Here is an 83,392-nt window from a genome sequence, read left to right on the forward strand (position 1 = left end):
GACCTCCTACAGAAGAATGGACGGAAATCTCATCGATATGAGAAGAAAACTATCTTTGATATTATGGGTGTCGTTTATGAGTATAATGGGTTTGGAAAACAAAAGAAAGTTGCATAATTTTTAAAATGATACCTAACTAGGTATATTTGGCATGCTCCTTTTTAAGGATAAATAGTATTTTAAGAGTTTTTTAGTTTGTTTGAACGAAAGTTCATTTTGTTTTCGTTCTTAAGTTGATGGGCATGGGGTATGTGTAGCAATGGAACCAAATCACGCAATAAATATTAGCGGACATTCATTTTAAGGGTTATTTCGTATATTAGTGGACATAAAATAGCTATTTTTAATGACTCGATGTCCGCTAATGATACTTATCGGACATTACCAGTAGAATACGCTTTTAATCTTTTTACAAAACTGAACTTTTTTACTTCATAAGAATGAAAATGTATCTAAAATTAAGCTATTTTCATATAAAAAGTACATTTTTATCATTTCTAATGTCCGCTAATGCTTGTTGCGTTATCCTGTTCCATTGCTACACATACCCCACTATTGGAACTTCCATATATGTTCATCCTTCCTTATCAAAAATACAAAAATGGAGTGCCTTCTCTAATAAGTAAGCACTCCCTCATGTCATTATGCATCTTGTTGTTTTTTGCTTCTTCTCATAAAAATGTAACTTTTAAAATTCATTTTAGAAAATTATTAATTCGTCCACTTATTAATATCTATATTTCTTTCTATAGGCTTATTTACTGGATCTTCTTGAGTTTTTTCTTTCGATTTTTCAATATGAACATTTTTGGGCTGATTATCTTTATTTGCGGTTACTATTGAGCTTTCAACTTCTTCAATTACATTACCCTCTTCTGGCTGTTTGTACACTAAAGGTGATTTGGAAGGTAAACCTCTTGGGATATCTCCTTGTAGCATGCCTTTTGCACTTAACAAGTCTTTAGCCATTCCAAGCTTAATCTCTTCGTTATCGACACTTTGTGTCCCGTATAACGCTATAAAATGTTCTAACACCTTTCTTGTAGCTTCATTAGGGTTTTCCTGTGATTCTATCCAAACAAATAGTTCTGGACATCTTTGACGCATTTTCTCCGATAATGGAATTTGAATCGCTTTTGATTTAGCCATCATAATCACCTATTTTACTTGTTCTTTTTGAAATGCAATTGAACTAAATACTGTCATGCCTTTAACATTCATTTCTGTTGCGTTCTTAGCATTAATCCATAATATTTTAATTTTTTTAGAATCACAAATTTCTTTTAGATCTTCGAAAAGATTTTCTTTTAATTGGATACTTCCACCGCCATAGACAACCACGACTTCTACGTCATATTTTAAATTTTGTAATTTAGTTTCCGCAGTATCTAATACTTCATCAGCTAAATTAAATTTAGCTCTTGCTAAGAACTTTTTAGCATCTTCATAATATTTAGGATGCTCTTCTTTTAGATATCCGGCAAACTCTTGTCTTTGTATAGCAAAACCCCATTCATCTTCGAAATCTTTTTTAGCACGTTCAATCGCATGACCTATACCATGTCTTTCTCCCGAACTGTGATCATTATCATAATCATAGCCTTTTGTAACAACATATTCTGTTGTTCCGTCACCAATGTCTATGTGTAGAAGACGTTTTTCTTGGAAGTATTCACCCGTTATATCTTTCATATCATAAGTTTCTTTAAACTCATTAAATATGTCATCATTTCTATATTTCCCATTACCATCTTCGATTAAAGCAAATAGGGCAATAGTCCCTTCTTGTACAACAATTACTTTTTCAAATTTCAAAGTTACATAAACTCTCAAATCACCTACAGTTACCGTTACATGGTGACTACTATTTGTAAACCTTTCAGAGAGTTGTTTTGCTTTTTCTTTTGTCCATTCACTAGCTGGTAAAGCTGTAACCATAGAAACAATTGTTTCTATATTTGTGCCTTCTTCTATTGAGTTTTGATTTTTAAACATATCTTGAACCGAACGACAAGCAATTGCACTAACTGTTGTCATAATTGTAGTATCTTGTCTATGCTTACCACGGTTTGATTTAATGTTAAGATTCTGAAGATCTTCACCAGAACGAATGGCACGTTCTCCTACAAACACCCTTTGAGCTACTTGACCTTTCAAAGCTGATGAATTAACAGTAACATCCATATTATGAATTAATCCATGCACTAATTCTTCAATTTTTTTATCTTGCGGCACAGGCTCTTTATACACATAACTATATGTGTTTGGAAATTTTATCATTTCTCCATTAATTGTAATCTTCTTCTCGGAATTCCCATTGTCATCTTCTACAAAATAATTGAATTTCATTTATATTACCCCTTTCTTATTGAGAAAAATTTATTTTAAATCATTTTAAATTAACTTAATTACATTTTACTATAATTAACCAAAAAAATCAAGATAATTAAATGAAAATAAATCATTTTAATTTAAGATTATTTATTTTCATTTATTTTTTTATAATTTGGGTGTAACTTCAAAAAAGATTATCTAATATATCCACTCTGATTTATTATAATTTAAAATAAATTATTTTAAATGCGCTATTTCCAAAACTCCCACCACTTTTTTTCTTTTTGTTTGTTTTGAGATGCTACTAAAAGTTGTTTAGTTTCTTGTATCTCTCTAACATGTGTTAATAGCAAATTATCTCGTTCATTGTATCTGTTCTCCATGCGTTCTAACCGTTCGGCATTCATGATCTCAATACGTTCGAGCTGTTGAATTTTCTCTTTTAGTAATATCTGTTCTTGAAGTAATTGTTCTATAAATTCTTTAGGTAAATTCATTACGTTCTCTGAAAGAACGCTAGGCGTTCTATTACCATCCTCTAAATCATTATCTGTTTCAACTTCAGCAAAAGGAACAGATAAAACAACCTTCACGGCTCCTTCAATACTCATTCCAGCCTCTTGGATCAGCTTTTTCATCTGTTCTAGTACTTTAATATCCTTTTGAACAAAAGCACGACTATTTTTTGCACCTTTTACAAAAGAATATTGTTCCTGTTCTAAAGCTATACACCATTTCCTAAGCGTACTTGTACCTATTTCTAAGCGTTCGGCAACATCTTTTGTCCAAAATGAGCGTTCTTGCAACTGTTCGCCCTCCTTTATCTTTTATATAGAACGCTTCCACATTAATTGTTAAAAATCCTATAATTTTATTTTTTCTATATAAAGGGAATCCCTAAACTTCGTTAAAAATTACTATTTAAAATTAAAACGTAAGTCTTTTCACAAAAATCTCAATAAATGAGTTTGTAATATGTTTTTAATTGTAAATTTATAGGGAATCTCTTTAGCTTATTTTAAGCTTGCTTTAATTATCACCAGTAAAAAGTATTTCCTCCCTAAGGAGTGACAAAATTCACTTTTTAAAATACAAATTAAATATGAAATTACTTTATTTATTAAATCTTGTTTTAAAAAAGTAAAAACAATAAATACATTAGAAATAAAATACATCCTTTGATGCTTACTCTCACAAGCGATTTAGAAATATAGCTTAGTAAATTCCTAGGTTAAAATGTGGGTAAATTTGGGGTATTCATTTTTAAAAGGGAAGGCTTTTTTTACTAGAATTTTAAGCGGAATATGAAAATTCTAGTAAAAAATGCGGTTGTTTTTTTCTTTAAGTGCTTGAAGAAACTTAAAGAAAGTGGAGTCTTAATAAAGACATGACAAATAGCCTTGCTATGTGTGATTTTTTCAAGCAAGGCTAAATGATAATTATTTTTTTGAAAATAAGGTTTACAGGTTCGGAATAAGCATTTTTTTGAATAAATCGAATGGGATTGTACTATTATTCTTTTTTTCTATCCCCGTTTTCGCAAGACGTTTTTGAGATTCAATTATTCTTTGTTTTTGATAAAACTTTAATTTCTCACTAAACATTGTCATAAAATGAGCAGGAGCGCTATAATCAGCTTTGTTATCTCTGAACCATTTAACAGATTCTTCAAAAGCCCACTCACCAGACGTTTCTAAGTTATTTAAATCTGGTGGCAATCTTAAAGCAATAACATAAGCATCTTTTTCAGTTAAATTTGTTACACGTTGACTCATTATATGGTGGTAAGCTCTTTTCTGATCTTCACTTAAGTAAGTGTTTAAATCTTCTTCTCGCTCTGTTTTAATATCAAAAATATCTAATCCATTAGAGGAAACAGATATTTGGTTTTCCTTTTCAGGTTTACTTTTTTCTTGAGAAATTTTCTTCTTTAAAAACTCTGTAAAAGTAGAGCATATATCAATAGCTAAAGCCCATTTTACCTTGAAGTATTCAATAATTTTTAAATAGTTGTTATGTATAGTCAAGATGTAAACGGAAGGAGCAATCTTTCCGTGCCGTCTTACCTTTATTTGTTGGCATACTCCTAAATCTTGCAGCCAATTCAACACGTAATTAATAATGGGTTTAGAAATTCCTGATTTTTTACAAATGTGTTCTTGCCTTACTTGGGCATAACCTTCTTGTACCAAATAAGATAAGATAGTCTCAAAGGCTTCAAATTGTCTTTTGGTAAGGTAATCTTTTGTGGTAACACCTTCATATTCATCATGGACAATATTATCAATATAAGTAGTAACTTTCTTGATTGCTTGATTAATAGTTCCCGGTGTTTTGGGTAAATGTTTAATTCGAGGACTTAATTCAGCTTTTGCTCGACTAAGCAAAAAGTTGTTTAATAACACAGAAAAAACCTCCTATTTTTTCCACCACAAAGAAACAGAAAAATGCTGGAAAAGTAGAGGTTTTTATTCACATTATATTTTTTACATGCTATAATAAATATGTAGAAAACATAATTATAAATAAGCCCCCTACTCTGATTGAGTTTTTAATTGGTTCACCGGCCAAAGTGATTTGCCAATTAAAAATAGGTTGTGGTAGGGTTTATTTTTTTGTTTTTTATTTTTTATTTTTAGTAACTTTAATAAGGTTATATTTCTTTATATGTCCTATTGTATAACTATTATTATGAGATATCAATCGTTAATGTAAGAATAGAAGAATGTAACCTATGAAAAGCCTCCGGTTAATTTGAACTGGAGGCTTTAATTTCGTATTGAATGTATTTTCTAAAATTCATATATTCTTCTTGTAATTTGTCATACTTATAGTTAATAAATTCTGTATATTCATGAAGTTGCTTCTCTAATTGCTCTTTTTTGCTTATTGGCAATGCAAGTAGATCTTCATAAAGATCTGTTGTCATAAAAGGTGGCTCGTGACTTTGTTCAACTTCTTGTTCCTTTATATTAATATCCTTTTTTATTTGATTTTCTTCTAAAAACAATCCCTTGTCTTGAATGGTTTGAGTATTGCCAACTAAATAATCTGTACTGACCTGGAAAAGATTCGCTATAACTATTAAAACGTTATATGGAGGTTCAGCCCCTTTATTTTCCCAATTTGAAACAGTTGTTTGAGCGAAACTTGTTCCACTAACCTCTCCTATTTTTTCACCTAGCTGTTTCATACTCCATCCAGCTTCTAGTCTTAATGTTTTTACACGTGCACCAAAAATACTCATTTTTATTTTTCCTCCCTCTTAATTTTATGATATGTTGTGCGTTTTTTTGTAGGATATACGTTTGTTATAACTCCGAAGAGGGTTTGTAACTTTAAAAGTGATAATAAAATGAAAAAATCCCAATAAAAAACAAAAAAGTAGTTGTTTTAACTTTAAAAGTGATATATGATACACGTAAGGGTAACCGAAAGGAGGTTATGAAATGTCTTTAAAATACGAGAGAAAGGCCCAAAATTGTTCATTAGAGTTTATTTCTCAGATATTAAACATTAGTCCCCAAGTGCTACATTCTATAGAGAAGGGCAGGTCCGGAGTTAATGCTGAACGAGCGGAAAAAATTTCCGGTTTTTTCAACAAGCCTGTAGAGTACTTTTTTGTACCAACGTATTATCGAGTTCGAGAATAACCTAAAGATAGTTACTTTTATTTTGATAAAGATACAAAGTAACCATATAAGATTTATTATAGTAAAAAAAATCATTAATTCAAATAGAATTAATGGTTCAGAATTATTGACCTTTGAAAACTGCATAATATGAGGGAGCTGTTAAGGCATGTTGAAACGATCGTATCAAGTGTGGCTCATTGTCATGAGTACGCTTCTTGTTGTCTTGAATTTAGTATTTCCACTGACGAAAGCAAGTGCTGAAGTCATCAATCATGAGAAATACGAAATGAATTGGAGTTATAGCCCCATGTATGGCAAAGACCTTCGGACCGAATTATTAAAGAATAAGAGTGGTCAAATTGCGTACTGCCTTACATATGGACTTCGGTCACCTGGGGGTGAAGATCTTCCAGAGATGGGACGTACAGACAATGTTGTATATAAAGTTCTTCTAAATGGATATCCGCAAAAGAGTCCTGAAGAATTAGGTGTTTCCGATTGGAAAGAGGCGCATTATGCGACCCAGCTTAGTGTTTGGGCATCATTAGGTCAAATTGACATTAGTGAAGTTCAGCATAAGAATGAGAATGTTGCAAAAGCCGTAAAAACAATTATTGATGGGGCAAATGCAAGTCAGGAAACACAAGAAATATACATGAATGTAACACCAACAGACAATCAAGAAGCAAAGTTAAACGGTGAGTACTTTGAAACGACAGTGTATCAAAATGAAAGTAACGCTAAGAATGGTGTGTTTACAGTTCAACTAGCGAATGCACCAAATGGAACAAAAGTTGTTTCAACAAATGGAGAAACAAAACAAAAATTCAATTTAGGGGAACAATTCCGTATTCTGATACCGAAATCCTCTCAGACTGGTAATTTTTCCTTAAAAATAACTTCTAACCTTTCTAAGTTGCATGCAGTAGCCTATAAAGGAACTGACACAGTGCAAGATGCAACAGTCCTTTTAGAAAAAAATGAGGAAAAAGTGAGTGCCGATCTACAAGTAAACTGGAAATCCCTTGGTGGATTGAAAGTTATAAAAGTAGGAGAGCAAAAGGAATTGCTACAAGGTGCTGTATTTGAAGTCATGAACAGTGCAAACGAAAAAGTTGGCACAATGACTACAAATGAGCAAGGTACAGCAAGCCTTTCTGGTTTAGAAATCGGGAATTATACCCTGAAAGAAGTGAAAGCACCGACTGGTTATGTACTGAATGACCAACCTCAAAAGATTGAAGTGAAAACAGGTGAAGTCGCAACCATCACTGTAGCGAATACGAAAGTAAAAGGAAACATCGAGATTAAAAAGCTAAGTGACAGTGGGAAAACTCTTCCGAAAGTAGAGTTCGCGGTATATACAGTGGATGGAAAAGAAGTCACTAAAGCCATTACAAATGAGCAAGGGATTGCTCAAGTAAAGGATCTTCCATATGGGCAGTACTATTTTGTTGAGACGAAAGGTGTAGAAGGATACCTTATCAATAAAACAAAGTACTCATTCCAGATTAAAGAGCAAGGAAAAACACTTTCATTTACTGTTGAAAATAAAGAAGTGAAAGGGAATGTGCAACTTCTCAAAGTAGATGGAGAAACTCCTGATAAAAAACTAGAAGGTGCAACATTTATTCTTCAGGACAGTAAAGGGAAGATCAGTGAACACAAGACTGACAAAAACGGTTTGATTCAAGTAAATAATCTACCGTTTGGATCTTATCAGTTTGTGGAAAAGAAGGATGAGAAGAAACCAACGCCACCAACACCAGAGACACCACATCAACCGGAGCAACCACAGACACCGGAACAACCAAAAGTAACAGAAAAACCGGTCGTTCCACAGGTAGAAAAGCCACAAGCGATTGTGACGAAGGTGCAACCAGAACAAGCACCAAAGAAAGTAACTCATCTTCCAACAACAGGTGGCAAAGCTGAAAATCCATATATAAAATGGATCGGGCTTGCATGTATCGCATTTGGTGCAATGGGAGCTATATTTGCAGTAAGAAATCGTAAGAAAGCACAATAACTCCAAATAAGAAAGGGAGAATTGCAAGATGAGACAAGAAAATATGACGAAAACCCAAGCTCATTTCAGTGAAATAGATGAAAATTCGCTTGGTTTTTTTGTTGGCTGTCGGAATGCATGTATACTTGCACTTCCCATTTGGGCAATTGTGTTTTGGATAGGGAGCAAGGTGTAAGAAACCGAAAGGGGATGAAATGAGATGTCAGGAGTCTACATCGGTACAACCAAACAGCCATTTATTTTGAGGGAGCCAATGGTTAGGAGTCGTTCAAATACATGGATTGAAGGGAGACCGGGAAACGGAAAGATGCATCGTAAGGGTGATTGGCTTTCCAAAGATCTCATGCAAGCAATTTCAATCGCACAAACAGTGGTCAAACCAAAAGAACGATATGATTTTTGGATTGAATCCGCTACAAAGTTGTTGGCAGGTAGTATTTTGTATCTGAATCAACGGCATAAGGACTTGTATTACTTAGATTTGGAACAGGTTAGAGCGTTCATACAAAAAGTAAACAATCAGGAGACGTACTTGTCGGAGATAACAGATTCTCTCGATCAACGTCATCCAGCCTATCAAATTTTTAAGGTTTTGGTTTTATCAGCGAATGAGACAAGAGAAGGAACCATTACAAAATTGTTAGAGGTATTAGATGAACATGTAATGAGGACTGGAAATCTGGAAAAGAAACGGGAATATTTTGGGTTTCAATATTAAGTAAAGAGTTTCAAAGAATGAAAGAAGAAAGGAGACATAGACATGCTAGGAGTAATTCAAAGGTGCTCAGGGCTTCTACAGGCGATCGGGATTTTCAATCGAGGAGAAAAGGGTGTAGATGTGACAAAAGCTTCTCAAGAAGCTTATAGGACAGTGATTGAGGGTGTAAGAAAAGCCGAACAAAAATTTATCTTTATTTTCGATCCAACGGATCAATTTTATGAAGATACACATCGACAGAAGCTAGCGCAAGGATATCACATTGTAAAACACAATTTGTTAAGTGATACAGTGTCCATAGATTATGAAAGTAATCAAAAAGTGATCATGTATGTCAGTATAGATACGGTTACTAGTACGTATGAAGATAGAGGAGAGGCGTTATCTCATTTTCTCCAATTCCTAACTGAAAAGAAGAAGATCCGACCGATTCATCTCGTTTTTTATCAATTTGATCTTTATCCCATCCCTCATATAGAGCAGTTTTTAAAAGAAAGTGCTACCTATAATATTCGAACTTCAATTGTCGTAGAATCTCATTCCGTATTACAACGTATATACGGAAAAAATAGGGCGAAACGAATTGCTACATCGTGTCAGACAACAGTTCTAGCATAGTCTTACCTTTCAAAAATACTCTTTTTACTTCAGAAAGGAGAAAATATATGAAATTGATGGAAGCAAATGCGGAAGAATTTCAAAAAATGAAAGTGAAACCATCCAATTATCTGATTGAAAAAATCACCGAAGGTCAACATCTCATACATCGAGAAATAGCAGAATATGAAAGAGATACATTTCGAGAAGAAACTCTATTTGAATACAAAGGGAAAAGTTTTTTACCAGAAATTACAAAGTGTTCATCTGAAGCACAGGCAGTATTAGCCGTACAGTCTTATTGGCAGGGTATTAGGGAATTAAACAGAATCGTATAAGATTTTCGGGATTTCACAGTCATTCATGATATATAGATGGCTAGAAAACTATACAAGGTGAAAGGGGGGATTTCAAGTCCTTCCCTTTGAAGGAGGCGATAGACATGGGAAAAGAGCAAAGACTTGCATTCTATGATATATCGTCGTCATGTGCACAAAGTGTCAAAACATTCGATGGCAAAGTGTATCAGCTAAAAGGAGCAGTAGCGGTAGAAGATACGACAGGAAACATTGAGAGGGTCGCAGAGATCTATTACCGTGTCCGTTCAGTCATGGATGAAAAACAAAAAATAATTGCCAAGAGAAGAAACCAGAATGATGAATTGACAACCGTGCGCCAACGGCGGAAATAAAACGATTTTTGAGAACAAACAAGCGGTTTTGGAGTGTGCTGAGATAGCTAGCTTTATCCGATGATAATGGAAAACCAACAATTTCGTAACTATTTTTATAGACGTTCAAAACGAAAGTTTTTCCTTATCAAAGCACAATTGCCCTTTGAAAACTTCACATGCGTGCCCCCTTTCGAAACGGTCACTAGAAGGGTTGGGTATACGATTGATTTATTGTTCGGTGTGTGTGTACGTAAAACACACCTGTGGCCATGGGAAAATACGTTGTGTTTATGATCTGTTTGCGTGAGTAATCGTGAGGAATCTCCTGTATTGATATTCTAAAGAAGCGATGAAAATATAAAACAGTAGATACATAAGGTTCTACGTACATGCCAAAACGTTGTGCAGTATTGGGCTTAGCGGTCGTTCGGGAGGGAACCAGCTATGCATGCCAATATAGGGTTTACCATATCAGCCATAAATGGTTATTTATCACTATTTTCCCAATATTCTTGCTATAATGATAACCAGATGTGGAGAAATAATCTGAACTCTCAGTAGACTCCAAAATCGCTTGTTTAATAACATAGGGAGGTCAAAAGTATGACTCAAAAATCAAAAATCATTGCCGTTATCGTTGCATTGGTTGCCGTTCTAGGGATTGGCTCTACACTGGTATTTTCTAATAGCAAGAAAGGAGAACTTGAAGAACTAAGCCCTCAAGAGATGAAAAAATTTATGTCACAGGATGGAACCGCATTTGTCATGTATTCTTTCCGCAAAGAAGATCGCGAGGGGTATATGAATCAAGTTCAAAGAGCGTTAAAGAATAATGGTGTAAATGGTAAGGAATTAGATAGTAATCACCCTAATTATGATGGTGAGAAAAACCAAGCAGATTATGGTTTAGAACAAAATGGAGAAACATTGGCTTATTATGAAAAAGGGAAGCTGAAAAAACAAATCGCACTAGATAAATACAAACCATCTGAGTTAGAAAAAGAACTAGACGTGTTTGTCCGTAATATGAAGGAAATGTATATCGATAAATAAGAGGATAGAAAGGCGGTGTGATAAATTGCCTATTCCAACTGTTACACAAAAAGATTTAAAAAAATCAAAAGACTTGGTAGAAAAGTTATTGAAAGTTAAAGGAGAAAGCTATCAAAATTGGTTACACGCACAACATCAACAGTTCGTTGAAGGAAATCAAGACTTAATCTTAGAAGCGCTCACTCTATTTGTAGAAGAAGAGAAAGGATCTAGCAAGGTACCTGAAGATACGGGTACGCTTTCTCCGTCAAGTGAAATTGTATAACACAAATATAAGGAGAGTGTAGATATGTTTAAATTAAACAACTTGATTTTAGGAGCCGGAGATGGCATGTCTAGTTTAGTTAGTACAGGTGAAGCAGTTTTAACTTGGGCACAACGTTTAGGAATCATTAGTGCGGCTATCGCATTTTGTATAGGTGGTTACTACCTTATCTGGGGTGGTGAGCGTGGAAGACATCAGAGTAAAGGCTGGTTTATTGGTTCAGCTGTAGGATTAATTATTGTAATGGGTGCAAAAGGATTGGCAGAAGGCATTAATAGTAATATCAAGTTTGGGTCTATTTTGTTCTTTTGGATGTGAATATACAATAAAATATGTTTTGGTAAAGAAGCTATGCACTTGTATAGCTTCTTTTTATATGCCATAAAGCGTTAGGAAGGAGAGGGGGAAATAATTTATGTTAGAGGTCATGTTTACCAAAAGTGCAACACCAGAGATTAAAAGTTTTCAAAAGATGTCCTTACAGGATGCTTGTAAGATTACGTACCGACTAGAACAAGAATTACAGGAACAACAAAATATTATCCATGTAGATTTTCATATTTTAGATCAAGACAGTGAAGAGGTGTATGCAGGGACATTGTCTTTAGGTTCTGGTTATGCTTCTCATTTGTATGAACATGTAGAGAATAAACTTTCTTCTATGGAAATGGATGAAGAACAAGAAAAGCAAAAAGAGGCACTGTTAAAACTTATGGAAGAAGATATCGAAGAATTTTTGAAAAAGATTGCGCCACCAGAAGAAGTAGAAGAGCCAGAAGAGAAAACCAGGGTGAAGGGGGAACGACAAGCCAAAATAGATTTTCCTTTAGAAGAGGAAAGAGGGAACAAAAAACATCTGTTTCAAATGATTGGCGGAGCAATTGGTGGAATCGTAGTAGGAGCTGTGAGTGTGTTTTCCTTGTATGCTGTGCCATCTAAGCCAGTTGAAGCAACAACTCAACCAAATACGCATTTAGTTAAAGGGCTTCAACAAGCTTCGATTCAGCAATATCCAAAGGCAATTCAAGAATTTGAGCAGTTGGATTATAAAGAACTAGATAAGGAGAGTCAAAAAGCAGTTTTATTCTCTTACTTGTTAAGCGGAAAAGCAAATAAGGCCTTACAGTATGAACCGAAATTTGCTGAAAGCGTTGTGAGCTACTATGTAGCCATTGATAATTTGAAAAAAGTAAATGAGGTTCAAGTCAAAAATGATGTGATTGACTTTGAAAAAGCAGTGTTGGCAAAAAAAGATGAAGAGGTTGTTCGCTTAAAAGACAAGGTGAGTATAGATGGTCGCCGGGAACAATCCATTGTAGATGCATATTTGAGACTTAAAAAATATGAAGAGTGCTTTACTTTTGCGAAGGCACAGGGCAATAAGAATGTGATGAAACAGGTGAAGGAAGTAGAAAAGAAAGAAGTGGAGCAATCAACAGTGCCAGAGGACGAGAAAAAGAAAAAGATTGAAAACATAGATAAAATATTGAAGGAAATCTGAGGGAGGAAATAAAATGCCAATCGATTATAAAAACGTCTTAAAAAAGATGGGGCTTACGGTTACAGCGACTTCTTTATCTGTAGGGCTTTTATCGGGATGTAGCTTGTTTGGTTCAGATCAAAGTAAAAAAACAGATAAAAAAGCATCTGTTTCTAAAAAAGTAGAAAATGAGAAAAAGAAACAAGAAGAAAAGAAAGAACTAGAAAAATTACAAGAAAAGGATTTTGATTCTTTAACAGAAAATGCTGTAAAGAGTCAGGAGCCCAATCAAAATGTAGCATTTGTATTAGATTATATGGAAAAGCAACAATTGAATACAAAAGATAAACAGATTGCAAGTCATATCAAAAGTTCAGATGAAGCGACATCTCGTGTGGTAGCTATGTTAGATCAGGAATTATCAAAATCGAGCCATTTAAATACAGATGATATTGCGATTGTTGCATCGAATAGCGTTCCAACAGAAACGAAAGATAATCAACTTGTGTTTGGAAATATAAAGGATACAACAGTAGCTAGCATCGGAGATGTAATTCCACAAGAACATGTAAAACCGCCTGTTATAGAGGAAAAACCTTCTATTCCATTACCAGATCCGCCAACGGATGGGGGAGATAAGCCGAAACCGCCAGTAGATCCGCCAACGGACGGAGGAGATAAGCCGAAACCACCGGTAGATCCGCCAACGGACGGAGGAGATAAGCCGAAACCACCGGTAGATCCGCCAACGGACGGAGGAGATAAGCCGAAACCACCGGTAGATCCGCCAACGGACGGAGGAGATAAGCCGAAACCACCGGTAGATCCGCCAACGGACGGAGGAGATAAACCGAAACCACCGGTAGACCCGCCAACGGATGGAGGAGATAAGCCGAAACCGCCAGTAGATCCGCCAACGGATGGAGGAGATAAGCCGAAACCGCCAGTAGATCCGCCAACGGATGGAGGAGATAAACCGAAGCCGCCAGTAGATCCGCCAACGGATGGAGGAGATAAACCGAAGCCGCCAGTAGATCCGCCAACGGATGGAGGAGATAAACCGAAACCGCCGGTAGATCCGCCAACGGACGGAGGAGATAAACCGAAACCACCGGTAGACCCGCCAACGGATGGGGGCGATAAACCGAAACCGCCAGTAGATCCACCAACAGATGGAGGAGATAAACCGAAACCGCCGGTAGACCCGCCAACGGATGGGGGCGATAAACCGAAACCGCCAGTAGATCCACCAACAGATGGAGGAGATAAACCGAAACCGCCGGTAGACCCGCCAACGGATGGAGGAGATAAACCGAAACCGCCAGTAGACCCACCAGCGGATGGAGGAGATAAACCGAAACCACCGGTAGACCCGCCAACGGATGGGGGCGATAAACCGAAACCGCCAGTAGATCCACCAACAGATGGAGGAGATAAACCGAAACCGCCGGTAGACCCGCCAACGGATGGAGGAGATAAACCGAAACCGCCAGTAGACCCACCAGCGGATGGAGGAGATAAACCAAAATCATCCGTTTTAGTTTAATGATAGAAGGGAAAAAGTAGGGTGAATATATTGGGAGTTATATGTGAACATAAAGGAAAATTTAAAGATTGTTGGCGGTGTTGCTACAGGTAAAACAGCAACTTTAAAAGAACTTGCTATCAAGTTGGATAACGTAATGGTTTTAGACTTTATTGGTGAGTATGAAGATCTTAAAGAATCGTTTGAAGGAGATAAGTTAGATGTTATAAACCTATGTAATCCGGATTGTCCGAAAGTGAAATTGAGCAAAGAAATAATCGATTTAGCTAAACAATATGACTTTGTAATAATTGATGAAACATCTTATTTATTTGCTGAAGAAGTAAATGGTTTTTTATCATTTTTACAACAAATGAAAGAGGCAAACACAAAAATCATAGCCAGTTTTCAAACATTACCTCCAATAGAAATTGATATTAAATTTCCTCAATTCATTATGCTTAATCGATGAATACTTTTTAAGTACAAATTAGGATTTCGTTTAGAAAAGATAACAAGCTGGTTGGATATTCAACCAGCTCTTTTTATATAGAAATTTATAGGGGAAATAGAAATATGAGAGATGGAGGAGAAGTTATGGAATTACAACCAATTGTAACAATTCCCAAAATGGATTGGTTGCCAATAGAAGTTGTGTTTGTATTCCCTATTCTTATTTTAACAATAGTTGGTATCTTGGGAATATATAAAGAGTATTCATTAAACAAAAATAAAAAATAAATTTTGTCATATATGTTTCATACAATTTGAATTTTGAATAGAAAAGGGGGATTTGGAATGGATCATATAAAGAAATTGGCTCGTAGTAATCATGTTCATTTTTTAGGATTACTTTATTTGTTAATAGTTGGGATGTTTGGTTGGTGGCATGGAATTACATGGTATCAAGGGATAGGAAGTTGGATGCCCTGGTATCAAGAGTCAAGTATTGCTTTTGAGAGAGCAGATATGTATCTTTTAATGACAGTTTTTTTGATTGGAGCTAGTTTCATGACAGGGGTACTAGTAATGGATCAGGACTATAAAAAATTGACTATCCTTAAGGTAAGCTATTTGTTTGGATTATCGACATTGATGATAAGTAGTGTTTGTGGCGGTTTTCTTGCTTTCGGTTTCTTTCTCGGATACAAAGATGGGACTTTTTATCCGTTATTTTTCCTTGTAACAGGTATTGTAGTTGGTTTGCAAATAATAAGACTATCCTTAAAACAGAAGTCACAACCTGAAAAGAATACTTTGGCACACGAATGATAAATAAAACGGATCACAAGCTGGTTAAACCTTCAACTGGCTCTTTTATTTTCTAAAAAGGAGGAAAATAAAGATGGGAAAATGCATAGCGTATGGGAGAAAAATAAGTTTAGGGATTTACATGTTGTTAGGGGCACTAGGAATTGGTTATATCATTTGGGAAATCAACCATTCTGGGTATGAATGGACACAAAAACAGACAGTAGACGCAATTATAGGATTTTGTGTATTTTATATTCTAATGATTGCATTTTATATGCTAATAATTTGGTCTATACGGGGCAGGATGGAGAAGAAAGTGACGAAACGAATGTTGCTACTAGACATTCCAATAGCAATTTTAGTAGGAATTGGCTTGCTTGCTAGTATGGTCTTTGTAGAAGAGAAAAATATACCTGATTTAGCGTTTTTAATGGCTTTATTATTATCACCGCCTATTGTTTTATTATTTGTTCGAATGGGATATAAGCAATGGATATTCTATAGTGAATTGAAAATTATTTTAGAAGAAAGGGAGGGACAATAACAATGATTTTTACACAAATTACCGTTGTAATCGGATTTGTTGTTTTAGCATTTATTGTGTATACAGTGGTTTTACAACAAGCTACACAAGACATTGTAAAGGAGCTTTTGAACCAAGAGAAGATAGTTGGAACAAATATGAAAGGAGAGCAAGAAGATACTTAATGCCGATGAAATTATGGGGGTGTAAGAAAATATAGTGAAAACAAAAGGAGGGCAAGAAAATGTCTGGAAGGGTGAATCCAAAGCCACCACTAAAATATAAATTAGCTGAATGGAAAGTACTCATCCCGATGAGTACTTTTTTGTTTAGTGGAATCTTTCTTATTGCTAATTTTCTAGGGAACGTCATTGTAGAAATAGTGAAAACAACATTTTCGGATTTATTACATCCAAAACCTTTTCATATTGGAATAGAGGATTTATATACCTTTGAACATCCTCTTTTTCTCTATTTGATATTACTCATGATTGCGAGCTTATGTACATTGCAATTCACGTACAAAATCCGTTCAAGCTTTAAAGATTTGAATCACAATCAAAAAGATTCCTCTCGTTTTGCCACATTAGATGAAGTTAAACAGCAGTATCGTGCCATTCCAGATAAAACGGAGAGATATGAAGGGAAGGGTGGCGTTGTCATTTCCCGTTATGATGTGGTTTCTTGCAAGGACATTTTCCAACAAGCGAAAAGGGTTATAGATGCAAAAGGGATGGAGAAATGGAAAGAAATTAAAAAATTAAAAGATAGTGCAAAAGCTGGAAGACTACTCATAGATGATGGGGCAGTTAGTAACCTAATCATTGGTACAACAAGGTCTGGTAAAGGGGAAACCTTTGTATTTCCAACGATTGATGCGTATTCTCGTGCGGAAATACAACCCTCTATAATCGCGAATGACCCAAAGGGTGAATTGCTGGCAGCATCAAAAAAAACACTGGAACAACGTGGCTTCCATATTGAAGTTTTAAATTTAATTAATCCGTTAGAATCTATGAGTTATAATTTGCTTCAACTCATTAAAGATGCCTATAAACAAGGGGATACAGCGACAGCACAAACCCTTTGTAATACCTTATCTTACTCCCTTTACTACAATCCAAATGTAAAAGACCCATTTTGGAATACCAGTGCGATGAGTTTATGTAATGCGTTAATTTTAGCGATTATAGATAAATGTATTGAGGAAAAAACAGAAGATAAAATTTGTATGTATGCGGTTGCCAATATGTTATCAGAGCTTGGTTCGAAAGAGATTGTGATTGATATGCAAGGAAATACGAAAAATATGTTAGATATATACTTTGAAATGCTTCCGGCGGATAGTGTGGCAAAGATGCAGTATGCGACTTCAAATTTTGCAAAAGGTGGCACAACAAGAGGTGGAATTTTTAGTACAGCAATGAGCAAATTATCTATTTTTACATTCGAAGGAATTGCAAAAATGACATCTCGTAATAGTATCGATTTAAAGCGCATTGGCTTTGGAAAAAGTATACAAGGAATAGGAACACCAAGGGTGCGGGTACAAATTATATTTCCGGATGGTTCGAAAGAGAGTATCAAAACAGATACAGAAGGACGTTTTGAACTGAACTTTAAGCAAAAGGTAAGAAAGGGGCAACGTATCCATGTAATGGAAAGCGAAACAAAGAAAAAGACGATTATAGAGGTTCAAACAATTAACAAGGATACAGGTGAAACAACATACAAAATTGTCGAGAAACAAGATGGATTACAAATTGAAAACATTGTTATCTTTGAAAAACCAATTGCGGTCTTTATGATCGTTCCGGATTACGATTCTAGTAATCATGTGATCGCTTCTATCTTTATTAGACAGCTCTATTTTGTGCTATCTAAGTATGCTGGTTTAGCTCGTGGTGGGGAGTGTCATAGAGAAGTAGTCTTCCTTTTGGATGAATTTGGTAACATGCCACCAATTGATGATATGGGGAATATTGTTACGGTTTGTTTAGGGCGAAATATTCGCTTTAACCTGATTGTGCAAGCTCTTCCTCAATTAAAAATGAAATATGGAGACGCAAGTACAACGATTCAAGATAATTGCGGGAATCAAATTTATATTCAATCCGGAAATAAAGAAACCGCCAAAGAAATATCTGAAAAGTTAGGGAATCAAACAATCAATTCGTTATCTCGAAGCGGAAAAGGATTGTCTATTGATAAGAGTAAAACGGAAGGAATCGATACGAAACCATTATTAACACCAACTGAGTTAATGAGATTCCAAGAGGGAGAAAGTGCCATTATACGTTTTATGAAACGTAGAGATAATAAATTTGAAAAAATAGAGCCTTTCCCAATTCTGAACCGAGGAAAAACGGTTATGAAATATCGCTGGGAATACCTTGGAGACGACTTTGATACAGATCAATCTATTTTAGATATCGATATTCGTTCTTTACATGAATATGTGAATCCAAGGGATCTCATTATTGATTTCATCCCAAAACAAGAAGAGGAATCACCTGAACAAACAGAGGAACAAAAATTAAATGTAGCAGTATCTGAACCAAAACCAGTTCCGATTCCTTCAGAAGAGGATCCGGAGGAGCCACAATTTGCGGATATTGATGAAGATATTGAGATTCCAGAAGAGGCGTATGCATCTGAGCCGGATTCAGTGTACGAATCAGAACCATCTAGTCCATTTGAGCCACTTACTTTAGAAAATTGGAAGTACAAAACAGCAGAAGAATTTTTTGAAACACATCGTTCCATTTGGAACATCATTGAAAAACAATGTATGAGGCAATGGAACAAATCATTAGCGGATATTCAAGCAAGTACAATGGAAAACTTTATTGATGAGTTGAAGATATTAGTGACAACAGGAGAAATTGATAAGAATATTTATCGTCTGATTAACGGGAAATACGGTGAAGTTATGGATAGTTTACTAGAAAAAGAAGGCGTGAAGGAGGAAGTATGATGCAAGTAACCAATCCCTTACAACATATTTTACAAGTTTACGGGAAACAAGTAACAGCGGGAAAAGAAGTGATGATTGGGCTTACAAATGGTGTTGTGTTTTTACAGCCAGGAGGAGTCGGTGAAGCACCGATTGTCATTCGGGTAGATGAAGTAGATGAGCATCTTGATATGACCATACAAGAAGTATTCGGAGCGTAAGAGAGGAAGGTGAAATCATGAATGATGAAAAAGTTTTAGAAATATTGAAGATGTTTAATGATTATTTAGAGATTGGTGGCTTTATCAATTATATTCTTCGTTCGATTGGTTGGATGATAATTATTGGACTATCGTATCTGGTAGATGCATTAGAAGGGATTACAGATAAAATTCTTTTGGTAAAAACGTTATTTGCTTCAGAAGAAGTACAATCATTTGTACGAGATTTTCAACCAGTTTTGTATATACTATTTGCTTTTTCGCTCATCTATATTGGATATACACTGATATTTAATCGGAAAACGAATCGAGAACAAATTGCAGTCAACATTTTTATCAGTATGGGTGTAATTGTGTTACTGAGTACAGCAATGATGCAGGCAGACAAATTCACAGATAAGGCAATTAAGGCAGTGGATCTCAAAGGGAATGGAACAACAAGTGAAAAGATTATAAAAGATGGTCTTACAGATGTAGCACAGTTCGATATAGAAAAGTGGAAAACTACAAAATTGAAAGAACCTAACAAAATTCCACAAGAGAATATCAGACGTATTGATATCCTAGAAAAAATTGATAAAGATTCTAAAATTAATAAAGATACCAAGCTTTCAGAGGATGGACAAAAAATTTTAGAAAAGAAAATGAGTATTGCACCAGATGGAAAAGAAGTGCTCATAGATCTGAAGAATGGTTGGTTTGATTTTTGGCCAGATAAATATTATCGATGGGACTGGGAGTTCTGGAAAATCGCTTCGTCTCTGTTTGTCATTGGTATGACTCTGTTATTTACAGCAATCAAACTTGGAAAATTGTGTTTTGAACTAGCTTTCAGTTACATTCTAGCAAACTTAGTTGCACCGGCAGATGTGGCAAACGGACAGAAGACAAAACATATTCTTCTTAATATCTTAAATTCTTTTTTAATTATGATTATGATCTTTATTTCATTAAAACTCTACCTCATCGGTATGAACTATATTCATGAAAATATGAATGGGATTGCTTACGTCATCGCTTTAATTTGTTTGAGCCTTGCGGTTGTAGATGGTCCTGTCATTTGTGAACGTATCTTTGGTATTGATGCAGGTCTTAAAAATGGTTGGGGAGTCGTTGCAGGTAGCTACGCACTTGGAAAAGGATTAAAGAATGCGACAAGTAGTACGGTATCGAAAGTTGGTGGCATGATGAAAGGCGCAGGGAATGGGGCATTGCAGACGAGTGCAGCTATAACGGGTATGGCAAGCGGATATAAAAATGCGGGGAAAGCAAGTGATAGCGGACAACAAGATCAGAAGCAAGTAAAAGGACAGCAAGGTAAAGAAAATGGAAAAGAAGGAAAAGAAAAGCAAAGCGGTGCCGATGGCGGGGCAAATGGAACCGGTCATTCATCTATACAAGATGAAATGGCTCAATCAGGTTCTGGAACAGAAAAAAGTCAAGTGTCCCAAGGCGAGGCAAGTGGCGGCGCAATGTCTTTGCAAGATGAAATGAAATCATCTGGTTTTGATAAAGAGGCTAAAAATGAAGGGCAGGGTTCTTCAACGAATGTAGCCGGCGGAACACCAACAAGTGCACCAGGCGGAGGTAAATCTGGAGGTGGTGGAACACCAACAAGTGCACCAGGCGGAAATAAATCCGGAGGTAGTGGAGCGCCAACAAGCGCACCGGGCGGAAGTAAATCCGGAGGTAGTGGAGCGCCAATAAGCGCACCAGGCGGAAGTAAACCGGGAGGTAGCGGAGCACCAATAAGCGCACCAGGCGGAAGTAAACTGGGAGGTAGCGGAGCACCAACAAGTACACCAGCAACATCTCAACCAGGTAGTAGCGGAACACCAACAAGTACACCAGAACCATCTCAGCCAAGTCATAGCGGAACATCAACAAGTGGTGAAAGTTCTTCAGGTTCATCTCGTCCAGTAGATACAGCACCATCTTCTACAAATGATATCCCAGCACCACGAAGAGAAAATCGTACAATCGGACAATATGCAAAGGATCGCCTTTCCAATGCTTTTCATAGTTCTAAAACGGTACAACAGACAAAACGTTCTTATCAGCTTGGACAAAATACAGGGGAGAGTTTACGGAACAAAGGTAAAAATAAGGATGAAGGTAAGAAGTAAGATGCAAATCAGAATCCAAGCAGAGATCGTAGAAAAGATGTATAGGGTGGAGCGCAGTAAGCATACAGGGGATGCTTATTTTTTTCGGTTTTAAAATGGGAATGAGGAGGATGCAGGTATGAATTATCAAATCGCAACACGTATAAAGGTGAATAAAGGATCCCTTTCACCGTATGAAGTTCATGTGAAAGTCCTATATGACGATCCTTTATTTGAATCACGTATACAAGAACTTGTAAAAAAATATGATCCGGTTCTTTATACAAGTCGAAGAGATTTTCTCACAAGTTGGTTATTAAAGAACAAGTGGCATGTGTCTATTCTTAGCTTAGAGACGGAAAGCAGAATGGATTTCATACGAAATAAAGATCCAATTGAGACTCTTACGAAGTTATCGCCTAATAGATTTGATTTTCAAGAGGGAGTGTATGCATTTAAACAGTGGTGTGATGCAGAAGAAGTAAGCATGAAAATGATGAATGTAATTGAAAAATTTCTAGAAAAAGAGAGTGCAATCTATGCTCAGATTTAAATGTAGGTTAGGAGGGAATAAAAATGGCAAATTATAATATCCCGAAAGAAATACGAACAGAATTAAAGATTAACAAAGCGTTATTTTTATTTGATCTACTGTTTATTATTGGGCTTGTGGTTTTCACCATGACAACGAAGCCTTTGATTCATCCCATGTTTCAAATTCCATATTATATTTTTATGTTGATAGTAGGAGTGATTTTGATTGTTCGTCCAAATACAAACCCACAAAAACGGATGTTTGAGGTATTGTTCATTGCGTTAGCTAGAAAGCGTTCTACGTATTGTGCAATTGACCAGGAACAAGACTGAAGGAGGAAATGGGATGGCATTATTCAATGAAAAAGAAATGAATAGACAGGTAGAAAAGAAGAGCCAAAATAAACCTTCTCTCCAACCACAAAAACAAGAAAAGAAACCAGGCGAGGTAGTGAAAATAAAAGGATTTCAAGAAAAAAAAGAAATGGCTCCTGTTGTTTCTCCTTTGAAAGAAGAAGTCGTGCCGGTGAAGAAAACAAAGAAGAATATGATGCGACATCTAGGAAATAAGAAGCAAGAGGTTGTACAAAAAACAGCGAAGATTGACGAGGCTTCGGGAAGAATAGGGAAGAAGGAGAAAGAGAAAAAAGTTAAAAAAGCTAAAAAGAAAGAAAAACCACCTCATATAAAAAAGAGTATTGCAGAGATTATCCCAATTATTGATATCACAGCAAATGGTGTTTTTGAATTTCGGGAAGAACAAGGTTTTGTAGATATCTTGCAGATCCAGGGAACAGATATTTACTCCCTGAACGAGGAAGAAGCAGAATTTGCGATTTATCACCTTGCCCACTATTACCAATCGTATCAAGAGTCCATCAAAATTGTATCCATGAACTTTCCCGTTTCTACAGAGCCGCAACAACGTTTTCTACTCAAGAAAATTGAAGCATGTCAGAATCCATTATACGAGCGTTTCCTCGTACAAAAATTGAAAGAACTTCAGTATTTAGAATGGGGGCGCACAAATCGCGAGTACTTTTTATTTGTATATGGTGAGAGTGAATTTGTTGTAAAAGAACGGGTGGAGTCGTCAAAAAGGTACTTGCAACGATGCATACCATTATTAGAAATGGAAGAGGAAAAGAAAATAGAAATTCTATATAAATTGCATAATCAAAACTCGAAAATTGGTTCGAAAAAATAAGGAGAGGTGATGAATGTGTCTGTACTACATTTTTTGAAGAGAAAGAAAAAGAAAGAAGAGAAAAAAGAAAAGAAACAAATCAATAAAGAATTAGTTTCCCAGATTCAACCGCAAGGGGGCATTCACTTTAAAGAACTATATGTGCAAGGTGGAGATGGATTACAAGCTTGTATTCATGTATACGGGTATCAAACGACAGTAAATGACTTTTGGTTAGAGCCTATCATGAATATGCCGAATGTCATTACAACGTTAGATATTATAAGTGACAGCCGAAAAGTAGTGATTGAATCCATTAATAAATCAATGGCAGAACAAAGCGTTCGACATGCGAACGCAAAAGAAAATATTGAACGAATTGAAGCGGAACAACAGTTTCAAGAGTTGGAACGGTTGTATCAACAAGTATCAAAAGGAGAGGTGCTGAAACGAGTTCACTTACGTATCTATATCTCCGCACGAACAATGGCAGAGCTTGAAAAACAAGCAAAAGAAGTCATGGAAACATTAGAATCATATAATTTTAGAGGTGCCATTTTCTTAAATGAACAAGAACATGAATGGGCTTCCCTCACATCAAGTTTTGAAATGCAAAAGCAATATATTAATAAACGAAATGGAAAAGAAGTACCGGCTCTTTCTTTAGCCGGAGGCTTCCCGTTTCACTTTACATTTTTAAATGATCCATATGGGATTTACTATGGCACTACCAAAACAAAGGGGAGTGTCATTTTTGATTTGTTTCATAAAGATGCACAGCGAAAAAGTTATAATGCGGTTGTAATCGGGAAAATGGGAGCTGGTAAGTCAACCTTGCTGAAAAAAATCATGAGTGATTATGCGATGAAGGGGTATAAAATCAGGGGATTTGATATTACAGGTGAGTTTGAAGATATTGTGCATGAATATAATGGGAAGCAGATCGCACTGGATGGGTCACAAGGAAAAATTAATCCGCTTCAAGTGTATAAGACGGCTGAAACAGAAGAAGGTTCATTTACCCAGCATTTATCTAAAATGAGTATCTTTTATCGCTTTATTGCGCCAGAAGCAAAAGATGATGAAATTAAGGAGTATGAGAATTTACTGCGCAAAATGTATGTAGCTAAGAAATTATGGAGTGATGAATCGAAAGCTGTCAATCATATTACGAGTTTACCAGCAAGTGAATATCCGATTTTCTCTGATTATTTACATTTTGTTCGTACAGAATTATACGAAGATATAAAGAAAGGAATCTACCGTTCTAATGTCAGTCCGACTCGTAAGGAACGCTTAGAACTGATTGAATTAAATCTTATCAATTTAGTAGACAATTATGGACATTTATTTAACGGTATTTCTACAATAGAAGATTTTTCTAAAGAGCAAATCGTCTTTTTTTCATTGCGCCATCTTATGAGTTTAAAAGAAGAAATCTATCAAGCACAGATTTTCAGTGTAATGAACTTAATGTGGGATGAGATGCTAGAAAACGGAAAACCGCAGTGGAAGGCGTTTGATAGAAAGGAATTAAAGTTTGAAGACGTAATGCGTTTTCTCATTATCATGGACGAAGCGCATCATCTGATAAATACGAGTGAACGTAGTCAACATGCGGTGGATTTTACGATTAAGTTTAGCCGAGAAGCACGTAAATATTTTGCAGGGATTGTATTTGCAAGTCATTCTATCCGAGACTTTGTGCCAGAGGATGCAAGTGTGGCAGCGGTAGAAAAAATTAAGACACTCTTTGAGCTTACGCAGTACAAATTTATTATGCAACAAGATAGCAACAACCTAGATATGTTACGGCGAGTATTTGCGGGACAAATCAGTACAAGTGAACTGAATGAAATACCTTTTTTACCAACAGGAGATGTACTTTTATGTATTAGTGCCGTCAAGAATATTTTATTTAAAGTCGATGTGACAGAAGAAGAGTTAGCGTTATTTGGAGGAGGGGCATAATTCATGCATCTTGTACTAAAAATCATCCCGAAAAAGTGGTTGATTATGATCGCTCTGAGTCTACTTTTTCTCCTTGGAACAATTCTTTTAGGGGCTACAATGACACTTATTGGTGGAATGGAAGGAAATAAAAAGCAAGGGGATATTACATACCCACAGGGTGGTATAGGGACGGCAAATGTTTCGGCAGAAGTGTTGAAATGGGAGCCGACAATTCGGAAGTATGCCCAGCAATTTGGCGTTGAGGCATTTGTCCCATTAATGCTTAGTCAAATGATGCAGGAGAGTGGTGGACGTGGACTCGATCCAATGCAAAGTTCTGAAGGAGCTTTCAATACAAAGTACTGTAAAGGGCCGAATTGTATTACCGATCCAGACTACTCTATTTGGGCTGGTGTTCAAGAATTTAAGCATGCGATTGAGCGAGCGGGTGTCACGGGACCGGGTGATATGGATCATATTAAAACAGCTTTGCAAGCCTACAATTTTGGAACAGGATTCTTCGATTTTATTGCAAAACACGGAGGTAAATATACAAAAGAATTAGCCATTCAGTTCTCCGCAGAGCAATATCAAAAAGTGAAACATACGGGCATGTATCGTTGTGTACGACCAGAAATGATACCATATGGGGCATGCTATGGCGACGCGCTTTATGTTGATGCCGTGTTGAAATATTATACGCCTGGTGTGCCTGTCAACGGCGGTGGAGGTGCCGTAGGAGGCGGTTCTTCCGGCTCGCAAGTTGCTGATGTGGGGCGTCAATGGATAGGACGTTCTACCTATGTATTTGGTGGTGGACGGAACACAAATGACATCGCAAGAGGCATCTTTGATTGTAGTAGTTTTGTACGCTGGGCATTCGAACAAATAGGAATGAATGTAAGTCCAATGGGGGCTGTAAGTACAGAAACCTTGAATAAAATTGGCACACAGATTTCACCAATGGAAATGAAAGCTGGAGATGTGATTTTCTTTGATACGTATAAACATGACGGTCATGTTGGCATTGTAATTGACCAGAATACTTTCATTGGTTGTCAAACAAACAAGGGGGTTTCAATCGAAAATTTATCAAACCCATACTGGAGTAAAGTATTTAGTGGGCATGTGAGACGCTATTAAAAAATATAGTCATCCTAAATAAACAAATGTAAGTGAAGGAGGCGGAAAAAATGAGTAAGCCGATTGAAAAAGATAAAAGGAAAATTTGGTTTATAACGCTTGCGATTGTGATTGCAGGCGTTACTTTTTTGAACATCTTTCTGTACGCTCGTAACGATGAAACAGGAGATGTAAAAGAATTAAAAGTTCAAAAGCAGGTGTTGCAAACTGATAATGAAGAACTCAAAAAGAAAGTGAAGGAAACACTTCCTTCGGAACAGGAACAACAGAGGCAAGCATATCTTTCAACAGTAGAACAGTTTATTCAGTTATCGTTTCATCGAGAAAAGCAAGGATATGAGGAGCGAAGAGCAAAGGCAAAAAAACTGATGAAGGACGAAATATTTCAACTCTTTTATCCAACGGATACATTCGAAATGGATGATACCTATGTATCTAAACCATCTGATATGAAGATATATTTACAAGCCTATGTGATTGGAGCTTCTCAGGTAGAAGTCATTGCGGAATTTCAAAATACACTGACCATTGGAGCGCAAGGGAAAACGGATAAAACAAAAAATGTGATGAAAGTGACTGTACAAAAAAATCAAGAGAATTGGCAAGTAACTAATGTAGAAGAATTAACAGTTCAAATTATTCCATCTTAAAAAAGTGAGGTGCTAGGTACATGGAAGTTGTGAACAATGGTGTGAATTTGAGACGAAAAAAATCATGGATATATGGTTTGATTGTAGGGTTTATGTTGGTCGGTTTTTTCTTGTTCTTTACCTCGAAATTATATGTACCTTACGAAGAACCGGTTTATCATACAGAACTAAAAAAGCCGGTTGCGTTATTTGGAAGTCGAACAATGACAGTGGAAAGAAGAGCGTATGATCCAGCTTCTCATACAATAGAAATGTTTCTTCATATAGAGGGAGGAGATGGCGAGCAATATCAGTTTCAAGCGCAAGAAAAAGTAAATCCAAATCTTCAATTACCGGTGAAAGTTGTGTATCAGGATGATGAGAATCTTGTTGTACAAGTGAAAGAATTATCTCCAAAATGGCAAGCAGTTGCGCTTGATGTATTTGAAAAAAATAATCGAGATGTGACGCTAGAGACAAAGCAAAAGACGGAAGAAGAAAAAGAAGTTTCAAAAGAAGATGACAAGCAAACGTTCTTAAAATCATTCTTCTCCGATCAAAACAAAACAGATGTAGAAGAAGGGATTTCACAAAAAAGTAAAGGCTCTTATGCGAAAGTATTCATTGGTATCGAACAAAAAACATTAAAAGAAAAAGTAAAACAATACGATGCAATGATGAAACAAGAAACATCTAAACAAACACAGTGGCAAGAGCAAATAACGGAATGGAAGAACGATTCTAAGTACCAAACGGAAACAGAAAAAATGGAAACAGATGCGAAAATCAATTCAAAAGAAACGAATATTAGTCAGTCAAAAGAGAAAGTTGAACTATATAAATGGGAGCAAGGGCAGGTCAAAGAAAAGATAAAAAAATTAGATGAGAAGGCAAAAGATGCGGAGCGGTTATGAAAAAAGTTGAGTCGACCATGACTCGACTTTTCGGAGTTCTTCTTGTTCCCACGGTTTCGCTAGGCTTTGCTTAGCTTCACACCCTAGGTGGGAACAAAAAACCCTTATGCTCTTCTCTCTCTTTTTGAGTGGAGATCCCGAATTTAGAGGAGGAAATGAAAATGGAGGTAAGAGTTCGAAATATGAATCCAGTTGCGGTGAAACGAATTGATGAAATTGCAAAAGCAAAAGGGCTTTCAAGAGATAAATTCTTGAGAGGTCAACTGGAAACCTTAGCGTTTTATCAGGAACAACAAAATCGTGAATTGTATCTTCAACAGTTGATAGAAAAAAATATCTATGCGATGGAAAAATGTTTTGAGGTTGCACGAGAGATGGATGCGTTTTTAAAAATGATGACACAGGATGATGAGGCATGAGTCAATCAACAAGTCCTTCACAACCAACAGTGACACCAGGGGTTGTAACCGTCTCTAAATTTGTGACAGCGGATGGAGAAAGTTTTCAAGATTATGTGGAGTATATTGACAGAGAAGAAGCAAAAAAAGAAGGGCAAGCACACAAGAAAATGTTTTCTCTGTATCAAGATTACATGGGGGATTCTGAAAAGACGTCCGCCTTATTTACAGAACAGAGTAACAGTTTGAATAAAAAGGAAAAGAAAGACCTAAAAAAGATGTTTCAGCTTGCCCAAAAGAATAACAGTATCATGTGGCAAGATGTGATTACATTTGATAACCAATGGCTTGCAGAACATGGCATATATGATCCGAAAACACGCACAGTAGATGATAAAAAATTGATGGATGTCACCCGGTTAGCGATGAAAGAAATGTTAAAAAGAGAGAAGCTCGAACATACGGCGGTTTGGTCAGGAGCGATTCATTATAATACGGATAACATCCATATTCATATTGCAACAGTGGAGCCATATCCAACGAGAGACCGTGGCAAGAGAAAACAAACAACATTAGATGCGATGAAAGCGAAAGTGGCTCAAAATATTATGGATCGTGGGCAAGAACAAAAACAAATTAACGATTTGATTCGAAAGAACATGGTGGCAAAAAAGAAAAAAGACTCTACATTAAAGTGGCGCAATCGAGAACTGAAACCATTATTTCAATTTATATATAAACGTTTACCAGAAGATAAAAGGCAATGGCAATACAGTTACAATACATTGCGTCCCTTACGTCCTCATCTTGATGCATTAACACAAAAATATATTGAGAAGCATCACAAAGAAGATTATAAAGAGTTTCTTCAAAAGTTAGATACAGAAGTAGATGTATTAAAGCGAGCGTATGGAGAAGGGTCTGGTGATAAGAAACGATATGAAAATTATAAGGAAAATAAAATAGAAGAGCTTCACAAGCGAATGGGCAACGCATTTTTGCAAGAGATGAAAGCGTACGATAAGGAACGACAACGCATTGATAAAATGTTAGACCGAAAGCCTAGAGAGCGAAAAAACTTTCAGCAAAATGTTTCAATGCAGTATGCACTCAAAAAAATGGAGGGTGCATTTAAAAGTGAATATGAGAGTTGGAAAAACCAACGTTATTATGAACAGATTCAGCGAGACATTAATTATCAAAATGAGAGGGGTCATGAACGATGAAGGAGAATGAAGTCAAACGCCTATTTACTATTGATGAGGAAACGGATCATTACTTTAGGGCTTATATGGAGGAACATCAAATTCGCTACAATGGGGTAGCACTTGCAAAAATGTGTAGAGATCATGAACAAGCAAAACAACAAGAATGGTCGCTTCGATATATTACGGAAGTTGTGACAAAACATCTTCATGAAGTATTAAAAGAAGAGCTGACAAAAATCCGACTTGGTACAAATAGTACAGATAAAAATACACAAATGTTGCTTGAGTTTATGAATGGTATTTATGAACATGAAAATTATCAAGGAGTTTGTACAACTGATATCGCAGAAACAGAAGCGACAAAGCATATAAGAAAAGTAGTGGAGGATAGAATTACACATAAAAGACAAAAGAAGATAGATCATCAGGCGTCCAGAGGACAAAAGGAAACAGTATTTGTACCTGTTGATGAAATCAATTGATAAGGGAGTGAATGAGAGATGGGGCCTTCAGGAATTGAACCAATTGTAACCGTGCCCAATTCGTTAGGTATGGTTGCTATCTTTCTGTTAATCATTTGTGTAGGAGTAATCAGCTTGTTAGTCATTGAAAAGGATTGGAAACAACTTGTGCGTTTATTGGTGTTAGGTTGCATAGTGGGTGTAGGGTTACTCTGTTTATATGTAACAAAGGTTGTAACGGATGCATCGTTTCTGTTACACTGCGCAGGGACTGCAATTCCATTTGTATGGCTAGGTAGTATGGTAGAGTGGAACGCAAAAGTAAAGAACAAGGAAGTAAGATAGGTATCTTATATCAGAAAAGGGGAAGCGAAGATGTTGTTATTTCACGAAGATATTGAAATCGGAATTATAAAATTTATTGGCGAAAAAGAAGTCACTTTTGAAGTGGGCAATCAAGAAGTTACAATCTCGTTAACAGATGAGGAAGAACAAGAACTATTTAATTATATTGAACTTCCACAAAACGATTTATTAATTCCCATCAACATGAAAACTCGTACAATATGTGTTCCGACAGATTTAGAAGCTTGGAATGAAGAAACAATGGATGAATTAATAGAAGCTTCATCAAAGGGAGCGGAAAACAATGAGTAAAAAGCGTTCCCCTGTTTCATTTGAAGAGAAAAAACAAAAGGTAGAAGCACTGACAAAAAAGATGGAAAAAAGTATAGAAGGTTACTTTCGTTCACCAGGAGATTTAAAAGAGTATTTATCATTTATGGCAAAGTTTTATCGCTATTCACCATCTAACATTGCATTAATACAGAGTCAATTTGAGGGAACCAGAGCCGTGGGTTCCTTTTCTTTTTGGAAAGAAAAAGGATTTTCGGTTAATAAGGGTGAGAAAGGAATACAGATTCTTGTTCCGAACCGAACAACAGCAAAATTTAAAGACAAAACGGGAACTTGGAAACCTGTTGCGAAGGCAAGTGAAGAAGAGAAAAAACAGATTGAATTTAAAAAGGTAGAAGTCAAACCAGGTCGTTTATATTTCTCTGTCGGATATGTGTTTGATGTGTCTCAGACGAACGCAAAAGCTGAAGATCTACCCCGTATCTTTCCGAATCGTTGGCTAGAAGGAAATGTAGGAGATTACAAGAGTTTATACAAAGGGATGGAAGCTATTGCTGAAAAAAACGGTGTGAAAATTATTGAGCCGAAACAAGAACTTGGGGTCGCAAAGGGGGTGAGCTACACCTTAACGAAAGAGGTTGCCTTGAATCCGAGGAATAGTGAATTACAAAATGTAAAAACGCTTCTTCATGAACTAGCCCATGCCAAACTTCACACAGCAGAAACGCATATGAATTACACAGCACCTGAAAAAGAGTTTCAAGCAGAGATGACAGCTTATACGGTTTCTTCCTATTTTGGAATGGATACAAGCGCGTATTCGTTAGGTTATTTAGCGGACTGGACGCAAGGAAAAGAGCTGAAAGATAAATCTAAATTATTAAAAGAAGTACATGAAACTTCTACTGAATTTATTGAAACGATTGAAAACACATTGGAAAAAGTGAAAGAACAAATACATGAAAAAGAGGTGGGAAGTATGGCAAATATAAAGGATATGGATCAATCTAGTGCATTAGAAAGTTTAAAAGAAACACCCGCTCATTTGGTAACGATTGAGGTCTTGGATAAAGATATACAAGATGAGGAAGTGGCAAGAATACACATGATGGATGCTGTGACAAAAGAAATCAACTATTTATCAGTATGGAATCTTGATAAGTCTGATCGAGACGACTTATATGTTTCTTTAATGGAGAAAAACGGTAATCGAGAAAATGTCTACTTGGATAACATTTTGAAACCAGATTTATATGAAAAAGTTCAGAATTCCATCTTCGACGGAGAAGATAATCGCTCGTTTGTTGTACATGAGAAGAATGCAAGCATGAGTCTAGATGAAATAGTAAAAGATGAACGATATGGCGTTTTAGTTGATAAGGCAGAGGAGCAAAAGAATCCAGCGTTTAGTGAAAAAGAATTGGAATTATATCAAGAAATGAAAAAAGAAGGATATGCACCGATTGGATCACTTGAACAAAAATTAAACCCACTTCCGCACACAGCTACACATGTTACAGCTTCCATGGAAAAAGAATTGAGTGGAAAATATGAATCTTTTAAGCGAGCGCAATCTCATGAAACAGTAAACGATATCGATAGTATTATCCATCGTGTACAAATGGAAGAAAGGTATTTTGCGACGAAACATGTAGCCATTGATAATGAACTCATCACACAAGAGTCTGTCACACAATTAGAACATAAAGTGCAAGAAAAGTTGAATAAAGAAGGAATTACAGTTACGAAACAGAACGCATCTAAAGTGGTTGATCGTGAGAAACAGTTTGAACCATTCTCGAATTTTACGCAGTTCCAAAATGTTGCAAAGAAAAAGAAACAAGAAGTGGAATTGGAGCGATAAATAGTTTGTTTTCACAACTAAATGAAGAAAAACAGTCATCACTTATCCTTTAAAACGGAAAGTGATTTTTTATTTTAAGGAGGAAGGTAAAAATGAGTATACAAGAACAAGTTAAGCAAGAAGATGTAAAATATGCACTATATGAATATGCGATGAAAAAGGCTGGAAAGGAAAAAGATAGGTTCCCAAAAGAGAATATGCAGGAGGTGAGAAGAGGTGTCGAGCCAGGTGTGACTCGGTTGTCGTTACCTTCTGTGACAAGTGAAATGGATTGGGGACAAGGAGATATCACCATTGATGTTCATCATAGTACAGGGAAAGTGAGAGTATACGAACAAGAAATAGATGGTGAGAATTGGTCGAAATCTACTCTTCGACTTACAGGGGAAAAAGCATTTTCTGATGTGATGAAGGAACATGGAGAAAAACCTCAAAAAACACATCAAATTGTAAAAAATATACCGAAAGAATTAGAAACTCGCTACCGAGCATTTGTGGAAGCAAAAAGACAAGAAGATGAATACAATACAGACAGTGTGTTGAGAGTCATGCGTACAGAAGACAAATATACGACATTGCGGAAAACAGCAATTGAACAAGGAGTAATTGCTGAAACATCCATTCAAAGGATGGAATATAATGTAGAGCAGTCTTTTGAGCCTTTAGAACCATTAAAGACAAAAGATAAGGTAATGATACCAAAAGAAACTCCGAAAGATGCTTATAAGGAGTTATACAAGGAACAAGTACTAGAAGAGATTGCTCCTTCTCAGGGGGAGGAACAATATAAAGAACAGTATAAGGCTGAAGTATTGGAAATACTGGGGGTTGATAAAGAAAAGTCATCTGATTCCAAAGAACGGGTATCAAAAGAAGAGAAAAAGGAAGCTCGCCCAGGGAAACAAGAGGAAACGTATTTCAAGAGTCGGGAAGAACGTGTCAAAGAAATGAAAGAGTTCGAGAAAACACATTCTTATCCTGAAGTATATCGGTTAAAAAAAGAAACTCTTCAGGAATTAAAAGGGCTGAATCTAACAGATTCTCAGCGTGAAAAGCTAACTAACCTCGAAAAAGCCCTGGATCAAGAAAAACAAGAATATGATAAAAATAATAAAAAAGAATCTAGCCAGGAGAAAGAACCGAAAAACCAAAATAAATTCGCACAGCTTTTTCATCAATTTAAAGGTGTGAAAAAAAAAGAGCAGCCAAAGGAAACGGAAATGGAACGTTCCTAATGGACACATTGTAAGAAGGGTACTGTTAAACAGTGCTCTTCTTCTTTTTAACAACGAAAGGGGAGAAAAGAATGGTAAATATCGTTGAGATTGTAGACATCGATTATACGGGCGTATGGGCAGAAACGATAGGTACAGAAGAACTAATTTTTATTTCTTTGCCAAAAGAAAAAATACAAATTGCACGTGAGGTGTTATCAGAGAAAAAACAAATGTATGTCTTTCTACAGAAGGATTGGGAATGGAGAAAGATGTCATGAATCCCTGGTTATTTGCTGGTTGTATGTTGCTTGTGGTCGTGACAATGAATACTTGCATATGGATGGGACAATGTGCGGTAAAACGATTTAAGCTACGAAAAGGGAAGCGTCAAAATTAAAGATTTTACATATATGAGGAGGAATGAATGGTGGGAAAAACATTATTTATTGCGGAAAAACCGAAAGTTGCATACGAATTATTGAAATCACCACGCTTTCGAAATGCAGAAAAACATATGGGTAGTAAACCGTATTATGGATACTTTGAAAACCAGGAATATATTATTAGTTGGTGTTCGGGTCATTTATTAGAGCTGAAGCATCCAGAAGAAATGGATGAAAAGTATAAAGAATTTAAGTTTGAACATTTACCAATATTAGTAGAACCAGAGTATAAGGTAAAACCAGATTATATTGAACAAATTAATACGCTAGTGGAGCTATTACAGCGTCAAGATGTAGATCATGTGGTCAACGCCTGTGATGGAGACCGTGAAGGTGAACTGATTTATCGTGAAATGTATGAGTATGCAGGTATAAATAAACGACAATCTCGTCTTTGGCTTTCTTCTTATGAACCAGCAGAATTAGAGGCTGGATTGAATCGATTAGAGCCTGGGGAACACTATGATGGACTTGCAAACTCTGCAAAAGCAAGGCAATATCTGGACTATCTTCTCGGAATGAATGTGACGAGAGGGTGTACAACGAAACTGGCTAAAAACCAATTCTTATTAGCGACAGGGCGTGTGCAAATGTGCCTGTTGAATGAGATTTGGCAACGTGAAGTAGCAATAGAGAATTATAGAGAACAAACCTACTATAATCTGAAACTTATCACAGACAATGGCTTAGAGGCAATCATGAAGACAGAAGACCAATTATTAGATCCGGCTCCTTTGCAAAAGCTTGGTGCTAAATTAGTTGGTACAGCGTTAACGGTAACGGAGTTTAAGGAGAATACGAGAAAAAAGAAACCAAAATTATTATATAACCTGACGGATTTGTATAAGGAGGCACATTCAAAATTGAAAGTGAGTGCAGAGACCGCAAAAAAACATATTCAGAGTTTATATGAAGAAGGTTGGATTTCGTATCCTCGTTCATCGTCCAGGCATTTACCAACGGAAAAGGTAGGCAGAGTACAAGAAGTATTCCAAGCCTTGCAGGCTACCAATTATGCGGATTTGGTGCAACTTGTAGATACGCATACTATTACAGAAAAACATGCCACTTTTAACGATGAACTTGTAGATAGTCACTTTGCCATCATCCCGACAACAAAACCATATGACGGGACCAATAGAAAATCATTAGAAATTCAATTATATGACCTCATTGTGAAACGATTTATTGGGAATTTTATGCCACCGGCTGTTTATTTGGTACGTGAGGTACAGTTTATGGATCAAGAGGAAAACATATATAGTACAAAAGAGAAAGTTCTTCAAGAGAAGGGATTTTTAAGCGTATTTCATGAGGACATGGAAGAAGGTTCTGTGGAAAGCTTTCAAATCCCTTTTTTATATGAAGGAGACTCATTCCAAATCGTAAAACATGACTTAGTTCAGTCGAAAACAAAGAAACCAGCATTTCATACTGAAAGTTCCATTCTAACGTTCATGGAGACCGCTGGTCGTAAATTAGATGATGACCATTTAAAAGAGTTAATGAAAGGAAAACGGATTGGAACAGTCGCAACAGAAGAGACGTTCATTCCTAAGCTTGCAACGAGAAATTACATCACAGTTACCAATGGCCAAATTCGTACAACGAAAATTGGTCGTGCATTTGTAGAGAAATTTCCGATAGATGAAATCAAAAATCCAGCTTATACGGCTGAAATGGAAGGGATGATTCATATGATCGAAAAGAAAAAAATGCCATACGGTGAGTTTGTGGAGAGTACGAATACATTTGTAAAAGAAACGGTTGTAAAACTTGGGGAAACTGAGGAAAAAGTGGCGGATGAAATGATTTTGAATTGGAATCAACAAATTGAAGTATGTCGTTGCCCATGTAAAAAGGGAAAAATTCTTCATAAAGGAAACTTCTATGGTTGCAGTAATTATCCAGAGTGTGAGATACGCATGCCAAAGAAAATTAAAGAGAAAGCAATTCCTGAAGCACAAGTAAAAAAGCTGTTTGAAAGTAAGAAAACGGATCTGTTAAAAGGCTTTAAATCGGGTGAGAAAGAGTTTTCAGCATATTTGGTGTTACGAGAAGGGAAAGTACAATTCCAGTTCCCGACGACAGATGAGCTGTCTCTTGGTAAGTGTCCAGAATGTAAAAAAGGAGACATCCTTCACCGAAAGACATTTTTCGGATGCACAGAATATAAAAACGGTTGTAAGTTCATGTTGCCAGCAAAAATCAAAGAAAAGGCGATTCCTCCTTCTCAAATGAAGAAAATTTTGAAGGGGCAATGTTCAGACTTTATTCCAGGGTTTAAAGGAGAAAAAGGAGAATTTAAAGCGGCACTCTATCTGGATAAAGAGGGATTAAAGTTTCGTTTTCCAACGGTGGAAGATCGTACATTAGGGAAATGTCCGTTGTGCAAGAGCCGAGTGATCGTAGGGAAAGCGAACTACTTATGTGAGCAGTATAAAAAGACTTGTGAATTCATTATCCCAGGGACGGTGTCAGGAAAGAAAATTAGTAGTAACAATGTGATCAAATTATTAGAAAAGAATATGACCGATCAAATTAAAGGATTCGAGTCCAAAAATACAGGGAAAAAATTTGATGCTCGTTTGTCATACAGTACACAAGAGAAACGATTAAAATTCCTATTTGGAAAATAAATGATGTAGAGAACTGATACAAACAGTTCTCTTTTTTATTCTTAAAACCATTCACAACAAAGGGAGGTGCCAACATGACATATCGACTGGCAGAGGAGGAAGTCATGAAAGCAAAAGATGTGGATTTATTGTCTTATTTAGAAGCCAAAGGGGAAAAATTTCAAAAAGAGGGTAACTATTATCGACATACGGAGCATGATAGCCTTATTATTCGAGAGAATATGTTTGTGTGGAATAGCCGTGGAGAGAAAGGATATGGAGCCATTAGTTTTGCGAGAATGTACTATGGCATGTCCTTTCAAGAAGCTGTCCGTGATGTGAACCTTGGCGATTATCCAACCTTTACATCTTCTAAGGAAGAAGAGCCGAAACAAAATGAGCCATTTCGGTATCCAGGTCATTTAGAAGCCCAAGATAAACAAGCAATTAAGCAGTATTTAGCTCAGGAGCGGAAAATTGATTCCCGATTAGTCAATTGGTTGATTGGGCAGGATCTTATTGCACAAGATAAAAAGAAGAATGTTGTATTTAAATGGCGGGAACAAGGCGGGACAGGAGATATAGTAGGTGCAGAACGACAAGGAACGGTTAAGATGGAGAATAAGCGAGGCTCTTTTAAACAGATATTACCGAATGGAAAACCGAATACAGGATTTACAGTGGATGTTGGGAAACCAACATCCATTTATTATTTTGAGAGCCCCATTGATCTCCTTTCCTATTGGACGTTACAACAAAACCGTCTTCAAAATGCAAGGCTAGTCAGTATGAATGGTCTGAAGATGAAGACAGTTCTACGTACATTTAAAGAGGCAAAAGATGAAGGACTTTCCGTGAATCGAATTGTCCTCGCAGTAGATAATGATAAAGCGGGGAAAGAATTCACGGAAAAGATGGGAGCTTTAACAATTACACCACGTGTCCAAATGCATCTTCCATCACAGGTGAAAGATTGGAATGATGCGCTGAAGGCAGTCATACAATCAACAGAAAAACAGCAACAGCCTCATAAACAAGTGCAAGTACAGCAAAAGAAACTAATACAGAAAAAGGAGATGGAGCGAAGTGTCTAATACATTACCGATGCCAGGTATATTACAGCTTTTTTTGTATGGAATGGGTCTTTATATTAGCTTTCATATCCTAAAATGGAGTGTTAGAAAAATACGTGAAATTCGAATCTTGAAGAGGATGGCGAAGTCGGGAATTCATTACATTGACAAAATGGATGGATTTCAATTTGAGGTATATTTAAAAGCACTTTTTCGAGAGCTTGGATACCGACCAGAGGTCACAAAACGCTCTTGTGACTACGGCGTGGACGTCATATTAAAAGGGAGAAATCGTATTGTTATCCAGGCGAAACGATATGGGATAAAGAACCGAGTTGGGATTCGAGCTGTGCAAGAAGTGTATGCAGGAAAAGCATATTACAAGGCTGACGAGGCATGGATCGTAACCAATAGTGTATTTACAAAACAAGCTGAAGAATTAGCAAAAGCATGCCAGGTGAAACTCATTGATCGTTTTGAACTTCAGAATTTGATTAACAAAGTGAATCCAGAACAAAAAGCGAAAGATGTGTATGAGCAAGTCAATCCAGCAGAACGGAAATGTCCGGTTTGTAAAAATCAATTAGTTATTCGGTATTCAAAGAAAAATGATAATAAGTTTTTTGGTTGCTCTCAATTTCCTTCTTGTACACATACTGAAGCAATTAATAGATGAGCTGAAAGGACTATATTCAGCTCATCCATTATTTTATTCAAAAAAGTGAGGTTCATATAAAAACAGATCCTCAGATTACCGTGTATCGCATTTTATTATTGACCGTAATGTAATAAAGTGTCTGGTGATTTAAAACTTATTTAAAGGGGTATATGAGCCTCAAAAGATGTTTTAAAGTGTTTCTTGTTAATTTATATAAATTTACGCTTGTTCTGTTGTGTTAAAGAATAAAAATTCAGAAATTTAATATTAAGACCTTGCAAGGTCGTTCGAAAGGAGTTACAATGACCTTATAAGAGCAAAGTTGATAAGGGGGATTGCAATGGAAAAGAGGTTAGTTGAAGTAATAAGAGACTTAAGACATTTCCTTGTAAGAGGTCAAATTGATTTCCATCTTAGTAATTTTAAGTATTATCAAATGTTTTGCTATGCATTAGAAGCAACTGGTACGCCGTATTGTTTGCAGGTCAATGAATTAGATAGAAAAATGATAGTAATTAAAATGATGTAAAGAAAAGGGGAGATTCATGATGAAAATCAATACGCCGGAGTGGTTATCTTTGAGTAAGGAAATTAAGGTTAAACTCATTCGTTTGGCTATTTTAGAATCAAGATTTAAGTATCAAAAATAAAACCCCTCCGTTGCAAAAAAGCAAACAGAAGGGAATTTGAATGAGTGTGAAACTATGAAGGGAATCTAGCACATTCCCTTCATGAACCAGTATAGCATAAAAGGAACACAATAAAGGAGATATTCATGAAAGAGATTGAAAAGTACATGACGCCAAGTGAAGCATCATTCTATTGGGGAATTCCTCGTGAAACGCTGAAACACAAAATCAGCCCTTCAGGTATGACTGAAAAGAAAGTAGTAGAGTTACAACGGATGTTAGATGAAGGCTTAATCAAATTCTTTTTACATCCGAAAGGAAAGCGGAAGGAATGGATTATTAGTCGTCAAGCCATGTATGAATGGTTTGGTGAACCTAAAAAATAAAGGGAACTAAGGGAGGAAATAAACATATGTCTTTAAATCGTACAATTTTAGTTGGTCGTCTTACAAAGGATCCCGATTTACGTTACACGCCAAATGGGGTTGCGGTCGCAACATTTACGCTAGCTGTTAACCGTCAATTTAAGAAGGATGGACAGCAAGAAGCAGACTTCATAAATATTGTAGTGTGGAAAAGAATTGCAGAGAATGTAGCAAACTTTCTAAAAAAAGGTAGTTTAGCTGGTGTAGATGGTCGTCTTCAGACTCGTAATTATGAGGGGCAAGACGGGAAGCGTGTATATGTGACGGAAGTGGTTGCAGAGAACGTACAATTTTTAGAGCCACGTAATAGTGGTGGAGGAGAACGTAATTCATTCAATCAACAGCCAGTAGGAGCTGGTTTTGGTAATCAAGGTTCGAACTCATTTAATCAATCTAGTAATTCTGGTAACTCTGGATTTAAAAAGAATGATGACCCATTCTCTAATCCAGGTCAACCAATTGATATTTCGGACGACGATTTACCTTTCTAACAAGTTGTTAGTGTGTGTTTCTGGATGTTCATGTTTTTGATTTTTGGAGAAACCTAGTTAAAATAGATTTGATAAAAAGGGAGAGATTTGATGAAATCAACAGGAGTAGTTCGCAAAGTCGATGAATTGGGGCGTATTGTGCTTCCTAGGGAATTAAGGAATACCTTAGATATAGAGGCTAAAACACCAATTGAAATCTTTGTAGACGGAGAGAAAATTGTTTTACAGAAGTATCAACCTGATGGAATTTGCATGGTGACAGGAGAAGTTTCAGAACGTAATTTTGTATTAGCAAATGGTAAAATTATTGTCAGCTCAGAAGGTGCAGATTATCTGATGAAAGAATTGCAACAGTACTTAGTGAAATAAGAAATGGTTCATATGAAAAAGAAGAGAGATGAGGAATCCCTCTTCTTTTTATGTATGTTAATTTATTTTACAGCCTCTTTTAGGCTTTTCCCCGCTTTAAATGCAGGTGTTTTTCCTCCAGGAATGAACATTTCTTCTCCTGTTTGAGGGTTACGTCCTCTACGTGCAGAGCGTTCACGTACCTCAAATGTACCGAATCCAATTAATTGCACAGAGTCGCCTTTTGCTAGGGCTTGTGTAATTTGATCTAGAACAGCTTGCACAGATGCAGTTGCATCTTTTTGTGTTAAGTTTGCTTCCTGGGCAACTTGTTTGATAAGTTCTGTTTTATTCATGTGTGTACCTCCAGGTAATGATTCATTTTAGGTTGCTATTATAACGTTTTTACTAGAAATGTACAAATGCTCATTTTGCTTACGGAATCCTTTTTTCATATAAGTATTTCTTCTCAATAATCTGATCGTTTAATCCTTTGTAAAGATTCCATTCCAAGTTGCAAATCACTTTTTTTCATTACTTTTTCATAGGTTCCCTCTTTTAATTTTTCCGTTAGAGCTAAAATATCGGTTAAATTATGGTGTAACTGTTGCACCTGTCCTTGAAGGCGTTCAATTTCACTTTGCTCGATAGGTGTTAAACGCTCTTCTTTTATCCATTTGGAGAGCTGTTCTTCAAATATCCATACAAATTCAAGTTGTTCTGTGTAAACACGGATGGTGCGTTGTATGGTTGCATCATCCAACACATGAGGTTTGTTGCGGGCCTCTAAAAGGTTTATATATTGTTCTTTAGCATCTATAAATTGACCATCGATTAGATTTGCAATGATAGGCAAGTTTTGGATAGGTTGCCAATTTGGTTGATTCTCCATGTATTTTTTCCTCCCATTCCTTTAATGTATTATAAAGGAATGATATCACAAAGGATTCAGATTTACAGGGAAGGTGTAAATAGTTACCCCCACACCTATAATTTCACGTACCTTATTGAAAAAAAACATATAACACACAATCATAGCATCCATTTAAATCTTATATTCTTGTATTCTCAGTTATATAATACATAAGAAGAGGGCTGGTTAGAAATGAAATGAGGGGGAAGATGGATGAAAAAGAAAGTATATGCTGTACGAAAAGGAAGAGAAACCGGTATTTTTTATTCTTGGAAAGAATGTGAGACGCATGTGAAAGGGTATTCAGGTGCCCAGTACCGCTCTTTTCCTTCTAAAAAAGAAGCACAACAATATTTGTCATCCACTCTCATTCAAAAAAAGCACCAGGTATCTCCTCCTTCTCATAACATAAAAGAACAGCCAACAAAGTTACATTCTTCAGGTGTTTCACAAGAATCCATCGTAGAAGTTTATATTGATGGGAGTTATAACATGAAGCGGAAAATTGCAGGATATGGCTTAGTGATGATTGTTCAAAACCAAGTGTACTTAAAGGATTTCAGTGCCTATCCCTACTCAGATGTAACAGCTACTCATAATGTAGGTGCTGAGCTTATGGGTGCAAGACGTGCGGTAGAATTGGCTTTAGCGAATGGCTGGAAACACATGATATTGTACTATGATTATACAGGTATTGAAAATTTCGCAACAAAAGCTTGGAGAGCTAAAAACCCTCAAACAAAAGAGTATCAAGATTTTATGCAAAAATATATGCGGAATATTAAAATACAATTTGTAAAAGTTAAGGCTCATAGCGGTAATGAGTACAATGATTTAGCTGATCGTCTTGCGAAATATGCAACGAATTTATAAAAATAGTTGGGTATGAATCCTATAATTAAAATATGACTGATACTATAAGTAATTCTGTTTATTTTTTATAGTTTTGTTATTTGTCTGCTATTGACAAAATGAGAGGTAGATTTTATAATTCGAAAGCGTGTTCGTGATTCTTCGCTGGCACAAGCAAGATTGTTGTGAAGGATCGGGTGGTAGAACCAGCAACTTTCGTAGCACATGGAATAGCTGTGTTTGTGAAGAATAACACGTCTAATTTACTAGTGTACAATTATTTAGTATATTTACGAATAAATTACATATAATATTATTAACATCTAGAGAAAGTTACATAAAAAAGGCATCTTCCTGAGGAAGATGTCCTTTTTGCTGTTCCTAAATATATGCCCATATAAGGCGTAAACCCAGCATCTTCGAATGAATCGGGAATTTTGTAATTTTCTGATAATTTACAGGTGTTTCCATGTTTTTTTGGCTTAAAATTTAAGTTTCTGAGTTCTATGTCATTTTTTTAAACTGTTAATCCATTAAATTAGAATCATTTCTTTATGATTTAAGTTAGAAAGTGACACAGAATAACAATTCTATGACACTTATTATTAAAAATCAGGAAATTTATACAGTTAAAATCTGATTATTGCAAAATTCCCGATTTGCTAGGAAATGCTGGGTTTGGGCCTGTTATGAGCAAAAAAGTGTAATAGTTACTTCGAATTTAGAATTTGGTCAATGGAATCGTATATTTGGTGATAATCGGCTTACTTCTGCATTGGTGGACCGTTTGGTCCATCATGCCCACATTATTGCATTTACGGGAGAAAGCTATCGTTTACGCAATGCGTTGTCTTCTGGAAACACTAAAATTACTATTTAAAAAATCGAGCTGCTAGCCTCTGCACTTTTCGCTGCAACTCTCTGTATTTTCCGCTTGCACAAAACAATCCTATGTTGCAGATCAAGAGCGTAAAAAAATTCATCAGCGACAAGCGGAAGGGATTGCAATAGCTAAGTCAACAGGCAAGCATTTAGGACGCCCTCAACTTACCTTTGAAACATTAAGTCCAAAGCAAATACAAATAATAGAAGAAACTTATCCAAAGTGGAAAAACAGAGAAATAACAGGGGTGAAATTTATGGAGTTAATTGAATTGAAGAAAAATACTTTCTATAAAAGGCCTCACGATACCATTTCGGGAAAATTGTACGTTTAGACACAAATTGGACACATTTTTACCGATTCCGTATTTACATAGGGAATCGGTAATGGGTGTTAGTATCTATTTCTTGCATATTTTGTTCGTAAAGGTCTTAAATGATGAATCGATTTCTTTTGCTGTACATCCCAGATATAATCACCTGTTAATGCAATATGTTCCCAACCTAATGGAGAAATGTGTTGCACATATTCTTCTGGAATTTCCATTCCTTGCGAGCGTAATAATTCTATCGCCTTTTCAATATACACTGTATTCCAAATGACAATTACAGAAATTAATAACTGAAGACCATTCACTCGATGCAACTGATCTTCATAAGAACGATCACGTATTTCTCCTAATCGATGAAAACATACGGCTCGTGCAAGTGAATGTTTCGCTTCCCCTTTATTGAGTCCCACTTGAACGCGCCTTCTCAGTGCAGGGTCTTGCAGCCATTCTAATGTATATAATGTTCTTTCTATACGTCCAATTTCTCGTAATGCCACCGCTAAACTATTTTGCCGTGGATAAGATGCTAACTTTTTTAAAATAAGAGATGCAGTAACCGTTCCATTTTGCACAGAACTAATTAACCTTAATAATGCATCCCAGTTGTCTCGTATATGTTTTATTTGTATGGTGCCGCCAATCATAAAGTTTAGCTCTGGATAGTAGGAAGGTTTATCGATTGTATAAATTTTCGTCTTATCTATACTTTTAATTCTCGGAGAGAATCGAAACCCTAACATATGACACATACCAAATACATGGTCTACAAATCCAGCCGCATCCGTATAATGTTCTTCAATTCTAGTATCGGCTTCATGATATAATAATCCGTCTATAATATGAGGCGCTTCCTCAAAAGAACTAATGACTTGGGCATAAAAAGGATCATATTGATCTGAAATATGAGTATAGAAGTTTAGACCAGGATCTCTTCCATGTTTGGCATTCACTTGAGCTAATGGACTAGAAGCACCACTTGACCGAAAATATTGCCCATCTGAAGAAGAAGTGGTTCCAGTGCCCCAATAGGTAGCATGCCTATTTTGCCGTTGAAAATTTGATAAGACTCCCAGAGCTTTTGTGTAATTTTCATCACTGATATACCAATCTGCTATCCAAGCAAGTTGTGTATAGGTAATAGCAGGACATGCATCAGCCATTTTACTTAATCCAAGATTAATCCCCTCGGCTAAAATAGCCGCAAATAATGCAGTTTCATCTTTTGGCCCCGTTTTCGTATGAAGATGTACAAACTGTTGACTAAAATGGGTCCAAGAATCTACTTCTACCAATAGTTCGGTCAGTTTAATACGGGGTAATACATCATAAATAGCCCTTGTAAGATCTGCCACATCGTCTGGAACATCCTTTTTTAAAGATGGAATGTGGATGTGACCTCCATAAACAGAAACATCCGATAATTCTTGGTTTCGAATGAGTTGATTTACCATTGTTAATTGGTCTTGCATCAATCCGCATCGATTTTGTATATACTCCTCTACATTTGTAGCAATAGACAACGGGATTTGTTGTTTCCTTTTGATTTCTTCCCAGGTTTGTGCCGGTAATAAGTACTCATCAAAGTTTTTGTATTGTTTACTTCCTGGTACCCATATATCTCCCGAACGAAGGTGATTACATAATTCTGTCCATACACTAAATTCATAGTAATGACGGTCAATGCCATCTTCTTTTAAAACATGTTTCAACCATTTGGATTTTATAAAATCCAGGGGAGCACATTCAGGAACTTTTCTTTTCTTGGATGTATTCAGTTCCTTTAAGATTTCAAGTGCTTCACATAATGTTTGGGTGATACCAGAAGATTGAAACGTATAAATCTGTAAAAGTCGCGGGGCAAACTTGCGAAATTGTCCATAATAGGTATCCAGTAATTCTAAATAATCGAATTCTGCAGGCCTCGTCAACGCTTCCGCTTGTTCTACCGAATGAACAAATTGGTCCCATGGTATAACAGCTTGTAAAGATACAAAAGGGTCTTGCTCGGTTTCTTTTGCTTCAATTAAAACCTTCCCCAGTTTTGCAAATAAGCGGATTTTCTCATTAATTAATTTTCCGTCATTTTGAAACGAATCGTTATGTATTTTTTCTCCTCGTTTAAACATGCGCCCAAGTAACTTTTCATTTACATATAAACCTTGGTCAATTAAAAAAGCATAAATATGAATTAAAAATGCCATTAAAGTTGCATAACGTTTCAGAGAATGGAACCGAGACAAATGTTGGGTGGAATACCGAGAGCCTTCCCTAGCTAATTGTAGTAATCTATTTTGGTGAATCTCTTGTCCGTTTTCTAATGGTAATGCGAGCTTTTGAATAAATTGAATGCGGTCTAATATTTTATGAAAATTTTTAAGTGAAACCGTTCCAGGTGGTTTTCGTAACCAGGATAAACTTGTAATATGTTTGTCTGCAGACTTTGTTAATAGCTGGTCTAATTGTAAAAGTTGTTGTGGAGATAACGCTTTTGTTAACTTTTTAAACGTTCGCTTTTCTGCACGTTCACATACCGCCCAAACTAAATGTTCTATGGCATACATGGCAGGAAGAATGATTTTTCTTTTTCGCATTTCTTGTATTAAAAGGTCAACCAAAACCAGGCCTTTCTCGGTTCCCATAACAGTTGGAAGAAGCCAATTTGCTAACTCTCGATATTCTCGTAAGGTAAAAGATCGGAATCCAAAATGTTTTCGAGTTTTGCTGATGTGTTCTCGCCTTGTTGTATCGCGAATTTTCGCATACTTATGTATAGCTGCAGGCACGATTCCTAATCTTTTTGCAAGCAAAGAAACAAGAAAATCGGATATTTTTTCTTCAGAAGCGAATGGCCGACCAGGAAATCGTAAATAAGCCAATTGAACCGCAAAACCTAATTGATTCGTTGCGCCGCGTTGTTGACGGATGATTTGTATATCTTCTTCCGATAAAGTGTAGTATCGTATCCGCTCTCGTTCACTCATCTGGTCTGGTAATTCATAAAAGTATTCTCGTTGCGTTTGAGTCAGAACTTCTCTCGTCGCCATCTGAACTTCCTCCTATTTATGTAAATAACGATACACGGTTGTACGAGAAATCTTTAATATTTGCGCAATATCTTTAATGGGGGTTTTCTTAGACACGAGTGTTTGTATCATTTGTTGTTCTTTTTCTCCTAACTTTTCAGGTCTTCCACCAAAACGTCCCCGAGCCCTTGCGGCAATTCTTCCCGCCTCTGTCCGTTCACGAATGAGGTTTCTTTCAAATTCTGCAAAAGAAGCAAATAAGTGAAACATTAATTGTCCTGTAGCGCTAGAGCGATCCATCGTGATATTTTCTTGTACACTATAGAAACTAACGCCCTGTTCATTTAATTCATTTACAATTTGGATAAGATGATGCATCGTTCTTCCTAAACGATCGAGTCGCCAGACTACCAAAGAATCACCAGGTCTCACATATTGAAGAGCCTTTTCAAGGCCGGGCCTTTTTCCAGCGATGCCACTCAACTTGTCTTCAAATATTTCATCACATCCATACGCCTTTAAAGCATCTATTTGTAAATCCAAATTTTGATCTACAGTTGATACACGAACATAACCAATTTTCAATTTGTAGTCTCTCCCTGTTCAATAATTTAATTTTAGATAGATATCTGAACATACATAATTGTACACTGTTTATGGACACGATAATAGGAAAAAATGTAGTGTTTTTTACTAAAAAATAAAGTGTACAGAAATATACAATTTTCTGTACACAAAAGAAGTAACTTTCTGTTATTTGAAACATGCTTGTATACTTATAGAGCAAAGAAAAAATTGAGAAGATATCATTCATCAGGAGGAATTATATTGCCACTACTCTTTATCTTGCTATTTTTTATTGTAAATGTTCTTATTTATTTCAAATCATCTCGATGGAGAAAACAACAACATCTTTACGTTCAGTCCTTTACACTTCTTATCGATTATTATATTTTTATTATTCCTATTACCGTACTAGGGTGTGTCTAAAAACTATTTCTATGGTAGGATTACCTCAAACCATTTAGAGAGAGGTATTTTCTATGACGCCACGCCGCTACGAACTTACAAATGAACAATGGGAACAAATCAAAGACTTTTTCCCACCGTATTCTACTGGTCGTCCGCCTAAAAGAAGTAATCGTGAAATGTTCAATGCTATTTTATGGATAGCTAGGAGCGGCGCTCCCTGGCGTGATTTGCCGGACCATTACGGCTTATGGAAAACCGTGTATGCTCGCTTCTGCAAATGGCGTGATGAAGGTGTCCTACTGACCATTTTTCAAGAATTAAATGCTGAACCGGATTTTGAAAATCTCAGCATAGATTCAACCAGTATCAAAGCGCATCAACATAGTGCTGGTGCAAAAAAAAGGCCATAAATCATGAGTTTCATCAGCATATTGGCATGAGTCGCGGTGGAAAAACTACCAAAATCCATACAATTGTTGATGGTTTAGGCAACCCCATTTTATTTCATTTGACTGGCGGAAATATTTTTGATAGCACTCCAGTTTGCGAGCTTTTGGATGAAATACCAATTAAGGGCAGCAATATTCTTGGTGACAAAGCCTATGGTTCTCATACGATTCGTAACTATATTACCAATCATGAAGCAACCTATACCATTCCACCCAGATCAAATGCGAAAGCTCCTTGGAATGTGGATTGGTATTTATATAAAGAACGCCATTTAGTGGAGTGTTTTTTCAATAAAATCAAGCATTTCCGTAGAATCGCAACACGGTATGATAAGCTGGCATCTTCTTTTTTAGCCTTTGTGTATATCGCTGCCATTTTTCGATTAACACAATGAACAACAGTTTTTAGACACACCCTAGTATTTGTAGTAGCTCTTCCTGGCATTTTTATTACTGGTAACAGTACGTTAGATACGATTATGACAAACATATTTATGATTGAGCTGTATTTATTTAGTTTACCTGTGCTCTTATTATGGAATTTTTATATGGTATATCCGAATCTAAAATTTCTTTGTTCTTTACATGACACAAAAATTTTGAATTACGAAGTTTTGAAAAGAGGTACTTTATGCTTAGAAGTCATTCTATGTTGCGTTCTTATTCCATCGATTCATTACATAGTCATCATTTTTTTAGTTGGAATGAGCCTGTTTTTAGAGTATAAAATTGCAGATGCCTCTTAATCAGATTGTCATATAAAAAGACTGCTGTGTGAAATTCAACAACAGTCTTTTTTATTCAAAATATATAAATCAGGGTTTCTTTGTACTGTAGGCATTCATTAATCACAATAGGTTAATCCCTTATTTACCTCTTGTATATCGAATGCAGTAGGATCAAAATCTAATAAATCCCATTCTGCGAAGAGTTTATATTGTGGATGTGAAGAATCTTTTATTGCCTCTAAAAATTCAATATATCCCGGAATACCTCCGATATCCTCTAAAGGAGCTGCATTTTCTCCTCCAATGCATGTTATTTCATCAGAGTTTTGATCGAGTACATCTTCAACTTGAATCTGTAGCAACCAGTGATCTCCAAAGTCGTATACATATTGAAAAATTTGCCCCTTCTTTTTGATTTGTTCAAGTAGCATGGTTCTATGAGCGCGCAGCATTCGAGATGGTGTTGTCAATTCCAACATGGAAAAGGGAATACTCGAATCAGGTGGATCCGATATAGTATATTTTCCTACAGTGAATTCAAATAAATGTTGGTGCTCCCATTGAAATAAGCATTGAATCACATCATGTAAATCATCAAAAGTTAATTTCGCAGGTAAAATAACTTTTCTCCAAATAGGGAAAGGGCATCCCACTAATTCCAAATGTAATTGATAGCATTTCATTCTTGTTTCCTCCCGTCTGAAGTAATAACATATTTCTCATTTTCACCGAAATCATGAGAAATAGATAGTAAAAGGCAAATGAAGGAATCAAAAATTTTGATATTTTACAAAGAATCACTTGAAATGCGTCTAAATTGTGTCTAAACGTACAATTTTCCCGAAATGGTATCGTGAGGCCTAAAATAATAAAAGAATATGAGGTAAAAGATTTGAAAAGTAATTTCTAAAAAATAAGAGGCGAATGTTTCTTGGCCTATATTTTCTCTTGAATCATCATATAACTAGTAGAAAAATCTTGAAATCTATATTAAAGTAAAGAATTAGTGGTTGTACTTATATCGTATAGTAAATCAGAAGAGGTACAATTAGTTTCCATAGTTGTAGGCATACGGCAACCATTCCTTCTTTTTGGAGCCACTTGTCAATTTTCACGGTTTTTGAGGCATTTTACTATACAGAATATGAATTCGGTACAGTTGTTGGATGAAAAATTATTACTTTTCTTTACCGAACACGTAATTTCTTATTCTAATTTCACTTTACCGAATACAAAAAACTATAAAACTGAGAGTATAAAGTACATTTTTCTTAAATGGCTCCAAAAGTAAAGAATGGTTGCCATACCCCTTGTAGGCTTTATTATATTTGAGGAAGAAACTATGGATTGGATATCCTTCACGCTAAACATTTTTTACGATAAAATAAAATCATTTTGAACTAAAGAATTAAAGGTGTGTGAATTAATGTACAGTGAGATGTTAAAAGGAATATTAGAAGGTTGTATTTTGCATATTCTTGCAAAAGAAGAGACTTATGGATATGAATTGAAAAGTAAGTTAGATTCATTTGGTTTTTTATTTGTAAGTAAAAATAGTATATATCCAGTTTTATTACGTCTTCAAAAGGAAGGTTTAATTGTAGGTCAAATGAAGAAATCCTTAGCTAGTGGACCGGATCGTAAATATTACCAATTAACTCAAAAAGGATTGGAGCGGTTAAAGGTTTTCTATAATGATTGGTCATTAGTTTCTGGAGCTGTAAATTGTTTAATTAATGATGTACGTTCAGTTAAAGTGAAACAACAAAACCGTAGTATATAAATACTGCGGTTTTGTTGTTTTTTTGAAACTTTATGTACATTAGGTATAAAGTTTTATTTTAATAACTTTTAATCACATTTATTATTATTTTTTAAATAATTTTTATTTTGAAACAAATTTTAGTGTTAATACTTGATAAATATAGAAGTCGGATTGGTTTGCTTGAAAATCTATTTGTTTTTATCGCGATTTCATGATATTATCAATCACGAAATATTAATATACTAATTTATTTGAAGGGAAGTTATTTTATGAAAATTAAAAAAGTATTAGCAGGTACATTAGGTTTAGGAGTGGTAGGTTCTGTACTTACGCTTAATCAATTCTCTGGTAGTGGTCTTGCCAATTTAACACTTCAGTACGACATTAGCGCAGTAAATGCAGGTCGAATTGTTAGTGCTTTAGAGTGGGCTTCTGATATGGGTGCGGTTATTGGCTTAGCGGGAGCAATTTTAGGAGCTGGAATTGGTGCTGCAGCTATCTCAGCGGCAGTTGCTATTGCGAAGAGAAAACTTCTTAAAGAAGGTAAAAAAGCAGCAGTATTATACTAAAATTTGTGTATTAACAAAAGAGAGTTATCAAGAATATACTTGGTAACTCTTTTAATTATATTGTATTGGAGATTTATGAATGGAAAACATACAAACAGCAAGTAGTTCGAACGTAAGTGGTGTAAAGTGGTTCGATTTTTTTATTAGCCCTAAAAGATTTTTTGAAAATGTAAAAGAAAAGCCAAATGTATGGAAGCCTTTTGTTCTTGCGACTATTCCGATCATATTAATGTATATGGTTATAGTACCTAATATGATGGACATGTTTACAAGTCATTTTTCAGACTTAAATTTCGGAGTATCAGGTCGAATTAAATCTCTTATGTATATACTGGTATGCTCATTTTCAATATTTCAGACTATCATGGCTTTATTCTTAGGGGCAATAATCCTGCATCTAATGTGCATTCCAATGTTAGGGAAAGGGAGTATAAGACAAACAACTTCATTGTTTATGTTTGTTAGTATTCCAAGTGCAATTAAAGCTATAGGAATTATAATTTTTAGTTTTGTTATGGGCTCTGATTTTTCTGAATTTATTAAAGGTTTTTTGGTTGAAAAAAATATTTATTTAAGCCTCTTTGATCCATTCTCTATATGGACGACATTACTAATAATTATTGCATTAAATGTTATCCATGAAATTTCTTGGTTAAAAGCTTCAATAATATCTATCATTCTTTTAGTAATTAAAATATTATTATCCTAATTATCTTATGTAATTAAGATAGTAACATTTAATTGCTTTTATTATAAAAATTCGGTATAGAGGTGAATGCTTCATTGAGGAACATTCTTAATTACATAAGAATATTTTGGGTAATCTATCTTGTCGATTTAAAAAGACTATTTAATCGCCTTATTTCTGTAATGCCTAGTAATTTAATAAAGGGGCAACCAAAAAAATATATATTTATTGCAATTGCTGTTTTTGGAACCTTAATGTTCATTTCAGTAATTGCTTTTATTTGCCTACTATTTGAACTACTCTCTAAAAATGTACTAAATGAGAGTATAGTTCTACCTGTTATAAGTAGCATTATTTTATTTCATTTTATTTCTGGATGTATTGGTACTATACAATCTTATGAACGTGCAATACAACCAGAAGATTTTGAAATTATAGTTCGTAGCCCTACACCTAAGTTTCTTTTTATTATTAATCGCTTTGTTTCAACCAAACTATTTAATATGGTGTTTTTAATTATTTTTATAGTTGAGCCTGTATGCATAGCATCTACTTGGATATTTGGAGAAAATGTACTTGTATTATTGTTTGGACCTATAGTTACATGTCTATATTATATTTTTTATCTGGGATTCACAGGCATAGTTGGGTTTTATGGTTACAAAGTTATTCGTCAGTGGAACTTAACAGCTATTCGAATAGTTAGTAATGTCATTTTTATTATTGTAATGGGATGTACGGTAGTTCTTTCTGTTTTTTGGTTATTTTTTAATAAGGAACTTACCATAGAGGTTTTATTTGATTTTGTAACAGGATTAGCAAAAAATATAATGATTCCAACTAACTGGTATGTTTATTGCTTGGAATCATTAATTAAAGGTAATCAAATTACATTTTTAACTTGGTTCGCCATATTGATAATTTGCTCTATTTTAGTTTTTAGCTATTTTTTAAGGTTAACAAAATATGCAGATATAAAACCAATGTTTAGTCTTGTAATGGATGGAACATTGAAAAATAATTTTTGGATCTATAAGTTATGTGAAAATTTAGTTGCTAAAAGTGCATCTGATCATAATTACATCTTAAATAAAGATATAAAGAGCTTATTGAGGGTAAGCGAAATGGTCCGTTATCGCTTATTGAAAATGTTTTATGTGATTGCTTTTATAATTGGTGGCGTAATGGGATTAGGGGTTATTTGGCAAAAATTTAATATTGGATACTGGGGAGTTATATTCATTAGTATCTTGCTGTCTAAACTATTCTGTTCATTTTTAGGAGAAGGTTTATTACCAATAACCTCTATTGATTCAGAGAAAAATAACATCAATCTATTTCTACATAGGGGAGTACAACCACAAAAATTATTTTGGTCAAAATTAATATTACATGTGTGTTGTCTATTGGTATTTAATCTCGGATTTATCATAATTGCATTACCATTTTTCACTTTTTCTGTAAGTATGATTATTACATGTATATGTTTAATTTTTATATTTTCTATAACGTATGGATGTATTCAAGTAGGAGTAACAGCTATCTACCCTAAATTTGATTGGGAGCATTATTTTGAAATTGGAAGATCGAGACGGGCAGTGTGGCTTGGGAATATATTGTCTACGATTTATTTGATGTTGATATTACAAGGAGCTGGAGGATTCTTAGCCTTGTATCATTTTAATAGTATTTCACTTTTAATAATGCAGTGTTTATTAATAATTTGGTACTTAGTTATCGGCGGAATTATGGTATCAATTAGTCTTGCGTTAATTAATAAGAAAGGAACTAAACATTGGGAGGGAATTCGTTGAGCCTATTAATTTTGAACGAAGTTGAAAAATCTTTGAGTGAAAGAAAAATACTAAAAAAGGTTTCTTTAGAAATTAATGAAGGAGAAGTTTATGGCATTTTAGGAGCAAATGGGGCTGGGAAATCAACTTTGCTTCGTGTTATTGCGGGGTTAACAAGTATAGATGAAGGGAAAATCGAAGTGGCTGGATATTCATTAAGCAAATATCCAAGTGAATATAAAAAAATGTTAGGGTATGTGCCAGATATTCCATTTTTATATGGTTATTTATCAGGGAGGGAATATTTGGATTTTTTGGGTGATATATGGGAAATTGAACGGGAGAGAAAAAGAGATTTAGTAGAAGAAAATCTCAAGTTAGTAGGACTACTAGAAAGTGCAGATGCAATGGTTACAACTTATTCCCATGGTATGAAGCAAAAATTAGCAATAGCGGGTGCTTTAATAACAAAACCACGTGTATTAATTTTAGATGAACCTATGACTGGATTTGATCCACCAAGTGCAAAATTTATGAAGGATTTTTTAAAAAATTATGCTAAAGAGGGAAATGCAGTAATAATTACAACACATATATTAGAATTGGCACAACATTTTTGTAATCGAGTTGGTGTATTAAGCGATGGGAATCTTAATGTTGAGTATAATGACCTGGAGAATTTAAAAAAAGATTTTGAAACTTTAGTTGTCACATCTATGGAGGGAATAAAATGAAGACTATTTTATATAGAAATAGAGTCGTTTTTATTATCTCAATACTAATTTATTTTGTTAGTTTTACCATAGGTATATTTTATCCGGATTTTATTTCTATTTTTAGTAGTAATAAGCATGTCGAACTGGAATATAAGAATCTTGTAATGAATAACTTAAATTCTATCTTCGCAATAATTTTAGGATTTTTCTCATTCGGTTTCATAAGTGTTTTCTGGCTAATTGCTAATGGAATGATAGTGGGCATGGTAGTCTCTTCTGCTTTAATGAATAATATTTCTTGGTATGAAGTATGTCTTACTATTTTGCCCCATGGAGTTTTAGAGATACCTGCATTAATTATTGCAGGTGCTGTTGGATTTAAAAGTTCAGATTGGTTAATTACTAAAATGTTAGGTAACTCTAGGAAGAATGTTATCAAGGATTCTTTGATATTAATCATGGTTTCAGTATTATTTATACTTATTGCCGGATTTATTGAAGCTAATATTACACCAATCGTGACTAAAACCTAGGGAAAGGTGATTAAGAAATGTTTCAAAAAATAAAAGATAGTAGGATACGTCGTCTTCTTGTTGCCGTATTTTGTTCATTTGGGGCTACAGTGTTTGTATTATTTAGCAAATTAAAAGGATTACTATTGTTAATTAAATGGGGGAAAATAGGGGGTACCATAATTAGTATGTTTGCATCTATGTGGGCTTACACATTATTGTATCCTTGGCAATTTGCAATTGGATTGGTCTTATTAATTTTTATTCACGAGTTGGGACATGTTGGATTTGCTAAATATAAGGGAATACCAATTACAGCCCCTACGTTTGTCCCTTTTTTAGGGGCCTTTGTTATAACTAAAAGAAAAGGATTATCGTTAGAAGAAAAAGCATTTATTAGTTTTGGTGGGCCATTAATTGGATTTATAGGTGGATTAATATTTTTGGGGATTGCAACTTATGTGAGACAAGAATGGATGCTAGCGGTCTTAAATTTATTTTTATTAATAAATTTAGTTAATTCTTTTCCGTTTAAGCCTTTGGATGGATATTGGATTTTAAAGATAGTTGGCTATAAGAATAGCATAATCCAGAAAACGTTATTTGGTTTATTTATTTTAATGGGTTTTGGTTTAAGTATTTATTTTAAAAACTGGACAATATTCATTATTTATGTGCTTCTTCTGATAGAAACATGGGCAAGCAAAGAAGGGGACAAAAACAAGGTATATTCACAAAATAAGTTGTTAGTATCAAAATCAATATTTTCAGATAAAAATTTGATGATTCCAAGAAAAAAAAGAGAAGTATCTTTAACTTATAAATCAGAAAATAATACGGATGGGATTGATATTTATTATCCAGGCGTAGGGTTAATTGGAACAATTCAGGAGAAAAATAAGGAGATTAATATGTTTAAATTAACATCAACTGCACCACATGGAGAACAGTTGTTATTAACGATACAAGGAGAAGTTAGTAAAGATGATTTAAATAATGATGTTCCACTAAAAACTCAATATGGATATGCTGTTTCTTATATCAGTTTAATATTGGTTCAATCTGTTTTCTTATACTATATTCATGGGTAGGTAGATATCTACATAATATTTTTAAGGAGATTAATTATGTTATCAAGTAACGTTCAGGGTTCTACTAAAAAGAAAAGAAGAATTATTATTGGTGTTATTACACTATTTTCTATTGTTATAGCAATTAATATTTTTTTAATACAAGGAAAGAAGAAAGAAAATAAAAAAGTAGATGCTGTAAGTTTGGAGAAGGTGACAGAGCGCAAGCTTAATAATACTAAGTTAATTTCTGGTCAGGTGAAGCCAGGGAATATTGAAAGTTTCTATGCGGATCCGACTAAAGGAAAAGTGAAAGATATTGCAGTGAAAGAAGGACAAGAGGTAGAGAAGGGAATGAAATTATTCTCTTATGATAATGAAGAAATTAATCTTCAAATGAAGCAAGCTGAGCTTGATCAGAAGATGGCTGATATGCGTTATGATCAAGGGAAAAAGAAGATTGATGCGTTAAAGAAAGAAATTAAGAAGGTAAAAGATGGCGGGGCTGGGAAAGAAGTAACAGACCCAATGGAAGAGCAAGTAAACGAGTTAGAGATAGGGCAAAAAACAATTGACCTTGAGAAAGAAAAAGGAAAGTTGCAGAAAGAAGAGTTAAGTAAGAAGCAGAAAGAGCTTACGATTTATAGTAATTTTGCTGGTGTTGTTCAAAAGTTAGATAAAGATGCGGCGCAAAGTTCATCTCAAGCGCTAGGTGGTCAAGGAAAGGCGTTTTTACAAGTTGCTTCTAAAGATCCGTTCCAAATACAAGGGACGTTAACTGAGCTTCAGAAGTCACAAATTCAAAAGGATCAAACATTCACTGTAACTGCGAAAGCAAACAATAAGAAGAAGTGGACAGGTAAGATTACAGAAGTAAGTGAGTTCCCAACGAGTGCAGAAATGGCTCAAGCGGGTGGTATGGCTGAAGGAACACAAAATATGTCTCAATATACATATAAAGCAAGTCTTGATAGTCAAGATGGTTTATCTCCAGGTTATCACGTTTCATTGCAAGTAAACTTAGAGAATAAGACGATGATTGCTGTTCCAAGTAAGAGCATTGTAGAAAAAAACGATGATGCATTTGTTTATGTTGAGGATAAAGGGAAGCTTCGTAAACAAAATGTGAAAAAAGGTTCTACTGATGGAGACTGGACAGAGGTTGTAGAAGGCGTAGCAGTGGGGCAAAAGGTGGTTAAAAATCCTTCCGACGATGTGTATGACGGAATGGAAGTGAAAGAGAAATGATTACGTTAAATAATATTGCTAAAACGTATTATCAAGGAAAATTGGCGGTGCCGATTTTGCATGGTATTAGTTTAACGATTCAGAGCGGTGAGTTCGTTTCGATTATGGGACCGTCTGGTTCTGGTAAGTCGACGCTTATGAATATTATCGGTTGTTTAGATCGTCCAACAGAAGGTGAATATATGCTGAATGACGTGAATATCTTAACAGCAGACGAGTCAAAGCTTGCTTTAATTCGTAATGAATATATTGGCTTTGTATTTCAGCACTTTAATTTATTACCACGTCTTTCCGCAGTGGAGAATGTTGAGCTTCCGCTCGTATATGGTGGCGTGAAGAAAGCGGAGCGTCGCAAGCGTGCTTTGGAGGCACTAGGTAAAGTTGGATTGGCAGATCGCGTGCATCATTTACCAAATGAGTTATCAGGTGGACAGAAGCAGCGTGTAGCAATTGCAAGAGCGATTGCAAATAATCCAACGTTTATTATGGCCGATGAGCCGACTGGTGCACTTGATACGAAGTCTGGTGAGCAAGTTATGGATATTTTCACGAAGTTAAATGCAGAAGGTACGACAATTGTTATGGTTACGCATGAAGAAGAAGTAGCTGCGTATTCTTCCCGCCGGATTGTACTGCGAGATGGGGAAATTACAGAAGATAGAAGGTGTGCAGTATGAGTTTACTAGATAGTATGAAGATTGCCCTATCTTCTATATTAGCTCATAAATTGCGCTCAGCATTAACGATGCTTGGAATTATTATTGGTGTTGGTTCCATTATTACTGTTGTAGCAATTGGTCAAGGCGGAGAAGCTGCCTTAAAATCACAATTTGTTGGATCCGGAAATCAAACCGTTCCTATTCATTATAGTCCTGATATAAATGACCCTTTTAGTATGGATATGCCTAACATGCCAAAAGTAACAGAAGAAGATATTTTTGAAATCAAGAAGATCCCAGAAATTGCTCATATCGTAACAACAAATTCCGGTATGGAATCTCTTGATATTGAAGATAAAAAAGACATGGTGAATATTACAGGATTAGACAATGAGTACTTTAAGGTGAATAAAGTGAAAGTACTCAAAGGACGTTCGCTACAAGAATTAGATGTGGATCAAGGGAATAACGTTGTCATGATCAATAAGCAAATGGAAGATAAAGTGTTTAAGGATGCCAATCCAGTCGATAAAATCATTGAAATAAAAGGTCAACCGATGCAAATTATTGGTGTCTACAAATCAGATAATGAGTTTATGGGAATGGGACCATCAGAAGCACTAGTTCCAATTTCATTATGGCCGACACTATATGGAAAAGATGAAATTCAAAATATTTCAGTTCAAGCAAAAAATGTAGATGATTTAGAGCAAGCAGGTAAAAAAGCTGCGGATGTCTTAACCAGTCGCAAACCAAGCGATGCAACTGGTAAATATGAAGTTATGAATTTAAAAGAGATTCAAGAAGGTATTTCAAAAATGACGGGTATTATGACAATGATCATTGGTGGTATCGCTGGTATTTCATTAGTCGTTGGTGGTATTGGTGTTATGAATATCATGCTCGTATCTGTAACAGAGCGTACGCGTGAAATTGGGGTACGTAAAGCACTTGGTGCAACACGTAGTAAAATTTTATTACAGTTTTTAATTGAAGCTGTTATGTTAACACTTCTAGGTGGTTTAATCGGAATTGGTCTTGGGTATGGCGGAGCATATATCGTTTCTACATTCGCAAAATGGCCACCACTCGTTTCATGGGAAGTTGTTGTTGGGGGCGTATTATTCTCAATGACACTCGGTATTATTTTCGGATTAATTCCAGCGAATAAAGCTGCGAAATTAGATCCAATTGAAGCACTTCGCTATGAATAGTTTACTAGAGTAATAGAGAAAAGAATCTCTATTACTCATACACATTGTTCAATTGAATTGTTTGAATCATCCTTTAAGAGGGGTATATAAATAAAAGGAGGCACTATAATGGAAGCGAATATGAATATACAAGATGTAGGTGTGAAAAAGCCATCATTATTTGGAATGATTACATCTCCTGGATTACAGTTTGAAAGAATGAAAATAAGTAAGAAAGTTTGGGGAGTATTCTTCTTAGTAGCACTGTTACAAGGGATGCTAGGTGGTTTAAGTGCGTATGTTATACATACCTCACCTGAGATGCTTAAAATGAAAAAAGAATTGGGTGAACTTGCTGGACAAAGTTCACTTACATCAGAAGTTATTTCTGGAATTGGATCAAGCTTTGCTAGTACGATGGTTGGAACACTATTCATAGCAGCTATTTATAAAATATTTATGATGTTCTTTGGGAATGATACGCCTTATAAAACCTTATTAAATATTGTAGTTTATACAAACATTGTCCTTATTATTGGTGGACTTATTAATACAATTTTAAGTTTAATCTTTGGTAGTGGAGTGACTCAATATACGAGTTTAGGGTTATTATTTACGGAAGGTACATTTGCATATGGAATTGGTAATACAATTGAAATATTCTATGTATGGAATTTAGTCTTAATTTGGCTCGGATTACATATTACAGCTGGATTAAGCAAAGTGAAAGCATCGATTCCAATTATTATTCTATTCATTATTAAAGCATTCTTCTTAGCGGCAATTATTGTATTAATAGCGAAGTTTTTACCAAGTATGCCAATGTAAATAAATTAAGTCATTATAAAGATTTCCAACATTATTAACCGGTTCCTTAACGTACAAGGTACCGGTTAATTTGTGTCTAAAGGCCCAAACCCAGCATCGCTTAGTAAATCGGGAATTTTGCAATAATCAGATTTTAACTGTATAAATTTCCTGATTTTTAATAATAAGTGTCATAGAATTGTTATTCTGTGTCACTTTCTAACTTAAATCATAAAGAAATGATTCTAATTTAATGGATTAACAGCTTAAAAAAATGACATAGAACTCAGAAACTTAAATTTAAAGCCAAAAAAACATGAAAACACCTGTTAATTATCAGAAAATTACAAAATTCCCGATTCATTCGAAGATGCTGGGTTTACGCCTGGTAAAGAGATTATACTGTAACAAAAACGAATATTTATGTGTTTGACAAAACCGATTAGTTAAGTTAATCCTTTTACTCGTTAAGATCATAACTTAGGTCGTTCTACCAGCACCACTTGGTTCAGATAACTCACAACAGCGTTATACGCGAATGAATTGGAATATTTTATATTCCCCCCCCTTTTCAGGGGATGGCCCCCTTACATATCTTGTATACCCAACTCTCCTGAAAAGGGGATATAAACCCAATTTATTAGGCAAGGACTGTGAAAAATGGACGCTCAGATTTCTTTCTAACGAAAGGAAAAGACGGAGACAATACATTTGCACCTAAAAAGGAAAAAACGTAAAATCACAGATAAAAACAATATTTAAAGATAGTTAGGTCATTTCGCCTCCAGAATCTTAGGTAGAATCTGATAATTTCACGTACCATAATATAAAAAATAAACACTCTACAAAATGCAATAGGGGTTGCTTCTTTTCTTCCTTCTCCGATACAATAGGTATATAAGATTATTTGCCTATTCCCTCAATAAAAGGGCATAGTAAAAAAGTCCAATAGAATACAAAGCAGAAAGGTGACTCTATTTATGAATCAACCTTTAGTCAATTTACGAGTCGACTTTGCATTCAAGCAATTATTTGGCTCTAGAGGAAATGAACAAATTTTAATGCATTTCTTGAACGCAATTTTAGCATCTTCGCTCTCTTCACCGATTCAAACATTACAAATAGAAGACCCGCACTTACATCGAGAATATGAAAAGGACAAGTTGTCCATTCTAGATGTATTAGCGACTTTAGAAGATAAAACCCAAATTTCCATTGAAATACAGCTCAATGACCAACATCATTTTCTGAAACGTAGTTTGTATTATTGGAGTCGCTTATATGCTTCTCAAATGCAAAAAGGTGGTTCTTACGATGCACTTAGAAAAACCATTACCATTAATATTTTGAACTTTCCTGTCTTTTCAGAGTATGAAACATTCCATACAACAGGAAAACTGTGGGATATCCAGTTACAAAAACTACTCTTAGACGATTTAGAACTTCATGTCATTGAAATTCCAAAATTAATGGCACAATGGAAAGAAGAACAAGTAAATCCGTGGGAAGATTCCTTTGTGAGATGGTTGCTGTTACTATCCGCAAATGAAGATACACAATTAACGCATACACTGGAGGAAATCGCCATGAACCGAGATCCGATTTTAAAAGATGCGATGCAAAAGTGGGAAAAGATGAGTCAAGACCCTGCATTCCGTATGTCATATGAGGCGAGACAAAAGGCTCTTATCGATGAAGCTTCTAAATATAAGTATGCAGAGAAAAAAGGGCGAGAAGAAGGAATTCAAGAAGGAAAAATCCAACTAATCCAGGGCATGCATAAAAATGGCATGAATATCGAAGATATTGCGAAGTTTACGAATATGGATATGTCAGAAATACGCCATATTTTAGACAACTAAAGTGTACGGTACACTTTAGTTGTTCCACTGAAGCTTCTAAACCTAAAGAACTAATATTTAAAATTAAATTGAATATTCAGAAATATACAGACCGAATGAACCTTTATATGCTACACTTAGCGCAACCGATACTGTACTACCTTTTGCTCCCTGATTTGTATAACAAGTTAGGGAGCTTTTCGTATGTTTCACGTTTCATGTTCTACGACTATTCTTTCTACAGTGCAAAAGGTTCCACCGTTACATTTCTAAAGATAAACTTATACTATTTTAGTATGCCATAGAAATTGATTCTTTTCAAACTATTTTCCATGTGAATGCGGATTTGCATATTCTACATAACGCTTTACTGATAAATGAGAAAGGAATCCTGTTCTTTTTATGATTTCCTCTGTAGACATATTTCTTTCTAAACAACGTAGAATAAAGGTATTCCGTAAGTGCTGTGCGGAAATTCCTTTTCTCAGTTGTGCTCTGGCTACTTCTAATCGAATCATTTTTTGTACAGCAATGGCTGTTAGTGCTTTCGGAGCATCATTGTCATACACCCAGCGAAATGTACCTCGTTTAAAATCAAATGCGACCAATAAAGGATCCGTACTATGATATCTAGGACGAACTGGCTCAGGTATCGTTTTATAGTACGTAAATAAACGTATTTTATCCTCTTCCCTTAACATGATCCTTCTCTCTGTCCCTTTGTTATGTAAAACAGTAATCATATTCTTTCCAAAGTGCACCTGTTGCATCTGTAAAGACACAAGTTCTTGTAGTGTAAGCCCATAGTCCAAAAGAAGTGATAGGATGGATACATTTCGATCTATGAGAAGCGGTCGAACGGACAGTTGTTCTTCTGACAATCCTTCAGGTGAAGAAAGAATGTTTTTCAGCTTTTTCTCTTCTTCCTTCGTAATAAAGTCCTCTTTGCGTAGGGCCCGATTCGGTGGAGTAATTCCCTGCATTTCTACAATAGGACTTGGAATATCCAAGAACTGATACAATTTCTTTAACACGACTGCAATTCGATGAATGGTTTTCTCTCCATACTTTCGTTTATATATGAGTTCCTGAAAATAGGCTTCAAAATCCTCTTTATCTATCTTGTTCCATACGTTCTTTTCTTGAAAACGGTTCGATGTTTGCAGCCATCTTCCAAAGTCCTCAATATCATAGACATATCGTTTAATTGTGGATGCTTTTCTTCCACGACTAGCTAAAAAGAAAGAAAAATTTTGTAAGGTATCCTCAAATTCTTTTCTATTCATGTACCTATCACCTCAATTTTTCTGTATGATTTTAGTCCTGTACAGTTTTCATTTCAGCTTAGCTGGGTATTTCCAATCTCGCTTATCAGGTTTTATTTTTGGCTTCTTTCGCTCTATTTTGTTCTTCACCTGATTTTGTTGTTCTAATGTATCTAACTTTGTTTGCATTTTCTCCATCTGTTCTTTTACTTCTTTAAGTTCCAACTTTATTTCTGATAACAACCTTAAAATGGCATCACCTTTATTCATAACAACCACCTTATTTCAGAAGATAAATATTTTCTCAATATATAATGGATTGAATTTTCTGTTTTATTAAATATAATTAAGAAGAATAACTGTCATTATTCCCTTCTCGACGGACGGACTATGCCAATAGAACCGTTCTTTTTTGTTAATACCTTTTATTATTTAGAAATTTATTATACTATAAATTTGAGTAACTTTCATTTCATCTGTTACCTATGGACAGACTATTTCAATAGTCTGTTCTTTTTTATTCAACAGAATCAAAAGGTACACCTTTCGGAACAGAGTTATTTTAATAAATTATTAGAACCAAAAGGTTTTGATGATCATTTTTGGAACGTTTCTAAACTTTGTATACCTTTAGGTCTTTTTTTCTTGTTATAATATGATTATGTTAATAAGCAGTAGGGAGATTTGCGTAAAATGAATAATAGAAAATTCGGATATATAAGGGTAAGTAGTAAAGAGCAAAATGAAGGTAGACAAATCGAAGCAATGCGGCAAATCGGAATTGATGAAAGAGATATTTTTATGGACAAACAATCTGGAAAAGATTTCAATCGCCAAAATTATCAACTTGTCAAAATGATGTTGCGAGAAGGAGATATTTTATATGTACAATCACTTGATCGTTTTGGTAGGAATAAAGAAGCAATTTTAAATGAATGGAAAGATATCACCAAAAATATAAAAGCACATATTGTCATTACAGATATGCCTTTATTAGACACAACCAAATATAAAGATAATTTGGGCAATCTGATTACCGATCTTGTACTTCAAATTCTTTCCTGGTTAGCAGAAGAAGAGCGTACCAAAATTAAAACACGTCAAAGAGAAGGAATTGATTTAGCTAAAAAACAAGGAAAACACCTTGGTAGACCCAAAGCAGAAATTACACCTGCATTTATCACTGCATATGATATATGGAAAACTGGAGAAATTACAGCAGTGGAAGCAATAGAGAAAGCGAATGTACCAAAAACTACATTTTATCGCCTAGTTCAAAAATATGAAGCTCAACTAACAAAATAATTGATAGGTGAGAAGAAATATCCAGTTTGTACTTGGCATAGATATTCTATTGGGTTATCCCCTCATCGGGATAATCATTGCATGTATAGTTTGTTATTTCGAATGTAGAGATTAACTTTCTCAATACAAATATATGTAATTTCATGTAAAATGAAGTTGCTAACACTTATACTAACTTTTTATAACTTTCTCCTAAACACCGCAAGCCCCACTTGTGGTGTTTATTTTATATAAAAAAGAAAAATAATTTTCCGATACGATGAGCTTTACTACTGTGAATGCAATTATCATCCTAATTTATCTCCTTATTTGAATCCTCTTTTTTTCTCTTTACCATATACGTAACAACACGTTTTGAAATATGCATTTTTGCATATTACTGTTTTGAATATCTCTATAAAACCAACCTACAAATTACAAATCAATTTATTGAGGCAATATCAAGAATAGCAATCCGGAAAAGTTACAGCTGTCGGAGCAATGAGAAAATACGATATAAAACGTTCTTCTTTTTATAAAATAATAAAAGCATAGGAAGCACAAGAGAAAACAAAACATATAGCTAAAGATGACATGTAGAAAGATGGTAATCGAGTTTCTTTCTATTTATATAAGGATTGCACGAAGCGCTTTAGTGCATACCTTGTATTTTGAATCATCCTTGCGAAATTTGACGAATCCACAACACGTGTTAAGGGGATTCCCTTGATAGTTTTTGGGACCATTGTCCATATCAAACTCTTTGTTAGGCTTCTCGTACAAGAAAAGGAAGAGAAAACATTTATGCTATATACAAACAAAAGAGAAGTCACATTCCAACTTCTCTTTTGTGACGTACAAGGAATGACAGCAATTATCCAGAATCCCTTAAACGTTAATGATATGTTGCAACATCACTTATGACATCACGGCTTTTAAAAGAGGAAGAGCAATTCCCCAAAGTGTGAATAGAGTAAGTGTAAGCGTCATATATATGCCCCCTTTCCTTCTAAAAGGATATTTTTTAGTATAAGTATACTTGGATTTTTTCTCAATAAAAAATAGTCTCAAAATGAAAAATATGCATAATTACATATTTAAGAGTTAAGAAAGCATCACGTATTTACACAAAGGCGCAAGACGAGCGTATACCTGATTACAGATATTTGTCCTCTTTCCTCACTATAATAGAAAAATGATTTACATAAAATGAAGGAAGATGTATTACTTGTTCTTATTCTATAACACCAGAATTTGTAAGTGTGACATGATAAGATGTATGAATAGAGAAATTCGGATACTGTTCTTCCCATTCTTTTTCTTGAAACGATCGATTTATTTCTTTCCACTTCTTTCCTAATCCTAACGGATCTGTATGCAATACTTGGAATTGCTGAATCAAATATTGACTTTTTCGTTTTAAATCTTGTTCTATTGCTTGTTCTATACGTTTGACAACATGCCGTTGCTGCAAATTTTCATTACCTGTGATTTCTTGTATACGCCCTTTTATATGAACATCAATGAAGAAAGCGGGTGTTCCTTTATATGTTTTTAGTGTGTACTTTGGTTGAGATACAATATTTTGTATGACAATAGAATTCGAACCGTAAGAAAAGGTATGCATATCAAAAGCGTGCTTTTCTAACAAACCTTTGAAAATAAATAAGTCCTTCGCTTTTACCTCTCCAACCATCTTTTCCCTTTTAAATAAAGCGACTCCAGTAATATGTATTTTTCCATTTGTATGCCTCACAATGGGGAAAAATGTGTCACTTCCTTCTTGATAAAATTTAAAGCTACTGGCATGTAAATTCATATGAGGCAATACTCCTTGATCCATATTATGATTTAACAATCGATACAAATAAAGCGAAACATTTTCCGTTGTTTGATACGGGTAGGTGACGAATTTTTTTACATCTCCTTCTATAATGGCAATTTGTAAAGCATGTCCAATAGAAGCTTCCCTCGTTAATACATCAATAGACGCAGACAATCCTTGCTCCGCTAATGATTGAGAAAATAATGCAACGCGTAGTTGGCCACTCACCAGTGGACGTCCCGCTTGTATATTTGCAAGTTGTTTTGCTCCTTTCATGGAATGCGCAGTACTTTGAAATATTTGTACTTTATTTCCTTTTGTACGTTGAGGAGCAATAAACGTCATCCGTATTTGTTTTTTATATGCTTCAAATATGACCGCTTGCACAAGATTTACATCATCAATGATTGTTTTAGGGAGACATCCACTGCCTAAAAAGAATACGATGCATCCAATTAACATTCTTTTTACATATAATAATTTCATTTGATTTCACCTGTCTATCATTTTAAAACGTTACTTTTTTGTACATACAAAAGACACCTAGACTTTTATATCCCCTTTTGGGTTGGTAGTATGGTAACACCTAAAATAGAATTGTATACAAATTTATTTGGGTTACAGAACCAATGCTAAAAAATAAAAATGACATATTCATCTTACTGCCACATCCATACACATCTATTTTTATAAGGAAAAAATCCATCCGTGTTTTTATCATGTACCAAAGGAGAAATATTCAAACTCTTCTTTTGGTATACTTAAATATTTTAATTTTGAGGTTTGTTGCAAAATTTTAAAAAACGAATATCTTGTACAAAATATGGTTATCGTTTAAGAAATTCTGAATACTTGCTGTTATTCCTAGTACGTCGAACAAGAGATGTTTGGAATACGGCTTGATGAGAGCCCTTGTTTTACAAAGTTGAATATCAAAGGTGTATCCTTCTTGTTTAATCTCACAATACAGGTAGTATTTCTTGTGAAATAAAATTTTTATATGACTGTCTTCGCTTGTTCATTCAAACAATAAGCAGGATTTAAATATACATTTTTGCCTATCGTAGTCTTTTTGTGCTTATATAACCAATATTGAACACAATGATGGTTTTTTTCACCAAATACATCCCTTTCATCATCAGGTTGTAAGGAACGAGTTAGTTCATTACAACGTAAAATTTTCCCATCTTTCAATTCAAAAATCGCTATGATTTCTACGACACCACTATTCCCATTTTTCTTCTTTACATGAATCTCATATAATATTTCTAATGCTTGTAATACAGTTTGGCTGGTTGAAGAAGCTTTAAACACATATCTATTGAGTAAACGCGGAGCCATTTTACGAAAATGTCCATAATGATTATCGAGCAAATCTAGATAATCAAATTCTATTGGTCTAGCTAAGCTTTCAGCCTCATGTACAGAGTGAATAAATTTCTCCCAAGATATAATAGATTGTACAGCTTCGAAAGGATCGGTTTCTAATTCTTTTGCTTTAATTAATGCTTTTCCTATTTCGACATAAAGTCTAACTTTTTCATTTATTGATTTCCCATCTTTTTGAAATAGTTTATTATGTTTATTTTCTCCACGGTTAAACATTCGCCCCATTAGTTTTGCAAACATATCTAAACCTTGATCAGTTAAAAAAGCATAGATATGGATAAGGAATGCCATGATCGTTGCATATCGTTTCCTCTCATTAAACCTAGATAAATGTTGTATAGAATAACGAGAGCCCTCACGGGCCATTTGTATTAATCTATTCTGATGAATTTCTTTCCCATTATCTAAAGGTAAATCTAAACTTTGAAGAAACTCTAATCGATCCAAAATTTCATGAAAATTTTTAATCGCTATAACACCCGGTAGTTGACGTAACCAGGATGAAAGTGAACTTTTGTTCTCTTCATGAGTATAAAGTAATGTATCTAGTTGTTCGTATTGATAAGAAGAAAATCCTTTCGTTAAATATTTGGATATCTTTGCTCATCCCCTCGAAAAGGGGAAATAAGAAAAATATAGCATGAAAACCCTGATAAATAAGGGTTTTATGTTACTTTTAAAATATATATGTCAAAATATATACAATTGTATTGACATGCTTCAAATATTATTAAGTTGTATTTTTGACACAAAAAATCAGTTTTTTAACTATATCAAAAAGTACAACGTCTAAATAGCATAAGCTTATTCCCCCATTTCGGGGATTTGGGCAAAAACACCCTGTATGGAATTTAGTCTTAATTTGGTTTGGATTACATATCGCAGCTGGATTAAGCAAAGTGAAAGCATCGATTCCAATTATTATTCTATTCATTATTAAAGCGTTCTTCTTAGCGGCCATTATTGTATTCATAGCTAAGTTTTTACCAGGTATGCCAATGTAAATAAATTAAGTCATTATAAATAAGTTTAGTAAAAGATTTGCAACATTAATAACCGATTCCTAAAGTACAATTTTCTTTTTTTGATATGGTGACCCCTTATTGCTCCTCAATGCATAAAAGAAAGTAAAGTACAACTATTTTAAAGTACTGTGCATGCCATGAAAGGGTAAATCCATTTACTATTATACAAACGGGATGGCCATTGGTTAGTGGCTAACCACGCGTTGTATTATTTTCTCAATTAATAGCGGTGCAAGGATTGTCAGCTTCTATTGGATATGCTATACAAGTTGCTGTGATAGAAGTATATGTATCAAACAATGAAAAATATTTCGTTTTCTATGTATGTATTGTTTTAAGCCTTCTAAAAAGCATTCCTTATTTTCAGCTGGTAATGGATAAGCAAATGCTGTATTGCTATGGGGAAAGCTTAACAATAGTACTTTAATATCTTTATTGCGCCATCTTTGACAACTGTCATATTTCCAAAATCAACTTGTGCTTCTCCAGGAGGATGTTCTAATTGTTCGTAACGTTTTTCTTTTGCTGTTTTTATTTGTGGTCTTCAATGTTAGATATAATCACATACGGTTCGATACGAACCTTGAAACTTATATTCTGTTTTTAATTGATTAAATATCTTTTTACTTGTTCTTCGTTCCTTACGGCGAAGCTTACTATCTTCCTCTAACCATAAATCTACAATTTCACCAAACTCACTATCAGACATCATTCCTGTTTTTGTACAAACTGGACCAGTATCCGAAGGATACACTTCTTCATCAGTATACTTTTTGACAGTTCTCCAATTATTTCCTAGTTTTCTTGCAATTTCAGAAATACTTAAGTCATCATTTTCTCTTAAATGTTTGATATAATGAATTTCAGGCATTGTTAGCATCCTTTCTAGTCCTCCTGTTTCGTGTGGTAACGAAAACAGTAAGGGATTTATTAAGAGCTGACAAGCCTTTTTTTATGCACTTTATCTATGTACAAAATCGTTGCTCGACTCTGTACTTTTATTTTGCACTAAACAGTTACGATACATAAATATAAAATTCGTTTCATTCTTCGTTCCTTTTTATGTTTTATTTACATTTTGTTTTTTCGAGCATGAATACCTACCAACGATTTTTCCGCATGATTGAATCCACATAAAAAAGACAATATACGCCTTATGCTTATATTGTCCGTTTCTTTTGGTACTTATCAAATAGGTGATGTGAAAAATAATATTTATTGTAGAGATATTCATTATATCGAAAAGGAAAGGTATCGATATGTAGGGTGTTTTTGCCCATCCCCTCGAAAAGGGGGAATAAGAAAAACATAGCGTGAAAAATCCTGATAAATAAGGGTTTTAAGTTGCTTTTGAAATATGTATTTCAAAACATATACAATTTAATTGACGCGTTTCAAATGTTATTAAGTTGTATTTTTGAAACAAAAAAATCTAGTTTTTTAGCTATGTCATAAGGTGTACTTTTTGACACTGGGTACAACGTCTAAATAACATAAGCTTATTCCCCCATTTCGGGGATTTGGGCAAAAACAACCATGTACGAAAAGTTCTTGTAACAAGTGTAATTTTTATACATTTATGATATCGTTCTCATAAAAGAGGCTTTACTTTTCGTGTAAGAATGCTTGAATATCATCTAATTCTCTTTGAGTGGGAACCACTGATATTTGAAAAATAGGGAGATTCCTTTCGTCTAATGGAATGGTACTGATAATCCCATCTATCCCTAACTGTTGTACATCATATTGGTGAATATCTAACACTTCTTCGGGTACAATGGATAAAGTGGTCCCAAATTCATGATAGAGTACACCTTGTATATATCGTTTCCATAGAATAGAATCTCCCAAATACAAGAGGACCTTTTTACGATAGGTTTGCGATAACTGGAATGTTGCTTCTAATTGAAGTGTAATGGTTAGGATATCTTCTTCCGTAGCCTGATACAAAAAAGGGTATTCTTGCACCCATGCTGTATAAACAGCACGAACTTTTTGAAACGTTCGTTTATATTTCTGTTTAATTTGCTCCTGCCAATCAGCCGAAGGAGAGGTAAGGGTAGGAATAAACTGATTTCGGTAGGAAATTTGTCTAAGATACTGTAATAAACAAAACAAAAATTCTTCATCTTGATGAAAAGGCATTTCAAACTTTTTTTCTAATCGTTCTACTAACTCCTGCGCATACTGATACACAGTGGAGGTTCCTTCATAAAAATGTTGTAGCACGTCTTGTTTATACTGCTTTCGATTAGAAGGAACGAACATACAACAATTTACAGCGATTGTCATAAAAACGCGATCGATTCTTGTCAATGAAACGTCGCATAAGACTGCAGGGAGCTTTTTTATTTTATGATACAACGGGGTCTTCATAATTAGCGCCTCATGAATCGGCAATATTTTCATGTCATACCCCTGTTTTTTTCGTTGAATCGCAACAGCTAGTAAATAGGCGAGTCGTTGTTTATAAATAGGATAAAATTGAATATCTAGTGTTTGTTCCATTTGTGTAATATAAGAAAAAACATCTATTTCGTCAGGGAAAGGCCATTCTTCCCATCCATATGTGGTAAAGTATAACTCGTAAAACATATATACAATATGTGCTTCTATCCCCACAATACGTAAGGGCCTCTTATGCAGATTTACATCAAAATGGCGGAGATATCTTTGCACACGACAGAGAACCGGAGATAAGGTAGATACTTGTACATATAACGAATCAGCTAATTGCGTGATTGTATGAGTCTGTCCTTGAAATAGTTGATTTAGCACGCGAAATTGCATATCTTCTCGTTGAAAGAAAGAATATATGCTGGTTTGAGACGAATGTGGTGGTTTGTGTAATTTCACACCTTTTCCTTTCATTAGATGGATGTGCCATTCGGGTGGGAGTTGATCTTTTAAATAGTGTAAATCTCTTCGAACGGTTTTCACTGCACAGTGAACCTGTGCTGCAAGTTCTTCCAATGTATGCCACCTTGGATCTTGTAATAGCATGTTGATAATTTCTTGTTGTCGTTGATGCGTAAACATAAGCTATGTCATCCAGTCCATTCTTATAGGAATGGATGTACTCCTTTCTTTTTTTGTTTAGTATAATCAAATCAGTCCAAAATACAAGTACTGTTTATCTAAGTATTTCGTATCTATGTGATTTACCTGCGCCAAACGAAAAGATGCACCTATCTTTTTATAACATCTCCTTGATGGAATTATCAGTCCTTTTCATGTATACTATGTTTTTTTGTGGTTCTGTTGCAAAGTTTCTTAACATCAAACGAGATGAGAGATTTGTCACTAACTATTATGCAACTATAAATAATTTTTGTAATTCACTGCGCGTTGAAAAACAGGAGTCTGATTTTAAGCTCCTGTTTTTCTTATATAAAGCATGAACAGTTTCAATTCCTTTGATTGTACGTGAGGCATGCCGAAGATTTTGAAATCCTGCGGATTTGGCAAAGCGTCGTTTTACATGCCTATGATCCTGTTCAATAAGATTATTTAAATGTTTGATTGTACAGTGGGTTGTATGTTTATAAAAGCCGTTTTCCCTTAATTTTTTGAACGCGCAAAGTAAGGCTGGAGCTTTGTCTGTAGTGAGAACTGTTGGTTCTCCAAACGTTTTCACTAATCGTTTCATAAAGGCGTATGCAGCCTTGTTGTCTCGTTTTTTACGAAGTTGAATGTCCAAGGTGTGCCCGTCTTTATCGATCGCACGATATAAGTAACGCCATTCTCCTTTTACTCTTATATAGGTTTCATCCAAATGCCAAGATAATCTTGCTATGTTATTTTTCTTTTTCCAGATTTGATAAATAAGATTACCGTATTCATGAACCCAGCGCATAATGGTTGTTGGATGAACTGAGACTCCACGCTCTTTTAAAATTTCAGAGACATCACGATAGCTTAAAGAAAAACGACAGTAGTAGCCGACGGCTACCAAAATAATATCTTTTTTGAACTGTTTTCCTTTAAAATATCTCATGTATCATGCTCCTCGAATCATTTTCCTTATATTTTAACTTCGCTTAGAAAACTTTGCAACAGAACCGTGATACATGTGTAATATACATTCCCACCCATAGAAGCCCCCTCTTCTCGTTTTATTTTTATATCCGTACATAACTAGGCAGATACACGAAACTAGCTGTTTAGCCCATCAGTACGTAAAGCGCTTGTTTCACTTGTTTATCGTCCACTCGATAAAATACTTCTGTTCCTTTGCGTTCATGTGATAACACTTTATGATTTCTCATTTTATGAAGATGTTGTGAAACCGTAGATTGCGGCAATTTCAAAATCTGTTGTAATTCGGTCACATTTAAAGTCTGTTTCCTGACTAATTGATGTACAATTTGTAGACGGACAGGATGTGCCAATACCCTCAGTATTTCCGCACTTCGTTCGAGTTCATGATCAAGATCATTGAGCTCCATGTAAAAAATATTTGTCATTTTCTTTCGCCTCATTCTCTTTTTAGGGTACTTTCTCATGTACACGTTTTCTCGTTCGCAAAGAATCTGATCTGTTACACTTACAAACTACCTTGCACCGTTTTCATTCTCGCCTTATACTAAGATAATAATCATGACAATAAGAGGTGTTTTATGAATAAAACAGAATTAATTCAAAAGGTAGCGATGGAAACAGGATTAAAAAGACCACAAGCAAGCCTAGCAGTAGATACCGTATTAGAATCCATCCAGCAAACACTACAAAAAGGTGACAATGTCCAGCTAATTGGCTTCGGTACATTCGAGGTCCGAGAACGTGCTGCACGAGAAGGGCGAAATCCAAGTACGGGAGAATCTCTTATCATTCCTGCAAAAAAAGCACCTGCCTTTAAAGCCGGTAAACAATTAAAAGAAGCAGTAAACAACTAAATATGTAGCTGTCTATCAGACTACAGAAGCATGAAATCATTGGGATTCATGCTTTTTTAGGTTCTGGTGCAAATAAAGGACACATTCCAAAGGGCAATGGGGGTTCCTATCGGAATCGTTCTTTACGCTGTTAATCCGAATAGTTGATGAATAAATTCTTTTTGATTTTGAACAGACTGATCCCGTAAATCAACCTGTTCTTTTTTTATCATATGCATGGCTTCTACTCCTGCAAGAATACATGTAGCTGTGCCAAAAGATTTAAATCCTAACATAGAGCGTACACGTTTTTTAATGAACCGATGGTCTTGCTCCACTACGTTATTTAGATATTTTATCTGTCGAATTTGAGTGCCTAACGGCACTTTTTTCTCTTTCTTTAATTTAGTGATGGCAACTGGATAGGCAGGATTTTTATCAATTGTGATTGTACGAGGTTTTGAGACATGAAAAGACTGCAAAGCCTTCTTAAAGAATCGCTTTGCGGCCTTATGATTTCTAGTTTTACTGAGATAGAAGTCAATCGTATTTCCTTCAGAATCAACCGCACGGTATAAATACATCCATTGCCCTTTTACTTTTATATATGTTTCATCCACTCGCCAGGAATCATCTGTTTGTTTCAAATGACGTCGGATCCGTTTATCCAGTTCTGGTCCGTATTGATGGACCCAGCGCATAATCGTTGTATGAGCTAAAGATAATCCTCTTTCTTCCATCATTTCCACCAAATCTCGAAAACTTAGATTGTACCGTAGGTACCAACGTACAGTTAATAAAATGATATCTGGTTGGTAATGCTTCCATTTAAACAAATTGTTCTTTTTCATACTGATCACACACCTTTTATAGAGTAATAATATCAGTATGTCCAAGGTTTAGAGATTACTTGCAATTCCTCGAATCTTTTTGCACCAGAACCAGACAAAGTATCTCCTCCATCCGCAATCATTTGTAGTAGTTGCTTCCACTGTTCGGGACGAATTAATGTTGTTACTTTAACAGCAACGTTTTCCTTACCGATACGTGTCGTTTGTTTTGTAAGATCATGAAATTCCATTGCAAATAAATATTCTGGATCATTGGCCAGATGGCGAACATGAGAAGGTTTTCCTTTCACCGTCAGTTGAATCATTTTGTTTTCCCCCTTTATCAAAACATAAAAATTTATTCTATATATAAAACTTACTGCAACTTACTGTACAACTTTTTTGGGTTGTGGACGATATAATGTATCTACCAAATGGTTATACTCACTTCTTGTAATTTCTTTGTTATATAGCTTAATTAATAACTCTTTATGTGCTTTTGAAAATGCCATTTTGTCAATGAACTTAGGATACATATAACGATTCGCTCCACTTCCGATAAATAATTAGGTTTATTTAATTTCATCCTATTATCATAATATAAAACTTTCAGGGATGCGAATATGACATTAAAATAAAGTGAGTTGATCGTAGCATATATCTGTTTCATTTTCACATATCACTTCAAACTTATAATGTGTGCCCATACGTCTTTTAATTTCACCTTTTACCACTTCAATAGCCTTTTTAGCAGAACAAGTATATACCATGATTTCTGTGGGCGTATATCGTTCTCCACTGGGTGCAATAATTGTATATCGAATCTGATAGTTGCGAGTCACACACTCCACCATTTTCCCCTCCTAAAATTGAGAATATCTTTGTTTATTATACAATTTTACAACTCTATGTTCGCCCCACTAATTTTTGCGATATGCTTTAAGCAATCTATAACAGGATATCGAATTAAAGATTTAGATTGTGCGAACCGAATTCCTTCTTTTTCAAGCAAAGAAACAAGCTGTTCAATGCTCATTTCTTTGCGTTGTATTTTGTTGAAATGTTGTAACACAATACTTTTCCACTTATATGATGGACTATGGAAATATGCTTCTCCATTCACTGCATGATTAAAAATACGATCCATTTTTTATTGCCTCTTTTTTTCTTCTAATTGTTTTTCGAATGTATTCATCATCACAGCTCCTCTAAATCTGTCGATATAATTTCAACAGGTTCTTGTTGTTCATAGTGCAATAGATTCTGAATTTGTTCTTTTAAAAGAAAACCGTCCTCTGGTTGAGCAAGTAAATACGACTTCAGATACACTTCGCCATTCACCGTATAATTCACATCGAAAATGTACAAATCGGTTCCTCCTGTTCCATCTGTTCGTTAGGAACCTTTGTATACTTGCCATGACGTACCACTTGTCTTATAGCGACACCTTTATCCAAAGAATGTTGCATGTTTGAAATATCTACAATAACAGTGTTTTCTAATACACTCACTACATAACCTGTTAACATGATTGATGGATTCTTACGGTAACAAAATTGTACAACATCATCTAACATAGCCTTGTATTTTTCTTGCTTCATAAGTATTTTCCCCTTTCATTATACGGTTATTAGTTTTTTAACTTTATAAACATTGGAAATCCCTATCTCTGATACACCCGATCTAATTTCCCATCAATTTCTACCAATCTAATAGTTCCTCGCTTTACCAATTCATCTAAGTACATGCAAACGGGCACATACATTTTTGGCTTTCTTGTAGCATATCTTCCCTTTGGAGCATTGTGTTCTTTCACTAATAGCTCGCATAATACCCAAGCACTAGATACACCTTTTTGAAGATAATATTCAATTGCCTTTTGATGTTCATATGTTAAGTCCCATGAAACGTTCTCTTGTTGTTCTATGGAATAACCGATTTCTTGAAATAAGTCTAAAGCAACTTGCTCGTTACTATCTGAGGCAATCCCTATATCGTGTATGGGTTCCGCTTGCCTTGGAGGTGTATTCAATTCTTGTAAAAACAGAGATATTTCTTTTCTTAATCGCTTGCATTGCGTATCTAAAAGTGGCAACCCTAAATCTAATTGTTGATGTATGTCTGCCGGAAAGGAAAATCCCTCTGGAAGATAGGACAACTCATCTTCTAAACACCAATGATTCTGTAGCTTCATAAGTAACTCGTCACGCTCATAATCAATAGCTGCAAATCCATCTTTGATTTGTTTAACGATGTGCGCTGGAAGACCTGTGTGTTCCGCAAAATGGGTGATACCAAAACGTCTGGTTTCTTTTGTTGTTTGATGCTGTACGATATATTGATAACGAAGTGGTCTACCGCATTCACAAGGTGTATTGGCATTTCTTTCGCCATTATCAATGTATTCTATTAATACCCATTCATCTAAAATGGTCTGAATTTCAGCGTCCGTTGCATGATTCGGAAGCACAATTCCTTTGTCTAAAGCCATGACATTAGCAAAGGCTGTTTTTTTTCCACGTTTCACATATTGTTCAAGAAAATCTTTTTGTTTTTCAGTAAGGGCATCAAATATGGTTGATCTTGTTGTATCGTCCAGTATAATTTTAGAAACCATAACACATACCACCGATTAGATATGTAACAATCATCATAAATATGGAGACTCCAGAAAATCCGAAAAACCATATTTGAGATGCTTTGCAATCCTCAATTCCAAACCATTCACATACTGCGCGGTAATGCATTGAAATCGCATGTTTGATACCCGCCCCATCTTTCTCTACTGGTTGAGTTTGTGTTATAATGGACTCAACATTTTTGATTTTTAAAGTGTTGAACATAGTTCCCTCATCCTTTCTAAATTGAAAATGTTTTTGTGAAAAGTCCTCGATTTGCTGTCCAAGGCTGTGAGGACTTTTTTGCGTTCTGTTATTTACTCAGATGGATGTTGAGGTCTATATTTTTTTCTTGATTGAACCAACTCTTGTTTTAAAAGCTCAACATCTTTACGCCAGTACAAATTTACCTGCCCAACTTTAGAAATAGGAATAATCCTATTTTCCGCTAACAATTGGGACATACGTTGCTTAGAGATAAGTAACACTTTCCTTGCTTCTTCCGATGTTAAAATTTCATCTTTTAAAAAAGATTGGAGCTCTTCTCTGCTGTTAATGATATACAATCTAACTTTTCACCTCCTACCTTTAGTATACCAAAACACTATATTAACCGTCTAGTGTTTTGGTATGATTTTTAATAATATTCTCATTATTTTTTCATCCGGTTTCATTTTTGTTCCTAATATGGTACGTGAAATTTTATATTTGTTTAGTAAAAAATCAAAACATACTATTCTTTGTCTTTCGACTCAAATTACTTTTAAACTTTCATTCTAAAAATCATATAATGTTTAACATTCAAAACATAGAAAAGCTTAAACCCTTATATATCAACGGGTTTAAGCTTTTTATTTTGTTAGCATACCCTTTGCAACAAGATGCCATTAGAATAGTGTATCAGCAACTTGTAGCTACTTATATGAATGCTAGATTCCACAAAATTATTACATATTTTTTTATTTTTATTTCTTATTCAATATTATGCTCAACTATTAATAAAATTCCTATTTTCAGTGACTTTTAAAAAATGGGATTATTGGACAAACTGTAAGTAAAACACATAAGGAAGTGAATTTGATGAATTGGTATTCTAAACCTAGATCAGCTTTAGGGCGCTTTTTAGATAGACATAAAATTACACAAGAAGAACTCTCTTCAAAAAGTGGTGTAACTCGTTCTACTGTCAGTCGATTGTGTAGTTTGGACAGCGTATCACCGACAACTAAGAATTCAAATCGCATTATAAAAGCTTTAAGGAACTTAACTGGAAAAAGTGTAGATTCTACTGATTTTTGGGCATGAATTAACTAAAAACATCTTCCATCACAAATGTTCTCATAAATACATTTTGCTTTATAGCGTATTGCTCTAATTTAGATTGCCGATAGTTTGATAATGTAAAAAAGATAATTACTGGAACAATAGCATTCTGTCTTTTATAGATATCCGTTATATGGCCATATAACTGTATTTTATGCTCGTTTGCCTTCATATGTTGCATACGATCTATTTCAACGAAATGGGGAACATTCCCCTCAAAATACATTGCGTCAGGAATGATTTGATGCCGTTGACCATTGATTGAAAACTCGATAGGCCTTTCTGTTTTCCATTCTGGAAACCCAAGCCACATCCAGCTTTCGTTTCGCATTAATATGTGCTGTAATTGACTACTTTTCTTTACTTCCTTTGTAATACCTAATAAATCCCGTCCCTTTTTGTTTAAATAATATACGTGTTCCCGAGCCATTTTTGTAATGTGACAATATGAATGTAGATCCTTTAATACACGATTTGCATTTCGAATACTCCCTAGACAGTGGATGGCTTGCAATTGCCTCCTAGTTGCAAAATCCAACTTACTCAAAGTGGATAAAATCTCGATTTGTCTCGCTTTCTGTTTGAGTGTTTGATGTCTCATTACGTTTCACCACCTTGTATTGCTTCAGTAAATTCCACATGTCTTTATCCTTCAAATAAGGTACTTGAATTTCTTCTGTACGATCTGTTTTAAACAATGCTCTTCCTGGAAGGGAAGGCAGATCCTCAAGACCTGGCTCATCCAAAGCGACTTGTGAAGCAACCGCTGTTGGTAATCGAAAACCAAGCTTTGCATCAGCATTTTGTTTGATCTGTCTTGGCAAAGTATCCGAAGTAGGATATTGCGTACAAAATATGAGCCGGAATCCCAAACCACCTCCGATTCTTGCGATTTCAGATAACATCTCCTGGCACATAAATAATACATCCCGTTGTTTTTTAGGTAATCCTTGTGTAGGACAAAGATTTGCTCCTTCATCTACTATGATGAAGCAACGTTTTTTTATGGCCGTATCTATGATATTGGTAAAATAGGACTTCTTCATCATTTCAATCTGTTTTACCATCTTTTCACGTACTTTCACCAACATCTCTAACGCCTGTTCCGGATTTTCAGCTACTTCTACTACTTGAGACAGTTCTTTGTAAGGACTAAATTCTAGACCTTCCTTCAGATCTATAATAAAAAAATTCACGTGTTGAGGTTGTTGTAAAATTAAACTCGTCATCACATTTTTCAGGAATACTGTCTTTCCAAACCGAGTCATACCCGCCACGCACATATGCGGTGTTTTCTCGAAATCATGATATATGTGTTTACCTAATGATTTCCCCATCATAACTCTCCATGTGTGCTCTTTTAACAGATCCTTAGACCAATTCCACATTTCAGGTATTTGTTGCTTAAATACACGAATATGAAGCTCTCTTTGATGAAACGATATTTTAACAGGTTTATATAGTCCTTCTTCTAATACTTCAGCTAATTTTTTGATAAGTTGACTTGGCACGCCGAGTGGTAACTTGTAAACATAATTCATACTTATGTCATCTTCTATTTCTTTTATAAAAATAGGGTATTGTAATTCACCTTTATGCTGAACACATATCTTTGCAATTTCAAAAAACGTTGCAATTTTTTTCTTATCACTCATTCCTTTACTTTTGTAAAAGTAAGCTACTGTTATAAAGGATGCTGGAATTAATAAAAGTGACAGCATTCCCTCCATACCTCCTTAAGGTAGTTGAGCCTGTATGGAAGCTTAGAAAAAACGTTTAAGATGCGCTATTATAATCATTTTCAACTACCAGATGTAATACTAACGTAGAAATACATCTAGTATATCCATTAGAACGTACCAAACACTCCCTATTAACAAACATTTAAGACCCGCACGTAGCAACCATCCTGGAAGGTAAAGACCTTTCTTTTTCAGTAATTTAATCCCCAAAACTGAAGCTCCGGTCACACCATAAACAACCCCTAATTCTCCAATGATTGTCATGTTAGCCCCATCCTTTTGGTTTAATAGACAAATTCCCTTGGCGATCTCTATATAGTTGATAATCTTCTAATAGTTCATTCCAAGACAATGCATGTTCATCACCATATAGATCTTCTTCAATTTTTTGACTTAAATAATAATATCCTCGGTACTGTCGGTCCAGGTATACTTCATGGCGTAGCATATGCTCTTGTATTGCACATATGTTTTCTCCCTTTTTGGTGTTTTTGTACATTCCCTTCAAAGTCTGTGAAGAATACAAATAAGGGGTATTATACAACATCTGATATTGACTCATCCATGTCACCTTCCTTATTAAATTCCAACTACACTAAATACATATGTTTACAATAAACATTTTTGAATTTGTACCCGAAAAAGGACAAATAAAAAAGGTACTTTCATAACAAAAGAATCCTCTTAAAACAATGAATATCCTAAAAACAAGATATCCTTCATATAACTTTTTGTATTTCATTATATTCCAGGACAACGAAATGCAAAATTGCATGAATGATTGAAAGATTGTAAATGTTATACTATAAAGGAGAAAAATATAAATTCATATTATTTTGTTTACATTCACTAAACATCCTACTATAATTAATGTATAATTCTAAATATTCTAAATATTCTAAATATTCGAAATAATATTGAAAAATACATCTTAACAAGATGGACAATTTTGTTATCTGCTATTATATATTATAAGAATATTCCCTTTATTGCGGGATGATGGGGAGGATTATATGAACGTTCAATTAAAAGGTAATGAACAACTTACGGAATTACTAAATCAATGGTATTTACAGATTCGTGCACGAGACAGAGAAAAATCTATACATTCAAAAAAAGAAATTGAAAAACAGCTTGATAACTTAAAAAACAACCAAAGTTTACTTTTTTATTATTCACTTTTAGATTTTCGATGCGATTATTTGATTAATAATTTAAATATTTCTAAAAAAAGTTTTGATATGATTGAAACTTTTGAAACCCCAAAAGAAGACTTCTTAGCATACTATTATCACTTTTTCAAAGCTATTCACTCAACAGCGATTGGTAGTTATACTTTGGCTGAAGAACACTATACCAAAGCAGAATCTTTACTTATACATATTCCTGATGAGCTTGAAAAAGCCGAGTTTTACTATAATTTAGCTATATTCCATTACCACATTTACCAGGCGCTTTTGGCTACAAAATATGTTGCAATTGCAAAGGAGATTTTCTTAAAAAATAACGATTGCGAACTAAAAATAGCCTATTGTGACAACCTTTTAGGATTAGCTTGTACTCACTTGAAAGAATATAAATTAGCAGAGGAATATTTTATTTCAGCCATAGATTTATTCCGCAATTTTGGTAGTGAGCGTGATATTTTAATTAGTCGTCAGAATATAGGATTAATGTATGCAGAACAAAAACAATCCAGTTTAGCTATAAGATATTTATCAGAAGTAAATCAAAAAATGCCGGGAAATTATAAAGCCCTCTTTGTTGAGGCTAAACAAAGAATTAATTTAAAAGAAACAGAAATTGCACTTGAACTTATTCAAGAAGGTTTACAAATTTCTGAATCATTAGGATTCGATGAATATCAATATCGTTTTAAGATTATGAAGAGAATATGCAAAAATGATCCAACAGAATATTTAGAAAAAGAAATATTAGCAGGAATGGACTACTTTAAAAGAGAAAACTTATGGACGTATGTACAAGAATACAGTGAACTATTAGCTGTAAAATTTCATGCTGAAGCAAACTTTGAAAAAGCTAGTACATATTTCTTTTTAAGTTATGAAGCAAAAGAAAAAAATTTCGGAAAGGAGATCCTAAAATAACATGAAAAAAATGAAGATCATTTTAATGGGGATTATGACAATGGGAATTATGGCTCTAGGTTTGCATTCTCCTATGACAGAAAACTCACAACAGGCAAAATATACAACCGTAAGTTATGCAGATGGCAACACTGGCTAAGAATATTATTGATGAAAAGGGAAGTAGTATCATTACAAATTCAATGATGCTACTTCCCCTTTCTCCTTCTTCGGATTCTGATACTACGCAAGAAAATAAACCAAAAGACTCAACGTACATATAACACTTCCTACAATAATTAGCAAACTAAAAACACCGATTAACACATACCCCAAAAAATAGAAACCAAGTGCTAAAAAAGCTATAATTAGTAAAGAACCTAATATCTGTAAAATAACAAATTTCAACAAATATAATGCACTGAATACAACTCCAATAATCGCTATATAATACCCTGAAGACTTTAAAACCCTTAAAAATTGTTTTTTCGTAACTATGGGGTATGTGTACATGCCCATCAACTTAAGGATTTAGGCTACCCCCAAGTGTAAAAAAACGTTATTCTTTCTAAAAAGCTAACTGGAAAGGATGACGTTTTTTTATGAATCTTTCGATTCAAGATGAATTACAATTGTTTTCCAAAGAACTTCACCGTCATTTAACCCCTTCTCTTTTAGACGAACTCGCAAAAGAATTAGGTTTTGTAAAAAGAAAACGAAAATTTTCAGGAAACGAATTAGCTACCAGTTGTATCTGGGTAAGTCAACGTACAGCGAGCGATTCCCTCGTTCGATTATGTAGCCAATTACATGCAGCCACTGGTACTCTTATGAGTCCAGAAGGACTCAATAAGCGCTTCGATAGGAAAGCTGTTACATTTTTAAAGTATATTTTTTCTGCATTATGGAAAAGCAAAATTTGCGAAACATCGGCCATTTCAAGCGCGGCGATCACGTATTTTCAACGAATTCGTATTTTAGATGCTACGATTTTCCAAGTACCAAAACATTTAGCTCATGTATATCCTGGATCAGGTGGTTGCGCACAAACAGCAGGTATCAAGATTCAATTAGAATATGACTTACATAGTGGTCAATTTTTAAACTTTCAGGTAGGTCCAGGAAAAAATAATGATAAGACCTTTGGAACAGAATGCTTAGATACCTTACGGCCAGGTGATCTATGTATTCGTGATTTAGGATATTTTTCATTGGAAGACTTAGATCAAATGGATCAACGAGGTGCTTATTATATATCCAGATTAAAATTAAACCATACCGTATATATAAAAAATCCGTTTCCAGAATACTTTCGAAACGGAACTATAAAAAAGCAATCACAATATATCCAAGTTGATTTAGAACATATTATGAACAATTTAAAACCCGGTCAAACATATGAAATAAAAGAAGCTTACATTGGAAAGAATCAAAAACTATTCACGCGTGTAATTATCTATCGTTTAACAGAACAACAGATACAGGAACGTAGAAAAAAACAAGCCTATACGGAAAGTAAAAAGGGCATTACGTTTTCAGAAAAGAGTAAACGATTAACTGGTATCAACATATATGTCGCAAATATGCCTGAAGGGATTGTTCCGATGGAACAAATACATGACTTTTACTCCCTTCGCTGGCAAATAGAAATCATCTTTAAAACTTGGAAATCCTTATTTCAAATTCATCATTGGCAAAATATCAAAAAAGAACGATTAGAATGTCATGTGTATGGAAGGCTTATTGCCATTTTTATATGTTCTTCTACGATGTTTAAGATGCGTCAACTTCTTTTGCAAAAAAACAAAAGAGAATTAAGTGAATATAAAGCCATTGGGATGATTCAAGATCATCTATCCCTGTTATATCAATCGATACAGAGAAACACCCAAGAGCTAACAAAAATTTTAATCCGTTTGTTC

The 83,392-nt window shown here is 34.9% G+C and carries 92 protein-coding genes and 7 pseudogenes; 68 read left to right on the plus strand and 31 right to left on the minus strand.

The features are described from left to right. Positions 1-711: 711 nt before the first annotated feature. From AC3WVZ_RS32545 to AC3WVZ_RS32565, 5 genes are all read right to left on the minus strand, one after another. Positions 712-1,149, minus strand: coding sequence for a hypothetical protein (locus AC3WVZ_RS32545; protein WP_233937043.1), 438 nt, complete (start codon positions 1,147-1,149; stop codon positions 712-714). Between the two features lie 9 nt (positions 1,150-1,158). Next, positions 1,159-2,349 (minus strand): ParM/StbA family protein, encoded by a 1,191-nt coding sequence (locus tag AC3WVZ_RS32550; RefSeq protein ID WP_086413258.1) that lies wholly within the window; start codon positions 2,347-2,349, stop codon positions 1,159-1,161. A 236-nt stretch (positions 2,350-2,585) separates the two neighbouring features. Next, positions 2,586-3,140, minus strand: a complete 555-nt coding sequence (locus AC3WVZ_RS32555; protein ID WP_098679031.1) for a DUF3967 domain-containing protein — start codon at positions 3,138-3,140, stop codon at positions 2,586-2,588. A gap of 654 nt (positions 3,141-3,794) precedes the next feature. Continuing rightward, complete coding sequence (locus AC3WVZ_RS32560) at positions 3,795-4,739, minus strand: Replicase RepFR55 (protein ID WP_086413256.1); 945 nt, start codon at positions 4,737-4,739, stop codon at positions 3,795-3,797. A gap of 344 nt (positions 4,740-5,083) precedes the next feature. Then, positions 5,084-5,581, minus strand: coding sequence for a helix-turn-helix domain-containing protein (locus tag AC3WVZ_RS32565; protein WP_086413255.1), 498 nt, complete (start codon positions 5,579-5,581; stop codon positions 5,084-5,086). 202 nt (positions 5,582-5,783) lie between these two features. Between AC3WVZ_RS32565 and AC3WVZ_RS32570 the strand changes: the two genes are divergently transcribed. From AC3WVZ_RS32570 to AC3WVZ_RS32780, 43 genes are all read left to right on the plus strand, one after another. Beyond that, positions 5,784-5,987 (plus strand): helix-turn-helix domain-containing protein, encoded by a 204-nt coding sequence (locus AC3WVZ_RS32570; RefSeq protein ID WP_086413254.1) that lies wholly within the window; start codon positions 5,784-5,786, stop codon positions 5,985-5,987. Positions 5,988-6,135: 148 nt separating this feature from the next. Then, positions 6,136-7,998, plus strand: coding sequence for a thioester domain-containing protein (locus tag AC3WVZ_RS32575; RefSeq protein ID WP_233937044.1), 1,863 nt, complete (start codon positions 6,136-6,138; stop codon positions 7,996-7,998). Positions 7,999-8,026: 28 nt separating this feature from the next. After that, on the plus strand, positions 8,027-8,173 hold the full coding sequence (locus tag AC3WVZ_RS32580; protein ID WP_179193176.1) for a hypothetical protein: 147 nt from the start codon (positions 8,027-8,029) through the stop codon (positions 8,171-8,173). A gap of 78 nt (positions 8,174-8,251) precedes the next feature. Then, the gene (locus AC3WVZ_RS32585) at positions 8,252-8,716 is read left to right on the plus strand and encodes a type IV secretory system conjugative DNA transfer family protein (protein WP_425594326.1); all 465 of its coding nucleotides are present in this window, start codon (positions 8,252-8,254) and stop codon (positions 8,714-8,716) included. Between the two features lie 42 nt (positions 8,717-8,758). Then, the gene (locus AC3WVZ_RS32590; protein WP_086413251.1) at positions 8,759-9,334 is read left to right on the plus strand and encodes a TraM recognition domain-containing protein; all 576 of its coding nucleotides are present in this window, start codon (positions 8,759-8,761) and stop codon (positions 9,332-9,334) included. Positions 9,335-9,381: 47 nt separating this feature from the next. After that, positions 9,382-9,651 carry a hypothetical protein gene (locus AC3WVZ_RS32595; RefSeq protein ID WP_233937045.1) on the plus strand — a complete coding sequence of 90 codons (270 nt, stop codon included), beginning with the start codon at positions 9,382-9,384 and terminating at the stop codon, positions 9,649-9,651. Positions 9,652-9,755: 104 nt separating this feature from the next. Next, positions 9,756-10,004 carry a hypothetical protein gene (locus AC3WVZ_RS32600; protein ID WP_002187991.1) on the plus strand — a complete coding sequence of 83 codons (249 nt, stop codon included), beginning with the start codon at positions 9,756-9,758 and terminating at the stop codon, positions 10,002-10,004. A 585-nt stretch (positions 10,005-10,589) separates the two neighbouring features. Next, a complete protein-coding gene (locus AC3WVZ_RS32605) occupies positions 10,590-11,039 on the plus strand; it encodes a hypothetical protein (protein ID WP_086413249.1) in 450 nt (149 codons plus the stop codon). Positions 11,040-11,064: 25 nt separating this feature from the next. After that, on the plus strand, positions 11,065-11,304 hold the full coding sequence (locus AC3WVZ_RS32610) for a hypothetical protein (protein ID WP_233937046.1): 240 nt from the start codon (positions 11,065-11,067) through the stop codon (positions 11,302-11,304). A gap of 24 nt (positions 11,305-11,328) precedes the next feature. Next, positions 11,329-11,622 (plus strand): hypothetical protein, encoded by a 294-nt coding sequence (locus AC3WVZ_RS32615; RefSeq protein ID WP_002187987.1) that lies wholly within the window; start codon positions 11,329-11,331, stop codon positions 11,620-11,622. A gap of 97 nt (positions 11,623-11,719) precedes the next feature. Further along, complete coding sequence (locus AC3WVZ_RS32620; protein WP_233937047.1) at positions 11,720-12,805, plus strand: LPD25 domain-containing protein; 1,086 nt, start codon at positions 11,720-11,722, stop codon at positions 12,803-12,805. Between the two features lie 13 nt (positions 12,806-12,818). Next, on the plus strand, positions 12,819-14,330 hold the full coding sequence (locus tag AC3WVZ_RS32625; RefSeq protein WP_233937048.1) for a hypothetical protein: 1,512 nt from the start codon (positions 12,819-12,821) through the stop codon (positions 14,328-14,330). Positions 14,331-14,373: 43 nt separating this feature from the next. Continuing rightward, positions 14,374-14,781, plus strand: a complete 408-nt coding sequence (locus AC3WVZ_RS32630) for a hypothetical protein (RefSeq protein ID WP_233937049.1) — start codon at positions 14,374-14,376, stop codon at positions 14,779-14,781. Between the two features lie 104 nt (positions 14,782-14,885). Continuing rightward, positions 14,886-15,050, plus strand: coding sequence for a hypothetical protein (locus AC3WVZ_RS32635; protein WP_002188122.1), 165 nt, complete (start codon positions 14,886-14,888; stop codon positions 15,048-15,050). Positions 15,051-15,107: 57 nt separating this feature from the next. Continuing rightward, positions 15,108-15,581, plus strand: coding sequence for a hypothetical protein (locus AC3WVZ_RS32640; RefSeq protein ID WP_086413244.1), 474 nt, complete (start codon positions 15,108-15,110; stop codon positions 15,579-15,581). 73 nt (positions 15,582-15,654) lie between these two features. Next, positions 15,655-16,107, plus strand: coding sequence for a hypothetical protein (locus AC3WVZ_RS32645; protein ID WP_086413243.1), 453 nt, complete (start codon positions 15,655-15,657; stop codon positions 16,105-16,107). A 2-nt stretch (positions 16,108-16,109) separates the two neighbouring features. After that, a complete protein-coding gene (locus tag AC3WVZ_RS32650; RefSeq protein WP_179193173.1) occupies positions 16,110-16,271 on the plus strand; it encodes a hypothetical protein in 162 nt (53 codons plus the stop codon). Between the two features lie 59 nt (positions 16,272-16,330). Next, positions 16,331-19,063 carry a VirD4-like conjugal transfer protein, CD1115 family gene (locus tag AC3WVZ_RS32655; RefSeq protein ID WP_233937050.1) on the plus strand — a complete coding sequence of 911 codons (2,733 nt, stop codon included), beginning with the start codon at positions 16,331-16,333 and terminating at the stop codon, positions 19,061-19,063. Then, positions 19,060-19,263, plus strand: a complete 204-nt coding sequence (locus tag AC3WVZ_RS32660; RefSeq protein WP_086413242.1) for a hypothetical protein — start codon at positions 19,060-19,062, stop codon at positions 19,261-19,263. The genes AC3WVZ_RS32655 and AC3WVZ_RS32660 overlap by 4 nt, the downstream gene beginning before the upstream one ends. 17 nt (positions 19,264-19,280) lie before the next feature. Then, positions 19,281-21,389, plus strand: a complete 2,109-nt coding sequence (locus AC3WVZ_RS32665) for a pLS20_p028 family conjugation system transmembrane protein (RefSeq protein ID WP_233937051.1) — start codon at positions 19,281-19,283, stop codon at positions 21,387-21,389. A gap of 118 nt (positions 21,390-21,507) precedes the next feature. Next, a complete protein-coding gene (locus AC3WVZ_RS32670; RefSeq protein WP_233937053.1) occupies positions 21,508-21,921 on the plus strand; it encodes a hypothetical protein in 414 nt (137 codons plus the stop codon). Between the two features lie 23 nt (positions 21,922-21,944). Then, on the plus strand, positions 21,945-22,235 hold the full coding sequence (locus tag AC3WVZ_RS32675) for a DUF5592 family protein (RefSeq protein ID WP_233937054.1): 291 nt from the start codon (positions 21,945-21,947) through the stop codon (positions 22,233-22,235). Positions 22,236-22,248: 13 nt separating this feature from the next. Further along, a complete protein-coding gene (locus tag AC3WVZ_RS32680; RefSeq protein ID WP_233937055.1) occupies positions 22,249-23,109 on the plus strand; it encodes a TraC-like domain-containing protein in 861 nt (286 codons plus the stop codon). A gap of 9 nt (positions 23,110-23,118) precedes the next feature. After that, positions 23,119-25,059 (plus strand): VirB4 family type IV secretion system protein, encoded by a 1,941-nt coding sequence (locus tag AC3WVZ_RS32685; protein ID WP_233937056.1) that lies wholly within the window; start codon positions 23,119-23,121, stop codon positions 25,057-25,059. A 3-nt stretch (positions 25,060-25,062) separates the two neighbouring features. Beyond that, positions 25,063-26,184 (plus strand): bifunctional lytic transglycosylase/C40 family peptidase, encoded by a 1,122-nt coding sequence (locus AC3WVZ_RS32690; RefSeq protein WP_098582637.1) that lies wholly within the window; start codon positions 25,063-25,065, stop codon positions 26,182-26,184. 50 nt (positions 26,185-26,234) lie between these two features. Then, a complete protein-coding gene (locus AC3WVZ_RS32695; protein WP_233937057.1) occupies positions 26,235-26,834 on the plus strand; it encodes a YddI family membrane protein in 600 nt (199 codons plus the stop codon). Between the two features lie 20 nt (positions 26,835-26,854). Further along, entirely contained in the window at positions 26,855-27,727 is an 873-nt protein-coding gene (locus tag AC3WVZ_RS32700) for a hypothetical protein (RefSeq protein ID WP_233937058.1), read from the plus strand. A gap of 161 nt (positions 27,728-27,888) precedes the next feature. Then, entirely contained in the window at positions 27,889-28,146 is a 258-nt protein-coding gene (locus tag AC3WVZ_RS32705; RefSeq protein WP_086401515.1) for a hypothetical protein, read from the plus strand. Then, positions 28,143-29,351 (plus strand): MobP2 family relaxase, encoded by a 1,209-nt coding sequence (gene mobP2, locus AC3WVZ_RS32710; protein WP_233937059.1) that lies wholly within the window; start codon positions 28,143-28,145, stop codon positions 29,349-29,351. The genes AC3WVZ_RS32705 and mobP2 overlap by 4 nt, the downstream gene beginning before the upstream one ends. Then, positions 29,348-29,815: a hypothetical protein gene (locus AC3WVZ_RS32715; RefSeq protein WP_233937060.1), complete on the plus strand. Its 468-nt coding sequence runs from the start codon at positions 29,348-29,350 to the stop codon at positions 29,813-29,815. Before mobP2 ends, AC3WVZ_RS32715 begins: the two co-directional genes overlap by 4 nt. Positions 29,816-29,833: 18 nt before the next feature. Then, complete coding sequence (locus tag AC3WVZ_RS32720; RefSeq protein WP_233937062.1) at positions 29,834-30,139, plus strand: hypothetical protein; 306 nt, start codon at positions 29,834-29,836, stop codon at positions 30,137-30,139. Between the two features lie 30 nt (positions 30,140-30,169). After that, positions 30,170-30,451 carry a hypothetical protein gene (locus AC3WVZ_RS32725; RefSeq protein ID WP_233937064.1) on the plus strand — a complete coding sequence of 94 codons (282 nt, stop codon included), beginning with the start codon at positions 30,170-30,172 and terminating at the stop codon, positions 30,449-30,451. After that, complete coding sequence (locus AC3WVZ_RS32730) at positions 30,444-32,294, plus strand: ImmA/IrrE family metallo-endopeptidase (protein WP_233937065.1); 1,851 nt, start codon at positions 30,444-30,446, stop codon at positions 32,292-32,294. Before AC3WVZ_RS32725 ends, AC3WVZ_RS32730 begins: the two co-directional genes overlap by 8 nt. A 92-nt stretch (positions 32,295-32,386) precedes the next feature. Then, the gene (locus AC3WVZ_RS32735) at positions 32,387-33,529 is read left to right on the plus strand and encodes a hypothetical protein (RefSeq protein ID WP_233937066.1); all 1,143 of its coding nucleotides are present in this window, start codon (positions 32,387-32,389) and stop codon (positions 33,527-33,529) included. A 71-nt stretch (positions 33,530-33,600) separates the two neighbouring features. After that, positions 33,601-33,789 (plus strand): hypothetical protein, encoded by a 189-nt coding sequence (locus AC3WVZ_RS32740; RefSeq protein WP_233937067.1) that lies wholly within the window; start codon positions 33,601-33,603, stop codon positions 33,787-33,789. Beyond that, positions 33,771-33,908 carry a hypothetical protein gene (locus AC3WVZ_RS32745; protein ID WP_233937068.1) on the plus strand — a complete coding sequence of 46 codons (138 nt, stop codon included), beginning with the start codon at positions 33,771-33,773 and terminating at the stop codon, positions 33,906-33,908. Before AC3WVZ_RS32740 ends, AC3WVZ_RS32745 begins: the two co-directional genes overlap by 19 nt. A 30-nt stretch (positions 33,909-33,938) precedes the next feature. Next, the gene (locus AC3WVZ_RS32750) at positions 33,939-36,593 is read left to right on the plus strand and encodes a type IA DNA topoisomerase (RefSeq protein WP_233937075.1); all 2,655 of its coding nucleotides are present in this window, start codon (positions 33,939-33,941) and stop codon (positions 36,591-36,593) included. Between the two features lie 74 nt (positions 36,594-36,667). Then, the gene (locus tag AC3WVZ_RS32755; RefSeq protein WP_233937069.1) at positions 36,668-37,666 is read left to right on the plus strand and encodes a DUF3991 and toprim domain-containing protein; all 999 of its coding nucleotides are present in this window, start codon (positions 36,668-36,670) and stop codon (positions 37,664-37,666) included. Continuing rightward, positions 37,659-38,321, plus strand: a complete 663-nt coding sequence (locus tag AC3WVZ_RS32760) for a restriction endonuclease (RefSeq protein ID WP_098652009.1) — start codon at positions 37,659-37,661, stop codon at positions 38,319-38,321. Before AC3WVZ_RS32755 ends, AC3WVZ_RS32760 begins: the two co-directional genes overlap by 8 nt. A gap of 322 nt (positions 38,322-38,643) precedes the next feature. Then, positions 38,644-38,832 (plus strand): hypothetical protein, encoded by a 189-nt coding sequence (locus tag AC3WVZ_RS32765; RefSeq protein ID WP_098652010.1) that lies wholly within the window; start codon positions 38,644-38,646, stop codon positions 38,830-38,832. A gap of 246 nt (positions 38,833-39,078) precedes the next feature. Continuing rightward, positions 39,079-39,318: a hypothetical protein gene (locus tag AC3WVZ_RS32770; RefSeq protein WP_002205092.1), complete on the plus strand. Its 240-nt coding sequence runs from the start codon at positions 39,079-39,081 to the stop codon at positions 39,316-39,318. A 26-nt stretch (positions 39,319-39,344) separates the two neighbouring features. Then, positions 39,345-39,848 carry a single-stranded DNA-binding protein gene (gene ssb / locus AC3WVZ_RS32775; protein ID WP_233937070.1) on the plus strand — a complete coding sequence of 168 codons (504 nt, stop codon included), beginning with the start codon at positions 39,345-39,347 and terminating at the stop codon, positions 39,846-39,848. A 90-nt stretch (positions 39,849-39,938) separates the two neighbouring features. Then, on the plus strand, positions 39,939-40,217 hold the full coding sequence (locus tag AC3WVZ_RS32780; protein WP_002205089.1) for an AbrB/MazE/SpoVT family DNA-binding domain-containing protein: 279 nt from the start codon (positions 39,939-39,941) through the stop codon (positions 40,215-40,217). Between the two features lie 62 nt (positions 40,218-40,279). On the opposite strand, the gene AC3WVZ_RS32785 is transcribed toward AC3WVZ_RS32780, so the two are convergent. Both AC3WVZ_RS32785 and AC3WVZ_RS32790 read right to left on the minus strand, forming a co-directional pair. Beyond that, the gene (locus AC3WVZ_RS32785) at positions 40,280-40,552 is read right to left on the minus strand and encodes an HU family DNA-binding protein (RefSeq protein WP_233937071.1); all 273 of its coding nucleotides are present in this window, start codon (positions 40,550-40,552) and stop codon (positions 40,280-40,282) included. Positions 40,553-40,665: 113 nt separating this feature from the next. Then, a complete protein-coding gene (locus AC3WVZ_RS32790; protein ID WP_233937072.1) occupies positions 40,666-41,088 on the minus strand; it encodes a hypothetical protein in 423 nt (140 codons plus the stop codon). A 234-nt stretch (positions 41,089-41,322) separates the two neighbouring features. Between AC3WVZ_RS32790 and AC3WVZ_RS32795 the strand changes: the two genes are divergently transcribed. The 3 genes and pseudogenes from AC3WVZ_RS32795 to AC3WVZ_RS32805 all read left to right on the plus strand — a co-directional run. Continuing rightward, complete coding sequence (locus AC3WVZ_RS32795) at positions 41,323-41,982, plus strand: ribonuclease H1 domain-containing protein (protein WP_233937073.1); 660 nt, start codon at positions 41,323-41,325, stop codon at positions 41,980-41,982. A gap of 664 nt (positions 41,983-42,646) precedes the next feature. Then, positions 42,647-42,841 (plus strand): annotated as a pseudogene (locus AC3WVZ_RS32800) (ATP-binding protein); the annotation flags it as partial. Between the two features lie 67 nt (positions 42,842-42,908). Next, a pseudogene (locus AC3WVZ_RS32805) lies at positions 42,909-43,178 on the plus strand (hypothetical protein); the annotation flags it as partial. Between the two features lie 59 nt (positions 43,179-43,237). Here the strand turns inward: AC3WVZ_RS32805 and AC3WVZ_RS32810 are convergent. Together AC3WVZ_RS32810 and AC3WVZ_RS32815 are read right to left on the minus strand one after the other, a co-directional pair. Further along, positions 43,238-46,219 carry a Tn3 family transposase gene (locus tag AC3WVZ_RS32810; protein WP_233936968.1) on the minus strand — a complete coding sequence of 994 codons (2,982 nt, stop codon included), beginning with the start codon at positions 46,217-46,219 and terminating at the stop codon, positions 43,238-43,240. A gap of 12 nt (positions 46,220-46,231) precedes the next feature. Further along, positions 46,232-46,783, minus strand: coding sequence for a recombinase family protein (locus AC3WVZ_RS32815; RefSeq protein WP_006923900.1), 552 nt, complete (start codon positions 46,781-46,783; stop codon positions 46,232-46,234). Positions 46,784-47,241: 458 nt separating this feature from the next. Here AC3WVZ_RS32815 and AC3WVZ_RS32820 point away from each other — a divergent pair. Then, positions 47,242-48,014, plus strand: a protein-coding gene (locus AC3WVZ_RS32820) for an IS5 family transposase (protein WP_425594293.1) whose coding sequence is annotated in 2 segments (ribosomal slippage) — positions 47,242-47,572 and positions 47,572-48,014 — 774 coding nt in all. Because the reading frame shifts where the segments join, the coding sequence is not laid out codon by codon here. Positions 48,015-48,463: 449 nt separating this feature from the next. Here AC3WVZ_RS32820 and AC3WVZ_RS32825 read toward each other — a convergent pair. Next, the gene (locus AC3WVZ_RS32825; RefSeq protein ID WP_075716879.1) at positions 48,464-49,030 is read right to left on the minus strand and encodes a plasmid pRiA4b ORF-3 family protein; all 567 of its coding nucleotides are present in this window, start codon (positions 49,028-49,030) and stop codon (positions 48,464-48,466) included. Positions 49,031-49,773: 743 nt separating this feature from the next. On the opposite strand from AC3WVZ_RS32825, the gene AC3WVZ_RS32830 reads away from it, so the two are divergent. From AC3WVZ_RS32830 to AC3WVZ_RS32885, 12 genes are all read left to right on the plus strand, one after another. Then, positions 49,774-50,130 carry a PadR family transcriptional regulator gene (locus AC3WVZ_RS32830; protein WP_233937018.1) on the plus strand — a complete coding sequence of 119 codons (357 nt, stop codon included), beginning with the start codon at positions 49,774-49,776 and terminating at the stop codon, positions 50,128-50,130. A gap of 251 nt (positions 50,131-50,381) precedes the next feature. Further along, positions 50,382-50,681 (plus strand): uberolysin/carnocyclin family circular bacteriocin, encoded by a 300-nt coding sequence (locus tag AC3WVZ_RS32835; RefSeq protein ID WP_016097685.1) that lies wholly within the window; start codon positions 50,382-50,384, stop codon positions 50,679-50,681. A gap of 79 nt (positions 50,682-50,760) precedes the next feature. Then, positions 50,761-51,390, plus strand: coding sequence for a Yip1 family protein (locus AC3WVZ_RS32840; RefSeq protein ID WP_000428008.1), 630 nt, complete (start codon positions 50,761-50,763; stop codon positions 51,388-51,390). A gap of 74 nt (positions 51,391-51,464) precedes the next feature. After that, complete coding sequence (locus tag AC3WVZ_RS32845; RefSeq protein WP_016097686.1) at positions 51,465-53,183, plus strand: hypothetical protein; 1,719 nt, start codon at positions 51,465-51,467, stop codon at positions 53,181-53,183. Next, positions 53,180-53,896 (plus strand): ABC transporter ATP-binding protein, encoded by a 717-nt coding sequence (locus tag AC3WVZ_RS32850; protein WP_233937019.1) that lies wholly within the window; start codon positions 53,180-53,182, stop codon positions 53,894-53,896. The genes AC3WVZ_RS32845 and AC3WVZ_RS32850 overlap by 4 nt, the downstream gene beginning before the upstream one ends. Continuing rightward, on the plus strand, positions 53,893-54,411 hold the full coding sequence (locus AC3WVZ_RS32855) for a stage II sporulation protein M (protein ID WP_000849261.1): 519 nt from the start codon (positions 53,893-53,895) through the stop codon (positions 54,409-54,411). Before AC3WVZ_RS32850 ends, AC3WVZ_RS32855 begins: the two co-directional genes overlap by 4 nt. Before the next feature lie 17 nt (positions 54,412-54,428). Next, positions 54,429-55,481, plus strand: coding sequence for a site-2 protease family protein (locus AC3WVZ_RS32860; protein WP_233937021.1), 1,053 nt, complete (start codon positions 54,429-54,431; stop codon positions 55,479-55,481). A 36-nt stretch (positions 55,482-55,517) separates the two neighbouring features. Beyond that, positions 55,518-56,708, plus strand: coding sequence for an efflux RND transporter periplasmic adaptor subunit (locus AC3WVZ_RS32865; protein ID WP_233937022.1), 1,191 nt, complete (start codon positions 55,518-55,520; stop codon positions 56,706-56,708). Further along, positions 56,705-57,385 carry an ABC transporter ATP-binding protein gene (locus AC3WVZ_RS32870; RefSeq protein ID WP_016097691.1) on the plus strand — a complete coding sequence of 227 codons (681 nt, stop codon included), beginning with the start codon at positions 56,705-56,707 and terminating at the stop codon, positions 57,383-57,385. Before AC3WVZ_RS32865 ends, AC3WVZ_RS32870 begins: the two co-directional genes overlap by 4 nt. After that, on the plus strand, positions 57,382-58,581 hold the full coding sequence (locus tag AC3WVZ_RS32875) for an ABC transporter permease (RefSeq protein ID WP_233937024.1): 1,200 nt from the start codon (positions 57,382-57,384) through the stop codon (positions 58,579-58,581). Before AC3WVZ_RS32870 ends, AC3WVZ_RS32875 begins: the two co-directional genes overlap by 4 nt. A 108-nt stretch (positions 58,582-58,689) precedes the next feature. Continuing rightward, positions 58,690-59,388 carry a YknW family membrane protein gene (yknW, locus tag AC3WVZ_RS32880; RefSeq protein ID WP_233937025.1) on the plus strand — a complete coding sequence of 233 codons (699 nt, stop codon included), beginning with the start codon at positions 58,690-58,692 and terminating at the stop codon, positions 59,386-59,388. 959 nt (positions 59,389-60,347) lie between these two features. Next, positions 60,348-61,229: an Rpn family recombination-promoting nuclease/putative transposase gene (locus AC3WVZ_RS32885; RefSeq protein WP_233937026.1), complete on the plus strand. Its 882-nt coding sequence runs from the start codon at positions 60,348-60,350 to the stop codon at positions 61,227-61,229. A gap of 302 nt (positions 61,230-61,531) precedes the next feature. Here the strand turns inward: AC3WVZ_RS32885 and AC3WVZ_RS32890 are convergent, their stop codons facing one another. Both AC3WVZ_RS32890 and AC3WVZ_RS32895 read right to left on the minus strand, forming a co-directional pair. Then, positions 61,532-62,494, minus strand: coding sequence for a tyrosine-type recombinase/integrase (locus AC3WVZ_RS32890; protein WP_233937027.1), 963 nt, complete (start codon positions 62,492-62,494; stop codon positions 61,532-61,534). A gap of 48 nt (positions 62,495-62,542) precedes the next feature. Next, positions 62,543-62,743 carry a hypothetical protein gene (locus AC3WVZ_RS32895; protein ID WP_098652019.1) on the minus strand — a complete coding sequence of 67 codons (201 nt, stop codon included), beginning with the start codon at positions 62,741-62,743 and terminating at the stop codon, positions 62,543-62,545. A gap of 423 nt (positions 62,744-63,166) precedes the next feature. Between AC3WVZ_RS32895 and AC3WVZ_RS32900 the strand changes: the two genes are divergently transcribed. From AC3WVZ_RS32900 to AC3WVZ_RS32910, 3 genes and pseudogenes are all read left to right on the plus strand, one after another. Beyond that, positions 63,167-63,778, plus strand: coding sequence for a recombinase family protein (locus AC3WVZ_RS32900; RefSeq protein ID WP_030029974.1), 612 nt, complete (start codon positions 63,167-63,169; stop codon positions 63,776-63,778). A gap of 407 nt (positions 63,779-64,185) precedes the next feature. Then, positions 64,186-64,312 (plus strand): annotated as a pseudogene (locus AC3WVZ_RS32905) (helix-turn-helix domain-containing protein); the annotation flags it as partial. A gap of 215 nt (positions 64,313-64,527) precedes the next feature. After that, positions 64,528-64,625: pseudogene (locus AC3WVZ_RS32910) on the plus strand (IS6 family transposase); the annotation flags it as partial. Between the two features lie 366 nt (positions 64,626-64,991). Here AC3WVZ_RS32910 and AC3WVZ_RS32915 read toward each other — a convergent pair. Then, positions 64,992-66,068, minus strand: coding sequence for a Ger(x)C family spore germination protein (locus AC3WVZ_RS32915; RefSeq protein ID WP_098487799.1), 1,077 nt, complete (start codon positions 66,066-66,068; stop codon positions 64,992-64,994). A gap of 750 nt (positions 66,069-66,818) precedes the next feature. Beyond that, positions 66,819-67,571 (minus strand): annotated as a pseudogene (locus AC3WVZ_RS32920) (Tn3 family transposase); the annotation flags it as partial. A gap of 242 nt (positions 67,572-67,813) precedes the next feature. Here AC3WVZ_RS32920 and AC3WVZ_RS32925 point away from each other — a divergent pair. Beyond that, a pseudogene (locus tag AC3WVZ_RS32925) lies at positions 67,814-67,975 on the plus strand (YknW family membrane protein); the annotation flags it as partial. 338 nt (positions 67,976-68,313) lie between these two features. Here the strand turns inward: AC3WVZ_RS32925 and AC3WVZ_RS32930 are convergent. The 4 genes and pseudogenes from AC3WVZ_RS32930 to AC3WVZ_RS32945 all read right to left on the minus strand — a co-directional run. Next, positions 68,314-68,876: pseudogene (locus AC3WVZ_RS32930) on the minus strand (transposase); the annotation flags it as partial. Between the two features lie 725 nt (positions 68,877-69,601). Continuing rightward, positions 69,602-71,035, minus strand: coding sequence for a BglG family transcription antiterminator (locus AC3WVZ_RS32935; RefSeq protein ID WP_233937028.1), 1,434 nt, complete (start codon positions 71,033-71,035; stop codon positions 69,602-69,604). Positions 71,036-71,306: 271 nt separating this feature from the next. Continuing rightward, complete coding sequence (locus tag AC3WVZ_RS32940; RefSeq protein ID WP_233937029.1) at positions 71,307-71,993, minus strand: IS6 family transposase; 687 nt, start codon at positions 71,991-71,993, stop codon at positions 71,307-71,309. Positions 71,994-72,159: 166 nt separating this feature from the next. After that, positions 72,160-72,462 (minus strand): ArsR/SmtB family transcription factor, encoded by a 303-nt coding sequence (locus AC3WVZ_RS32945; RefSeq protein ID WP_078188018.1) that lies wholly within the window; start codon positions 72,460-72,462, stop codon positions 72,160-72,162. Between the two features lie 153 nt (positions 72,463-72,615). Here AC3WVZ_RS32945 and AC3WVZ_RS32950 point away from each other — a divergent pair, with 153 nt between their 5' ends. Continuing rightward, on the plus strand, positions 72,616-72,891 hold the full coding sequence (locus tag AC3WVZ_RS32950) for an HU family DNA-binding protein (RefSeq protein ID WP_078188017.1): 276 nt from the start codon (positions 72,616-72,618) through the stop codon (positions 72,889-72,891). 122 nt (positions 72,892-73,013) lie between these two features. Here AC3WVZ_RS32950 and AC3WVZ_RS32955 read toward each other — a convergent pair whose 3' ends face one another. The 9 genes from AC3WVZ_RS32955 to AC3WVZ_RS32995 all read right to left on the minus strand — a co-directional run bounded on the left by AC3WVZ_RS32955 (position 73,014) and on the right by AC3WVZ_RS32995 (position 76,884). After that, complete coding sequence (locus AC3WVZ_RS32955) at positions 73,014-73,721, minus strand: IS6 family transposase (protein ID WP_233937030.1); 708 nt, start codon at positions 73,719-73,721, stop codon at positions 73,014-73,016. A gap of 32 nt (positions 73,722-73,753) precedes the next feature. Next, a complete protein-coding gene (locus AC3WVZ_RS32960) occupies positions 73,754-74,026 on the minus strand; it encodes a hypothetical protein (protein WP_233937032.1) in 273 nt (90 codons plus the stop codon). 303 nt (positions 74,027-74,329) lie between these two features. After that, the gene (locus tag AC3WVZ_RS32965) at positions 74,330-74,554 is read right to left on the minus strand and encodes a hypothetical protein (RefSeq protein WP_233937034.1); all 225 of its coding nucleotides are present in this window, start codon (positions 74,552-74,554) and stop codon (positions 74,330-74,332) included. Between the two features lie 44 nt (positions 74,555-74,598). After that, entirely contained in the window at positions 74,599-74,847 is a 249-nt protein-coding gene (locus AC3WVZ_RS32970; RefSeq protein ID WP_233937035.1) for a hypothetical protein, read from the minus strand. A 50-nt stretch (positions 74,848-74,897) separates the two neighbouring features. After that, entirely contained in the window at positions 74,898-75,068 is a 171-nt protein-coding gene (locus AC3WVZ_RS32975; protein ID WP_233937036.1) for a hypothetical protein, read from the minus strand. Beyond that, positions 75,050-75,301: a DUF2187 family protein gene (locus AC3WVZ_RS32980; protein WP_233937037.1), complete on the minus strand. Its 252-nt coding sequence runs from the start codon at positions 75,299-75,301 to the stop codon at positions 75,050-75,052. Before AC3WVZ_RS32980 ends, AC3WVZ_RS32975 begins: the two co-directional genes overlap by 19 nt. A 62-nt stretch (positions 75,302-75,363) precedes the next feature. Continuing rightward, positions 75,364-76,317 carry a DUF3895 domain-containing protein gene (locus AC3WVZ_RS32985; RefSeq protein WP_233937038.1) on the minus strand — a complete coding sequence of 318 codons (954 nt, stop codon included), beginning with the start codon at positions 76,315-76,317 and terminating at the stop codon, positions 75,364-75,366. Then, positions 76,307-76,543, minus strand: a complete 237-nt coding sequence (locus AC3WVZ_RS32990; RefSeq protein ID WP_233937039.1) for a hypothetical protein — start codon at positions 76,541-76,543, stop codon at positions 76,307-76,309. The genes AC3WVZ_RS32985 and AC3WVZ_RS32990 overlap by 11 nt, the downstream gene beginning before the upstream one ends. 92 nt (positions 76,544-76,635) lie before the next feature. Then, complete coding sequence (locus AC3WVZ_RS32995; RefSeq protein WP_233937040.1) at positions 76,636-76,884, minus strand: DNA-binding protein; 249 nt, start codon at positions 76,882-76,884, stop codon at positions 76,636-76,638. A gap of 514 nt (positions 76,885-77,398) precedes the next feature. Here AC3WVZ_RS32995 and AC3WVZ_RS33000 point away from each other — a divergent pair. Continuing rightward, positions 77,399-77,623: a helix-turn-helix domain-containing protein gene (locus AC3WVZ_RS33000; RefSeq protein ID WP_002187909.1), complete on the plus strand. Its 225-nt coding sequence runs from the start codon at positions 77,399-77,401 to the stop codon at positions 77,621-77,623. Between the two features lies 1 nt (position 77,624). Here AC3WVZ_RS33000 and AC3WVZ_RS33005 read toward each other — a convergent pair whose 3' ends face one another. From AC3WVZ_RS33005 to AC3WVZ_RS33020, 4 genes are all read right to left on the minus strand, one after another. Then, positions 77,625-78,242 carry a replication-relaxation family protein gene (locus AC3WVZ_RS33005; RefSeq protein WP_098679026.1) on the minus strand — a complete coding sequence of 206 codons (618 nt, stop codon included), beginning with the start codon at positions 78,240-78,242 and terminating at the stop codon, positions 77,625-77,627. Further along, positions 78,181-79,362, minus strand: coding sequence for an FtsK/SpoIIIE domain-containing protein (locus tag AC3WVZ_RS33010; protein WP_233937076.1), 1,182 nt, complete (start codon positions 79,360-79,362; stop codon positions 78,181-78,183). Before AC3WVZ_RS33010 ends, AC3WVZ_RS33005 begins: the two co-directional genes overlap by 62 nt. 99 nt (positions 79,363-79,461) lie before the next feature. Next, positions 79,462-79,647: a hypothetical protein gene (locus AC3WVZ_RS33015; protein WP_042891009.1), complete on the minus strand. Its 186-nt coding sequence runs from the start codon at positions 79,645-79,647 to the stop codon at positions 79,462-79,464. A gap of 1 nt (position 79,648) precedes the next feature. Continuing rightward, positions 79,649-79,945, minus strand: coding sequence for a hypothetical protein (locus tag AC3WVZ_RS33020; protein ID WP_086413262.1), 297 nt, complete (start codon positions 79,943-79,945; stop codon positions 79,649-79,651). Positions 79,946-80,396: 451 nt separating this feature from the next. Here AC3WVZ_RS33020 and AC3WVZ_RS33025 point away from each other — a divergent pair, with 451 nt between their 5' ends. The 3 genes from AC3WVZ_RS33025 to AC3WVZ_RS33035 form a co-directional block, all read left to right on the plus strand. After that, positions 80,397-81,491 (plus strand): Rap family tetratricopeptide repeat protein, encoded by a 1,095-nt coding sequence (locus AC3WVZ_RS33025; protein WP_233937041.1) that lies wholly within the window; start codon positions 80,397-80,399, stop codon positions 81,489-81,491. A 1-nt stretch (position 81,492) separates the two neighbouring features. Further along, positions 81,493-81,630, plus strand: a complete 138-nt coding sequence (locus AC3WVZ_RS33030) for a Phr family secreted Rap phosphatase inhibitor (protein WP_086413261.1) — start codon at positions 81,493-81,495, stop codon at positions 81,628-81,630. Between the two features lie 442 nt (positions 81,631-82,072). Next, a partial coding sequence (locus tag AC3WVZ_RS33035; RefSeq protein WP_492310917.1) for an IS4 family transposase occupies positions 82,073-83,392 on the plus strand: 1,320 nt, incomplete at its 3' end.

The sequence above is a fragment of the Bacillus sp. CPT56D-587-MTF genome, assembly GCF_058792335.1.

Excerpts from the sequence above, each read along its gene's own strand:
- AC3WVZ_RS32545 (WP_233937043.1), bottom strand. The coding sequence starts at position 1,149 with ATGGCTAAATCAAAAGCGATTCAAATTCCATTATCGGAGAAAATGCGT.
- AC3WVZ_RS32550 (WP_086413258.1), bottom strand. The coding sequence starts at position 2,349 with ATGAAATTCAATTATTTTGTAGAAGATGACAATGGGAATTCCGAGAAG.
- AC3WVZ_RS32565 (WP_086413255.1), bottom strand. The coding sequence starts at position 5,581 with ATGAGTATTTTTGGTGCACGTGTAAAAACATTAAGACTAGAAGCTGGA.
- AC3WVZ_RS32570 (WP_086413254.1), top strand. The coding sequence starts at position 5,784 with ATGTCTTTAAAATACGAGAGAAAGGCCCAAAATTGTTCATTAGAGTTT.
- AC3WVZ_RS32575 (WP_233937044.1), top strand. The coding sequence starts at position 6,136 with ATGTTGAAACGATCGTATCAAGTGTGGCTCATTGTCATGAGTACGCTT.
- AC3WVZ_RS32580 (WP_179193176.1), top strand. The coding sequence starts at position 8,027 with ATGAGACAAGAAAATATGACGAAAACCCAAGCTCATTTCAGTGAAATA.
- AC3WVZ_RS32585 (WP_425594326.1), top strand. The coding sequence starts at position 8,252 with ATGGTTAGGAGTCGTTCAAATACATGGATTGAAGGGAGACCGGGAAAC.
- AC3WVZ_RS32590 (WP_086413251.1), top strand. The coding sequence starts at position 8,759 with ATGCTAGGAGTAATTCAAAGGTGCTCAGGGCTTCTACAGGCGATCGGG.
- AC3WVZ_RS32595 (WP_233937045.1), top strand. The coding sequence starts at position 9,382 with ATGAAATTGATGGAAGCAAATGCGGAAGAATTTCAAAAAATGAAAGTG.
- AC3WVZ_RS32600 (WP_002187991.1), top strand. The coding sequence starts at position 9,756 with ATGGGAAAAGAGCAAAGACTTGCATTCTATGATATATCGTCGTCATGT.
- AC3WVZ_RS32605 (WP_086413249.1), top strand. The coding sequence starts at position 10,590 with ATGACTCAAAAATCAAAAATCATTGCCGTTATCGTTGCATTGGTTGCC.
- AC3WVZ_RS32615 (WP_002187987.1), top strand. The coding sequence starts at position 11,329 with ATGTTTAAATTAAACAACTTGATTTTAGGAGCCGGAGATGGCATGTCT.
- AC3WVZ_RS32620 (WP_233937047.1), top strand. The coding sequence starts at position 11,720 with ATGTTAGAGGTCATGTTTACCAAAAGTGCAACACCAGAGATTAAAAGT.
- AC3WVZ_RS32625 (WP_233937048.1), top strand. The coding sequence starts at position 12,819 with ATGCCAATCGATTATAAAAACGTCTTAAAAAAGATGGGGCTTACGGTT.
- AC3WVZ_RS32635 (WP_002188122.1), top strand. The coding sequence starts at position 14,886 with ATGAGAGATGGAGGAGAAGTTATGGAATTACAACCAATTGTAACAATT.
- AC3WVZ_RS32640 (WP_086413244.1), top strand. The coding sequence starts at position 15,108 with ATGGATCATATAAAGAAATTGGCTCGTAGTAATCATGTTCATTTTTTA.
- AC3WVZ_RS32645 (WP_086413243.1), top strand. The coding sequence starts at position 15,655 with ATGGGAAAATGCATAGCGTATGGGAGAAAAATAAGTTTAGGGATTTAC.
- AC3WVZ_RS32650 (WP_179193173.1), top strand. The coding sequence starts at position 16,110 with ATGATTTTTACACAAATTACCGTTGTAATCGGATTTGTTGTTTTAGCA.
- AC3WVZ_RS32655 (WP_233937050.1), top strand. The coding sequence starts at position 16,331 with ATGTCTGGAAGGGTGAATCCAAAGCCACCACTAAAATATAAATTAGCT.
- AC3WVZ_RS32660 (WP_086413242.1), top strand. The coding sequence starts at position 19,060 with ATGATGCAAGTAACCAATCCCTTACAACATATTTTACAAGTTTACGGG.
- AC3WVZ_RS32665 (WP_233937051.1), top strand. The coding sequence starts at position 19,281 with ATGAATGATGAAAAAGTTTTAGAAATATTGAAGATGTTTAATGATTAT.
- AC3WVZ_RS32670 (WP_233937053.1), top strand. The coding sequence starts at position 21,508 with ATGAATTATCAAATCGCAACACGTATAAAGGTGAATAAAGGATCCCTT.
- AC3WVZ_RS32675 (WP_233937054.1), top strand. The coding sequence starts at position 21,945 with ATGGCAAATTATAATATCCCGAAAGAAATACGAACAGAATTAAAGATT.
- AC3WVZ_RS32680 (WP_233937055.1), top strand. The coding sequence starts at position 22,249 with ATGGCATTATTCAATGAAAAAGAAATGAATAGACAGGTAGAAAAGAAG.
- AC3WVZ_RS32685 (WP_233937056.1), top strand. The coding sequence starts at position 23,119 with ATGAATGTGTCTGTACTACATTTTTTGAAGAGAAAGAAAAAGAAAGAA.
- AC3WVZ_RS32690 (WP_098582637.1), top strand. The coding sequence starts at position 25,063 with ATGCATCTTGTACTAAAAATCATCCCGAAAAAGTGGTTGATTATGATC.
- AC3WVZ_RS32695 (WP_233937057.1), top strand. The coding sequence starts at position 26,235 with ATGAGTAAGCCGATTGAAAAAGATAAAAGGAAAATTTGGTTTATAACG.
- AC3WVZ_RS32700 (WP_233937058.1), top strand. The coding sequence starts at position 26,855 with ATGGAAGTTGTGAACAATGGTGTGAATTTGAGACGAAAAAAATCATGG.
- AC3WVZ_RS32705 (WP_086401515.1), top strand. The coding sequence starts at position 27,889 with ATGGAGGTAAGAGTTCGAAATATGAATCCAGTTGCGGTGAAACGAATT.
- mobP2 (WP_233937059.1), top strand. The coding sequence starts at position 28,143 with ATGAGTCAATCAACAAGTCCTTCACAACCAACAGTGACACCAGGGGTT.
- AC3WVZ_RS32715 (WP_233937060.1), top strand. The coding sequence starts at position 29,348 with ATGAAGGAGAATGAAGTCAAACGCCTATTTACTATTGATGAGGAAACG.
- AC3WVZ_RS32720 (WP_233937062.1), top strand. The coding sequence starts at position 29,834 with ATGGGGCCTTCAGGAATTGAACCAATTGTAACCGTGCCCAATTCGTTA.
- AC3WVZ_RS32725 (WP_233937064.1), top strand. The coding sequence starts at position 30,170 with ATGTTGTTATTTCACGAAGATATTGAAATCGGAATTATAAAATTTATT.
- AC3WVZ_RS32730 (WP_233937065.1), top strand. The coding sequence starts at position 30,444 with ATGAGTAAAAAGCGTTCCCCTGTTTCATTTGAAGAGAAAAAACAAAAG.
- AC3WVZ_RS32735 (WP_233937066.1), top strand. The coding sequence starts at position 32,387 with ATGAGTATACAAGAACAAGTTAAGCAAGAAGATGTAAAATATGCACTA.
- AC3WVZ_RS32740 (WP_233937067.1), top strand. The coding sequence starts at position 33,601 with ATGGTAAATATCGTTGAGATTGTAGACATCGATTATACGGGCGTATGG.
- AC3WVZ_RS32745 (WP_233937068.1), top strand. The coding sequence starts at position 33,771 with ATGGAGAAAGATGTCATGAATCCCTGGTTATTTGCTGGTTGTATGTTG.
- AC3WVZ_RS32755 (WP_233937069.1), top strand. The coding sequence starts at position 36,668 with ATGACATATCGACTGGCAGAGGAGGAAGTCATGAAAGCAAAAGATGTG.
- AC3WVZ_RS32765 (WP_098652010.1), top strand. The coding sequence starts at position 38,644 with ATGGAAAAGAGGTTAGTTGAAGTAATAAGAGACTTAAGACATTTCCTT.
- AC3WVZ_RS32770 (WP_002205092.1), top strand. The coding sequence starts at position 39,079 with ATGAAAGAGATTGAAAAGTACATGACGCCAAGTGAAGCATCATTCTAT.
- ssb (WP_233937070.1), top strand. The coding sequence starts at position 39,345 with ATGTCTTTAAATCGTACAATTTTAGTTGGTCGTCTTACAAAGGATCCC.
- AC3WVZ_RS32780 (WP_002205089.1), top strand. The coding sequence starts at position 39,939 with ATGAAATCAACAGGAGTAGTTCGCAAAGTCGATGAATTGGGGCGTATT.
- AC3WVZ_RS32785 (WP_233937071.1), bottom strand. The coding sequence starts at position 40,552 with ATGAATAAAACAGAACTTATCAAACAAGTTGCCCAGGAAGCAAACTTA.
- AC3WVZ_RS32790 (WP_233937072.1), bottom strand. The coding sequence starts at position 41,088 with ATGGAGAATCAACCAAATTGGCAACCTATCCAAAACTTGCCTATCATT.
- AC3WVZ_RS32795 (WP_233937073.1), top strand. The coding sequence starts at position 41,323 with ATGAAAAAGAAAGTATATGCTGTACGAAAAGGAAGAGAAACCGGTATT.
- AC3WVZ_RS32810 (WP_233936968.1), bottom strand. The coding sequence starts at position 46,219 with ATGGCGACGAGAGAAGTTCTGACTCAAACGCAACGAGAATACTTTTAT.
- AC3WVZ_RS32825 (WP_075716879.1), bottom strand. The coding sequence starts at position 49,030 with ATGAAATGCTATCAATTACATTTGGAATTAGTGGGATGCCCTTTCCCT.
- AC3WVZ_RS32830 (WP_233937018.1), top strand. The coding sequence starts at position 49,774 with ATGTACAGTGAGATGTTAAAAGGAATATTAGAAGGTTGTATTTTGCAT.
- AC3WVZ_RS32835 (WP_016097685.1), top strand. The coding sequence starts at position 50,382 with ATGAAAATTAAAAAAGTATTAGCAGGTACATTAGGTTTAGGAGTGGTA.
- AC3WVZ_RS32840 (WP_000428008.1), top strand. The coding sequence starts at position 50,761 with ATGGAAAACATACAAACAGCAAGTAGTTCGAACGTAAGTGGTGTAAAG.
- AC3WVZ_RS32855 (WP_000849261.1), top strand. The coding sequence starts at position 53,893 with ATGAAGACTATTTTATATAGAAATAGAGTCGTTTTTATTATCTCAATA.
- AC3WVZ_RS32860 (WP_233937021.1), top strand. The coding sequence starts at position 54,429 with ATGTTTCAAAAAATAAAAGATAGTAGGATACGTCGTCTTCTTGTTGCC.
- AC3WVZ_RS32865 (WP_233937022.1), top strand. The coding sequence starts at position 55,518 with ATGTTATCAAGTAACGTTCAGGGTTCTACTAAAAAGAAAAGAAGAATT.
- AC3WVZ_RS32870 (WP_016097691.1), top strand. The coding sequence starts at position 56,705 with ATGATTACGTTAAATAATATTGCTAAAACGTATTATCAAGGAAAATTG.
- AC3WVZ_RS32875 (WP_233937024.1), top strand. The coding sequence starts at position 57,382 with ATGAGTTTACTAGATAGTATGAAGATTGCCCTATCTTCTATATTAGCT.
- yknW (WP_233937025.1), top strand. The coding sequence starts at position 58,690 with ATGGAAGCGAATATGAATATACAAGATGTAGGTGTGAAAAAGCCATCA.
- AC3WVZ_RS32885 (WP_233937026.1), top strand. The coding sequence starts at position 60,348 with ATGAATCAACCTTTAGTCAATTTACGAGTCGACTTTGCATTCAAGCAA.
- AC3WVZ_RS32890 (WP_233937027.1), bottom strand. The coding sequence starts at position 62,494 with ATGAATAGAAAAGAATTTGAGGATACCTTACAAAATTTTTCTTTCTTT.
- AC3WVZ_RS32895 (WP_098652019.1), bottom strand. The coding sequence starts at position 62,743 with ATGAATAAAGGTGATGCCATTTTAAGGTTGTTATCAGAAATAAAGTTG.
- AC3WVZ_RS32900 (WP_030029974.1), top strand. The coding sequence starts at position 63,167 with ATGAATAATAGAAAATTCGGATATATAAGGGTAAGTAGTAAAGAGCAA.
- AC3WVZ_RS32915 (WP_098487799.1), bottom strand. The coding sequence starts at position 66,068 with ATGAAATTATTATATGTAAAAAGAATGTTAATTGGATGCATCGTATTC.
- AC3WVZ_RS32935 (WP_233937028.1), bottom strand. The coding sequence starts at position 71,035 with ATGTTTACGCATCAACGACAACAAGAAATTATCAACATGCTATTACAA.
- AC3WVZ_RS32940 (WP_233937029.1), bottom strand. The coding sequence starts at position 71,993 with ATGAGATATTTTAAAGGAAAACAGTTCAAAAAAGATATTATTTTGGTA.
- AC3WVZ_RS32945 (WP_078188018.1), bottom strand. The coding sequence starts at position 72,462 with ATGACAAATATTTTTTACATGGAGCTCAATGATCTTGATCATGAACTC.
- AC3WVZ_RS32950 (WP_078188017.1), top strand. The coding sequence starts at position 72,616 with ATGAATAAAACAGAATTAATTCAAAAGGTAGCGATGGAAACAGGATTA.
- AC3WVZ_RS32955 (WP_233937030.1), bottom strand. The coding sequence starts at position 73,721 with ATGAAAAAGAACAATTTGTTTAAATGGAAGCATTACCAACCAGATATC.
- AC3WVZ_RS32960 (WP_233937032.1), bottom strand. The coding sequence starts at position 74,026 with ATGATTCAACTGACGGTGAAAGGAAAACCTTCTCATGTTCGCCATCTG.
- AC3WVZ_RS32965 (WP_233937034.1), bottom strand. The coding sequence starts at position 74,554 with ATGGTGGAGTGTGTGACTCGCAACTATCAGATTCGATATACAATTATT.
- AC3WVZ_RS32970 (WP_233937035.1), bottom strand. The coding sequence starts at position 74,847 with ATGGATCGTATTTTTAATCATGCAGTGAATGGAGAAGCATATTTCCAT.
- AC3WVZ_RS32980 (WP_233937037.1), bottom strand. The coding sequence starts at position 75,301 with ATGAAGCAAGAAAAATACAAGGCTATGTTAGATGATGTTGTACAATTT.
- AC3WVZ_RS32985 (WP_233937038.1), bottom strand. The coding sequence starts at position 76,317 with ATGGTTTCTAAAATTATACTGGACGATACAACAAGATCAACCATATTT.
- AC3WVZ_RS32990 (WP_233937039.1), bottom strand. The coding sequence starts at position 76,543 with ATGTTCAACACTTTAAAAATCAAAAATGTTGAGTCCATTATAACACAA.
- AC3WVZ_RS33000 (WP_002187909.1), top strand. The coding sequence starts at position 77,399 with ATGAATTGGTATTCTAAACCTAGATCAGCTTTAGGGCGCTTTTTAGAT.
- AC3WVZ_RS33005 (WP_098679026.1), bottom strand. The coding sequence starts at position 78,242 with ATGAGACATCAAACACTCAAACAGAAAGCGAGACAAATCGAGATTTTA.
- AC3WVZ_RS33010 (WP_233937076.1), bottom strand. The coding sequence starts at position 79,362 with ATGCTGTCACTTTTATTAATTCCAGCATCCTTTATAACAGTAGCTTAC.
- AC3WVZ_RS33015 (WP_042891009.1), bottom strand. The coding sequence starts at position 79,647 with ATGACAATCATTGGAGAATTAGGGGTTGTTTATGGTGTGACCGGAGCT.
- AC3WVZ_RS33020 (WP_086413262.1), bottom strand. The coding sequence starts at position 79,945 with ATGAGTCAATATCAGATGTTGTATAATACCCCTTATTTGTATTCTTCA.
- AC3WVZ_RS33025 (WP_233937041.1), top strand. The coding sequence starts at position 80,397 with ATGAACGTTCAATTAAAAGGTAATGAACAACTTACGGAATTACTAAAT.
- AC3WVZ_RS33030 (WP_086413261.1), top strand. The coding sequence starts at position 81,493 with ATGAAAAAAATGAAGATCATTTTAATGGGGATTATGACAATGGGAATT.